Annotated in this window: 86 protein-coding genes, 2 tRNA genes and 5 pseudogenes (1 of these 93 only partly in view); 60 read left to right on the top strand and 33 right to left on the bottom strand. The window is 67.6% G+C overall.

Annotation, left to right across the window (positions count from 1 at the left end; all coding sequences use genetic code 11):
* The first annotated feature begins 1 nt into the window (after position 1).
* From rpoE to recO, 9 genes are all read left to right on the top strand, one after another.
* Complete coding sequence (rpoE, locus tag ABIE51_RS13890; RefSeq protein ID WP_115842971.1) at positions 2-622, top strand: RNA polymerase sigma factor RpoE; 621 nt, start codon at positions 2-4, stop codon at positions 620-622.
* Positions 619-1,545 carry a sigma-E factor negative regulatory protein gene (locus ABIE51_RS13885; RefSeq protein WP_192631171.1) on the top strand — a complete coding sequence of 309 codons (927 nt, stop codon included), beginning with the start codon at positions 619-621 and terminating at the stop codon, positions 1,543-1,545. Before rpoE ends, ABIE51_RS13885 begins: the two co-directional genes overlap by 4 nt.
* 107 nt (positions 1,546-1,652) lie before the next feature.
* Complete coding sequence (locus tag ABIE51_RS13880) at positions 1,653-3,176, top strand: DegQ family serine endoprotease (protein WP_192631170.1); 1,524 nt, start codon at positions 1,653-1,655, stop codon at positions 3,174-3,176.
* Positions 3,177-3,673: 497 nt separating this feature from the next.
* A complete protein-coding gene (gene lepA, locus ABIE51_RS13875; RefSeq protein ID WP_157030663.1) occupies positions 3,674-5,464 on the top strand; it encodes a translation elongation factor 4 in 1,791 nt (596 codons plus the stop codon).
* A 216-nt stretch (positions 5,465-5,680) separates the two neighbouring features.
* Positions 5,681-6,466: a signal peptidase I gene (gene lepB, locus ABIE51_RS13870; protein WP_192631169.1), complete on the top strand. Its 786-nt coding sequence runs from the start codon at positions 5,681-5,683 to the stop codon at positions 6,464-6,466.
* Between the two features lie 67 nt (positions 6,467-6,533).
* Positions 6,534-6,914, top strand: coding sequence for a DUF4845 domain-containing protein (locus ABIE51_RS13865; RefSeq protein ID WP_192631168.1), 381 nt, complete (start codon positions 6,534-6,536; stop codon positions 6,912-6,914).
* On the top strand, positions 6,907-7,566 hold the full coding sequence (gene rnc, locus ABIE51_RS13860; protein ID WP_192631167.1) for a ribonuclease III: 660 nt from the start codon (positions 6,907-6,909) through the stop codon (positions 7,564-7,566). Before ABIE51_RS13865 ends, rnc begins: the two co-directional genes overlap by 8 nt.
* 48 nt (positions 7,567-7,614) lie before the next feature.
* Positions 7,615-8,511, top strand: coding sequence for a GTPase Era (gene era / locus ABIE51_RS13855; RefSeq protein WP_115842977.1), 897 nt, complete (start codon positions 7,615-7,617; stop codon positions 8,509-8,511).
* An 87-nt stretch (positions 8,512-8,598) separates the two neighbouring features.
* Positions 8,599-9,348: a DNA repair protein RecO gene (recO, locus tag ABIE51_RS13850; protein WP_192631166.1), complete on the top strand. Its 750-nt coding sequence runs from the start codon at positions 8,599-8,601 to the stop codon at positions 9,346-9,348.
* Here the strand turns inward: recO and ABIE51_RS13845 are convergent.
* Complete coding sequence (locus tag ABIE51_RS13845; RefSeq protein ID WP_192631165.1) at positions 9,330-10,106, bottom strand: response regulator; 777 nt, start codon at positions 10,104-10,106, stop codon at positions 9,330-9,332. The genes recO and ABIE51_RS13845 overlap by 19 nt on opposite strands.
* A gap of 27 nt (positions 10,107-10,133) precedes the next feature.
* Between ABIE51_RS13845 and ABIE51_RS13840 the strand changes: the two genes are divergently transcribed.
* From ABIE51_RS13840 to ABIE51_RS13790, 11 genes and pseudogenes are all read left to right on the top strand, one after another.
* Positions 10,134-12,170 carry a translocation/assembly module TamB domain-containing protein gene (locus ABIE51_RS13840; RefSeq protein WP_192631164.1) on the top strand — a complete coding sequence of 679 codons (2,037 nt, stop codon included), beginning with the start codon at positions 10,134-10,136 and terminating at the stop codon, positions 12,168-12,170.
* 94 nt (positions 12,171-12,264) lie between these two features.
* Positions 12,265-12,885, top strand: coding sequence for a DUF1318 domain-containing protein (locus tag ABIE51_RS13835; RefSeq protein ID WP_157030656.1), 621 nt, complete (start codon positions 12,265-12,267; stop codon positions 12,883-12,885).
* Between the two features lie 99 nt (positions 12,886-12,984).
* On the top strand, positions 12,985-14,328 hold the full coding sequence (rlmD, locus tag ABIE51_RS13830; RefSeq protein ID WP_192631163.1) for a 23S rRNA (uracil(1939)-C(5))-methyltransferase RlmD: 1,344 nt from the start codon (positions 12,985-12,987) through the stop codon (positions 14,326-14,328).
* Positions 14,329-14,356: 28 nt separating this feature from the next.
* On the top strand, positions 14,357-14,872 hold the full coding sequence (locus tag ABIE51_RS13825) for a CYTH domain-containing protein (protein ID WP_192631162.1): 516 nt from the start codon (positions 14,357-14,359) through the stop codon (positions 14,870-14,872).
* A gap of 41 nt (positions 14,873-14,913) precedes the next feature.
* Entirely contained in the window at positions 14,914-15,618 is a 705-nt protein-coding gene (locus ABIE51_RS13820; protein ID WP_192631713.1) for a DsbA family oxidoreductase, read from the top strand.
* A gap of 109 nt (positions 15,619-15,727) precedes the next feature.
* Positions 15,728-16,723, top strand: a complete 996-nt coding sequence (gene nagZ, locus ABIE51_RS13815) for a beta-N-acetylhexosaminidase (RefSeq protein WP_192631161.1) — start codon at positions 15,728-15,730, stop codon at positions 16,721-16,723.
* Positions 16,723-17,293: pseudogene (locus tag ABIE51_RS13810) on the top strand (hypoxanthine-guanine phosphoribosyltransferase). Before nagZ ends, ABIE51_RS13810 begins: the two are co-directional and overlap by 1 nt.
* A gap of 4 nt (positions 17,294-17,297) precedes the next feature.
* A pseudogene (locus ABIE51_RS13805) lies at positions 17,298-18,063 on the top strand (S-methyl-5'-thioinosine phosphorylase).
* 96 nt (positions 18,064-18,159) lie between these two features.
* Complete coding sequence (locus tag ABIE51_RS13800; protein WP_115842987.1) at positions 18,160-18,366, top strand: cold-shock protein; 207 nt, start codon at positions 18,160-18,162, stop codon at positions 18,364-18,366.
* A 111-nt stretch (positions 18,367-18,477) separates the two neighbouring features.
* Positions 18,478-19,749, top strand: a complete 1,272-nt coding sequence (locus ABIE51_RS13795; RefSeq protein ID WP_192631159.1) for an FAD-dependent oxidoreductase — start codon at positions 18,478-18,480, stop codon at positions 19,747-19,749.
* Positions 19,750-19,821: 72 nt separating this feature from the next.
* On the top strand, positions 19,822-21,462 hold the full coding sequence (locus tag ABIE51_RS13790; RefSeq protein ID WP_192631158.1) for an acyl-CoA dehydrogenase family protein: 1,641 nt from the start codon (positions 19,822-19,824) through the stop codon (positions 21,460-21,462).
* 41 nt (positions 21,463-21,503) lie between these two features.
* Here the strand turns inward: ABIE51_RS13790 and ABIE51_RS13785 are convergent, their stop codons facing one another.
* The 4 genes from ABIE51_RS13785 to ABIE51_RS13770 form a co-directional block, all read right to left on the bottom strand.
* Entirely contained in the window at positions 21,504-23,267 is a 1,764-nt protein-coding gene (locus ABIE51_RS13785) for an ABC transporter transmembrane domain-containing protein (protein WP_192631157.1), read from the bottom strand.
* A gap of 99 nt (positions 23,268-23,366) precedes the next feature.
* Positions 23,367-23,951 carry an IMPACT family protein gene (locus ABIE51_RS13780; RefSeq protein ID WP_192631156.1) on the bottom strand — a complete coding sequence of 195 codons (585 nt, stop codon included), beginning with the start codon at positions 23,949-23,951 and terminating at the stop codon, positions 23,367-23,369.
* Positions 23,948-24,994 carry a hypothetical protein gene (locus ABIE51_RS13775; protein WP_192631155.1) on the bottom strand — a complete coding sequence of 349 codons (1,047 nt, stop codon included), beginning with the start codon at positions 24,992-24,994 and terminating at the stop codon, positions 23,948-23,950. Before ABIE51_RS13775 ends, ABIE51_RS13780 begins: the two co-directional genes overlap by 4 nt.
* Positions 24,991-25,545, bottom strand: coding sequence for an RNA polymerase sigma factor (locus tag ABIE51_RS13770; protein ID WP_192631712.1), 555 nt, complete (start codon positions 25,543-25,545; stop codon positions 24,991-24,993). The genes ABIE51_RS13775 and ABIE51_RS13770 overlap by 4 nt, the downstream gene beginning before the upstream one ends.
* Before the next feature lie 207 nt (positions 25,546-25,752).
* Between ABIE51_RS13770 and ABIE51_RS13765 the strand changes: the two genes are divergently transcribed.
* The gene (locus ABIE51_RS13765; protein WP_354504303.1) at positions 25,753-28,635 is read left to right on the top strand and encodes a sensor domain-containing phosphodiesterase; all 2,883 of its coding nucleotides are present in this window, start codon (positions 25,753-25,755) and stop codon (positions 28,633-28,635) included.
* Between the two features lie 27 nt (positions 28,636-28,662).
* Here ABIE51_RS13765 and ABIE51_RS13760 read toward each other — a convergent pair whose 3' ends face one another.
* The 3 genes from ABIE51_RS13760 to xseA all read right to left on the bottom strand — a co-directional run bounded on the left by ABIE51_RS13760 (position 28,663) and on the right by xseA (position 33,370).
* On the bottom strand, positions 28,663-30,396 hold the full coding sequence (locus ABIE51_RS13760; RefSeq protein ID WP_192631154.1) for a vWA domain-containing protein: 1,734 nt from the start codon (positions 30,394-30,396) through the stop codon (positions 28,663-28,665).
* Positions 30,397-30,461: 65 nt separating this feature from the next.
* Positions 30,462-31,931 (bottom strand): aldehyde dehydrogenase family protein, encoded by a 1,470-nt coding sequence (locus ABIE51_RS13755; protein WP_192631153.1) that lies wholly within the window; start codon positions 31,929-31,931, stop codon positions 30,462-30,464.
* A 77-nt stretch (positions 31,932-32,008) separates the two neighbouring features.
* Positions 32,009-33,370 (bottom strand): exodeoxyribonuclease VII large subunit, encoded by a 1,362-nt coding sequence (gene xseA, locus ABIE51_RS13750; protein ID WP_192631711.1) that lies wholly within the window; start codon positions 33,368-33,370, stop codon positions 32,009-32,011.
* Between the two features lie 110 nt (positions 33,371-33,480).
* Here xseA and ispG point away from each other — a divergent pair, with 110 nt between their 5' ends.
* On the top strand, positions 33,481-34,755 hold the full coding sequence (gene ispG / locus ABIE51_RS13745; protein WP_192631152.1) for a flavodoxin-dependent (E)-4-hydroxy-3-methylbut-2-enyl-diphosphate synthase: 1,275 nt from the start codon (positions 33,481-33,483) through the stop codon (positions 34,753-34,755).
* Positions 34,745-35,464 carry a phosphatase PAP2 family protein gene (locus ABIE51_RS13740; RefSeq protein ID WP_192631151.1) on the top strand — a complete coding sequence of 240 codons (720 nt, stop codon included), beginning with the start codon at positions 34,745-34,747 and terminating at the stop codon, positions 35,462-35,464. Before ispG ends, ABIE51_RS13740 begins: the two co-directional genes overlap by 11 nt.
* A gap of 6 nt (positions 35,465-35,470) precedes the next feature.
* Here the strand turns inward: ABIE51_RS13740 and ABIE51_RS13735 are convergent, their stop codons facing one another.
* The 10 genes and pseudogenes from ABIE51_RS13735 to ABIE51_RS13690 all read right to left on the bottom strand — a co-directional run bounded on the left by ABIE51_RS13735 (position 35,471) and on the right by ABIE51_RS13690 (position 45,910).
* On the bottom strand, positions 35,471-36,340 hold the full coding sequence (locus tag ABIE51_RS13735; RefSeq protein ID WP_157031718.1) for a DMT family transporter: 870 nt from the start codon (positions 36,338-36,340) through the stop codon (positions 35,471-35,473).
* Positions 36,341-36,394: 54 nt separating this feature from the next.
* Positions 36,395-37,435, bottom strand: a complete 1,041-nt coding sequence (murB, locus tag ABIE51_RS13730; protein WP_192631150.1) for a UDP-N-acetylmuramate dehydrogenase — start codon at positions 37,433-37,435, stop codon at positions 36,395-36,397.
* A gap of 19 nt (positions 37,436-37,454) precedes the next feature.
* On the bottom strand, positions 37,455-38,513 hold the full coding sequence (locus ABIE51_RS13725) for a quinone-dependent dihydroorotate dehydrogenase (protein ID WP_192631149.1): 1,059 nt from the start codon (positions 38,511-38,513) through the stop codon (positions 37,455-37,457).
* Between the two features lie 69 nt (positions 38,514-38,582).
* The gene (amaB, locus tag ABIE51_RS13720; RefSeq protein WP_115844470.1) at positions 38,583-40,115 is read right to left on the bottom strand and encodes an L-piperidine-6-carboxylate dehydrogenase; all 1,533 of its coding nucleotides are present in this window, start codon (positions 40,113-40,115) and stop codon (positions 38,583-38,585) included.
* Between the two features lie 23 nt (positions 40,116-40,138).
* Positions 40,139-40,215: transfer RNA gene (locus ABIE51_RS13715), tRNA-Arg, on the bottom strand.
* Positions 40,216-40,352: 137 nt separating this feature from the next.
* A complete protein-coding gene (locus ABIE51_RS13710; protein ID WP_192631148.1) occupies positions 40,353-41,612 on the bottom strand; it encodes a dicarboxylate/amino acid:cation symporter in 1,260 nt (419 codons plus the stop codon).
* Between the two features lie 80 nt (positions 41,613-41,692).
* Positions 41,693-42,475, bottom strand: a complete 783-nt coding sequence (locus ABIE51_RS13705) for a L,D-transpeptidase family protein (RefSeq protein WP_192631147.1) — start codon at positions 42,473-42,475, stop codon at positions 41,693-41,695.
* Between the two features lie 13 nt (positions 42,476-42,488).
* The gene (locus ABIE51_RS13700; protein ID WP_157030633.1) at positions 42,489-43,340 is read right to left on the bottom strand and encodes a MurR/RpiR family transcriptional regulator; all 852 of its coding nucleotides are present in this window, start codon (positions 43,338-43,340) and stop codon (positions 42,489-42,491) included.
* A 24-nt stretch (positions 43,341-43,364) separates the two neighbouring features.
* A pseudogene (locus tag ABIE51_RS13695) lies at positions 43,365-44,463 on the bottom strand (dipeptide epimerase).
* 46 nt (positions 44,464-44,509) lie between these two features.
* The gene (locus ABIE51_RS13690) at positions 44,510-45,910 is read right to left on the bottom strand and encodes a C40 family peptidase (RefSeq protein ID WP_192631146.1); all 1,401 of its coding nucleotides are present in this window, start codon (positions 45,908-45,910) and stop codon (positions 44,510-44,512) included.
* A gap of 318 nt (positions 45,911-46,228) precedes the next feature.
* Here ABIE51_RS13690 and ABIE51_RS13685 point away from each other — a divergent pair, with 318 nt between their 5' ends.
* The 5 genes from ABIE51_RS13685 (at position 46,229) to ABIE51_RS13665 (ending at position 54,212) form a co-directional block, all read left to right on the top strand.
* Positions 46,229-47,701, top strand: coding sequence for a transglutaminase-like domain-containing protein (locus ABIE51_RS13685; protein ID WP_192631145.1), 1,473 nt, complete (start codon positions 46,229-46,231; stop codon positions 47,699-47,701).
* Between the two features lie 71 nt (positions 47,702-47,772).
* Positions 47,773-50,643, top strand: coding sequence for a TonB-dependent receptor (locus tag ABIE51_RS13680; protein WP_502913307.1), 2,871 nt, complete (start codon positions 47,773-47,775; stop codon positions 50,641-50,643).
* A 68-nt stretch (positions 50,644-50,711) separates the two neighbouring features.
* Entirely contained in the window at positions 50,712-51,953 is a 1,242-nt protein-coding gene (gene lysA, locus ABIE51_RS13675) for a diaminopimelate decarboxylase (protein ID WP_354504294.1), read from the top strand.
* Positions 51,943-53,502 carry a serine hydrolase domain-containing protein gene (locus ABIE51_RS13670; protein WP_192631142.1) on the top strand — a complete coding sequence of 520 codons (1,560 nt, stop codon included), beginning with the start codon at positions 51,943-51,945 and terminating at the stop codon, positions 53,500-53,502. The genes lysA and ABIE51_RS13670 overlap by 11 nt, the downstream gene beginning before the upstream one ends.
* Positions 53,502-54,212 carry a M15 family metallopeptidase gene (locus ABIE51_RS13665; protein WP_192631710.1) on the top strand — a complete coding sequence of 237 codons (711 nt, stop codon included), beginning with the start codon at positions 53,502-53,504 and terminating at the stop codon, positions 54,210-54,212. The genes ABIE51_RS13670 and ABIE51_RS13665 overlap by 1 nt, the downstream gene beginning before the upstream one ends.
* A 4-nt stretch (positions 54,213-54,216) precedes the next feature.
* Here ABIE51_RS13665 and ABIE51_RS13660 read toward each other — a convergent pair whose 3' ends face one another.
* Positions 54,217-55,209 carry a serine hydrolase domain-containing protein gene (locus tag ABIE51_RS13660; protein ID WP_354504290.1) on the bottom strand — a complete coding sequence of 331 codons (993 nt, stop codon included), beginning with the start codon at positions 55,207-55,209 and terminating at the stop codon, positions 54,217-54,219.
* A gap of 181 nt (positions 55,210-55,390) precedes the next feature.
* Between ABIE51_RS13660 and ABIE51_RS13655 the strand changes: the two genes are divergently transcribed.
* From ABIE51_RS13655 to ABIE51_RS13560, 20 genes are all read left to right on the top strand, one after another.
* A complete protein-coding gene (locus ABIE51_RS13655) occupies positions 55,391-55,852 on the top strand; it encodes a hypothetical protein (RefSeq protein WP_192631141.1) in 462 nt (153 codons plus the stop codon).
* Between the two features lie 772 nt (positions 55,853-56,624).
* Positions 56,625-60,272: a choice-of-anchor Z repeating domain-containing protein gene (locus ABIE51_RS13650; RefSeq protein ID WP_192631140.1), complete on the top strand. Its 3,648-nt coding sequence runs from the start codon at positions 56,625-56,627 to the stop codon at positions 60,270-60,272.
* A gap of 139 nt (positions 60,273-60,411) precedes the next feature.
* Positions 60,412-61,353 (top strand): hypothetical protein, encoded by a 942-nt coding sequence (locus tag ABIE51_RS13645; RefSeq protein ID WP_354504288.1) that lies wholly within the window; start codon positions 60,412-60,414, stop codon positions 61,351-61,353.
* 278 nt (positions 61,354-61,631) lie between these two features.
* The gene (locus ABIE51_RS13640; RefSeq protein ID WP_354504286.1) at positions 61,632-61,958 is read left to right on the top strand and encodes a hypothetical protein; all 327 of its coding nucleotides are present in this window, start codon (positions 61,632-61,634) and stop codon (positions 61,956-61,958) included.
* 64 nt (positions 61,959-62,022) lie between these two features.
* On the top strand, positions 62,023-63,570 hold the full coding sequence (locus ABIE51_RS13635; RefSeq protein ID WP_192631138.1) for a hypothetical protein: 1,548 nt from the start codon (positions 62,023-62,025) through the stop codon (positions 63,568-63,570).
* A 52-nt stretch (positions 63,571-63,622) separates the two neighbouring features.
* Positions 63,623-68,059, top strand: coding sequence for a fibronectin type III domain-containing protein (locus ABIE51_RS13630; protein WP_354504283.1), 4,437 nt, complete (start codon positions 63,623-63,625; stop codon positions 68,057-68,059).
* 2,052 nt (positions 68,060-70,111) lie between these two features.
* The gene (locus ABIE51_RS13625) at positions 70,112-74,716 is read left to right on the top strand and encodes an RHS repeat-associated core domain-containing protein (protein WP_192631136.1); all 4,605 of its coding nucleotides are present in this window, start codon (positions 70,112-70,114) and stop codon (positions 74,714-74,716) included.
* A gap of 17 nt (positions 74,717-74,733) precedes the next feature.
* Positions 74,734-75,066 carry a ribonuclease E inhibitor RraB gene (locus ABIE51_RS13620; RefSeq protein ID WP_354504281.1) on the top strand — a complete coding sequence of 111 codons (333 nt, stop codon included), beginning with the start codon at positions 74,734-74,736 and terminating at the stop codon, positions 75,064-75,066.
* Between the two features lie 236 nt (positions 75,067-75,302).
* Entirely contained in the window at positions 75,303-79,073 is a 3,771-nt protein-coding gene (locus ABIE51_RS13615) for a fibronectin type III domain-containing protein (RefSeq protein WP_192631134.1), read from the top strand.
* Positions 79,052-79,504: a type II secretion system major pseudopilin GspG gene (gene gspG, locus ABIE51_RS13610; protein WP_253335468.1), complete on the top strand. Its 453-nt coding sequence runs from the start codon at positions 79,052-79,054 to the stop codon at positions 79,502-79,504. The genes ABIE51_RS13615 and gspG overlap by 22 nt, the downstream gene beginning before the upstream one ends.
* Positions 79,505-79,629: 125 nt before the next feature.
* A complete protein-coding gene (locus ABIE51_RS13605; RefSeq protein ID WP_192631133.1) occupies positions 79,630-80,799 on the top strand; it encodes a type II secretion system F family protein in 1,170 nt (389 codons plus the stop codon).
* Positions 80,796-82,484, top strand: a complete 1,689-nt coding sequence (locus ABIE51_RS13600; RefSeq protein ID WP_354504278.1) for a GspE/PulE family protein — start codon at positions 80,796-80,798, stop codon at positions 82,482-82,484. The genes ABIE51_RS13605 and ABIE51_RS13600 overlap by 4 nt, the downstream gene beginning before the upstream one ends.
* Before the next feature lie 4 nt (positions 82,485-82,488).
* On the top strand, positions 82,489-83,247 hold the full coding sequence (locus ABIE51_RS13595; RefSeq protein WP_192631132.1) for a hypothetical protein: 759 nt from the start codon (positions 82,489-82,491) through the stop codon (positions 83,245-83,247).
* Positions 83,248-83,273: 26 nt separating this feature from the next.
* On the top strand, positions 83,274-83,759 hold the full coding sequence (locus ABIE51_RS13590) for a hypothetical protein (protein WP_192631131.1): 486 nt from the start codon (positions 83,274-83,276) through the stop codon (positions 83,757-83,759).
* A gap of 53 nt (positions 83,760-83,812) precedes the next feature.
* Positions 83,813-84,310: a hypothetical protein gene (locus ABIE51_RS13585; RefSeq protein WP_192631130.1), complete on the top strand. Its 498-nt coding sequence runs from the start codon at positions 83,813-83,815 to the stop codon at positions 84,308-84,310.
* Positions 84,307-84,807: a hypothetical protein gene (locus tag ABIE51_RS13580; protein WP_192631129.1), complete on the top strand. Its 501-nt coding sequence runs from the start codon at positions 84,307-84,309 to the stop codon at positions 84,805-84,807. The genes ABIE51_RS13585 and ABIE51_RS13580 overlap by 4 nt, the downstream gene beginning before the upstream one ends.
* 11 nt (positions 84,808-84,818) lie before the next feature.
* Positions 84,819-87,161, top strand: a complete 2,343-nt coding sequence (locus ABIE51_RS13575; RefSeq protein WP_192631128.1) for a secretin GspD/PilQ domain-containing protein — start codon at positions 84,819-84,821, stop codon at positions 87,159-87,161.
* Complete coding sequence (locus ABIE51_RS13570) at positions 87,158-87,637, top strand: type II secretion system protein (protein WP_192631127.1); 480 nt, start codon at positions 87,158-87,160, stop codon at positions 87,635-87,637. Before ABIE51_RS13575 ends, ABIE51_RS13570 begins: the two co-directional genes overlap by 4 nt.
* A gap of 2 nt (positions 87,638-87,639) precedes the next feature.
* Positions 87,640-88,014: a type II secretion system protein gene (locus ABIE51_RS13565; RefSeq protein WP_192631126.1), complete on the top strand. Its 375-nt coding sequence runs from the start codon at positions 87,640-87,642 to the stop codon at positions 88,012-88,014.
* 2 nt (positions 88,015-88,016) lie between these two features.
* The gene (locus ABIE51_RS13560) at positions 88,017-88,517 is read left to right on the top strand and encodes a type II secretion system protein (RefSeq protein ID WP_192631125.1); all 501 of its coding nucleotides are present in this window, start codon (positions 88,017-88,019) and stop codon (positions 88,515-88,517) included.
* Here ABIE51_RS13560 and ABIE51_RS13555 read toward each other — a convergent pair.
* The 3 genes and pseudogenes from ABIE51_RS13555 to rnd form a co-directional block, all read right to left on the bottom strand.
* On the bottom strand, positions 88,494-89,285 hold the full coding sequence (locus tag ABIE51_RS13555; protein WP_192631124.1) for a rhodanese-like domain-containing protein: 792 nt from the start codon (positions 89,283-89,285) through the stop codon (positions 88,494-88,496). The two genes, ABIE51_RS13560 and ABIE51_RS13555, sit on opposite strands and share 24 nt — an antisense overlap.
* 559 nt (positions 89,286-89,844) lie before the next feature.
* A tRNA-Ala gene (locus tag ABIE51_RS13550) sits at positions 89,845-89,920 on the bottom strand.
* 124 nt (positions 89,921-90,044) lie between these two features.
* Positions 90,045-91,146: pseudogene (gene rnd, locus ABIE51_RS13545) on the bottom strand (ribonuclease D).
* A 176-nt stretch (positions 91,147-91,322) separates the two neighbouring features.
* Here rnd and ABIE51_RS13540 point away from each other — a divergent pair.
* Both ABIE51_RS13540 and ABIE51_RS13535 read left to right on the top strand, forming a co-directional pair.
* Positions 91,323-93,119, top strand: a complete 1,797-nt coding sequence (locus ABIE51_RS13540) for a formylglycine-generating enzyme family protein (RefSeq protein ID WP_192631706.1) — start codon at positions 91,323-91,325, stop codon at positions 93,117-93,119.
* A 59-nt stretch (positions 93,120-93,178) separates the two neighbouring features.
* Complete coding sequence (locus ABIE51_RS13535; RefSeq protein WP_115844512.1) at positions 93,179-94,120, top strand: M48 family metallopeptidase; 942 nt, start codon at positions 93,179-93,181, stop codon at positions 94,118-94,120.
* 316 nt (positions 94,121-94,436) lie between these two features.
* Here the strand turns inward: ABIE51_RS13535 and phaR are convergent, their stop codons facing one another.
* From phaR to gluQRS, 3 genes are all read right to left on the bottom strand, one after another.
* The gene (gene phaR / locus ABIE51_RS13530; RefSeq protein WP_115844515.1) at positions 94,437-94,931 is read right to left on the bottom strand and encodes a polyhydroxyalkanoate synthesis repressor PhaR; all 495 of its coding nucleotides are present in this window, start codon (positions 94,929-94,931) and stop codon (positions 94,437-94,439) included.
* 186 nt (positions 94,932-95,117) lie between these two features.
* Positions 95,118-95,858 (bottom strand): acetoacetyl-CoA reductase, encoded by a 741-nt coding sequence (gene phbB, locus ABIE51_RS13525; protein ID WP_115844518.1) that lies wholly within the window; start codon positions 95,856-95,858, stop codon positions 95,118-95,120.
* An 84-nt stretch (positions 95,859-95,942) separates the two neighbouring features.
* A complete protein-coding gene (gene gluQRS, locus ABIE51_RS13520; protein ID WP_192631705.1) occupies positions 95,943-96,821 on the bottom strand; it encodes a tRNA glutamyl-Q(34) synthetase GluQRS in 879 nt (292 codons plus the stop codon).
* Positions 96,822-96,940: 119 nt separating this feature from the next.
* On the opposite strand from gluQRS, the gene htpX reads away from it, so the two are divergent.
* Positions 96,941-97,837 carry a protease HtpX gene (gene htpX / locus ABIE51_RS13515; RefSeq protein WP_192631122.1) on the top strand — a complete coding sequence of 299 codons (897 nt, stop codon included), beginning with the start codon at positions 96,941-96,943 and terminating at the stop codon, positions 97,835-97,837.
* Positions 97,838-97,914: 77 nt separating this feature from the next.
* Here htpX and ABIE51_RS13510 read toward each other — a convergent pair whose 3' ends face one another.
* Together ABIE51_RS13510 and epmB are read right to left on the bottom strand one after the other, a co-directional pair.
* The gene (locus ABIE51_RS13510) at positions 97,915-99,987 is read right to left on the bottom strand and encodes an EAL domain-containing response regulator (RefSeq protein ID WP_157030624.1); all 2,073 of its coding nucleotides are present in this window, start codon (positions 99,985-99,987) and stop codon (positions 97,915-97,917) included.
* 169 nt (positions 99,988-100,156) lie between these two features.
* Positions 100,157-101,182, bottom strand: a complete 1,026-nt coding sequence (gene epmB / locus ABIE51_RS13505) for an EF-P beta-lysylation protein EpmB (protein ID WP_192631121.1) — start codon at positions 101,180-101,182, stop codon at positions 100,157-100,159.
* 118 nt (positions 101,183-101,300) lie between these two features.
* Here epmB and efp point away from each other — a divergent pair, with 118 nt between their 5' ends.
* The 7 genes from efp to ABIE51_RS13470 all read left to right on the top strand — a co-directional run bounded on the left by efp (position 101,301) and on the right by ABIE51_RS13470 (position 108,522).
* Positions 101,301-101,867 (top strand): elongation factor P, encoded by a 567-nt coding sequence (gene efp / locus ABIE51_RS13500; protein WP_115844530.1) that lies wholly within the window; start codon positions 101,301-101,303, stop codon positions 101,865-101,867.
* Between the two features lie 225 nt (positions 101,868-102,092).
* Positions 102,093-103,436 carry a TRZ/ATZ family hydrolase gene (locus ABIE51_RS13495; protein ID WP_192631120.1) on the top strand — a complete coding sequence of 448 codons (1,344 nt, stop codon included), beginning with the start codon at positions 102,093-102,095 and terminating at the stop codon, positions 103,434-103,436.
* A gap of 63 nt (positions 103,437-103,499) precedes the next feature.
* A complete protein-coding gene (gene ubiG, locus ABIE51_RS13490; RefSeq protein WP_502913304.1) occupies positions 103,500-104,225 on the top strand; it encodes a bifunctional 2-polyprenyl-6-hydroxyphenol methylase/3-demethylubiquinol 3-O-methyltransferase UbiG in 726 nt (241 codons plus the stop codon).
* A complete protein-coding gene (locus ABIE51_RS13485) occupies positions 104,225-104,908 on the top strand; it encodes a phosphoglycolate phosphatase (RefSeq protein ID WP_192631119.1) in 684 nt (227 codons plus the stop codon). The genes ubiG and ABIE51_RS13485 overlap by 1 nt, the downstream gene beginning before the upstream one ends.
* Positions 104,905-105,615 (top strand): phytoene/squalene synthase family protein, encoded by a 711-nt coding sequence (locus tag ABIE51_RS13480; RefSeq protein WP_192631118.1) that lies wholly within the window; start codon positions 104,905-104,907, stop codon positions 105,613-105,615. The genes ABIE51_RS13485 and ABIE51_RS13480 overlap by 4 nt, the downstream gene beginning before the upstream one ends.
* A 139-nt stretch (positions 105,616-105,754) precedes the next feature.
* Positions 105,755-106,687: a GTP cyclohydrolase FolE2 gene (gene folE2, locus ABIE51_RS13475; protein WP_354504269.1), complete on the top strand. Its 933-nt coding sequence runs from the start codon at positions 105,755-105,757 to the stop codon at positions 106,685-106,687.
* Positions 106,688-106,830: 143 nt separating this feature from the next.
* Positions 106,831-108,522: a diguanylate cyclase gene (locus tag ABIE51_RS13470; RefSeq protein ID WP_192631116.1), complete on the top strand. Its 1,692-nt coding sequence runs from the start codon at positions 106,831-106,833 to the stop codon at positions 108,520-108,522.
* A 421-nt stretch (positions 108,523-108,943) separates the two neighbouring features.
* On the opposite strand, the pseudogene ABIE51_RS13465 reads toward ABIE51_RS13470, so the two are convergent.
* From ABIE51_RS13465 to yidD, 3 genes and pseudogenes are all read right to left on the bottom strand, one after another.
* Positions 108,944-109,781 (bottom strand): annotated as a pseudogene (locus tag ABIE51_RS13465) (M23 family metallopeptidase).
* A gap of 35 nt (positions 109,782-109,816) precedes the next feature.
* Entirely contained in the window at positions 109,817-111,163 is a 1,347-nt protein-coding gene (locus tag ABIE51_RS13460; RefSeq protein ID WP_192631115.1) for a dihydroorotase, read from the bottom strand.
* The gene (yidD, locus tag ABIE51_RS13455; protein ID WP_157030615.1) at positions 111,148-111,396 is read right to left on the bottom strand and encodes a membrane protein insertion efficiency factor YidD; all 249 of its coding nucleotides are present in this window, start codon (positions 111,394-111,396) and stop codon (positions 111,148-111,150) included. The genes ABIE51_RS13460 and yidD overlap by 16 nt, the downstream gene beginning before the upstream one ends.
* Positions 111,397-111,672: 276 nt before the next feature.
* On the opposite strand from yidD, the gene dksA reads away from it, so the two are divergent.
* Together dksA and ABIE51_RS13445 are read left to right on the top strand one after the other, a co-directional pair.
* Positions 111,673-112,776: an RNA polymerase-binding protein DksA gene (gene dksA / locus ABIE51_RS13450; protein WP_192631114.1), complete on the top strand. Its 1,104-nt coding sequence runs from the start codon at positions 111,673-111,675 to the stop codon at positions 112,774-112,776.
* A 178-nt stretch (positions 112,777-112,954) separates the two neighbouring features.
* Positions 112,955-113,413, top strand: coding sequence for a nucleoside deaminase (locus ABIE51_RS13445; protein WP_192631113.1), 459 nt, complete (start codon positions 112,955-112,957; stop codon positions 113,411-113,413).
* Here ABIE51_RS13445 and ABIE51_RS13440 read toward each other — a convergent pair.
* The 3 genes in view from ABIE51_RS13440 to ABIE51_RS13430 are tightly spaced (at most 10 nt apart) and all read right to left on the bottom strand, a layout consistent with a single transcriptional unit that may run on beyond the window.
* Complete coding sequence (locus ABIE51_RS13440) at positions 113,410-113,826, bottom strand: GNAT family N-acetyltransferase (RefSeq protein WP_192631112.1); 417 nt, start codon at positions 113,824-113,826, stop codon at positions 113,410-113,412. The two genes, ABIE51_RS13445 and ABIE51_RS13440, sit on opposite strands and share 4 nt — an antisense overlap.
* A 7-nt stretch (positions 113,827-113,833) precedes the next feature.
* Complete coding sequence (locus tag ABIE51_RS13435; RefSeq protein WP_502913301.1) at positions 113,834-115,102, bottom strand: MFS transporter; 1,269 nt, start codon at positions 115,100-115,102, stop codon at positions 113,834-113,836.
* Positions 115,103-115,112: 10 nt separating this feature from the next.
* Positions 115,113-115,343 carry the 3' portion of a SufE family protein gene (locus ABIE51_RS13430; RefSeq protein WP_115844569.1) on the bottom strand. The gene runs 222 nt beyond the window's last position, so only the last 231 of its 453 coding nucleotides appear in the window; the start codon falls outside the window, past its right edge; its stop codon occupies positions 115,113-115,115.

Genomic DNA, 115,343 nt, shown 5'->3' with positions numbered 1-115,343 from the left:
CATGGCCGAAATGACGTTGCCAAAAGATGTCGAGTTGGACCAGGAGCTGGTCGCGCGCGTGCAGCGAGGCGACAGTGCGGCTTTCGATGCGCTGGTGCGCAAGTACCAGCATCGGATCACCGCGCTGATCGGCCGTTACATCGCCGACTGGAGCGAATGCCAGGACGTGGCCCAGGAAACCTTCATCCGCGCCTACCGGGCGCTGCCGAACTTCCGGGGCGACGCGCAGTTCTATACATGGTTGCACCGTATCGCCGTGAATACCGCCAAGAACCATCTGGTCGCACAGAACCGCCGCCCGCCGACGGACGACGTCGATGCCGGCGAGGCGGAGCTGTTCGACACCGGCACGCGACTGCGCGACACCGACACGCCGGAACATGAACTGCTGCGGCAGGAAATCGAACGCACGGTAATGCGTGTGGTCGAAGGATTACCGGAAGAATTGCGGGCCGCGATCACCCTGCGCGAGGTGGACGGCCTGAGTTACGAGGACATCGCGCAGAAGATGGGGTGCCCCATCGGTACGGTCCGCTCGCGCATCTTCCGCGCGCGCGAGGCGATCGATACCGAACTGCGGCCCCTGCTGGACCACGACACTGCCAAAGCTGCCAAGCGATGACTTCCAACCACCGACCCATCGACGATAGACCGGCCCACTCGAGCGATGAGCGCGAAACACTCTGCGCATTGTTCGACGGCGAGCTTGCTGCCGACGAAGCGCGCTTCGCGCTGAAGCGGCTGGGCCACGATGCGGAATGGCGCGACACCGTCGGCCGCTGGCAACTCTATGGCGACGCGTTGCGCGGGCAGGCGCAGGGCGTGGCCCCTAACGGGTTCGCCGATCGCGTGGCGCTCGCATTGCGCGAAGAGCAGTCGCAGCCCGTCGCGCTGCCGGCCAGGTCCTTCGGTGGACGTCGCGGCTGGATGGGCGGCGCGCTGGCGGCGTCGGTCGCGGTGGCCGCCCTGTTCGTGACGCGTCCGTTCTCCGACGATCCGACGTCCTCGGGCAGCAGCGTGTCGCCGAATGTCGCCAGCGTCCCTGCGGCGTCGTTGCCGCGCGTGGCTGCCGCGGCGGCATCGCGCGCACCGACTGTTGCGGCGCCGCGCGCGCCTGCAGCGCCGGCAGATCCCCAAGCTCCCGACAGCACGCTGGGCGCGACCGCCGCGGCAGTGGCCGTCGCCGAAGTACCGCGTCGCGCGAGCGAACGTCGTGCCTCGCGCAACCAGAGCCAGCGTTCTTCGGCTCGCATCGGGCGGCAGGTCGAACAGCCCGCCGTCGCGGGCGCAGCCGTTCCGCAGACCGCCATCGCCGATACCGCGCTTCCCGCGCCGCAGCACGTCAAGCCGTTCCAGCCGGAACACGTCGAAGCGGCGTCGCGGCCGTGGCCGCGCGCGGTGTTGCCGCAGTACTCGGGCAATGGCGCGCTGACGGCTAGTTTCGGCACCAGCAGCGCGGCCTCGCCCTCGTTCTATCCGTTCGAACCGCAGACCGCGACGCCCGCCGTCGAAGACGCGCCAGCCCAGCGCGGGCCGCAGGACTGACCCCCTCGGGCCGTTCCCACGATCGGCCTCATCGATTCCCCTTCCTCGCGCCGCGAAAACGGCGCACCGCCCACACTCATCCCAACGATTCCCGAGGCCCGATGCCGATGAACCGCACGCCCCGCACCCCGCTGCGCAGCATCTTCCTGGTCGCTGCCATCGCCGCAGCGCTTCCGGTCGCTTGCGCGCAGCAGCCCGCCAATCCGATCGCACAGCCGCCGGCCGCCACGCCCGCGCCGCCGCTCGTGTCGGGCCTGCCGGACTTCACCAACCTCGTGCAGCGCGTCGGTCCGGCCGTGGTCAACATCCGCGCCGAAGTCACGCCGCGCCGCACCGCCCGCGGCCAGCAGCAGATGCCGGACGAAGAGCAGATCCCGGAAATTTTCCGCCGCTTCTTCGGCGACGAGATGCCGTTCCCCGGTGGTCCGGGCGGCCCCGGCCCGCGCGGTCCGCGTGGCGGCGGCACGTCGCTGGGCAGCGGTTTCCTGATGTCGGCCGACGGTTACGTGATGACCAATCACCACGTCGTCGAAGGCGCCGACACCGTTACCGTCACGCTGTCGGATCGCCGCGAATTCACGGCGAAGGTCATCGGCAGCGACGAGCAGTCCGACGTAGCGCTGCTGAAGATCGACGCGAAGGGCCTGCCGTTCCTGCGCATGGCGCCGGCCAACGGCACCAAGGCCGGGCAGTGGGTGATCGCGATCGGCTCGCCGTTCGGCCTGGACCACTCGGTCACCGCGGGCATCGTCAGCGCGGTCGGCCGCGCCAACCCGTACGCGAACCAGCGCTACGTGCCCTTCATCCAGACCGACGTGGCCATCAACCAGGGCAATTCGGGCGGCCCGCTGCTCAACACCAGCGGCGAAGTGGTCGGCATCAATTCGCAGATCTTCAGCAACTCCGGCGGCTACATGGGCGTGAGCTTCGCGATCCCGATCGATGTCGCGATGAGCGCCGCCGAACAGCTGCGCGCGACCGGCAAGGTCAGCCGCGGCCAGCTGGGCGTGCAGGTGCAGGCGATCAGCAGCGCCGATGCGAAGGGCTGGGGGCTCCCAGATACCAGTGGCGCCCAAGTGGTCGAAGTGCTGCCGGGCAGCCCCGCGGAGAAGGCCGGCATTGAGCGGGGCGACGTCATTCGCGCAGTCGATGGTCGTTCGATCAATGATTCTGCAGACTTGCCGCCCATCATCGGAAACATGGCCCCGGGCACCAAAGCAAAAGTCACGGTGATCCGCGGCGGTCGCACGCTCGACAAGACCGTCACCGTTAACGAGCTGGACGAACTGGCGGGCACGCCGGGTGCGAGGCCGCGTCCGGCGGCCGACGCCGGCTCCTCGAAGCCGTCCGCCGGGAACGCGCTCGGACTGGTTGGACAGGATCTGTCGGCCGGCGAACGCCAGCGCCTGGGCCTGCGCTCAGGCGAAGGTGTGTTGATACGCGACCCCGGCGATTCGGCCGCCGAAGCGGGCCTGCGTCCGGGCGACGTCGTGCTGCAGGTCGGCCGCAACGCGGTCGGCACTTCCGCGGCGCTCGACCGGGAACTGGGTTCGGTGAAATCCGGCGACACCGTGATGCTGCTCGTCCGCCGTCAAGGGTCGACTCAGTTCATAGCCGTATCAGCAGGCTGAGGGCCAACATCGGCTCAAAAACGAAACGACCGGCTCGCTGAGCCGGTCGTTTCGTTCATTCTGGGACGGTCAAGCGCAGGTGCAACTCGAGGAGCAGTACATTTTGTCCTTGATTACAACGCAGCAGGTCGTTTCGCAACCGCTCCCTGCATAGGTAGCCGAGGCGGCTATAATCTTCCTGTTTACCGGTGCTTGATCGGTCACTGAGTCCTTCCGGACCGGTGAGCAGTGCTCTTGGGCAGCTTCTTGCGTCTGTACGGGTAAGGCAGTCATGCCGGCGACCTCCAAGGGCGTGGGCACGCTTGCCGACGCAATGGTTGTGGCGAGCATGAATAGAGCGAATGTCAGAAATCGCATTAACTTGCTCCTTGTTGATGTGGTTAGGTAGCCGGCAGTGCCGGCAGGCCCATCTTTAGCGCCGGCCAGCGTCTTTGTGCATGCATATGCATGCGAAGATTTCTTAACTCATAGGAACGGCCAGCCTCGCGCGCCCCCGCATGCAGCAGATCAGAAACTTCTCCATCATCGCCCACGTCGACCACGGCAAGTCGACGCTGGCCGACCGCATCATCCAGCTCTGCGGCGGTCTCGAAGCCCGCGAGATGGAAGCGCAGGTCCTCGACTCCAACCCGATCGAGCGCGAACGCGGCATCACCATCAAGGCCCAGTCCGTATCGCTGCCGTACAAGGCGCGCGACGGGCAGACCTACTTCCTCAACTTCATCGACACGCCCGGCCACGTCGACTTCAGCTACGAAGTCAGCCGCTCGCTGGCCGCGTGCGAAGGTGCGCTGCTGGTGGTCGACGCCGCGCAGGGCGTTGAAGCGCAGTCGGTCGCCAACTGCTACACCGCGGTGGAGCAGGGACTGGAAGTGGTGCCGGTCCTCAACAAGATCGACCTGCCCACCGCCGACATCGAGCGCGCCAAGGCGGAGATCGAGGCCGTCATCGGCATCGATGCCGAGGACGCGGTCGCCATCAGTGCGAAGACCGGCCTGAATGTCGTGGACGTGCTGGAGGCGATCGTGCATCGCATCCCGCCGCCGAAGCCACGCGACACCGACAAGCTGCAGGCGCTGATCATCGACTCGTGGTTCGACAACTACCTGGGCGTGGTGTCGCTGGTGCGCGTGATGCAGGGCGAGATCAAGCCCGGCGACAAGCTGCTGGTGATGTCGACCGGCCGCACGCACCAGGTCGACAAGGTCGGCGTGTTCACGCCCAAGCGCAAGGACCTGCCCAAGCTCGGTGCGGGTGAGGTGGGCTGGATCCACGCCTCGATCAAGGACGTGCATGGCGCGCCGGTGGGCGACACGCTCACGCTGGCGGGCGATCCTGCTGCCAAGCCGCTGCCGGGCTTCCAGGAAATGCAGCCGCGCGTGTTCGCCGGTCTGTTCCCGGTGGACGCCGAGGATTACCCGGACCTGCGCGAAGCGCTGGACAAGCTGCGCCTGAACGACGCGGCGCTCCGTTTCGAACCGGAAAGCTCCGAGGCCATGGGCTTCGGTTTCCGCTGTGGCTTCCTCGGCATGCTGCACATGGAAATCGTGCAGGAGCGCCTGGAACGCGAGTACAACCTCAACCTGATCACCACCGCGCCGACGGTGATCTACGAGGTGCTGCGCACCGACGGCGAGATCATGCCCATGGACAACCCGGCCAAGCTGCCGCAGTTGAACCTGGTCCAGGAGATCCGCGAGCCGATCATCCGCGCCAACATCCTCACGCCCGAGGCGTACATCGGCAACATCATCAAGCTGTGCGAGGAAAAGCGCGGCGTGCAGATTAGCATCCAGTACCTGGCCAGCCAGGTGCAGATCAGCTATGAGCTGCCGATGGCTGAGGTGGTGCTGGACTTCTTCGACAAGCTCAAGTCGGTCAGCCGCGGCTACGCCTCGCTGGACTACCACTTCCTCCGCTTCGACGCGGGCCCGTTCGTGCGCGTGGACACGCTCATCAACGGCGACAAGGTCGACGCGCTCTCGATCATCTGCCATCGCAGCCATGCCGACCGTCGAGGTCGCGAGCTGTGCGAGAAGATGAAGGAGCTGATTCCGCGCCAGATGTTCGACGTGGCGATCCAGGCGGCGATCGGCTCGCAGGTCATCGCGCGCACCACGGTCAAGGCGCTTCGCAAGAACGTGCTGGCCAAGTGCTATGGCGGCGACATCAGCCGCAAGAAGAAGCTCCTCGAGAAGCAGAAGGAGGGCAAGAAGCGCATGAAGCAGGTCGGCCGCGTCGAGATTCCGCAGGAGGCGTTCCTCGCCGTCCTGCAGGTCGACAAGTAAGCAGGCCGGCGGCGCGCGGTTTTCCTACGCCCGAAGGCGGAGTTCCCGCCGGCTGTGGCAAGGATTCGCCCATGACGGACGGCACGCACGCCGCTATCCTCGCCGTAGCAGGTTGCCGGGGAGCGACCTGCGCAGCCGGCCGGTCGTTCCGCCCCGTTGCGATGTCCCCGATGGTTTTCCCGCTCGTCCCGTTTCCCGCTCTGCAAAGGAGCATGCATGCGCTGGTTTGAAATCGCCCTGGTCGTCCTGACGCTGTTCACCGGCCTGGTCTGGCTGCTCGACAAGCTGGTGCTGGCCAAGCGTCGCGAAGCGCGGCAGGGCCTGCTGGACGACGGCAAGGAACCCATCGTCGTCGACTATTCCAAGGCGTTCTTCCCGGTGCTCGCGGTGGTGCTCATCCTGCGCAGCTTCGTGGCCGAGCCCTTCCGCATCCCGTCCAACTCGATGATGCCGACGCTGCTGACGGGCGACTTCATCCTCGTCAACAAGTTCACCTACGGCCTGCGCCTGCCGATCAACAACCACAAGGTGATCGGCATCGGCGAGCCGCAGCGCGGCGATGTGGTGGTCTTCCGGCCGCCGCACCATCCGGACCAAGACTGGATCAAGCGCGTGGTGGGCCTGCCGGGCGATCGCGTCGGCTACCACGACAACCAGGTCAGCGTGAACGGGAAGGCCCTGGCGTACGCGCCGATCGGCGTCTACCAGGGCAAGGGCAACGGCACCGAGATGACCGGCGCCGAGGAACTGCAGGAAGACCTCCTGGGCCGCCAGCACCACGTGCTCGAGCGCACCAACCTGCCGTTCATCGACCAGGGTGAAGGCGACTGGATCGTCCCGCCGGGACACTATTTCGTGATGGGCGACAACCGCGACAACAGCGAAGACAGCCGATACTGGGGCTTCCTGCCGGAAGAAAACCTGCGCGGTAAGGCGTTCCTGATCTGGATGAACTTTGACGGCGGCGTGGACACTTCGCGCATCGGCAGCAGGATCCGGTAACAATCACCCGTCGGCGAGGGGAAAGCGCCGGCGGGGCGCACGCAATGCAAACATGGGGGATCGATAAATGAAGCGTACTCAGAGCGGCATGACCCTGATCGGGTTCATCCTCGTGCTGGCGGTGGTCGGCGTGTTCATCTACATGGGCATGAAGGTCATTCCGATGTATTCGGAATACTTCGCCGTGAAGCAGGCGCTGAAGCAGATGTCGCAGGAAGCAGGCCTCAGCCAGAAGGATCCGGCACGTATCAAGGATGCATTCTTCCGGCGGCTCTATATCAGCTATGCCGACAACGTGAAGCCCGCCAACGTCAAGCTCGAGCGCAGGGGCGCCGGCTACATGATGACGGTGGACTACGAGGTGCGTCGCCCGCTGATCGCCAACTTCGACATCGTCGGCCACTTCAACGCCGACCAGCTACTCTCGCGCTCTGGCGGAGATGACTGATCTCATCGGCCATCGTTTCTCGCGTCCGGATCTGCTGCAGCAGGCCCTGACGCACCGCAGTGCGGGCGCACCGCACAACGAGCGGCTGGAGTTCCTGGGCGACGCGCTGGTCAACCTGATCGTCGCCGAGGCGCTGTACGAGCACTGGCCACGCGCGGACGAAGGCGCGCTCACCCGGGCGCGCGCCGAGCTGGTGCGTGAATCGGCGCTTGCGCCGATTGCCCGTACCCTGGATCTCGGTCCCCGGCTCACCCTGGGGCCCGGCGAGATGAAATCCGGCGGCCATCGCCGCGACTCCATCCTGGCGGATGCCCTCGAGGCACTGATCGCGGCGATCTATCTCGACTCCGACTTTCCGACCTGCCGCGCCGCGGTGATGCCGTGGTTCGAATCGGCCATTGCCGCGCTGCCTCCGCCGAACAAGGTCGGCAAGGACGCCAAGACACGGCTGCAGGAGTGGCTCCAGGCCCGCCAGAAGCCGCTGCCGGTTTACACGCTGCTCGGCGAGACGGGCGAAGAACATGCCAAGAGCTTCCAGGTCAGCTGTGCGCTGAGTCACCCACCGGTGACGGCCGAGGGCGTCGGAACCTCTCGACGGGCGGCCGAACAGGCGGCGGCCGAGGCCGTCCTGGAGCTGCTGCAGGAACGCTGACAGCGTCATCCTCCGTACGGGCCCGGTAAGGCGCCTTACAATTCCCGGATGAATACCCCCGCCCATCGAGCCGGCCACGTGGCCGTCATCGGCCGTCCGAACGTCGGCAAATCCACGCTGGTCAACGCCCTGGTCGGCGCGAAGGTCAGCATCACCTCCGATCGCCCGCAGACCACGCGGCACCAGTTGCTAGGGATCGCGACTTTCCCCGAAGGCCAGCTGCTGCTGGTCGACACGCCTGGTATCCATCGCGAGCAGAAGCGTGCGATGAACCGATGGATGAATCGCGCCGCCCGTGGTGCGCTCGAGGGCGTCGACGCCGCAATCCTCGTAGTGCGCGCCGGCCAGTGGGACGACGAGGACTCGCTGGCCTACGACGCGCTGAAGAAGGGCGGCGTGCCGGTGGTGCTGGTCGCCAACCAGGTCGACCGCATCAAGGACAAGACCACACTGCTGCCGTTCCTCGCGAAGGTGAGCGACGGGCGCGACTTCGCCGCCGTGCACCCGATTTCCGCGCTCCGCCGCAAGGGGCTGGAACCACTTGTGAAGGACGTGCTGGCGCTGATGCCCGAGCAGCCCGCGCTGTACGGGGAAGACGAGATCACCGACAAGAGCCAGCGCTTCCTCGCCGGCGAAATGGTGCGCGAACAGCTGATGCGCCAGCTTGGCGAAGAGCTTCCGTACGCGACGACGGTGGAGATCGAGAAGTTCGAGGTCGACGGCAACCTGCTGCGCATCGGCGCGGTGATCTGGGTCGAGCGCGATGGTCAGAAGGCGATCGTCATCGGCAAGGGCGGCGAGCGCCTGCGCGAGATCGGCGCGAAGGCCCGCCAGCAGATGGAACGCCTGTTCGGCAGCAAGGTGTTCCTGGAAACCTGGGTGCGCGTACGCGAAGGCTGGTCGGACGACGAAGCGGCACTGCGGGCGTTCGGCTACCACGACTGATCCGCGACGGACGCCGTGGCCCTGGTGCGAACCCGAAACCGAACCAGCCGATGTGGTCTTCTACCTTGATCCGCCGCCCCGGCCCTCATGCGACTTAGCGCCGAATCCGCCTTCGTCCTGCATGCGCGCCCGTGGCGCGAGACCAGCCTGCTGGTGGAAGTGCTGAGCGAACATCACGGCCGGCTCGGCCTGGTCGCGCGCGGCGTGCAGGGGCCGAAGAAGCAGCTCCTGCGCGCGGCCTTGCAGCCGCTGCAGTGGATCCGCCTCGACGCCGTGCAGGTCGGCGAACTCGCCCGCCTCAACACCGCCGAGGCGCTCGACGTCGCGCCGCGCCTGTCGGGCGAGGCGATGCTATCGGGCTTCTACCTCAACGAACTCACCCTCCGCCTGGCGCCTCGACAGGATCCGTCGTCCGAGCTCTACGACGCCTACGGCCGTGCCCGCGCGCGGCTGGGCGCCGGTGAGCCGCTGGCGTGGACGTTGCGCCGCTATGAGCGCGACCTGATCGATGCGCTCGGTTTCGGCTTCGACCTGTCGCACGACGGCGAAGGCGCGCCGATCGATCCCGCCGCGCGATACCGGCTGGAGCCCGAATACGGGCCGCGCCGCGTGTTGAGCGATCGCGGCCATGGCGATCGAAGCCGCGCCGCGACCGGCCGCGGACTGCTGGCGCTGGCGGCCGACCTCGTGCCTGAAACCGACGATCTGCCCGGCCTTCGCCGTGCGATGCGCGACGTGCTCGCGCACCATCTGGGGCCACGCGGCCTGAAATCGTGGGACATGCTCGCCGAGTTGAACCGCGTGTCGCGACCGCGGGATCAGAACGCAGCCGACTGAGCTTCCACGATCGGCGCCGGATGCGGCACCACGCCGGCGTGCGCCAGGGTCTCGTGCGCGATGTGCTCCAGCGCATCGAGTCGTGCCGGCGATGCAGGATCCTGCTGCAACGCCTGCACGGCCGCCGCCAGTCGCTGCGCACCGACGAAGCCGCAGCTCGCACGCAGTCGATGCAGGTCGCCGCGCACCGAATCCAGGTCGCCGCGCTCGGCCGCGGTGGAAATCGCATACACCGACTTCGTCAGTTCCTGCACGAACAGTTCGCGCAGCGTTTCCACGTGCGTGCGGTTACCGTTGAGCGCGAGTGAGGCCGCGTCGTCGTCCCACAGCGGAACGTCCTCGACGATGGCCAGTTCGGCCGTGGGCGCCTCGTCGGCGGCTGACCCCAGCACGCGGCGCAATGCCGACTGCAGCGTGGCGGCGGGCATCGGCTTCACCAGCGCTTCCGCGAAGCCTGCCGCGACCAGCGCATCGAGCACGTCGGATTCGTGCGCGGCCGTGTGGGCGATGGCCGGTGTGCGCGTGTCGCGTTCGCGCAGTCTCGCCAGCAGTTCCGCGCCGCTGCCGTCGGGCAACCGGGCGTCGATCATCCAGGCCGCGTAGGTCTGCGATGCCGCCAGCACCAGCGCCGCGCCCATCGTGTCGACCGCGTCGACCTCGGCCGGCGTGGCGCGCAACGCGGCAGTTAGGAAGGCCTGGCTGGTCGGATCGTCCTCGACGAGCAGGATGCGGGGAAGTGTGTCGCGCATCATCGGCATTTCGCGTCCTGTCGGTATGCTGATCGGATGTCGTGTTCGATCTTACGCCTGCTGCTGGTTGCATCGGCCATCGCGTTCGCCGCGTGGACCGATGCCGCTTCCGCGGCGACTGCCCAGGCGAAGATCGCCAGAATACGCACCGCGGTCGCGACGCTGGAAGGCGTTCGCGTCCAGCTCGACTGGCCCGACTCGGCGACCCAGGGCGTGTTGCGCCTGCAGGCCGCGCGCATCGACGCGCCGGGGCTGGGTTACCGCTTCCGTGACGTCACCTGGCAGTGTCCACTGTCGCATGCAGGAAACCGGTGGCAGTGTGAAGGCGCCGTGCGTGAGGGGCGAAGCGCCGCGCTGACGCTGGCCATCGATATCGATGACGCACGCACCGACGCGAGCCTGTCCCGGGGTCGCAGCCGCATCGCCCTGAATCGCGAAAGCCGGACGCCCGACCTCACGCGCATCGACCTGGCGCACGTCCCGGTTACGTGGGCGCAGGCGCTGGTGTCGCAGGCCTGGGCGGCCGGACGGTTCGGCAAGGGCACGCTCGATGGGCGGATCGACGTGCGTGCGCCCGCCAACGCGCCACTGCGCGTCACCGGCCCGCTGCGCCTGACGGGCGTCGGCTTCGATACGGCCGACGGTCTCACCGCTGGCGAAAACCTTTCCGCGCAGGCGACGCTCGATGCGACCTTCGGCACCAACATGAGCTTCGCCATCGACGGCGCGCTGCTCGGCGGCGACCTGCTGTTCGGCAACGCGTACATCGCGTTGCAGAAGCGACGCGTCGCGGTCGACCTGCTGGCGACCCAAAACGGCGCCGAGGGCTGGCGGATTCCGCAATTCCGCTGGGACGACCCCGGCGTGCTCACGGCGCAGGGGAGCGCGGACCTCAGCGCGGACGCGTCGCTACGCTCGCTCGACGTGCGCGCACGCAGCACCGATCTGGCGCCGATGCGCGATGGCTATCTCACCGGCTTCCTCGGCCTGGCGGGACTGGCGGACCTCCAACTGCGCGGCGCGGCCGACGTCCAGCTGCGCATGGACGAAGGCACCGTGCACGAAGCGGCCTTCGTGCCGCACGGCGTGGCGATCGACGACCCGCGTGGGCGGTTCGATTTCGCCGGGCTCGAAGGCGACGTGCGTTTTTCCCGCGCCGAACAGCTCGAAAGCGAACTGCGCTGGACCGGCGGTCGCCTGCACGGCCTCGCGTTTGGTCCGGCGCGGCTGCCTTTCGTGAGCGATGCCGGCGAGTTGCGCCTGCGCGAGGCGTCGACCATGGCGATGCTCGGCGGCAATGTGTCGGTCGACCACCTCAGCCTGCGGCCGCCGGCGGACGGGCAGGGGCTGCAGATCCGCTTCGGCCTGGACCTGGACCGGCTGGACATCGCGCAGCTCGCACAGGCGCTGGGCTGGCCGGCGTTCACCGGCGAGCTCACCGGCCACATTCCGGAAGCGCGCTACGCCGACGACCGCCTCGATTTCGAAGGCGGCCTGTCGGTGCAGCTGTTCGGCGGCACGGTCCAGGTGTCGTCGCTGGCGATGGAGCGACCGTTCGGCGTCGCGCCAACGCTGTCGTCGGACATCGCCTTCGAGGACATCGACCTGCAGTCGCTGACCGGCGTGCTCGGTTTCGGCGAAATCACCGGAAAGCTCGACGGCCGCTTCGACCGGCTTCGGCTGGTCGACTGGCAGCCGGTCGCGTTCGAGGCCGCCATCGCCACCGACGCCGATGCCGCGCGCCGCGCCGGCGTGCGCCAGCGCATCAGCCAGCGCGCGGTGCAGGACCTGTCGAGCGTGTCCGACGCCTCCTTCGTCAGTTCGCTGCAGTCGCAGCTGATCGGGCTGTTCGACGATTTCGGCTATCGCCGCATCGGCCTGTCGTGCTATCTCGGCGACCAGGTCTGCCGGATGAGCGGTCTGGGTTCAGCCGGCAACGGATTCACTATCGTCGAAGGGGCCGGCCTGCCGCGGCTGGCGGTGGTGGGGTTCAACCGCGACGTGGACTGGCCGACTCTGCTGGAACGGTTGAAGGCCGCCAGCACGGGCGACGTGAAGCCGGTCTTCGACTGATTGGCTGCCGGTCGCTCGCTTCGGGTAAGTTTCGCTGCATCGCGCCGGCCGCACGCACGTGCTGACCGGCATCGGATCAACAGGAGAAATCGTCATGCGTCGTTGGATGGGCATCCCGGTGGCAGCGGTCGCGCTGACCGCCTGCGTCACGATCAACGTGTACTTCCCCGCCGCCGAGGCGAAGGAAGCGGCGCGCGAGTTCGTCGAGAAGGTGATCGGCGACGACGCGCAGCCCGCGCCGAAACCGCAGGAAAAGCCGGGCGGCCAGAGCGCCTACGTGCCGTCGGCGGAGCGTTCGCTCGCCTCGCGCATCGATTGGTTGTCGCTGATGGGCATCGGCACCGCGCAGGCGCAGGGCCAGCCGGACATCACGATCAAGACGCCGGCGATCCAGTCGATCCAGGCGCGCATGGCGCAGCGTTTCGACGGCCAGCTCAAGGCGCATTTCGAATCCGGTGCGCTGGGCATCGCCAACGACGGCACCATCGACGTGCGCGACGCGGCCAAGATCCCGCTGCCGCAGCGCGTCGGCGTGAACCAGGCCGTCGCCGAACAGAATCGCGACGCCCGCGCCGTCTATCGCGAAATCGCCGTGGCCAACGATCATCCCGAATGGGAGCAGCAGATCCGCGCCGTGTTCGCGCGCCAGTGGGTCGACAGCGCGCGGCCGGGCTGGTGGGTGCAGGACGCCGGTGGCGGCTGGCGCCAGAAGTGACCTGAACGCCCCTCTCCCGCAATGGGAGGGGGGCAGGTCGGGCGGGCTCGCTCGATCTGCGACAATACGCGGCCTTGTTGAGCAGTACCGCCAGCCGCTGTGGCCCGCATCGATCAAACCCCCTTCGAAGTCCTCATCACCGACCTGACCCACGACGGCCGCGGCGTGGCCCGCCGTCCCGACGGCAAGGCCGTGTTCGTTGCCGGCGCGCTGCCCGGCGAGCGCGTCATGGCCTCGCAGACCGGTCGCCATCGCAGTTTCGACGAGGCGAAGACCGTCGAAGTCCTGGAAGCCGCCCCCGAACGCGTCGCGCCGCGCTGCGCGCACTTCGGCGTGTGCAGTGGCTGCGCCATGCAGCATTACGACGAGGGCAGGCAGATCCTCGCCAAGCAGCGCGTGCTCATGGAGAACTTCGAGCGCATCGGCCACGTCGCGCCCGAACGCATCCTGCCGCCGCTGGTCGACACATCGTGGGGCTATCGCCGCAAGGGCCGTTTCTCGGTGCGTCGCGTCGAGAAGAAGGACAAGACGCTGGTCGGCTTCCGCGAAACCGATCCGCGCTTCGTCGCCGACATCCGCGAATGCCACACGGTCATGCCGCAGATCGCGTCGAAGCTGCCCGAACTCGCCGCGCTGGTGGACGGCATGCAGGCACGGCGCGAGATCCCGCAGATCGAGTTCATCGCCGGTGACGCGCAGGATGGTTCGCATGGCGAGGCCTTCAGCGGCGTCGCGCTGACGATCCGCCACCTGGTGCCGCTCACCGACGGTGATCGCGAGGCGCTCGTCGCGTTCGGCAAGGCGCACGGGTTCGCGATCTTCCTCCAGCCCGGCGGCCTGGACACCGTGCACGCGCTGTGGCCCGAAACGCCGAAGCTGGCGTTTTCGCTGCCGCAGTGGAACCTGGAATTCCTGTTCCGCCCGCTGGACTTCATCCAGGTCAACGCCGGCCTCAACGGCAAGATGATCCAGCTGGCGCTCGATCTGCTCGATCCCAGGCCCGAAGATCGCGTGCTCGACCTGTTCGCGGGCCTGGGCAATTTCACGCTGCCACTGGCGCGCCAGGTGCGCGAAGTGGTGGGCGTGGAAGGCGAGGCGGGGCTGGTGCGTCGCGCGCGCGAGAACGCCGCGCACAACGGCATCGCGAATGCGCAGTTCCATGCGGCGGACCTCGCGAAGGACCTGTCCGGCGAGAGCTGGATGAAGGCGCCCTTCGACAAGCTGCTGCTCGACCCGCCGCGCTCGGGCGCCGACGTCGTGCTGGCGCAGCTGCCGCTGAAACAGTTCGACCGTATCGTCTACGTCAGCTGCCATCCGGCCTCGCTCGCACGCGACGCCGGTTTCCTGGTGAAGGAGCGCGGCTGGAAGCTCAAGGCCGCCGGCGTGATGGACATGTTCCCGCACACCGCGCACGTGGAATCGATCGCGCTGTTCGAGCGCTGATCGCGATCGCCCGCACAGGACACACCGCATGGCACTCGAAATCGAACGCAAGTTCCTGGTCACCGGCGACGGCTGGCGCGCGGCCGCACGCGAGGTCGTGCCGATGGCGCAGGGGTACATCAACGACCAGAAGGCGATGGACGAGGGCGCGATGAAGGCGTCGGTGCGCGTGCGCATCGCCGGCGACGAGGCGTTCCTCAACCTCAAGTCGCGCGAACTCGGCCACACGCGGCAGGAGTTCGACTACGCCATCCCCGTCGCCGATGCGCGCGCGCTGCTCGCGCTGTGCGTAGGCGGGCTGGTCGACAAGCACCGCCACTACGTGCAGCACGAAGGCCACCTGTGGGAAGTCGACGAGTTCCTTGGCGACAACGCGGGGTTGGTGGTGGCGGAGATCGAGTTGTCCAGCGCGGATGAAGCCTTCGCGCGGCCGGAGTGGATCGGCGCGGAAGTCACCGAATCGTCGCGCTACTACAACCTCGCGCTCGCCACGCGTCCGTACGCGCAATGGAGCGCGGACGAGCGCGCGGGCCTGGTTGCGTAAGGGCACCGCGGCCCCATTTCGAGTCCATGGACAACACCCCTTTGCGTATCGACATCTGGTCCGACGTGGTCTGCCCCTGGTGCTGGATCGGCATGCACCGCCTGCGTGAAGCGCTGGCGCAGCTGGGCGAGAAGGGCCGCACGGCCGAGATCCACTGGCACGCGTTCCAGCTCGATCCGGATTTGAACGACGCGGCCGGCGACACCCCCGTGCCACTGCGCGAGGCCTACGAAAAGAAGTTCGGCGGCGCCGAGCGCACCGAGCAGATCCTGTCGCAGACGCAGGCCACCGGTCGCGCCGAAGGCCTGCCGTTCGATTTCGATCGCGGCCAGGTGCGCGTGAGCACGCTCAAGGCGCATCGCCTGGTGTGGCTCGCCGGCCGCGAAGGCGATGCGGACAAGGTGGGCGAAGCGCTGTTTCGTGCGCACTTCGCCGAAGGCCGCAATCTCGCCGACGTGCAGACGCTGATCGACGCTGGCGCCGAAGGCGGGCTGCCGGAAGCACGCGTGCGGCAGATGCTGGACTCGGACGAAGGCATCGCCGAAGTCCGCGCGCAGCTCGCGCAGGCCCACTCGCTGGGCATCCAGGCGGTGCCGACATTCGTCTTCGACGGACGCCTGGCGGTGCAGGGCGCGCAGACGCCGGCGGTGTTCGCGCAGGTGTTCGAGCGCCTCGGCGTGGAAGCGCGCCCGTCGGACGAACACGCGTCGGGCGACGCCTGCGGCCCGGACGGCTGCGCGGTCTGACGCCGGCGCCTTCACGCAAGCCAGACATGTGCGGATGCCCCGTTCGGGCATCTGCGCGACAATGCGGGCCCGCGCAACGGGCGCGGCCCAGACAACCGGAGTCTTCCGCATGCTCGTGATCGGCGTGGCCGGCACCGAACTCACCGCGCAGGAGCGCGACTGGCTGCAGCACGACGCCTGCGCCGGCGTGATCCTGTTCAGCCGCAACTTCGCGTCGAAGGCGCAGGTCGCCGAACTGTCGGCGTCCATCCGCGAAGCGGCACCGCGCCCGCAGCTGGTCTGTGTCGACCAGGAAGGCGGACGCGTGCAGCGCTTCCGTGACGGCTACAGCGCGCTGCCGCCGCTGGACGGTTTCGGCAGGCGTTACGCCGCCGATCCCGCGGCCGCCCTCAAGCTGGCCGAGGAACACGCCTGGCTGATGGCGAAAGAAGTGCTCGCCAGCGGCGTGGACCTGAGCTTCGCGCCGGTCGCGGACCTCGGCCGCGGCAACCTCGCCATCGGCAATCGCGCGTTCTCCGAGGATCCCGCGGTCGTCGCCGAATTCACCCGCGCCTACATCCGCGGCATGCACGGCGCCGGCATGCCGGCGACGCTGAAGCATTTCCCGGGCCACGGCTCGGTGCTGGCCGACACGCATTTCAACGAGGCGATCGATCCGCGTTCGCTCGACGAACTGCGCGCGAACGACCTGGTGCCCTTCGTCGCCGGCATCGACGCCAAGGCCGACGCGGTGATGATGGCGCACGTGAAGTACCCGGCCGTGGCGCCGGAACCTGCCGGTTTTTCGAAGCGCTGGATCGAGGAGATCCTGCGCGGCGAGATGCATTTCCGCGGCGTCGTCTTCACCGACGACATCGGCATGAAGGCCGGCGAACATCCGGGCGGCGTCAAGGGACGGATCGACGCGCATTACGACGCCGGCTGCGACGCGATCCTCGTCTGCCACCCGCAACTGGTCGAAGACGCGCTCGCGGCGGTCGAAGGCCGAAAGCTCAACACGATGGCGCTCGCCGGCCTGATCGGCCGCGGCGCGCTGGGATGGGACGGCCTGCTCGCCGACGCCCGCTACGACGCCGCCCGCAACCGGCAGGAAGGACTGGCTTGATGGACACCATTGCGAACACGCACGACCTGGCCGCCGCGCTGGCCAATTCCGATCTGCTCCTGGATCGCGCCACGCTGGAACAGGCGATCGCACGCATGGCGCGCCAGATCGACGCCGACTACACCGCTGCCGACGTGCCGGTGTATCTGACCGTCATGCACGGCGGCATGCCGTTCGCCGCACAACTGGCGATGGAGCTGGGCGCGCTGGGACAGGACCTCGAATTCGACTACCTGCACGCCACGCGCTACCGCGGCGAGACCTCCGGCGGCGAACTGGTGTGGAAGCACCGCCCGGCGACGCCGCTGAAGAACCGTCGCGTGCTGCTCGCCGACGACATCCTCGACGAAGGCCACACGCTAGCCGCGATCCGCGACTGGTGCCTGGAGGCAGGGCGCGCGCGACGTGCGCATCGCCGCACTGGCGGTGAAAAAGCACGACCGCTGCGTCGAAGGCATCTGCGCCGATTACGTCGGCGTCGACGTGCCGGATCGCTACGTCTTCGGCTACGGCATGGATTACCACGAGCAGGGCCGCAACCTGCCGGCGATCTATGCGCTGAAGGACTGAACCGATGACCGATATCGCATTGGCCGTCATCGGCGGCACGGGCCTGTACAAGCTGGCCGACCTGCAGGACGTCGAGACGCACCAGCCGGTCACGCACTACGGCGCACTGTCCGGGCCGGTGCGCGTGGGCACGCTGGGCGGGCGCCGTGTGGCGTTCCTCGCGCGCCATGGCGAAGGCCATTCGCTCCCGCCCCACAAAATCAACTACCGCGCCAACCTGGCCGCGCTGCAGGCGCTGGGTGCCACGCGCGTGCTCGCGCTGAATACGGTCGGCGGCATTACCGAGCGCTTCGGCCCGCGCGTGCTGGCGTGCCCGGACCCAGCTGATCGACTACACCTGGGGCCGCATCTCGACGATCTGCGAGGAGCCCGGCACCGAGGTGCTGCACGTGGACTTCGGCGAGCCGTACACGCGCTCGCTCCGGCAGGCGGTGATCGACGCCGCGGCCTCGGCCGGCGTCGCGCTGGTGGCCGACGGCTGTTACGGCGCCACGCAGGGCCCCCGTCTGGAGACCCGTGCGGAGATCGTCCGCATGCGCCGCGACGGCTGCGACCTGGTCGGCATGACCGGGATGCCCGAAGCCGGTCTCGCGCGCGAAATGGGCCTGGACTACGCCTGCCTGGCCATCGTCGCCAACTGGGCGGCCGGCGCCGGCCCGGACCCGGACGAGGTCATCACCCTGCAGGACGTGCTGGACAACGTGGCCGCCGCCTCGTCGGGCCTGCCGCGCCTCCTGTCGGCGCTGCTCGGCGCCCGTGCCACAAGATGATTGTCAAGCCGGCATTCAGTTTGCATACTCGCCGAGCGCTCCGGATCGCATCCGCGTCGGTGCGCGACTCGCATCCAGCATGAGGTTGACAAGGACATGCAGTACGGCACCGTGAAGTGGTTCAACGACGCCAAGGGCTTCGGGTTCATTTCTCCCGAAGATGGCAGCGCAGATGTGTTCGCGCACTTCTCCGCGATCAACGCCAAGGGCTTCCGCAGCCTGCAGGAAGGCCAGCGTGTGAGCTACGAGCTGACGCAGGGCCCGAAGGGCGCCCAGGCGTCCAACATCAACGTGGTCGCGTGATCCTCCGGGGATAACCCTCCGAGCACCACGCACATCGCGTTCGAAGGCCCCGCATCTGCGGGGCCTTTTTTTGTCCGGGATCGACGGATCCGGGCCTCTGAAGGGAATCACATGACGCGCCAGGGATCGACATTGCGCATCGGGATCGTCGGCTACGGGACCGCCGGCCAGGCCGCGGCGCTGCTGCTCACGCGCGACGGCCACGACGTGGAGGTCTTCGAACGCGCGCCGGTGCTCGGACCGGTCGGCGCGGGCTTCCTGCTCCAGCCGACCGGGCTGGCGGTGTTGTGGGAGCTCGGCCTGCTCGACGAGGCGCTCGCGCACGGCGCCCGCATCGGCCGACTCTTCGGCGAGACCACGGACGGTCGGCCCGTGATGGACATGCGCTACCGCGAGCTGGCGCCGCATTTCTTCGGCCTGGGCATGCAGCGCGGCGCGCTGTTCGGCCTGCTCGACGACGTCTGGCGCGACGGCCGGCGCGTGCACTGCGGCCGGCGCATTGTCGAGGTGGACACCGCTCGCGGCGTGCTTCGGGACGAAGCGGGCGAGGAGCACGGCGCCTTCGACGTCGTCATCGTCGCCGATGGCGCCGCATCGATGCTGCGCGGCGCGGTCGCCGCGCCGGCGCTCGATCGTCCGTACCCGTGGGGCGCGCAGTGGTGCCTGGTCGCGCAGGACGCATGGGAGTTTCCCGACGAACTACGCCAGCGCTACGTCGGCGCGCGGCGCATGGCGGGCATGCTGCCGGTCGGCACGCGTCCCGGCGATCCCGTGCCGCGACTGAGTTTCTTCTGGAGCCTGCCTGCGGCCGAGTTGCCGCACGCCGGCACCGATGAGTCCGCCTGGCGTCGCGACGTGGCTACGGTCTGGCCCGAAGCGGCCGAACGCCTGCACGCCACGGCGGTGCCGTCGGGACTGGCGCAGGCGCGCTACCGCGACACCGTGCAGCATCGCTGGCATTGCGGGCGCGCCGTATTGATGGGTGACGCCGCCCACGCGATGAGCCCGCAGCTGGGGCAGGGCGTGAACATGGCGCTGGCCGACGCGCTCGCGCTGCGCGACGCGCTGCGAACGCACGCGCGGCCCGTCGATGCGTTCGCCGATTACGAGCGCAGCCGCCGGGATCATCTGGGCATCTACCACTTCTGGAGCCGCTGGCTCACACCGTTGTTCCAGTCCGAACGCGACCGCCTGGCGGCGCTGCGGGACCGTCTTTTCCATCCGATGTCGCGCCTGCCGGGCGGGCGCGGGCAGATGCTCCGCGTGCTCACCGGCACCCGTCGCGGCTGGATGGGGACATACCCGCTCGACGCCGGCTTCGTCAGCGCCCTGGCGGAACGCACGCCAAACGCGACCGGCCGGCTCGCCGTCGAAAACGCGTAGCCGACGGTACGCGGCCTAGAATCGATCCATTCCGCGCGTCCCCACGCCACCAGACCCATGCCGGAGCTGCAGATGGACCCGCTGCCGCCGTTCGCCACGCATCGCGTCGAGAACCAGCCGCCCGAGTTCGCCCCGCGCGACCTGTGGCAGGACGATGCCGCGCTGCGCGAAGCGGTGGTGCGCGAAGGCGGCGGCGATTTCGCCGAAACGCTGGCGACCTACGGCGCGCTCGCGGGCGACGAACTCTACCGGCTGAGCTTCGATGCGCATCGCGACCGTCCGCGCCTGCGCACGCACGATCGCTTCGGGAACCGCATCGACCTGGTCGAGTTCCATCCGAATTACCACCGCATCATGCAGGCGGCGATCGAGCATGGCGTCGCCGGCCTTTCCTGGACACAGCCGCGACCGGGCGCGCACGTCGCCCGCGCGGCGCTGAGTTACCTGCACCACCAGGTGGAGCCCGGCACCAGTTGCCCACTGACGATGACGCACGCGGCGGTGCCCGTGCTGCGGCACGCGCCCGATCTGGTCGGCTGGGAAGGCAAGGCGACCTCGCCGTTCTACGACCCGCGCGACATCGTGGGCGACCAGAAGCTCGGCATCACGATCGGCATGGGCATGACCGAGAAGCAGGGCGGCAGCGACGTGCGCGCGAACCGCACGGTCGCCACTGCGTTGTCGGGCGAAAATGAATATCGCCTCGTCGGTCACAAGTGGTTTTTTTCCGCGCCGATGTCCGACGCCTTCCTTGTGCTGGCGCAGGCCACCGGAGGCCTCACCTGTTTCCTGCTGCCGCGCTGGACGCCGGACGGTCAGAAGAACGCGTTCGCCCTGATGCGTTTGAAGGACAAGCTCGGCGACTGGTCGAACGCATCGTCCGAAGTGGAGTTCATGGACGCCTGGGCGTACCGCATCGGCGACGAAGGCCGCGGCGTGGCGACGATCATCGAGATGGTGATGCTCACCCGGCTCGACTGCATGCTCGGTGCCGCCGCCGAGATGCGCATGGCGCTGGCGCAGGCTATGCATCACACGCACCATCGGACCACCTTCGGCAAGCGGCTGGCCGACCACGCGCTGATGCGCAACGTGCTGGCGGACCTGGCCATCGAAGCCGAAGCGGCCGTCGTGCTGGCGATGCGCGTGGCGCGCGCGGTCGATCGCGCACCGTATGACCCGCAGGAGGCCGCGTTCGCGCGCATCGCCACCGCCGTGGGGAAGTACTGGGTGTGCCGACGTGCGCCGGGTTTCGTCAACGAAGCGCAGGAATGCCTGGGCGGAGCGGGTTACGTCGAGGAATCGCTGCTGCCGCGTCTCTATCGGCAAGCGCCGTTGAACTCGATCTGGGAAGGCAGCGGCAACATCCAGTGCCTCGACGTGTTGCGTGCGTTGCAGCGCGAGCCCCACACCGGGCGCGCGCTGCTCGCCGAACTGGAAGCGGCGCAGAACGTGGACCCCGACCTAGACACCGAGATCGCCGAGTTGCGTCCGGTGCTGGAAGGCCGAACGGTGCCGGGCGAAGTCGAAGCACGGCGATGGGTCGAAGCGCTGGCGCTGGCGTTGCAGGCCAGCCTGCTGCTGCGAAACGACAGCCCGATGGCGGCGGCGTTCTGCAGCACGCGCATCGGCGGCGATCACGGCAATGCGTACGGGACGCTGCCGCGGGATTTCGAGCTGGGGTCGTTGATCGCGCGGGCGTGGAACGGGTGAACGCCCACCTTGCAGTTATGGCGTGAGCAGTCGAGTTTCGCTCAATCCAGGAACTGCAGCTTTGCAAGCTCCGCGTACAGTCCGCCTTGCGCCAGCAGTTGCTCGTGCGTGCCTTCGGCGATGATGCGGCCGCGATCCATCACGACGATGCGGTCGGCCTTGAGCACGGTGGCGAGGCGGTGGGCGATCACCAGCGTCGTGCGGCCTTCCATCAAGGTTTCCAGCGCCTGCTGCACGGCGCGCTCGCTCTGTGCGTCCAGCGCGCTGGTGGCTTCGTCGAGCAGCAGGATTGGCGCGTCCTTGAGCAAGGCGCGCGCGATGGCGATGCGCTGCTGCTGGCCGCCGGACAGGCGCGCACCGCGCTCGCCGAGTTCGGTGTCCAGGCGCTGCGGCAGTGCGGCGATGAAGTCCGATGCGTGCGCGGCTTTCACGGCGTGCTCGATGTCGGCGTCGGTGGCTTCGAGGCGGCCGTAGCGGATGTTGTCGCGCGCGCTGGCGGCGAAGATCGTCGGCTGCTGCGGCACGAGCGCGATGGCCTCGCGCAATTCGGCCAGGTCGAGCTGGCGAACGTCGGTGCCGTCCACGCGCACCGAACCGGACTGCGGATCGTGGAAACGCAGCAGCATCGAGAACACCGTGCTCTTGCCGGCGCCGGATGGGCCAACGAGCGCGACCGTCTCGCCCGGGCGCACGCGCAGGTCGAACTCCTCCAGCGCGGGGGCGTCGGGGCGCAACGGGTAATGGAAGCTCACGCGGTCGAATGTCAGCTCGCCCCGCACCGGCTTCGGAAGCGTCACCGGGTTCGCAGGCGACTGCACCGCCGCGCTTTCGACCAGCAACTCGCTGATGCGCCCCATGCCGCCGGCGGCGCGCTGGAGTTCGTTCCAGACTTCCGCGAGCGCGCCGACCGAACCACCGCCGATCATCGCGTACAGCATGAATTGCCCGAGTGTGCCGGCGCTCATCCGATTGGCGACGACGTCGTGCGCGCCGGACCACAACACCAGCGTGATCGCGCCGAAGATCAGCACGATGGCGATCGCCGTGACCCACGACTGCGCCTGGATGCGCCGCCGCGCCGTGGCGACGGCCTCCTTCAGCGCGGCACCGAAACGGTCGCGCTCGTACGGCTCGCGTGCATGGGCCTGCACGGTGCGGATGGCGCCGAGAGTTTCGTTCGCGAGCGTGTTGGCGTCCGCGACGCGGTCCTGGCTGACGCGCGACATCTTCTTCAGGCGACGTCCGCCGATGACGATCGGCAAGACGGCGAGCGGGATGCCGACCAGCGCGAATGCCGCCAGTCGCGGCGCGGTGACGAACAGCATCGCCAGGCTGCCGACCACCGTGACGGTGCTTCGCAGCGCCACCGACATGCTCGAACCCACGACGCTGCGCAGCAGTTCGGCGTCGGCGGTCAGGCGCGAGACCAGCTCGCCGCTGCGGTTGCGGTCGTGAAAGCCGGCATCGAGCGCGATCAGGTGCGCGTAGAGGCGTTCGCGCAGATCGGCAACCACGCGCTCGCCCAGCAGCGAGACGAAGAAGAAGCGCGCCGCGGTCGCCAGCGCAAGGGCGACCGCCACGGCGAACAGCAGCAGGAACGCGCGGTCGATCGCGGCGCCGCCGCCTTGCGCGAAGCCCTGGTCGATCATCGTGCGCACCGCGACCGGGAGGCTGAGCGTCGCGGCGCTCGAAGCGGCCAGCGCGACGAGCCACGCGATGAACAACGTGCGATGTCGCTGCACGAACGGCCACAGCGTGCGCAGGCTGCCGATCGGGGCTTTGGCGGTGGAGACGTCGGTGGTCATCGATTGGCCAGTATGGGGCAGCAGCAGGAATGCAGGACGCGGAAGGGACCGCGCGCGAGGGTCGGAAGTTTCCGCGTTGTGACTTCGGCGTGCGCCGCCTCAGGCGTCGGAGAAACGCACCCGGTCACGGGTGGCGTCGCGCAGGCGGGCTTTCAAGGCGTCCACACGATCGGCCGGCAGGCGCACGTGCAGGCGCGCGCCGTCGGCGTCGAAGCGCTCGTCGAGTTTTTCGGCCTCGAATTGCGCGACCGCCGCGTGCACTGCCCCGGTTTCCGCGAACGGGTAGGCGAGGGCAAATTCGGCGAACACGACCAGTTCGCGGCGAGCCGCGACGCGGAGGCACTCGGCCGCGCTGCCGCCGTAGGCGCGCACCAGTCCGCCCGCGCCAAGCTTGATGCCGCCGAACCAGCGCGTCACCACCGCGACCACGCGGTCCAGTCCCTGGCCATCGATCGCGGCGAGGATCGGCCGGCCGGCGGTGCCCGCAGGCTCGCCGTCATCGTTGAAGCGGTATTCGCTGCCGATGCGGTAGGCCCAGCAGTTGTGCGTCGCGACGGGGTCGCCGACGCGCGCGACGAACGCGAGCGCCTCGTCCGGGCTGTCGACCGGCGCGGCGTTCACGAGGAAACGGCTGTGCTTGACCTCGAGCAGGTGCGAGGTCGGGCCGGCCAGCGTGCTGCTCATCGCGTGGCGGCGGGTTGCGCGAGCGCGCGCAGGTCACGCGGCAGGCGCACGCGCGGATGCGCCTTGCGGAACAGCGCCATGCTCTCGCGCGCGCCGTCCGCATCGCCGGCATCGCGACGTTCGCGGATGCGTTCTAGCCATTGGGCGGCCTCGAGCTGCGCGTCTTCGGCGACCGGCGTCGCGGCGAGCAGGTCCGCCGGCGTGATGCGGCTGCCGGTGACTTCGATGCGGTCGAGCGTCGTGCCCGATGCGGCATCGGATCCGGCGTCGACTGGAGCGGGCGCCGCCGCGGCGACGGGCGCGGCCGACCCGGTGTCGATCAGGGAGCGCTTCGCGGAAACCGCCTGCTCCTCGCTGCGCTGCTGACGGGCGCGGGCGAGCTCGAAGGCCTCGGTCTTTTCCGCTTCCGAATACGCCTGCATGGCGACCGGGGCGGCCGGTGCGGCAGCCGGCGCAGTGAACGGATCGGCCGCGCGCGCGTCGGCCGGGGCGTTGCGGTAGGCGATGGGCTCGTCCGGTCCGACGGTCGCGATGCGGGCAGCGGCGGCGACCGGAACGTCCTCCTGCACGGACGCCGGAGCGGCAGCCTGCGCCATCGGCGCTGCCTTGCGCTGCGCCGTCGTGGGTGCGTTGGCCATGGCGGGCGCGCTCGGGGCTTTCCGCGGCGCGGGCGCGTCGGCAGCGGGCGGCGGCGGTGCCACGACCTTCTGCTCGCGCCTGATGATTTCCGCGCTGACGTAGGCGCCGTCGCCTTCTTCGCGCACCGGGCGGGGCGCGGGATCGTTCGGTCGCAACTGCCACACGGTGCCGATCACCAGCACCAGCGCGGCGGCCATGCCGGTGCCGGTGATCAGGCTTCCGGGAATCGCGGTGAGGCCGAGCCAGCGACGACGACTCGGCTTCGGCACGGCAGCGGCATGCGCGGCGGCCAGGATCTTCGCGTCCAGCGCCGGCGACGGCCCGTCGTGCGGGCCCAGCCGCGCCAGGCGGTCGGCCAGCGCGCGTTCTTCCGGGCTCAGCGGTTCGTCGTCGAAGCGGCTCATTCGTTCAATCTCGCGCGCAGCTTGTCCATCGCATAGCGAAGCCGCGACTTGACGGTTTCCCGGCCGGCGCCGGTGATGGCGCCGATCTCCTCCAGGCTCAGTTCCTGCTCCAGCCGGAGCAGCACGACTTCGCGCTGCTCGTCGGGCAGTTCCTCGATCGCCAGCTGCAGTCGGCGGCGCTGTTCGAACTCCGACAGCTCGCGTTCGGGGCTGCTCGGATCCGGGACGCGCGCGGCGCGTTCGTCGGCATCTTCGGGCGCGGCGGGTCGGTGCTTCAGGCCGCGCCAGTAATCGTTGAGGCGATTGTGGGCGATGCGGAACAGCCAGGTCCTGAACGCGGCCTCGGGTTTCCAGCCTTGACGGGCGGCGATCACGCGCTGCCAGACGTCCTGGAAGAACTCGTCCGCGAGCGCCGGATCCCGCAGCTGCCGCAGCAGTAACCGGTACAGCGAACCCCGGTGGCGGGCGTAGAGCAGTTCGAACGACGCGGCGTCGCCGGCCGCCCAGGCCAGCATCAGCACGTCGTCGTCGGTATCCGCGCCCGCATTCATGCGCGGCAGGGTACGGGCTGCGCGCGCCGGCGGGAAGTCGCACGGCACTGGGGCAGGGCCGGCAGCGGCCCGGATCGCGAGGTTCATATTCAGACGAACGGGTCGCAGTTCCGGAAGGGGTTGAGCACGCGGGCGAATTGCCGCGTTATCCTGCCCCGTCTGCCCAGGGGTTCTTCCGCTGTGTCCACTCGTCCCAGGCCCAAGGCCGTGAGAATCGTCGATGCCCGTCATGGGCGGGACGCGCTCGCGGACACCCTGCAGGAAGCCCTGCCGGCCGGGTCGGAAGTGGCCGTGCTGTGGCGCGACACCTATGGCGGCGTGGCCGGTTCGGCGTCGCTGGGCGCCAGCTCCTCGCTGGCCCACCGGGCCGAATCGCTGCTGACGCGAGACCCGCTGACGATCCACTCCCAGCGCATCGAGGGAAGCTGGACGACGTCCGAAGGCGTACGCGTCGGCCTGGCCGCGCAGCTGCCGGCGGCAATCTCGTCCGAAACCCGCGAGATGTGGCTGGCGCTGGCGCGCGTGGTGATCGGCGCGCACCTGGTCGCGCTGCGCACCCTGGCGCGCGCCGAATCGCTGGAGAAATCCGAACGCCTGCAGCAGGCGCTGTTCGAGATCGCCGACCTCGCCGGTTCCGACCTGGAACTGGCCGACATGCTCCGGCGGATCCACACCGTCGTCGCCGGCCTGATGTACGCGGCGAACCTGTACATCGTGCTGTACGACGACGTGCGCGATTCGATGCGTTTCCTGTATTTCGCCGACCAGCGCGACACCTACGTCGCCGAGCCGGACCGCGACATCCCGGTCGACGAGATGCCCAACAGCGTGACCGTCGCGTTGCTGCGCCATGGCGAACCGTTGCAGGGCCCGTCGGCGGCGATCCGCGAACGCCTCGGCGTGCCGCGCGATATCCAGCACGGTCCCGACAGCGAGGACTGGCTCGGCGTGCCGATGCGCCGCGACGACCGCATCTGCGGCGCCATCGTCGTGCAGAGCTACGACCGCCCCGATGTCTACGGCGAAGAGGAGCGCGCGCTGCTCGCGTTCGTCGCGCAGCACATCCTCACCGCGCTGGACCGCTTCCATGCGCGCGAGGAACTGGAACGTCGCGTCGAGGAACGCACGCAGGCGCTGCAGCTGAGCAACCGCGACCTGCAGGCCGAGATCATCGAGCGCCAGCGCGCCGAACGCCTTCAGCGCGCGCTGTTCCGCATCGCGGAACTGTCGATCACCTCCGAGACGCTGGAGCGCTTCTACACGCAGGTGCACGACGTCGTCAGCGACCTGCTGTACGCACGCAACTTCTACATCGCGCTGCTCACCGACGACGGCGAGCGGCTGGAATTCCCGTACTCCATCGACGAACGCGACGCCGTCCGCGAGATGCGAAAGCTGACCTCGGGCCTGACCGAGTACGTGATCGCGCGCGGCCGCCCGCTGCTGGCCGACCGCAAGCGCATCCAGGCGCTGGAATCGCAGGGGCTGGTGCGCAGCCGCGGCTCGCTCGCGCACTGCTGGCTGGGCGTGCCGCTGTTCCGCAACGAATCGGTGGTCGGCGTGATCACCGTGCAGAGCTATTCGCCGGCGATCAACTTCAGCGTGCGCGACCAGGAACTGCTGACGTTCGTCGCGCACCACATCTCGATCGGTCTGGCGCGCAAGCAGTCGCAGGACCGCCTGGTCGCCGCGCATGCCGAACTCGAACAACGCGTCGAGTCGCGCACGCGCGAACTCGCGCAGGCCAACGCGGAGCTGCTGTCGCAGATCGGCGAGCGCCTTCGCGTCGAACAGCAGCTCACGCACCAGGCCACGCACGATGCGCTGACCGGGCTGCCCAATCGCAGCCAGCTGCTTGATCGCCTCTCGCACGCCATCGCGCGTGCGCAGAGTGAGCCGCAGCGAACGTTTGCGGTGCTGTTCCTCGACCTGGACCGTTTCAAGCTGGTCAACGATTCCGTGGGCCATTCGGCCGGCGACGAACTGCTGATCGAAACCGGTCGCCGGATCGTCGATGCGGTGCGCACCGGCGACACCGTCGCGCGCCTGGGCGGCGACGAATACGCGATCCTGATCGAGGACATCGACGGCCCGCAGGTCGCCGAGGAACTCGCACAGCGCGTGCTGCGCGCGCTCGGCGAACCGTGCTGGATCGCCGGCCGCGAGGTCTTTCCGTCGGCGAGCCTGGGCATCGCGCTGTGGCATCCGCGCTACCGCACCGGCGCCGAGCTCCTTCGCGACGCGGACGCGGCGATGTACCGCGCCAAGTCCTCCGGTCGCGATCGCTGCGCCGTGTTCGACGAGGCGATGCGCGAGGAGGCCGTACGCATACTCGACCTCGAAGCCGACCTGCGTCGCGCGATAAACGGCGACGGGTTCGTCGCGTTCTATCAACCGATCGTGCGCCTGGACGACCAGCGCGTGATCGGCCACGAAGCGCTGCTGCGCTGGCGCCACGAACGCCGCGGCCTGCTCACGCCCAGCGAGTTCATCGGCGTGGGCGAGGACAGCGGGCTGATCGAGGAAGTCGACTGGATCCTGTATCGCCAGGTGATGGACGAACTGGCGCGCGGCGGCGAAGGCTATATCTCGGTCAACGTGTCGCCGCGGCATTTCCGTTCGTCGGATTTCGCCGACCGCCTGCTGCGCATGATCGACCAGGCTGGCGCCGATCCGCACCGCCTGCGCATCGAGATCACCGAAGTCGCGCTGCTGGACGACGTGCCGCGCGCGCTGCGCATGCTGCGCACGCTGCGCAGCCACGGCGTGCTCGCGCAGCTGGACGACTTCGGCACCGGCTTCTCGGCGCTGTCGTACCTGCACCGTTTCCCGATCGAGTGCCTGAAGATCGACCAGAGCTTCGTCTCCGGCCTGGTCGGCGATACGCAGCCGGAAAGCGTGGCGGTCGTCCGCGCGATCCAGGCACTGGCCGGCACCCTGGGCATCCACACCATCGGCGAAGGCGTGGAGAACGAAGCCCAGCGCGCGACCTTGCGCGAACTGGGCTGCACCTACGGCCAGGGCTATCTGTTCGGCTATCCGGCCGAACGCATGCGCGTGACGCCGCTGAAGCTCGTCGTTTCCGGCTGATCTCCAGCGGCGCCTGCGCGCCGTCTCCTATCGACGAATGCCGACGCGCTCGTCCGCACCGGCCTGCTGCCGCGCGGCGTCCATCAGCTGGATCAGCTCCGCGCGCTCGCCGCGAGGATCGTCGCCGCGCGCGTTGCGTGCGGCGGAGATCATCGCGTCCCAGCCCCAGCCATCCATGCGTTCGCCGCCGCGCAGCGCATCGGCGAATCCAGCCACCGCACTCGCGAAACGCAGCGACTCGCCCGGCGTGCGCGTGAGCTGCGAGGCGAGGATCGGCGTTTCGATCAGCTTGCTCGTGTCCTGTCCGGGCAGCTTGTAGCGCAGGCGCAGGTGCGCGAGCTCGCTGCCGACCGCGAGGTCGGGCTTCGCGGCCTTCGCATCGCCGTAGCGCAGCGGCGCCACGCGCTGCGCGGAGGAACCGGCCGGCGTGATCTCGTACAGCGCCGTCACCTGGTGGCCCGCGCCGATGTCGCCGGCGTCGACCTTGTCGTTGGCGAAGTCCTCGCGCTGCAGGATGCGGTTCTCGTACCCGATCAGGCGGTACTCGGCGACCTCCGCCGGATTGAACTCGACCTGGATCTTCACGTCGCGCGCGATGGTCAGCAGCGTGCCGCCCATCTGCTGCACCAGCACCTTGCGCGCCTCGCGCACGCTGTCGATGTAGGCGTGGTTGCCGTCGCCGACGTCGGCCAGCCGTTCGGACAGCTCGTCGTTGTAATTGCCCGTGCCGAAGCCGAGCGTGGTCAGCGCGATACCGCTCTTGCGTTGATCGGCGACGAGCGTTTCCAGCGCGTTCTGGTCGACCGTGCCGACGTTGAAATCGCCGTCGGTGGCGAGGATCACGCGGTTCGCCCCGCCTTCGATGAAGGCCTGCTTCGCCATCGCATACGCCAGCGCGATGCCTTCGCCGCCGTTGGTGCTTCCACCGGCGTCGAGGCGGTCGAGCGCGGCGAGGATCTCGCCGTGCCGATCGCCCGGCGTCGGCGGCAGCACGAGGCCGGCACTGCCGGCGTAGACGACCATCGACACGCGATCCTGCGCACGAAGCTGCGGTACGAGTTGCCGCAGTGCCTGTTTCACCAGCGGCAGCTTGTCGGGCTCGCCCATCGACCCGGACGTGTCGATGAGGAAGACGAGGTTGGCCGGTGCCAGGTTCGCCTTCGGCACGTCATAGCCCTTGATGCCGATCATCAGCACCTGGCGCTGCGGATTCCACGGCGCGGTCGCAAGTTCGGTGGTCACGCGGAAGGGCGTCTCGCGAGAGGTTGGCGCGGGATGGCCGTAATCGAAGTAGTTGATGAACTCCTCGGCGCGCACTGCATCGCTGGGCGGGCGAACGCCGTCGTTCAACATGCGCCGCACGTTGGCGTAGCTGCCCGTGTCGACGTCGATGGAGAAGGTCGACACCGGCTGCTCGGCCGCGCGCTGAACGGGGTTGTCGGTGCGCTGCGCGTACTTCTCGGTGTTGGCCGGCTGCATCGGGGCCACGCGCATCAGCATCATCGGCGCCGGCGGCGGAGCGGGCGCGACCGCCGGCGCGTACGCCTCCTGCATCCGGCTGCCGGTGACTTCGATGTGATCGAGCGTGGTCGACGCCGCCGCCGCATCGGCGGAAGCGGCCTTCGCCTGCGCGGCGTTCTCCTGCTCGGCGCGCTGGCGTGCAGCCGCCCGTTCGGCGGGTTGGGACGTGCTGCGGCAGCCGCCGAGCGCGGCGACCACCGCGGCGCACAGCAGCGTGGAAACGAGGGCGGTGCGGTTCATCGGCGAACTCCATGGTTGGGTCGCCGTGGCAAACGCGCGTCCGCGCGAAACGGGGTTGAGGCGCGTCAGCCGACCGGGTCGCGGATCACCAGCAGCCGCTGCTCGGTCATGTCGTCCATCGCGTAGCGGACGCCTTCGCGGCCCAGCCCGGATTGCTTCACGCCGCCGTAGGGCATGTTGTCGACGCGGAAACTCGGCACGTCGCCGACGATCACCCCACCGACCTCAAGCCGGTCCCACGCGCGCATCGCATGGTCCAGGCGCCCGGTGAACACGCCCGCCTGCAGGCCGAAGTCGCTGTCGTTCACCTTGTCGAGCGCCTGCTCGAAGTCGTCGAACGGTTCCATGATCGCGACCGGCGCGAAGGCTTCCTTGCGGTACAGGTCGGAATCGCGCGGCACGTTTTCCAGCAGCGTGGCCGGCACCATGTTGCCCGCGCGATCGCCACCGGCCAGCCACTTCGCGCCGCCCTTGCGCGCGGCGGCGATCCACGACTCGATGCGCTGGGCCGCCTTCTCGTCGATCATCGGCCCGATGAAGGTGGATTCCTCGCGCGGATCGCCCATTTGCAACTTCGCCACCGCGGCCTTGAGCTTCTTGCGCAGCCGGTCGTACACCGCCGCGTGCGCGTAGATGCGCTGCACGCTGATGCAGCTCTGGCCCGACTGGTAGTACGCGCCGAAGACCAGTCGTTCGACGACGTGGTCCAGCGATGCACCGGGTTCGTCGTCGATGATGCACGCCGCGTTGCCGCCGAGTTCCAGCGTCACCTTCTTGCGGCCGGCGCGCGCCTTCAGGTCCCAGCCGACGAGGCCGCCGGTGAAGCTCAGCAGCGCGACGCGTTCGTCCTCGACCAGCTGCGCGGCGTCGCCGTTGCTGCACGCCATGATCGAGAACGCGCCCTTCGGCAGATCGGTCTCGGCGAGGATCTCGCCGATGATCAGCGCACCGATCGGTGTCTTTTCCGAGGGTTTAAGCACGAACGGACAGCCGGCGGCGATCGCCGGCGCCACCTTGTGCGCGACCAGGTTCAGCGGGAAGTTGAACGGCGTGATGAAGCCGCACAACCCGACCGGTACGCGCTTGACCATGCCGCGATAGCCGCGCGTGCGCGGCGAGATCTGCAACTCGACCATTTCGCCGCCCGGGCGCGTCGCCTCGCCGGCCGCGATGCGGAAGGTGTCGATCAGTCGCGTGACTTCGCCGCGCGCGTCGCGAATGGGTTTGCCGGCTTCGATGCACAGCGCCAGCGCGAGTTCGTCGAAGCGTTCGGTGAAGCGCTGCACGCAATGTTCGAGCACGTCGCGGCGCGCATCCGGCGGAAATGCCGCCACCGCCTCGCGCGCCTGGTAGCCGGCGACGATCGCCTTGCGCACCGCCGCGCCGTCGGCCAGCGCCACGCGCGTAGCGCGCTTGCCGCTGTATTTGTCGAGGACGTCGAGATCGGTGTTGGCCGCGACCGGACGGTTGGCGAGGTAGTAGGGATAGCTGGACTTCAATCCCGTGCCGGCGCGCTTGTTCTTGTCCTTGGGCATGGTCTGCTCCCGGAAAACGGCAAGGGTAGGGCAGCCAGCGTTAGCGCGCGATCAGTTGTCGCGCAGGACCCGGATGATCAGGCGTCGCCGTCGTGCGCTTCCACGCGCACCGCCAGTTCGCCGTCGGACAGCCGCGCGGACAGGCGGTCGCCCGGTGCCGCATCGAGCACGCTGCGCACGATGCGGCCGTCTTCGTGGCGGAGGATCGAATACCCGCGCGCGACCGTGGCCAGCGGGCTTACCGCTTCCAGCGATCGCGCCAGCCCGCGCAGGTGCAGGGCTTCCTTCGACAGCCGGCGCACGATGGCCGATTGAGGGCGCTGTGCGATGGCGGCGAGGCGCTCGCGCAGGCGCGTGATTCGGCGTTGCGGATGCGCCGCGCGCAGCACGGCGTCGGCATGGCGAAGGTGCGCGCGTTCGCGTTCAAGGCGGCGCTTCCACGCAGCGTCGAGGCGGCGCAGCGCATCGGCCTGGCGACGGCAGAGCATGTCCAGCCGCGCGCGCGGACGCAGTGCGTTGAGGCGCAGCGCGGCGCGATCGGCGCGCTGCATCGCCTGCCGCAGTCGCTGCAGTTGCAGGTTGCGCAGGCGGGCATCGAGGACGCGCAGCCGATGCAGAAGGTCGTCGCGATTGGGCACCAGCAGCTCGGCGGCGACCGACGGCGTCGGCGCGCGCACGTCGGCGGCGAAATCGCTGAGGCTGAAGTCGGTTTCGTGGCCGACGGCCGACACCACGGGCACGGGCGAAGCGGCGATCGTGCGCGCCAGGCGCTCGTCGCTGAACGCCCACAGGTCTTCCAGCGAACCGCCGCCGCGCGCGAGCACGATCACGTCGTAGCGCTGCGCCGCGACGGCCTTCTGCAGCATCGCGACGATCTGCGCCGCCGCGCCTTCGCCCTGCACGGGCACGGGTAGCACATCGGCTTCGACGAGCGGAAAACGCCGCGACAGCACGCTCAGCACGTCGCGCACGGCTGCGCCGGTGGGCGACGTGATCACGGCGACGCGGCGCGCGAAACGCGGGAGCGGACGCTTGCGTTCGGCATCGAACAGACCTTCGGCCGCGAGCTTGGCCTTGAGTTCGTCGAACGCGCGGCGCAGCGCGCCTTCGCCGGCTTCTTCCAGATGGTCGAACACCATCTGGTACTCGCCGCGCGCTTCGTACAGCGTGAGCCGGCCGCGACCGAGCACGCGCAGGCCCTCGCGCGGCGTGAAGCGCAGCCAGCTGCTCTTGGGTCGGAACATCGCGCAACGCACCTGCGCGCGCGCGTCCTTGATCGTGAAGTACAGGTGCCCGGACGATGGGCGCGAGACGTTGCCCAGCTCGCCCTCGACCCAGATCGACGGGAAGGCGCCTTCCAGCAGGTCGCGCGCCAGCGTGTTCAGCTGGCTGGGCGTCAGCACCGTGTCGGGGCGGGTGTCGTCGGGGAAGTCGCGCATGGCGGGGGCGGTGCGATGGCCGGCCACGGTACCGCAGGTGGGGTCCCCGGTCACGTGATCGCACGCGTGAAGACGGAGGCCGCGGCGCCCGCGTGGCCTACAATATGCAGATGAATTCGCATGCCCAGGCGCCCTGTGCGCACCCCGGTTTCGGACCCCTGCCGCGCCGATTGACGACCGCGGTCCGCATCGGCGGCGTCGACGTCGGCGGCGGCCATCCGGTCGTCGTCCAGTCGATGACCAATACCGACACGGCCGATGTCGCCTCCACCACCAAGCAGGTCGCCGAGCTGTGGCGCGCCGGCTCGGAAATGGTCCGCGTCACCGTCAACACGCTGGAAGCCGCGGCCGCCGTGCCGCGCATCGTCGACAAGCTGGCGATGATGGGCGTGAACGTGCCGATCATCGGCGACTTCCACTACAACGGGCACCAGTTGCTCACGGCGGAACCGGCGTGCGCCGAGGCCCTGGCGAAGTACCGCATCAACCCGGGCAACGTCGGATTCGGCAAGAAGAAGGACAGCCAGTTCGCGACGCTGATCGAACTGGCGATCCGCTACGGCAAGCCCGTGCGCATCGGCGCGAACTGGGGCTCGCTCGACCAGGCGCTCGCCGCGCAGCTGATGGACGAGAACCACGCGCTGCCCGAACCGCGCGAAGCGGCCGAAGTGCTGCGCGAGGCGCTGATCCGTTCGGCGCTGGATTCGGCCGTGCGTGCCGAGGAACTGGGCCTGCCGGCCGACCGCATCGTGCTCAGCGCGAAGGTCAGCGGCGTGCAGGAACTGATCGCCGTCTATCGCGAGCTCGCGCGCCGCGGCAAGTACGCGCTGCACCTGGGCCTGACCGAGGCCGGCATCGGCAGCAAGGGCATCGTCGCGTCCAGTGCGGCGCTGGGCGTGCTGCTGCAGGAAGGCATCGGCGACACGATCCGCATCTCGCTCACGCCGGAGCCGGGCCAGTCGCGCACGAACGAAGTCATCGTCGCGCAGGAACTGCTGCAGACGATGGGCCTGCGCGCGTTCACGCCGATGGTCACCGCGTGCCCGGGCTGCGGCCGCACCACCAGCACCTTCTTCCAGGAACTGGCCAAGACCGTGCAGGAACACGTGCGCGCGAAGATGCCCGAGTGGAAGATCAGCCATCCTGGCGCGGAGAACCTCACGCTCGCGGTGATGGGCTGCGTCGTCAACGGCCCGGGCGAATCGCGCCACGCGAACATCGGCATTTCGCTGCCGGGCACGGGCGAAGCGCCGTCGGCGCCGGTGTTCGAGGATGGCGAGAAGACCGTGACCCTGCGCGGCGAGAACATCGCGCACGAGTTCGTGGCGCTCATCGACCAGTACGTCGAGCGCAAGTTCGGAGTCGACGCCGCGCATGGCGGCTGAATCCGGCGACAGCGCGGTCGCGGACGTCCTGCGCTACGGCGCGGGGCTCCTGCGCCGCCACGGCCTGCTGCTCGGGCTGGTGTTCGCCGGATTGCTGCTGCCGTTGTGGGTCTTCGGCGAGCTCGCCGACGAGATCCACGAGCAGGAAGCCATCGCGTTCGACGAGCCGATCCTCCGGTTCGCGCACGCCATGGCGCGCGAGGGATTCAACGAGTTCTTCGTGTTCGTTTCGAAGATCGGCTACGCGTGGGGCGTGGTGCCGTTCGACATCGCCTTCGTGCTGGTGCTGGCCGTGCTCCGGCGCTATCGCGAGGCGGTCTTCGCGGCGATCGCGCTAGGCGGTTCGGGCTTGCTCAACGTCGGCGCGAAGCTGTTCTTCGCACGCGACCGGCCGTCGCTGTGGGAGTCGATCGCGCCCGAAACCACGTACAGCTTCCCGAGCGGCCACGCGATGGGTTCGATGACGCTCGCCAGCGTGCTGGTACTGCTGGCGTGGTCGACGCGCTGGCGCTGGCCGGTGATCGCGCTGATGGTGCCGTTCGTGGTGCTCGTCGGCCTGTCGCGCGTTTACCTCGGCGTGCATTACCCCTCGGACATCGTGGCCGGCTGGGCGGTCGCGATGGCGTGGGTCGCCGTGGTCTTCCTGTCGGTGTATCGGATGCACGGGCGGCCCTGGCGTCGGCGGTCGATCGAGCCGGGTAACGCCTGACCGCATTCACTCGCCGGGCTTGGCGGCCTCGACTGGTGCCGTCGTCGCGTGTCTGCGCAGCAGCACGGCTTCGCGATGGGCGATGTAGGCGTTCGCGGCGAGGATGATGCCGGCGCCGATCCAGGTGTAGACGTCGACCGATTCGTTGAACCAGAGCCAGCCGACCAGCGCCACGAGCGGCAGCTGGATGAAGCTGATTGGCGTCAGCGCCGACACTTCGCCGAGTTTCAGCGCATGCGTCCATAGCACCTGGCCGCCCGTGCCGAACAAACCGGCGCCGATGACCCATAGCCACACGATGCCCTGCGGCCATTCCCACGCGAACAGCGCCGGGATCAGCGAGATCGGCACCCAGAACAGATAGGTGTAGAGCACGATCGTGTTGGCGGCGTCCACGCGTGCCAGCTGCTTGATCTGGATCGCCACCACCGCGCTGAGCACCGCGGCGAGCAGGGCGATGAGCGTGCCGCCGGTGAACTCATGCGAGAACGGCCGCACGATCACCAGTACGCCGATGAAACCCGCGGCCACGGCGGCCCAGCGTCGCCCGCGCACGGTCTCGCCCAGCATCACCGCGGCCAGGATGGTGACGAACACCGGCGAGGAGTACGACAGCGAGATCGCCTGCGCCAGCGGCAGGTGGCCGATGGCCCAGAAGCCGCACAGCATCGAGAAGATACCGATCACGCAGCGCACGAAATAGCGTGGCAGCTGCTTCGTTCGCAACGCCGCCGGATCCATGCGCATCACCAGCGGCAGCACGGTCATCAGGCCGAAGAAGTTGCGGAAGAACGCGATTTCCACCGTGCTGAGCGTGTGCGACGCGAGCCGGATCGCGATCGCCATCACGCCGAAGCATAAGGTGCTGGCCAGCATGAATCCCGCGGCGCGAAGCGGATGGGGCAGGGCTTCGCTCACCGTTGCAACTCCTTACCAGCTCGCGCCGACGATGCGCGGTTCGGGCTCGATGCATACCGCAAAGCGCGTGCGCACCGAGTCGGCGATGCGTCGTGCCAGCGTGAGCAATTCGTGGCCGCGGGCGTTGCCGTGGTTCACCAGCACCAGCGCGTGCGTGGGCGCGACACCGGCGTCGCCGTCGCGATGGCCCTTCCAGCCGCTGGCGTCGATGAACCAGGCGGCCGAGAGCTTGCGCGTCTCCGGTCCGTTGCCGCGGAACACCGGCATGCCGGGATGTTCGGCCTGCAAGGCTTCTGCCTGCGCGACGGGGACGATGGGATTCTTGAAGAAACTGCCCGCGTTGCCGAGCACGGCCGGATCGGGCAGCTTGCGTCGGCGTATCGCGATGACCGCCTGCGCCACATCGCGCGGCGTGGGCGAGGCGATGCCCATTGCGATGAGTTCGTCGCCGATGCCGGCGTAGTCCAGCTTCAACGCCGGCGTGCGCGGCAGCGCGAATTCGACAGCGGTGACGATGAAGCGGTCGGGTTCGTGCTTGAACACGCTGTCGCGATAGGCGAACGCGCACTGCCCGGCGTCGAAGCGATGCACGCGGCCGGTGGCGGGTTCGAAGCTTTCGACGGCATGGATGAACTCGCGCACCTCGACGCCGTATGCGCCGATGTTCTGGATCGGTGCGGCGCCGACGGTGCCGGGAATCAGCGACAGGTTTTCAAGTCCCGCGAAGCCTTCGTCCAGCATGCACAGGACGAAGCCGTGCCACGCGACGCCGGCGTCCGCGCGCACGATGGCCATGTCGCCTTCGTCGCGCACGATGCGCACGTCCTGTCCGGTGAGCGCCAGCAGCGGGACGTCGGGATCGCCCGCGAACAACAGGTTGCTGCCGCCGCCAAGCACGAGCGGCGCGCGGCCGGCGAACTCGCTGCGTGCGAACAGGCTAGGCAGGGCGGTCGCATCGGCGACTTCTGCGAGCAGCGGCGCAGTGGCGGCGACGCCGAAGGTGTTGCGCGAACGAAGCGGCGCGCCGTGCAGCACGCAGATGGGGTCGGTCATGGGGACGTGCGTTCGCGGCTCATACGATCGGCGGCATGTTGCCGCGACTCGGGGCTTCCTTGCGGCGACGCATCGCTTCGACGCATTCCTTGATCAGCGCTGGCCCGCGATAGACCAAGCCGGTGTAGCACTGCACCAACGTGGCGCCCGCGGCCATCTTCGCCGCGGCATCGGCGCCGGACAGGATGCCGCCCACGCCGATCATCGGAATCGACTCCGGCAGGCGCGTGCGCATCATGCGCAACACCGCGGTTGCCTGGCCGAGCAGCGGCTTTCCGGACAGCCCGCCCGCTTCGTTGGCCAGTGGCGAGCCTTCGATTCCCACGCGCGAGATCGTGGTGTTCGTGGCGATCACGCCATCCACATGCAGATCGCCCAGTACGCGTGCGGCGGCCTCGACGTCGTTGTCGGTCAGGTCCGGCGCGATCTTCACCAGCATCGGCACGCGGCGACCGTGGACGCCCGCAAGCCGTTCCTGCGCCTCGCGCAGCGTGCCGACCAGACGGCGCAGTGCCTGCTCTTCCTGCAATTCGCGCAGACCCGCGGTATTGGGCGAGGAGATGTTGACCGTCACGTAATCGGCGAGCGGATAGACGCGCTCCAGGCAGAACAGGTAGTCGTCCTCCGCCGAGTCGTTCGGCGTGTCCTTGTTCTTGCCGATGTTGATGCCGAGCAGGCCATGGCGCCGCTTCGCCCGCTCGACGTTACGCACCAGCACATCGACGCCACCGTTGTTGAAGCCCAGCCGGTTGATGACGGCCTCGTGCTCCGACAGCCGGAACATGCGCGGCTTCGGATTGCCTTCCTGCGCGCGCGGCGTGACGGTGCCGATCTCGACGAACCCGAACCCCAGCGCCATGAGCGCATCGATGTGGGCGCCGTTCTTGTCCAGGCCGGCGGCCAGGCCGACCGGATTGGGGAACGTCAGCCCGAACGCGCGCGTCGGCAGCGGCGTGGGACGCCGCGACAGCAGTGCGCCGGCGCCGGTGCGGTACGCCACTTCCAGCGCGTTGAGCGCTGCGCCGTGCGCGGCTTCGGCGTCCAGGCCGAACAGGAAGGGGCGGGCGAGTCCGTACATTCAGTCAGCCTGGAGGGGGGCTTGGGTCGAGAACCGTATGCGGGTGTGAACGCGGGTGGACGGAAGCTCCTACAGGTCGAACTTGATGCCCTGCGCCAGCGGAAGTGCGTCGGAGTAGTTGATCGTGTTGGTCTGGCGGCGCATGTAGGCGCGCCAGGCGTCCGAACCCGATTCGCGACCGCCGCCGGTTTCCTTCTCGCCGCCGAACGCGCCGCCGATCTCCGCACCGCTGGTGCCGATGTTGACGTTGGCGATGCCGCAATCCGAGCCGGCCGCCGACAAAAATGCCTCGGCCGCCTTCAGGTTCTGCGTGAAGATCGCCGACGACAGGCCCTGCGGCACGTCGTTCTGCATGTGGATGGCGTCGGCCAGGTCACGGTACTTCATGACGTACAGGATCGGCGCGAAGGTCTCGTGCTGCACGATGTCCGCGTCGTTCGACAGCCCCGTCACGATGGCGGGGAGCACGAAGTTGCCGGCGCGCTCGATGGCGGCGCCACCGGTTTCGACCTTGCCGCCGGCGGCCTTGGCCTGCTCGATCGCGTCGAGGTAGGCCTGCACGGCGTCGCGGCTGTTGAGCGGGCCCATGAGGTTGGCCGGGTCGGTCGGATCGCCGATCTTCTTCTCCACCTGCTTGTAGGCGGTGACGAGCTTGGCGAGGACGTCGTCGTAAATCGACTCGTGCACGAACAGGCGGCGCGTGGTGGTGCAGCGCTGGCCGGCGGTGCCCACAGCGCCGAAGACGATGGCCGGAATGGCGAGCTTCAGGTCGGCCGTGGGGTCGACGATGATCGCGTTGTTGCCGCCCAGCTCCAGCAGCGAGCGGCCCATGCGGCGCGCGACGCGCTCGCCGACGATGCGGCCGACCTTGGTCGAACCCGTGAAGCTGATCAGCGGGATGCGCTTGTCGTCGACGAAGCTGGAAGCGAGCTCGGTGCCGGCGTCGTTGAACAGGAAGAAGATGTCCGGGAAACCGCCGGCCTTCAGGGCCTCGTTGCAGATCTTCATCGACGCGACGGCCGACAGCGGCGTCTTCGGCGAGGGCTTCCAGATCGTGATATCGCCGCAGATCGCCGCGATGAACGAGTTCCAGGCCCACACCGCGACCGGGAAGTTGAACGCCGAGATCACGCCGACGAGACCGAGCGGATGCCACTGCTCGTACATGCGGTGGCCGGGGCGCTCGGAATGCATGGTCAGGCCGTACAGCTGGCGCGACAGACCGACGGCGAAGTCGCCGATGTCGATCATTTCCTGCACTTCGCCGTCGCCTTCCGGCTTGGACTTGCCCATCTCCAGTGCGACCAGCGAGCCGAGGGCGTCCTTGTGCCTGCGCAGTGCGTCGGCGCACAGGCGGATCGCCTCGCCGCGACGCGGGGCCGGGGTGGTGCGCCACACCTTGAAGGCGGCCTGGGCGCGCTCGACGATGGTGTCGTAATCGGACTGCGACGACGCGTGGACCTTCGCCAGCACCTCCCCGTTGGTCGGGTTCACCGACTCGAGCACGCCCGCGTCGCGGGTGCCGGACCACTCGCCGTTGCCGAGGTAGGTACCAGATTCGGCGGCGTTCAGGCCAAGGGCGGTGAGGACGGGGTGGGTCATGGCGGCTCCCTTTACTGCGACAGTGGCGGCCCCGACACGATTCGAACGTGCGACCTGTCCCTTAGGAGGGGACCGCTCTATCCAGCTGAGCTACGGGGCCATGAGGCGGGCATTTTCGCATGAACGCGTGCGGATCGGGCCGGGAAGGCGCCCGATCAAGCGTCGGAAAAGCCTGCGAATCGCCGTAAGCGCCGTGATCCCGGCCGTTCGTGGCGACTGCTCGATGACGCCGCGGCGTCAGCCGTCTTCGCCGAGGTCCGGATTCACCGGATCGTGCTGGCCCTTCGCCACCACCGTCGTCGCGGTGAGATCGCCGGTGACGTTGCCCAGCGTCGCGAAGACGTCCGGAATCGTGTCCAGCGCCAGCAGCAGGCCGAGGGGCTCGACCGGCAGGCCGAGTGCCTGCGTCACCGGCATGTTGGTCGCCATGAAGCTGACCTGGCCGGGCAGTCCCACGGAGCCCATGCTGATGACTACTGCCAGCGCCGCCGCGGCGGCCCATTGCGCGATGCTCAGGTCGACGCCGTAGGCCCACGCGATGAACGCCGCCACGCCCATGTACTGGATCGGGCTGGTGATCCGGAACAGCGACACCGCCATCGGCAGCACCAGCGAGGTCACGCTGAGCGGGTGGCCCAGGCGCTCGCGCGAGGATTCGATCATCGCCGGGAGCGAGGCCAGCGAGGACTGCGTGCTGGCGGCCACGACCTGCGCGGGCGCGATCGCCGCCGCGAAACGGCGCAGGCGCTCGCCGCCGGCGATGATCGCGATGGGGTACATCAGCGCCGTCGCGAGCAGGTACATCGTGCAGAGGATGGCGATGTACCAGCCGAACGCGCCGATCATGCCGTGGCCCACACGGGCGCACACGGCCAGCACCAGCGCAAACACGCCGATGGGCGCCACCCACAGCACCCAGTGCACGATGACGATCATCACGTCGGCGATGCCCTGGATCAGTTCGAGCACGCGGGCGCGGCGGCCGGCCTCGATCCTGGTCAGGCCGAAGCCGAAGAACAGCGCGAACACCACCAGCGGCAGCATCGCGCTCGACGCCGCGGCGGCCAGTGCGTTGGCGGGGATGATCCCGGCGAACCATTCGGCCAGCGAGCTTGGCAGCGACAGTTGCGCCGCGCCGGCAGTGGCGGCTCGCAGCGATTCGGCCAGGCCCTCCTGGCGCGGCACGAACGAGAACAGGATGGGCGCCACCGTCGCGGCGAAGGTGGCGCAGACGGCCAGGATCACCACGAAGGTGATGATCGCCTTGCGCGCGGTGCGGCCGGACGCCGCGGCGTCGGTCGCGTTGTTCACGCCGATCACCACCAGCGCCGCGACCAGCGGCACCACGGTCATCTGCAGGGCGTTGAGCCAGAGGCGGCCGACCGGTTGCACCAAATCGGCGACCTTGCCGGCCAGTACCGGGTCGATCCACGCGAGCGACAGGCCGATGGCGGCGCCGAGGAAGAGTCCGAGGAGTACGCGGGCGGTGTTCGACATCGGGGATCGGGTTTCCGGGTCTGTGCGTCGAGGCCCATCCTCGCGCAGCCGCGCAGAGGATGGCATGGGGCGCGACATTTTCAGCGCAGCGGCGTCGGCGCGAGGAGATCCCACGCCGCATGCAGACGTTCCAGTTCGTTATCGGGCAATAACGCGAACACGGGTTTACGGCGCGGGTCGAGCCATGCCAGCAGCTCGCGCATCGCCGCTTCCGGCATCGCGGTGCAACCCGCCGTGGGCTCGCCCGGGGCGCGCCACAGGTGGGCGAAGATGCAGCTGCCCGCGCCGCTGCGGTTGCCCGGGTTGTGCTCGATCACGAAGCCGAGCTTGTAGCGGACGTCGCCGCCGGCGTGGAGGTCGCGGCGCATCGGCTCGCTCGACCCTTCGACGGCAGCGTCGCCAACCTGCCTGGCGTCGACGATGCGGTTGTAGAGCGGCGAGGCGGGCACGTCGATGCACCAGTCCGATGCGCTCATCCCCTGGTAAGGCCAGGCGGTCGAGGCCGTGTCGGCATAGCCGAAGGCCGTGCCGATGCGGAACACGCCCGCCGGCGCGCGACCGTCGCCTTCCTGTTTCTGCGGCGCGTCGGGCTGCGCGGGATGAAGCCCGACGCCCCATGCCGAACCGCTGCGGCCTACGGTAATCGGCGTCGGCTCGCCTGCTTCACGCCACTGGCCGCCATGGCGCTCGTAGCGGCGCAGCGTGCCGGTCCTGGAGTTCCAGTCGGGGGTGGTGACCAGTACGAGTTGTTGCGCGTCCTTCCACGGCGTCGTCGCAACGGACTTGGAGCCCAGGTCTGCGCAAGCCGTGACTGCCGCGAGCGCGACGAGGGCGAAGCTGCGAACGAATGCCGCCATCTGCATGAAGAACCCCGGATCAGTGATCGAGCAGATCCTGCATGCGCTCGAAGTTGAAGTCGAGCTGGAGGCGGCGTTCCTCGCTCGCATCGCACAGCAGGACGAAGATGAGGTCGAGCAGGTGCTGCAGCGCGGATTGATATAGCAGCGGCTCGATGTGCCGGCGCTCGTCGTGCGCCGACACCAGCAGCGCGGCATCGCCATGCGCGCGCAGCGGATTGGGCGTGTGGCGCGTTACCGTGACGACGCGCCCGACGCGCTCGCGGAAGAGATGGCTGATCTGGCACAGCGTCGGCTGCCGGCCGTGCTCGGAGAACACCATCAGCACGTCGCCCGGCGCTGCACTGGAAACACCGGCCTGCATCAGGATTGCATCGACGTAGTGCACCGTGACGATGCCGAGCATCGACAGCCGCGTGGCGAACGCGCGCGCCGGGATGCCGTCCTCGCCCAGGCCGATGATGAACACCTTGCCGGCCTTCAGGATCGCGTGCGCGATCGCGTCGATGTTCTCCGGCGGATTGATCAGGCGCGTTTCGGCTTCGGCCAGCGCCTTCAGGTGCCAGAGGTCTTCGGCCAGCGCAGCGTGCGGATCGTCCGCGCGCGTTTCGCGACTGGTTCCGCCGTCGTCCGCGCCGTCGCCGCGCGCGACCGCCTGGCCGATCGAGTACTTGAGGTCCGGATACCCCTTGAAACCAAGCTTCTGGCTGAACTTCACCACGCTCGACTGGCTGATGCCCAGCGCGTTGGCGAGCTGCTGCGACGAGTAGTCGCGCAGCAGGTGCGAGTTCTCGAGCAGGAAATCCGCGATGCGGCGTTCGATCGCCGACATCTGGTCGCGTTCGGAGCGGATCTTCAGCAGCGGCGACATGCGGACTCCGGATCCGAAGGAACGTCAGTTTGGCAGCATTTCCAGCCCGCGGATCTCGCGGATGCCCAAGCCCGGCGCGTCGGTGACGGAGATCTCCGACTCGTTGAAGAGCACGCCGCCATCGACCGGGTTGAACGCCGAAAGCGAAGGGCCGTCGAGATCCACCTTGGTGATCGCATTGGACTTCGCCACCGCCAGGTGCACTGCCGCCGCCACACTGATGCTGCTTTCGAGCATGCAGCCGATCATGCATTCCACTTCGTACAGCGCCGCGATGTCGGCGATACGGATCGCGTTCGACAGACCGCCGGTCTTCATCAGCTTGATGTTGATGATGTCCGCCGCGCGCATGCGGATGAGGTCGATCACTTCCTTCGGGCCGAACACGCTTTCGTCGGCCATGATCGGCGTGTGCACGCGCTCGGTGACGTACTTCATGCCGTCCAGGTCCTGCGCCTTCACCGGTTGTTCCACCAGTTCCAGCCGCACGCCGGCGTCTTCGAGCATGTTGATCGCGTGCACGGCCTGCTTGGCGGTCCAGCCCTGGTTGGCGTCGAGGCGGAGCAGGGCGCGGCCTTCGACGGCGGCGTAAATCGCCTTCACGCGTTCGATGTCGACGCCGATGTCCTTGCCTACCTTGATCTTCAGCGATTCGAAACCGCGATCCACCGCGCTGAGCGAATCGGCGACCATCTTCTCGATGTAGTCGACGCTGATGGTGATGTCGGTGGTGATCACCGGATCGCCGCCGCCGAGCATCTTGTACAGCGGCGACGCCGTACAGCTGGCCGAACAGGTCGTACACCGCGATCTCCACCGCCGCCTTCGCGCTGGTGTTCTTCTCCAGCGCGGTCTGGATCAGCTGCGTGATGCGGTTGAGGTTCGCGATTTCCTGGCCGATCAGGCGCGGCGCGATGAACTTGTTGATGGCCTCGACGATGGAGCCGTGCGTGTCGCCGGTGATGACCGCCGTCGCCGGCGCTTCGCCATAGCCGACGTGACCGGTGTCGGTATGCACGCAGACGATGATGTCCTCGATCGCCTCGACCGTGCGCAGCGCGGTCTTGAAAGGCGTTTTCAGCGGGACGCGCAACATGCCGAACCGGATCTGCGTGATCTTCATTCTTGTCGTTCTGGAATGTGGGGGCGGGTGTGCGGCGGATCGCGGCTTACGGCCGGATGCGCTGGATGTTGGTGATGCGATCGACGAACGTCTGCTTGCCGTTGAACAGCAGCGGCGTGAGCGGCGAAACGGTGACGCCGTTGGTCTTCGCGCGAACGGTCTGGCCGTCGGATCTGGCGAAACTGAGGCCGGTGGTGTCGTGGATGACGTACGGCTCGCCGTCGAGGTTGCCGATCACCATCATCACGTGGCCCGGGATGTAGACCAGGTCGCCGACCTGCAGTTCGCGCACGATAGCCATGCGCTTGGCATGGCTGTCCTTTTCGTTGAACGCGATGCGGTTGAGCGCCGGGCTGACCGCCTGGTCGCTGGTGTTGCGCGGCAGCTGCACGCCCATGCTGCGGTAGATCTCGGAGACGAAGCCGCTGCAATCGCGCGCGTTGTAGCTGTGGCCCCAGCCGTAGCGCTCGCCGAGGAACTTGAAGCCCTGCTGGATGAGGTTGCGAGGCGTCAGCGCCAGCGGCGCGTCAGCCGTCGGTTCGCGACGCGGCAGCAGCGCGGGCGCGAATCGCAGCGTGCCGTCATCGTTGCGCACCGGCAGTTCGATGACGTGCGAGGTGTAGCCGTGCTGGCCGTTCACCGCCTTGCCGACAGGCCAGTCGGCGATGACCGGAACGCGCACGCCCATGTCGAACTGGAGTTCGGAAACACCGGGTTCCTCAGGCGTGTACACGGTGGTCGCGCGCGCGCCGGTGACGATGCGGAACGGCGTGCGCTTGCCGTACGCCAGTACCTCGTCGCGACGGCCTTCGGCGACGAGGCGCTTCTCGATCCACGCCGCGTACCGCGTGTTGACCACGAACAGCCATTGGCCGTCGCGGCTTTCGTGCACGATCGCCACCGGATCGCCCGGGAACAGGCCGCTTTCCTGGAAGCGGTCGATATCGTGGTCGTCGTTGGAACTGAACACCCGTGTGCGGGTCGGGAACGTCCGCAGGTCGGCGCGATGCACGACCAGTCCGAAGCGCGTCGGCTGGGAGGCGGGAATCGCCGTGAGGTTGACGTTGTCGACGATCGCGTCCAGGTCCGCGTTCGCGATCGTCCGGCCGCGCTCGTCGTAAAGCGTGCGCGTCGGGCGCTTCGACAAGCCTTCGATCCATGCCGCAACGCGGACGCGGTCGAGCGACGCTGGCAGCGCGTCGAGATCGAACATGCTGTCGTCCAGCTGCATCAGCTTCGCGTTCTGCGCGGCGATGGCCCGCGCGTCGAGGATTACGCGATCCGGCTCGCTTTGCCGCGCCACCCACCACGCGGGATCGAGCTGGGCCTGTTCGACACCGACGACGCCGGTATCGGCCGGAATGCTCCAGTTGCGCTCGTGCGCGTGGGCCGAGGAAAGCAGGCCGATCGAGAGCAGCGATGCGAAGAGGGCGGTGCGAAGGCGCATGGAGCGGAATCCGTGAACGGCCGGGCGAGGGCCGGCAGACAAGATTGGGGTGGTGCCGGCGAGTTCCGGCGTCGGGCTGGCGGAACGCGGCGCGACATGGGTCGTATCGCGGCCGGAGGCCAGAGCGTCCTCGATCATCGCGTCCCCCTCATGAGCCGCCGTACGGGCAGCGGGCCGGTTCAGGAGAATAGATACTTCTTTCGATCAGATAGTCAAGAATAAATTATTGACCGGGTACTCCACTCATGTTACACAGCGATGAAACGCCTCTCATGAGTGGCCCGCGTGGACGATCTTCGGTTACCGCTTCGATCGCCAATGCCCCGGACGCGCCGCCGGCACGTCCTGCTCGCCGCCGTCCTTGCGCTGGGCGCGATCGCCGCGACCGATGCCGCCACCTCCTCCACCGATCCCTTGCCCGCAGTTGTCGCTGACATCGACGCGGGCGACTTCCGCGGCGCTACCTCGCAGATCGATGCGGCACTCGCGAAGCCGGGCCTCGATGACAGGACCCGCGTCGACCTCGAATTCCAGCGCGAGCGGATGCGCCGCATCCGGCTCGATTTCACGCTGTCGGCCGATCAAGCGCGCGCGAAGCTTCGCGAATCGATTCCCGATCTGCGCGAGGACGAATTCCAGCGCTGGACGAAGGCCAACCTGCTTGAGCACATGGTGATCGACGGAACGCCCTGGTACTTCAACCGTTCCGTATCGAACCTGTTCCGCGTGAGCCCGGAGGCGATGGCGCGCCGCGCGACGCCGTTCCCGCGCAACGACGGGCCGATGGAGAACGCCAACGCCTACCACGACGAGGCCATCGCCGAGGCGAAGCGCACCGGGAAAAGCAGCGTCGCTCCACGACGCATCCACGTGACGCAATCGATCACGGTGAATGCCGATGCGGTGCCGGCAGGCGAGACCGTGCGCGCATGGATTCCGTATCCGCGGGCATTGCCGGGCCGGCAGGAAGACATCCGCTTCCTGTCGAGCGCGCCGGCGAAGCACGAGATCGCGCCCGAGTCGACGCTGCAGCGCACCGTGTACCTCGAAAAGCCGGCGGTGGCGGGACAGCCGACGACGTTCAAGATCGACTACGAACTGACGATCTTCGGCGAGCACCACGTCATCGACCCGGCCAAGGTGACGGCCCTTGGCGATCGTCCCGACCTCGCGCCGTACCTCGCACAGCAGGCGCCGCACATCGTGTTCACCGATGAAATGCGCGCGTTCTCGAAGAAGGTCGTCGGCGACGAAAGGAATCCGTATCGCATCGCGCAGAAGCTCTTCCAGGCGGTCGACGACATTCCCTGGGGCGGCGCGCGGGAGTATTCGACCATCACCAACATCAGCGATTACGCACTGCGCGGAAATCATGCCGACTGCGGCCAGCAGACGCTGCTGCTGATGACGCTGCTGCGCCTGAACGGCATTCCGTCGCGCTGGCAGTCGGGCATGGTCTATTCCGACGGCAACTACGACAACCTGCACGACTGGGGCGCGCTGTACCTGGCGCCGTACGGCTGGGTGCCGATGGACGTGACGACCGGCCAGTTCAAGGGCGCGCGCGATCCGGAAGTGGAGTGGTTCTATCTCGGCGGCCTGGATGCATACCGGATCGCCTTCAACGACGACATCAGCACGGACTTCGTGCCGGCCAAGCAGCACGTCCGGTCGGAGACCGTGGATTCGCAACGCGGCGAAGTGGAGTGGGCAGGGGGCAACCTCTACTTCGACCAGTGGGATTACAGCTTTGCAGCAAAGGTACTGCCCGCCGGCGGGACGTCGCGCTAGCGCGTCGCGCATCACCTTCACCGTGGAGAGGGGACATGAAGAGCATGGGGTTTCGTAGGACCGCGTTGTGCATGGCGTTGGGCGTCTGCCTGACGTCGGCGTTGTCGTTGAATCAGGCGCACGCCGCCAACACGGACGGTTCGCTGGTCGGTCGCACCGCGCCGAACGCCGAAGTCACGGTGCGCAATCCTGCTACCGGGTTCGTGCGCACGGTGCGCGCGGACGATTCGGGCAATTACCGCTTTCCGTTCCTCCCGGTTGGCGAATACCAGGTCGAAGTGGTTGCTGACGGACAGGCGCTGTCGCAACCGGCGCAGACGACCATCAGCCTGGGCAACGCGACGACGCTGAACATTGCCGCCGGCGGCTCGGCGACTGACCTCGCAGCGGTGCAGGTGATCGGCTCGCGCGTCGTGTCCGCGGTCGACGTGACCTCGACCGAGATCGCGACCAACATCAGCCGCGAGGAAGTGACGCGACTGCCGGTGCAGCGCGACATCATCGACGTGGCGACGCTCGCACCGGGCGTGAATCGCGGCGAGTTCGGCGGCATCTCGTTCGGCGGTTCGTCGGTGGCGGAGAACACCGTCTACATCAACGGCCTGAACGTCACCGACTTCTACAACCGCGTCGGCTTCTCTTCGTTGCCGTTCTCGTTCCTGGAGGAGTTCCAGATCAAGACCGGCGGTTATTCGGTGGAGTACGGCCGCAGCACGGGCGGCGTGATCAACGCCGTGACGCGCCGCGGCACGAACGAGTTCCATGCCGGTGCCGACATCGTGATAGACGGCCTGTGGCAGGGCAACGGCCGGAACTACGCGCCGACGCTCTACACGCGCTGGGACGATTCCGACGAGAACAACTATTCCGTCTGGGGTTCGGGCGCGCTGATCAAGGACCGCCTGTTCTTCTTCGGCATCTATGAAAAGCGCGACCTCGACTCGCAGAATACCGACGACGGCGGCGGAAACTTCTTCGAGAACCACGGCGACAACGACTTCTGGGGCGCGAAGGTCGACTGGCAGATCAACGACGCCAACCTGCTGGAAGTGTTCGGCTTCTCCGACAAGAACGACACCACGCAGGACGTGTTCGGTTTTGATGCGGACGCCGGCACGCGCGGCGACTTCCGCAACCGCATCATCAACAAGACCGGCGGCGACAACTGGGCCGCGACGTACACCGGCTACTTCACCGACACGTTCTCGATGAAGGCGATGTACGGCGAGAACGAGCGCTCGGCCTCGGCGATCGGCGTCAACGACGACCGCTGCAGCCTCGTGCAGGACCAGCGCGTGAACACGTCCTTCATCGGCTGCACCAGCAACACCTCGGTGATCGACCGCACCGACACGCGCGAGGCGATGCGCCTTGATTTCGAGTGGAACCTGGGCGACCACCTGCTGCGTTTCGGCGCCGATCACGAGAACAACACGTCCGACTACAGCAGTCGCTATCCGGGCGACGGACTGCGTTACGAAGTGAACAATGCAGGTGCACGCGTCAACGGCGTGACGGTACCCGCGGGCACCGTGTACGTCCGCACGCGCCAGGTCGCCAACCAGGGCACGTTCGAGACCGAGAACGAGGCCTACTACATCGAGGACAACTGGAACGTCACGCCGAACCTGCTGCTGAACCTCGGCGTGCGCATCGAGAGCTTCGACAACAAGGACGCGGCGGGCAACAGCTACATCAAGCTCAACGACATGATCGCGCCGCGCTTCGGGTTCTCGTGGGATCTGAACGGCGATGGCCGCTCGAAGGTGTTCGGCAACGCCGGCCGTTACTTCCTGCCGGTGGCGAACGTCATCAACATCAAGCAGGCCGGTCCGTTCCTCGACGCCCGCCGGTTCTACTTCTGGGACGGCACTTTCGCCTCTGGCGACAACCCGATCCCGGGCCTGGGCGCGGAGATCGGTACCGTCGACGATTCGCAGGGCGACGGCAGCGTGGCCGACTTCCGCGGCGAGGTCGACAAGGACATGGATCCGGTCTACCAGGACGAGTTCATCCTCGGCTTCCAGCAGATGCTGGGCGAGAAGTGGTCGTGGGGCGTGAGCGGCACCTACCGCAAGATGCACAACGCGATCGACGACATGGAAGTGGTCAACAGCTGCGGCGACAGCGGCTTCGTGATGGCCAATCCGGGCAAGGACCTGACCTACTACACGGACACCGACTGCGATGGCGAAAGCGATGGCTTCGTCACCATCGACACCTCGCAGACGGGTTGGGAACTGCGCGACGGCACGATGATCGGCTGGGAAAACCCGAAGCGCACCTATCGCGCCATCGAACTGCAGCTCGACCGCGCATGGGACGACAAGTGGGCGTTCAATGCGACCTATGTCTGGTCGATGAGCAAGGGCAACTATGAGGGTCCGGTGAATTCGGACACCGACTTCGCCGACTCCGGTCGCACCGAGGCCTTCGACAATCCGTTCGTCGAGATTGGCGGTTATGGCTACCTGCCCAACGATCATCGCCACCAGATCAAGCTGCGCGGCAACTACGCCATCACCGACAACTGGACCATCGGCGCCACGCTGGATGCGGCGTCGGGTCGCCCGATGAGCGAGTACGGCGCGGGTAACCCGTACGACGACAACGAGTTCCTGACGCACTACATCTGCGAAAGCGATCCGAGCCTGTGCTACACCGACCAGGGCCAGTGGCGCCTGTCGCGTCGCGGTGCGTACGACACGCTGCCGTGGACGTACAACCTCGGCCTCAGCGTGGCCTACAACACCACGCTCGGCCCCGTGAAGCTCAACGCCAAGTTCGCCGTCTACAACGTGCTCAACGAGCAGACGGTGATCGAGCGCAACGAAACGCTGCAGGAAGAGGAGGGCGTGGGCCTGACGAATCCGTTCTTCGGTAACCCGACCGCGTTCCAGGCACCGCGCAACGCGCAGTTCATCCTGTCGCTGAGCTATTGATGTCCCTCGAGCGGCGGGCGGCCTCGTGCCGTCCGCCGTCTTTTTTTGGCCTACGCAAGGGTCCTGCCTTGTCGAACTTCCTTCCGGGCGAGCTGGGCGCGATCGCGCGCCAGATCCAGACGCCGTTCTACGCCTATTCGGCGCAGATGATCCGCGATCGAATCGCCAGCCTGCACGGCGCCTTCCGCGGGGTCGACGTGCGCATCTGCTTCGCCGTCAAGGCCAACTCGAACATCGCGATACTCCAGCTGATGGCGCAGCACGGCGTCGGCGCGGACATCGTGTCGCTCGGCGAGATGCAGCGCAGTTTGAAATCCGGCATTCCTGCCGAACGCATCGTGTTTTCCGGCGTCGGCAAGACGGCCGACGAGATCGATGCGGCGCTCGCGGCCGGCGTGTGGCGGTTCAACGTCGAGTCGGCCGACGAACTGCATCTTCTGCAGCACAGGGCACAGTCGCGCGGCGTGTGCGCGCGGGCGGCGGTGCGCATAAATCCGGACGTCGATGCCCGCACGCACGCGAAGATCTCGACCGGCAAGGCCGAGAACAAGTTCGGCGTGTCCATCGACGAGGCCCGGCGGTGGTTCGCCGACTGCGCGTCGCTCGATCACGTACAGCTGGACGGGCTGCACGCGCATATCGGTTCGCAGATTCTCGATCTGGAACCATTCCGGCAGGCGCTGCAACGCGTGGAAGCGTTCCGCCGCGAACTGGTGCAGTCGGGCCATGCGATCGCGAGTGTCGACATCGGCGGCGGCCTGGGCGTCATGTATCGCCCCGGCGTCGACATGCCGGTGGACATCGCCGCTTACGCGTCGCTGGTGCGCGCAACGTTCGCCGACTTCAAGGGCACGCTGGCACTGGAGCCCGGACGCTGGCTCGTCGCCGAAGCGGGCGTGCTGGTGACGCGCGCGATCCGGGTGAAGCACGGCACCGATCGCCAATTTCTCGTCGTCGATGTCGCGATGAACGATCTGCTTCGTCCCTCGCTCTACGATGCGTGGCACGAGATCGTGCCGATGCACGGCCGCGACGAGCCGGAGGTCGCCTACGACGTGGTCGGCCCGGTGTGCGAGACCGGCGACACCTTCGCCCATGGACGGGTGCTGGCGCGCTGCGAGTCGGGCGACCTGTTGATGATCGGCGGTGCCGGCGCATACGGTGCATCGATGGGGTCCACCTACAATTCCCGGCCGCTTCCGCCGGAAGTGCTGCTCGACGACGGCCGCTACGCCATCATCAGGCGGCGCCAGACGATCACGGAGATGATGGCCGGTGAACAGTTCCCGCAGGCATGGCATGAGACCTGACCGCATCCTCGGCGTCGCATTCGCGCTGTGCCTGGCATGGCTGCCCGGGGCGAGCGCCGCAGCGGAAGCGCCGGCCGACCGCAAGGCCGTGGATGAGATCTTCGACGAGGTGTTCTCGCGCTACCACCTGTCGGGACTGGCGCTGGGCATCGTCGAGGATGGACGCGTCGTGTACTCGCGCACCGGGGGCGAACTCGTGGAAGGCGAGGGCGAAAGGATCGACTCGAAGACGCTCTTCAAGGTCGCGTCCAATACCAAGTCGATGACGACCGCCACGCTCGCGCGACTGGTCGATGCCGGCAAGTTGCACTGGGATGACCCGGTGACCCGATGGATCCCGGACTTCCGCATGCACGACGCGTGGGTCGGCCGCGAGATGCAGGTGCGCGACCTGCTGATCCACAACAGCGGCCTGCGCGCGGGCGCCGGCGATCTGATGCTGTGGCCGGAGCCGAACACGTTCACGCGCGCGGACATCATCCAGGGGCTCGGCTATCTGAAGCCGTACCGCAGCTTCCGCTCGGGCTACGACTACGACAACCTGATGTATATCGTCGCAGGCGAAGTGGCCGCAGCGGCAGGTGGCGCGCCGTACGAGACGCTCGTGCGTCGGGAGGTGTTCGAGCCCCTCGGCATGACGCGGTGTCAGGTGGGGCAGTGGAATCGCATCGAAGTCGGCAACGTCGCGCAGCCGCACCGGCGCGAAGGCGAACGCAATGTGCCCGTGCGCAGCGACGGCGACATCATCCCTGCGACCACGATGGACCCGGCCGGCGGCGTGCGGTGCAGTCTCGACGACATGTTGCGCTGGACCGCGAACTGGCTGAAGCCAGACCCGAAGAACGCAGCGTGGCTTTCGCAGGAGCAGCGCCAGGCGCTGTGGGCGCCGCAGATGCCGATGCCGGTATCGAAACGCATGCGCGGATGGGATCGCAGCCATTTTTCCGCGTACGGCTACGGCTGGCGGCTCGCCGATGTGGACGGCGTATTCAAGGTCGCGCACACCGGCACGCTGATGGGCATGTATTCGGCCGTGACGATGCTGCCCGACAAGGGCGCGGGCTTCGTCATCCTGATCAATGGCGAAGGCGAGGACGCGCGCACCGTGCTGACGCAGGTACTGGTGAAGCGCTATACGTCCGGCGACCCGACGCTGTCGGTCGCGCATTACGCGGGGCTCATCGACAAGGAGGACGGCGCACGCCCGGTCAGCGAACAGGCGCCGGATACCTCACGTCGTCGCCCAGCGACCGTGAAGGAGCTTTTGCCGAAACTGGGCATGTATCGCGACCCGTGGTTCGGCGAGGCGACGCTGTGCCGCGACGGCAATGCAGTGCGTTTCCGCGCGAGCAAGTCGCCGCTACTGGATGGCGTCGTGCAGCGCGTCGGCAAGCGCTGGCTTATCGACTGGGACGATCCGAGCGTCGACGCCGAAGCCTGGCTCGATCTCGACGGCAGTGGCATGCGGCTGGCAAAGGTCGATCCGCAAGCCGATTTCAGCTACGACTACGAAGACCTGGCGTTCGAACGCGTGGGAGCGTGCCCCTGATGCGGTCGCTGGCGCACGTCGTGTTGGCGCTTTGCCTGCTCGCGTTCGCAGGTTGCGCGATGCCCGCGCGGATGGATGTCTCGCCCGCAAAGACGCCGGATTCAGCAGGTCTTGTCGATATCCGCACGCTCGTTCCCGACATCGACCTCGATATCCGCTATGCCGGACGGAACAATTTCACCGGCGCGATCGTGGACGGCTACGGCGCGTCGCGTTGCTACCTGCTGGAACCGGCGGCGAAAGCGATCCAGCGCGCCGAAACCGCGCTGCGTTCGCAGGGTCATCGCCTTCGCATCTTCGATTGCTACCGGCCCGCACGCGCGGTGCGTGCGTTCGTCGCGTGGGCCAACAACGCCGACGAAAGCACGAAGGCGCGCTTCTATCCCGCGCTGGACAAGCGCACGTTGCTGGGCGACTACATCTCGCCGACGTCCGGCCACAGCCGTGGCGCGACGATCGACCTGACGCTGATGCGTTGCGACGCGCCAGGCTCATGCACGCCGCTGGACATGGGTACCGATTTCGACTTCTTCGATACGCTCGCCAACACCGATTCACCGCGCGTCACGCCGGAACAGCGCGCCAATCGCGACCGCCTGCGCGACGCGATGCGGCAGGCGGGGTTGCGCAACTATCCGATGGAATGGTGGCACTTCACGCTCGACCCCGAGCCCGCACCGAAGACCTTCTTCGACGTGCCGATCGAGTGAGCGCTCAGTTCGTCGCGACCTCGCGCATCGCCAGCGCGCCGATCTTCTTCGCCGTCTCGTAAGGCTCCGGATCGTCGCGATTGGTGAGCACCACCACCGTCAGGTGGCGCTTCGGCCAGCGCACGATCACGTTGCGGAAGCCGATGGTTTCGCCCGAATGCCACAGCATTTCGCCGGTGATGCGCCATCCGAAGCCGTATTCGACCTGCGGATCGTCCGTCGGCGTGGCCGGCGTGAACGCCTGGCGCAGCACGCTCGACGGCAGCAGTCGCTCGTCGTAGAGGGCGGCGTCCCACTTGCTCAGGTCATCGAGGGACGAATAGATGCCGCCATCGCCAAGCACGGCGCTGGTCGTGCTCTGGTCGGTGCGCGTCCACGCGCCGTTCTCCAGGCTGTAACCGTAGGCACGATTCGGCACTTCGGAGACGCCGGCCTCGTACGCGACCGTGTCGTTCATTCCCAGCGGCTGGAAGATGCGGTCGTGCAGGAACCGCGCGTAACGCTGCCCGGAGGCGCGTTCGACGATCAGCGCGAGCAGCGCATAACCGCTGTTGCTGTAGCGGTAACCGGTGCCGGGCGCGAAGTAGGTGCGGTTCTGTGACTGCAGCAGCGTGAGCACGTCGGCGTCGTGCACCTGCCGCGTGTCGGCGGGATCCATCACGTCCTCGTAATCGATCAGGCCGGAAGTGTGCGTGAGCAGGTGGCGGATCGTGATGCCGTCCGCCGCGGTGGGCAGGCCGGGCAGGTAGCGCTTGATCGGGTCGTCGAGTTTCAGCCGACCGTCCTCGACGAGCAGCAGCACCGAAGCGGCAGTGAACTGCTTGCTCACCGACGCCAGGCGGTAATTCGTCTGCGGCGAGGCTTCGACGTGTCGTTCCAGATCCGCCATGCCATACGAGTGGCGCACGATCGGCTGGCCGTCGCGTACGACGAGCACGCTGGCGCCGGGTACGTCGCCCCGGTAGTCGCGCATCAGCGCGTCGATCTCGTGCTGCATTCGCCTCTCTCCGCTCGCGCAACCGGCGAGGAGCAGGACGGCACCCGTGAGCCAGTGATGTATGCGCATCGACGGATGGTAGCGGCAGCGGGCCGCGGTGTGCGAGGCTGCGAACCGGGTCGCGGTCATGCCGCACAGGGATCGATGCGGCGCGATGGTGCCGCATATCGCGAGGGGAACGATGAACGCAATGAAGGCGTGCGCCGGCGCACTGGTGTTGCTGGCCGGTGTCGGCGTGTGGAAAACCTACATCGACAGTGGCCGCGTGGATCCCGGCGCCTGGGTCGCCGAGCACACCGGCTCGGCAGGTGACGCAGACGGCGTAAGCACGCAGGGGTTCAAGTCGATCCCGATGCCCGACGGCGTGCCGTCGCGCGGGGTGATGGTGTTTGCGCCGCAACACTGCACGTCGGACGCCGCACGTCGCACGGAGGAACTGGTGCGTCACCTGTCCAGGCAGGGCATCGCCTACGTGCGCACGGACCACGCGAGCTACAACAGCCTGGCCTCCCCAGAGGAAGCCACGCGCGTGACCTCGGTGATGAACGGTCCGGTGCCGATCGTCTACGTCAACGGGAAGGCGAAAGCGAACCCGACGCCGCAGGAAGTGGTGGCCGAATTCCGCGGGAAGAAACCCGGCTGAGGCACTGCGCCGCGTTTCGAACCCCGAAAAGCAGAACAGCGCGTGACGCCTGAGCGTTACGCGCTGTCCTGGCTGGATGAGTGGTGAGCGGAGGAGGATCGAACTCCCGACCTTCGCATTGCGAACGGAATGTGCAGCAGATTTCCGATTTGCGTAGTTTCATCCTGTGATTTGGCGTTGAAACTAGGGGGGGCACGGCGGTCTACCGCGCTCCTTCCCATCTAGGAGGGTGTCTTTCCGATCGCCTCTTTCTCCCCCCCCCCCATGACTGGCGATTGGATGTCGATGCGGCGCGTGAACTTGACTCCACGCGCGCAGGCATCACGACGCTTGTCCCACCCAATGCCCTTCGACGGTGCCATCGCCAATGCCTCGGTGAATCCGACCGGTTCGGCACATCCGCTACACCGTAGGTAATTGCAAAACCGACAAAGCCCTGTTTATGATCGGCACCGCATCGCCAAGGAAGGGGTTTCCAGGCGCGTGCCGGAGTAAACGGATTTAGGGGGAGTGAATGGATTTTCTGCAGGCAGGCGCATGTAGCGCCTGGATGAGTGCGGCCTTGCGCATGGAAGAGCGCGCTGACGAGGCCCATGGTTTCGATTCCGAACTACACCGTCTAACGCTCGGCAACGAGGCGTCGCGCTTGCGCGCGCCCCGTCGCTGATCGCGCACACGAGCTGATCCCACCATGCCGCTCTGTCCTGAGAGGCCAGGCTGCGCGCGTGCGCGTGCGTCCGGAACACACCACCCCGTCGAAATGACGCAGTGCGTGGAACCGGCGCGTGCCATAGCGTTCTGGCGACTGCTTGCCCTGCTCATGCTGGCGACGCTGTCGCTCGTGTTCGCCCGCGACGCGCACGCCGAAACGGCGGTGAGCGGCAGCATCGCCACCGATGCGCATTGGACGCTTTCCGGCAGTCCGTACGTCGTGTCTGGAAACGTGCTCGTGCAGAGCAACGCGACGCTGATTATCGACGCGGGCGTGTCGGTATACATGGAAGCCGGCGCGAGTTTCGACGTGCAGGCTGGCAGCGTACGCGCCATCGGCACGGCTGCGCAGCCGATCAAGGTGCTTTCGATCAAGTCGTTGCGTGGCGGGACGCCGGCGCCGGGCGACTACGGCACATGGCGGTTCGGTCCGGGCACGGCGCCCACCGCGCGCCTTGAATACCTACGTATCGAGCACGGACGAGGCCTCGTCGTGAACGGCTCCGCGCCGGTATTCAACTACCTGGACATCCGCAATAACCAGGGGCCGGCGATCAGCATCGATCTGTCCGCTTCGCCCTCCGGCGTCGGCAACCAGGCCAGCGGCAACGACATCAATGGCATCGACGTTCCTGCCGGCGACATCGTCGGAAGCGTGAAGTGGAATTTGTCGGGCATCGCGTACGTGGTGCGCGCCGGCACGCTGTCGGTCGGCCGCTCGCCGACGGTGACGCAAGTGACGCCGGCGACGATCGAACAGGGTCAGACGCTGTCAGTAGCCGTCGACGGCGTGCGTCTGGATGGCTTCGGCGCCGGTTCGGCGGATCGCAGCGGATTGACGCTCACGCCAATAGGCGGCGGCACGTCGTCGCGACTGAGCTTCCAGCTGAAAGCCAACGCCGATGCCGCACTCGGCCCGGCCGCGCTGTCCTTGCGCGTGGACGCGGGCGAACTCGTGCTGCCCAATGCACTGACAGTGACGCCGCCGATGCCGGCGGTTACGCAGATCGAGCCCGCGACCGTGATCGCGGGCAGCGGCGTTGCCGACATCCTCGTCACCGGTCGCAACTTCAGTGCGCGGTCGGAAGTGCTGGTGAATTCCGCTGCGCTTCCGACTCAGTTCGTGAGCGCGACGCAGCTGCGCGCATCGCTGCCGAATCAGACCATCGCCGGGGTCCTGCCATTGCAGGTGCGCAATCCGCATCCTGACGCGGGTGCGCCCGCGCTGCTTTCCAATTCGACGAACCTCGCCGTGCAGATGCCGGTACCGCCGACGGTGGCTTTCGAACCCACGCCGATCGCGATGCCACCGGACAACAAGGCGCACGACATCACGCTGCGACTGTCCAAGCCGGACATCCGCGACCACACGCTCAATTTCTCGGTGTCGGATGCGGCCAAGGCCACCGTGACTCCGACCTCGCTGACCATCGCCGCCGGGCAGGTCACCGCGCGTGTCACGATCACGCCGATCGCGCAGGGTTCGGTGACGCTGCTGGCGCAGTCGGCGACCCTGGGCAACAGCTCTACGCCGATCTTCATCACGCCCGATTTCCGCGGCGTCAACACGAGCTACGCATTGCCGGTCGGCGTGAAAGTCGGCGAGGGCGTGCAGGCCGATCCGATCGAGTTCAGGCCCAACAGCATTGTCGGTATCGGCGTGGGCGCGGTGCTGGCCGACGTGCTGCCCGCCGGCTGGGCCGCGGGCACGACGCAGACGTTCCAGGTCCGGGGCAACGCGATCCCGCCAGGCTCGCTGGTGTCGATCGTTCCCGCCGATGGCGTGACGCTCGGTGCCACGACCGTCTCGCCGGATGGTGCCGTACTCAGCGTTCCGGTGACGACAGCGGGCGACGCGGCGATCGGCCCCAGACGCGTGGTCGTGCGCGACAACAACGGTTCGCTGCTGACCTTCGCCGATCCGTCGCGTGCCGTCGTGATGCTGGCGGCAGGCCTGCCGCGCATCGATTCGATCACGCCGATCGACGTCGCGCGCAATTCGACCGTCACGATGGTCCTGCGCGGACGCAACCTGCAGAACGCCAAGCTGGCGGTAACGCCCGGCAGCGGCCTGGAAGTCGACGCGCAGCCAACAGTCAACGCGGACGGCACCGAGCTCACCGCCAACGTGTCCGTCGCGGCGGATGCCACACTGGGGCCGCGCATCGTGCAGGCATCCAACGCCACCGGCATCAGCGCGGGCGAGGCCAGCGCCGCGAACACACTGCACGTGGTCGGTGCCATCGCCTCCACCTACGGCTGGACCGCGCCGCTGGTCGGCGTGACGGTGGGACAGCCCGTCGTTGAACCGCAGCAGATCGTGCCGGTGCTGATGCAGCACGTCGGCGTGGTCGTGGGCGCCAGCGCGACAAACGTGACGCCGCGTATCGGCATCGTCGGTTCAACGGTAACCGTGAACGTGCGCGGACAAGGCTTGCAGGGCGTCACGACGGTCTCGCTCGTACCGTCGACAGGGCTCACCGTCGGCTCGCCGACCGCGAGCGCCGATGGCAGCGAGCTGAGCTTCACAATCCAGGTTGCGGCCGATGCGGCGCTTGGCCTGCGTCGCCTGGTGCTCGGTACGACGAGTGGTCCGCTGGCATTCGCCAACATCATGGACGGTACGTTCCTGGTGTCCACGCCGCTGCCGGTCGTCGAATCGGTCTCGCCGCAGGTGTTGGCGATCGGCGCCAGCGCGCAGGGCATGACGGTGCGTGGTCGTTACCTGGACAACGTCACCGACGTGCGCTTCGTGCCGACCGATGGCATCACGGTGATCCGCCCCTTCACCGTGAGCGAAGGCGGCAAAACGCTCGGTTTCGCCGTCCAGGTCGCGGCAGGAAGTGCCGCCGGCCCGCGCCGGATGATCGTGACCACCGCTGCGGGCGATTCCGCGACCGATGCGTCTCCTGCCAACACCGTGGCGCTGGCAAACCAGGTCGGCCCGAGCTATCCGGCCATCCTGTCGGCGGCGATCGGCGTGCGCGTGGGTGACAACCTGGGCCAGAGTTACGACGGCGCGCTCGTCGCACCGACCGTGGGCGTGCTGGTGATCGAGGAAACGGTCCCGCCGCAGCCGATCGATCTGACGCCGATCGCACGCACCGTGGGCCTGGTGGTTGGTGGTGCGGCGCGCGGCAAGTCAGTCGATGGCTGGCTGCAGGGCGCGTCCGACACCCTGCGGATCCACGGCGTCGGCCTCGCGCAGGTGACTGCGGTGGAAGCCGTGCCGTCCGCGGGCATCCTCTTCGGTCCAGTGTCGGTCGATGCGGCAGGCACCGGCCTGGAGGCGTCGATCAGCATCGCGCAGGACGCAGCGCTGGGCACGCGCCGCTTGCGACTGCGCACGAGCGATGGCGAGCTGGCCTGGGTGTCGGGCGACGCCTCGCTGTTCGGCATCGGGCGCGTGCCGACGATGGATTCGGTGTCGCCGATCGTGCTCACCGCCGGTGAAACCACGACGCTGACCGTGCGCGGCCGCGATCTCGCCGGCGTGACCGGCGCGACGTTCGCACCGGATTCGGGACTCGCGCAGATCGGCGCGCCGGTGTGGTCGCAGGACGCCACCGGCGAACAACTGAAGATCACCGTTCACATCGATGCCGACGCGACGCCCGGCACGCGCGTGCTTCAGCTGAGGGTGCCGGGCGGGATCACGTCCTCGACGCCGGGCGTCGCCAACACGATCACGGTGGTGGCCGGCCCATGACCACGCACCGTCCAATCGGCATTCGATTCGCCCTGACTTCCGGCCGTGCTGCGCGCGTTGGCGCGCAGGAATGCGATCGCCGGTTTCCACCCAACGACCTTTGCACGATGCAACGCACTTGCGCTCAAGGAGCTACGCCATGAACCAGCATTCCCGCCTGCCGAACCGTGCATCGCTGACGGCGGCGCTCGTCGCGACCCTGTTCGCACCGACGGCCTGGGCTGCCTTCGACAGCGGTAGCACCGGTGCCGATGGCGTCTTCAATCCCACCGTCAACACGGAAGTCGAGCTGCCGCCGTCGGGCATCCTCAATTACACGACAGTCAACATTCCGACCGGCGTGACCGTCAAGTTCAAGCGCAACGCCGCCAATACGCCGGTGTACATCCTGGCCAGCGGCGACGTGACGATCGCCGGCACCATCGATCTGCGCGGCGACGACGCCAAGGATGCCGGTACGTATGGCGACGGCGCGCAGGGCGATGACGGCATTCCGGGCGCGGGCGGTGCGGGTGGCTTCGATGGCGGTCGCGGCGGTCGCGACGATGCGCAGCAACGCGCGGCGATCATTCGTGGTGGCGCGGGGCTCGGGCCAGGCGGCGGTGCTGGAGGCGTGGAGGGAACCGACGGATGCAATGCCACGACCGGCTATTACAAACATGCCGGCATCGGCGGCGCGTACGGCAGCAAGGTCATCAAGGTCTATTCGAGCAATTGCTCGATGACCACGCCGGCGACCGAACCATACGGATCGAGCCTGCTGCAACCGCTCGTCGGTGGCTCAGGTGGCGGCGGAGGTCGCGGCGGCACCAACTATCCGGGCTCCGGAGGCGGAGGTGGTGGGGGGCGCCATCGTCATCGCCTCGTCTGGAACGATGCGCCTCACCGGCAGCATCGATGTGACCGGTGGCGATGGCGGCGGCGTTGCCGGTACGGGCGTCGGTGGACAGGGTGCAGGCGGATCGGGCGGTGGCATCCGCCTAGTCGCGTCGACGGTGACCGGCACCGGCACGCTCAACGCGGCTGGCGGCTGCATCCACTACAACAACGCGCGCCGGCAGCGTTGCGGTTCGACCGGTAGCAGCAGCGACTACGGCGGCTCCGATGGTCGCATCCGCATCGAGGGCGAGGCGATCACATACAGTGGTACGACCACCCCGGCGTATGTGCGCGGCATCGTGAGCCCCGTGTTCCTGGCCAGCGTGCCCTCGCTGCGCATCGCCTCGGTGGCCGGACAGGCCGTTCCCGCCGTTCCGACGGGCACCAACGACGTCACGCTGCCTTCCACGACGACCGGTCCGGTAGTGGTGACGTTTGAAACTACCAACGTGCCCTTGGGCAAACACGATCCAGCTCCGCGTGATTCCCGCGTACGGCACGGCCAGCACCGTGGTCAGCGGCGCGCTCGCCGGTAGCGCGAGTGCCGCTACCGCGACCGCATCTGTGACGCTGCCGCAAGGCCCGAGCGCGCTGCAGGCGACGACCACCTACACGGTCACGGTCGCTTCGCTTCGCGATGAAGCGATGCGCGAAAAGCTTTCGCGCCTGGCGCAGAACGAACAAGTCGAAACGATCGAAGTGACCGTGGCCCTGCAGGGCGGCGCACGCGCGAAGTTGATCACCGGCAGCGGCAAGTCGTTCGAAGTGCCGTACGCGCAGCTGAGCGCGATCGGTTTCAGGAGCTGAGCCGGCCATGACCCGCCATCGACCTTCGCGCGATGCAACGCGTAACCGCCCAAGGACCCACGCCATGACCCAACACTCACGCCTCCCTGTGCGCGCCTCGTTGGCGCTTGCGTTCACGGCGACTGCATTCGCGCCGACGGCATGGGCTGCGTTCGACAGCGGCAGCACCGGCGCCGACGGCGCGTTGAACGCAACGGCCGGCATGGAGATCCAGCTTCCGCCGTCGGGCATCCTCAACTACACGACGATCAACATCCCGGCGGGCGTCACCGTCAAGTTCAAGCGCAACGCCGCAAACACGCCGGCCTACATCCTGGCCAGTGGCGACGTGACCATCGCCGGCACGCTGGACGTGCGCGGTACGGACGGAAAAGCCACCGGTACCTATGGCGACGGCGCGCAGGCCGACGACGGCCTGCCGGGCGAAGGTGGACCGGGTGGTTTCAGCGGTGGCCGCGGTGGACGTAGCGACGCCCAATTGCGCGGAACGATCGTGCGTGGCGGTGCTGGACTCGGACCGGGTGGTGGACCGGGTGGCATTGAAGGCGAGAACGGATGCACCCCGGAAGGCGGCTACTACAAATACCCCGGCACCGGCGGGGGCTATGCCAACAGCGCCTATCGGTACTACTCGACATATAACTGCGCGGCGAATTATGGCCCCGTCGGACTCTCCTACGGCTCGACGCTGCTGCAGCCGCTGGCAGGTGGCTCGGGCGGCGGTGGCGGACGTGGCGGCACCAACTTCCCGGGTTCGGGCGGCGGCGGTGGCGGCGGTGCAGTTCTCATCGCTTCGTCCGGCACCCTGCGCATCACCGGCAGCATTGACGCCACCGGCGGCGACGGCGCGGGTCATGCGGGCACGGGTACGGGCGGCCAGGGCGCCGGTGGTTCCGGCGGCGCGATCCGCCTGGTCGCGACGACCGTCGCCGGCAACGGGTCGGTCCTGGCCAACGGCGGCTGCATCAACTACAACAACAGCCGCCGCCAGTACTGCGGCTACGACGGCCGTAACAACTATGGCGGCTCCGAAGGCCGCATCCGCATCGAAGGCGAATCCATCACCTTCAGCGGCACGTCGCAGCCGACATTCGTGCGTGGTGACATCGGCCCGGTGTTCATTGCCAACGCGCCAGCACTGCGCATCTCCGCGGTAGCAGGCCAGGCGGTTGCGGCTGTACCCACCGGCAGCAACGACGTGAGCCTCCCGGCAAGCACCACCGGTCCGGTGGTGGTCACGTTCGAAACGACCAACGTCCCGGTTGGCAACACCGTGCAGCTGCGCGTGGTGCCGGTGAACGGCATGCCCAGCGAAGCCATCAGCCCCGCGATCACCGGCACGACGGCGTCCGGCACCGCGCAGGTGTCCGTGGTGCTGCCGCAGGGCTCCAGCACGCTGCAGGCAACGACGACCTACACCGTCGTCGTCGCGGCGCTGGGCGACGATGCGCTGAGCGAAAAGCTGTCGCGACTGGCGAGCAACGAACGCGTCGAGAAGGTGGAAGTCACCATCGCGCTGGACGGCGGCGCGCGTGCGCGACTGGTGACCGGCAGCGGCAGGACCTTCGACATGCCCTACGAAACATTGAGCGCGATCGGCTTCAAGGGTTGAAGCAACCGGCATCGGCAGCTGGATACAACGCAGGCAGGGACGTGCGGTCACCATGAGTCAATCCGAACACACCAGCAGGAAGTTGCGTCGTGCTCCGCGGCGCGCTATCGCCGCCGCGTGCGTGGCCTTGCTGGCATGCACGTCATGGACGACCGGCGCCGCGGACCTGACCGTTGGCGATGGCGTAGTGGTGAAGTTCGGCGACGACGCCCAACTGGTCGTGCGCGACAAACTGTCCGCTGGCAAGGGGGTCGCGTTCACCAGCCAGAAGGACGATGACATCGCCGGGGAGGCGGGCGCCGGGTTCGGTGCGCCCGCAGCGGGCGACTGGCGGGGCGTTCGCATCGAGAAGTCCGCGCAGGCGTTCGGCGCGATGACGTTCGAGGACGTGCGCATCCGCTACGCCGGCGGCGACCAGGACGGCGCCGCGCTCACGCTGCGCGGCGTCAGTCCCACGCTGAAGTACCTGCAGCTGACCGACAACACCAATGGCCTGCGACTGCGCGAAGGTGCTTCGCCTGCGATCACCGGATCGAGCTTCCTTCGCAACGGCATCGGCCTGGACGCCGAGCGTGACAGCGCGCCAACGATCGGTTCGACGCAGTTCTCGGGCAACCGCGAACAGGCCATCGTGAACCGCTGGCCTTCGGTCGTCCTCCAGGCCACCGGCAACTGGTGGGGCCACTCCACCGGACCGCGCGACGCGTCCGGTAATCCCGGCGGGCAGGGCGACGCTGTCTCGCCGGGCGTCAACTACGCCGGCTTCCTGACCGCCGTGCCGCTGATCAATCCGTCCGTGCGCCTGGTCGCACCGGCGCCGTACTACGAACATAACCGCGTCGCGCTCGAACTGTCCTGCATCAACGCCACCGAATTCCGCATTGCCGAGAACAACGCATTCGGCGGCGTCGCGTTCCGTCCGCTCTCCAATGGCCGCGCGAACGTGGACTTCGACGTGTCCGCGGGCGACGGACGCAAGACCGTCCAGGTACAGTTCCGCGATCCCACCGGCACCGTCGTGACGGCGGTCCTGGTTGGCGGCGTGCTGATCGACACGCAGCCGCCGCAGGTGTCCATCACCAGTCCGTCCGCGGGCAGCGTGATCCGCGAGTCGGTGAACATCGAAGTCCAGACAAGCGACGCCTCCGGCGTGCGCCAGGTACAGATCCTGCGTGACGACGCGGTGCTCGCCACCGACACGACGGCGCCGTATGCGTACGCCTGGAATACCGACAGCGTTTCCGACGGCAACTACGTCATCAAGGCCATCGCCACCGACGAGGCCGGACGCACGGCCGAACAGCGCCTCACGGTGACCGTCTCGCACAGCGCGCCGTTGCCGGACGCCGAAGGCCCGCAGCTGGGCGACATCAAGGCCAACGGCGTCGCTCTGGCCAACGGTGCGACCTTCACCGGCAGCACGACGCTGGCGTTCTCCGCGAGCGACCGCAGCGCGATCTCGCGCATCGAAGTGCTGCTGGACGGTGTCCTCGTCGCGACCGCGACGGGCACGAACCAGTACACCGCGCTGCTGAACCTGACGGACATCGCCAACGGTTCGCATGCACTGGCGCTGCGCGCGTTCGACTCGCTGGCCAACCAGAGCACGGTGGAATACACCATCACCGTCGCTCACGCACCGCCGGCCGCGCCGACACTGACGCAGCCCGCGAACGGTCTGGTGACGCGCAACGCCTCGCTGACCGTGTCGGGCAACGCGAAGGCCGGCAGCAGCGTGCAGATGCTGGTCAACGATGCCGCCGCAGGTGCTGCCGTCACGGCCGGTACCGACGGCCGGTTCTCCGCGCCGGTCACGCTGGCGGCAGGCGAAAACCGCCTGCAGGCGACGGCCAGCGATTCGCACGGCACCAGCACCAGGAGTGCCGTGACCATGGTGACATTGGACGTGACCGTGCCGTCCGCGCCGTCAGGTCTGGCCGCCGCGGTGGCGACGGGCGGGAAGATCCGGCTGACGTGGGCGGCGGCGAGCGATACGAACGTCGTCGCGCACGAGATCTATCGTTCGACCAGCGAATTCGCCGGCATTGGCGAAGCTCAGAAGCTGGTGCGACTGGCGGCGTCGGCGATCGCCTATGAAGACGCGCCTGCCGCCGACGGCCAGTACTTCTATCGCATCGTCGCGGTGAACGCGGCGGGCACGCCGAGCGCGCCGACCAATCTCGCCAGCGCTTCCATCGACCGCACCGCGCCGGTGGCGGAGCGCGTCGAGTACACCGCGAAGGGCGCGTTCGACGCCGACAGCCAGACCTACGGCCAGGGCCGCATCGATGTCCGCGTCACCGTGAGCGAGCCGCTGAACGGCACGCCGTACTTCAGCCTCGTGCCGGAAGGCGGCCTGCCGGTGCCGGTGGACCTGATCAAGCGCGACGACACGCATTACGAAGGCAGCCTGACACTCACGTCGGGCAGCGGCAGCGGCATGGCCAACGTGCTGTTCTCGGCGCGCGACATGGCCGGCAACCGTGGCGTGGAAGTGCGCGAAGGCGCCGCCGTGCGCGTCGATACGGTCGGGCCGGAACTGATCCGGATCGCGCTGGATCCGCAGTCCCCGATCAAGGTGGATGCGCAACGCGAGATCACCGCGACGCTCGGCTTCAGCGAAGCCATGCCTACGGGCAAGACCCCGGTCGTGCGTTACCAGCTCTCCGGCAATGGCCGCACGCCGATAGCGACGGCCGCGCCGGAGCGCATCGACGCGGAAACGTGGCGCGTCCGGTTCGAGCTCCCGGCCGATGCAGGCCAGGCATCACCGGAACTGCTGAGCCTCATCCACCAGTCCGAGGATGCGCTGGGCAATTCGTCCAGCCGCGTGACCGCATCCAACCAAGCGCAGGTCTACCAAGGCGAACTGCCCGCGCTGAACGTGCCGCTGGGCCTGACGGCCACCGCGGCGCCGGGCGGCAAGGTGAGCCTGCAGTGGCAGGCGGTCGAAGGTGCGACGGGCTACCAGGTTTACCGTCAGGCACCGGGAGAAACCGCGCTGGTCGAACTGTCGCGCACCGTGCAGGCCCAGGCCGACGACAGCACGCCGGTCGACGGTGTGTACCGTTACGCCGTCGCATCGGTGCGCAGTTCCAACGGCCAAGAAACGGTGAGCGGCCAGTCGCTGGTCGCCCAGGCCACGACCAGCCGCACCGCGCCGGGCGCGCCGCAGAACCTCGTGCTGAGCCTGATCCCGCAGGGCGTGCTCGCGACGTGGCAGCCGCCAGTGGGCACGGCGCCGGCGGGCTATCGCCTGTACCGCGCGGCGACGTCGACGATCACTTCCGTCGCCGGCCTCACGCCGCTCAAGCAGGGCATCAAGACCACGCAGATCGTGGATGCCGTGCCGTCGCAGGACCAGCACGCGTACGTGGTGACCGCCGTCGATTCCGCCGGCAATGAATCCGCCATCTCCAACTCGGTCTACCTCAACTTCAGCCTGCTGCCGGTCAAGACGCTGCATGTCGACCAGCTCGGCACCGCATTGCCGGTGCTGACGTGGACGGCCAACGGCAGCGGCGCGGTGGGTTACGACGTGTACGTGGGCGAAGGCGAAGGACGCTTCAAGCTGACGCCGGAGCCGATCTCCGCGACCACGCTCACCGACACCGGCTACACCGGCGGCGAGCGCCGCTACACGGTGGAAGCGGTCGATGCCAACGGCGTGCGCATGGCGCGCGGCATCGTCTTGCCGAACGCATCGTTGCAGGTGGTCGGCGGACTGCCGCTCAAGCGCAACGTCATGAACCGCCTCAACGTGCAGGTGACGAACCTGTCGTCGGATGCGCTCAGCACTGCCGCCATCGTGGCGAAGGTCGGTTCGCGCGAGTTCCGCTCCGAAGGTTTCCCGCTCGCCGGCAACGCCACCAAGGTGGTGCCACTGGTGGTGGGCGGTTATCCAGACCTGCCGAATCCCGCGGCGCTAACGCTGCTGCTGGAAAACCAGGAGAGCGAAGGCGAGCGCATGCGCATCGGACGCGACCAGCAGGTATCGGTCGTCGACAGCGCGCTGGTGGTCGGACTCGATGCACAGGGCTTCACCCCGCGGCGCGACGGGCAAGGTGCGCCTGACGGTGGAGAACACCTCCGACGTCGAGGTCGAACTACTGACGGCGCGCAACTTCGGTCGCGATGCGTCCAACGAACTGCGCCTGAAACTGATGGACAACGACGGCAATCTGCTCAGCACGGTGCCGTACCGCCAGGCCACGGGTGCGGGCGTGATCACGTTGTCGCAGGGCCTCACGGTGGCACGCATCGCACCGGGGCAGCGTTACGTGTCCGATGTCTTCGAGATGCCGGTGCCGGCCAGCGCGCCCGACCACGTGCGCCTGAAGCTGGAAGTCGACAAGCTGCGCTACAGCACGGGCCAGGCGGAGGAAGTGGCGATCCCCGGCATGGGCAGCGAACGCGCCGTCGAGCTGGTCGAAACGCCGTACGTGGGCGAAGTCATCTCGGTCGATCCCGTGGTGTCCTTCGGCGCTAGCCAGATCACCATCCTCGGCCGCGCCGTCGATCGCGCAACGCAGGCGCCTGTGCCGAACGCACCGCTGAAGATCGCGCTCAACCAGGAAGGCTTCGAGCGCCTGACCGACGTGATGACGGATGCGCAGGGCGGCTTCCGCTACGTGTTCGCGCCGACGCTGACCGATGCCGGCCGCTACCGCGTGGGTGCGATCCATCCGGACATGACCGACCGTCCGGAGCAGGCCAGCTTCACGATCAACCGCATCCAGATCACGCCGACGCCGTTCAAGCTGACGGTGCCGCGCAACTACGCGTACCGCATCGACTTCCGTGCGCGTTCGGGCACCGGTTCGCAGGCCAGCAACCTGCGCGTGATATACGCACCCGAGTACCAGCCAAGCGGCACACTGCCGGCCGGCATCAAGGTGTTGCTGCCGGAGCCGATCAATATCGCGCCCAAGCAGGATCTGGCGCTGCCGGTGAGCGTGTCGGGCGACAACAGCGCCGCGCTGAGCGGGCGCCTGGTGCTGGCGGTGGTGAGCGACGGTTCCGGCACCGCACCGCTGGCGCTGCTCAACGTCGACTACACGTTGACCGAGGCCAAGCCGGCCCTGTACGCCACGCCGAACTACGTCGAGGCGGGCCTGGCGCGCGGCCAGACAGCGATCGAACAGGTCGTGTTCGAGAACAAGGGTTTCGTGGCGATGAACGAGGTCGTCGTCGACCTGCTCGACAAGAGCGGCAACGCGGCGCCGTCCTGGATCACGCTGGCATCGAACCGCGCGCTCGGCAGCATAGGAGTGGGCGAGAAGCGCACGGTCGACATCAACGTCGCACCGGACGCCAACGTCGCCGAAGGCATCCACGAGTTCGTGCTTCGCGTCTCCGGTGCCAACCTGCCGGCCGAAACGGTGAATGTGTTCGTCTCGGTCACCCAGTCGGGCATCGGCAACCTGCTGTTCAAGGCGTCGGACATCTACACGGCCACGCGCGACAAGAACGGCAACCTGATCCCGGGCCTGGCCGGCGCGCGCATCTTCCTGCAGAACGAGGCGGTGGTCAGCCAGAGCTTCGAACTGACCACCGACGCGTACGGCGAGGCGTACTTCCAGAACCTGCCGGCCGGCAGCTATCGCTTCAAGGCGAGCGCGCAGAACCACCAGGAAGCCGGCGGTCGCGTGTCGGTCAAGCCGGGCCTGACGGTGAACCAGTCGGTGTTCCTGGAATACAGCCTGATCCAGGTGGAATGGTCGGTGCGCGAGATCACCATCGAGGACCGCTACGAGATCACCCTCAACGCGACCTTCGAAACCGACGTGCCCGCACCGGTGGTGGTGCTGCAACCCACGAGCATCAACCTGCCGAAGATGGCGCCGGGCGAGGTGTTCCAGGGCGAGCTGGTGCTGACGAACTACGGGTTGATCCGCGCGGATAACGTCGTCGCGCAGCCGCCGGGCGCGGACGAGTACTACAAGTTCGAGTTCCTGGCGCAGCCGCCGACCAGTCTGGAAGCCAAGCAGCGCGTGCGCCTGCCGTATCGCGTGATCGCGCTGCGTCCGTACGGCTACTACGACGGTGCTGCTGCGCAGTCGGGTGGGGAACTGCAGGTCAACGCGTTCGCAAGAACAGCGGCCGTGAGCAGTTCGTCCGATGGGGGTGATGGTGGCGCGAGTGGCGCAGCGGGCGCGGCCAGCACTGGCGGTTCCGGCGGCGCATCGTCGTCGGCAAGCAGCACCGCCGGCAGCGTCAGTGGTACCGCGGGTTGCTATACCTACACCGCGCGCATGCCTGTCGTCTGCGAATACACGTGCGCGAACGGACAGTTGAGCAAGAACTGCGGCTCGTCGGCGAACTGGTTCTACGTCGAGCGCACGTCGTGCCCGGTGGGCACGCCGGCACCGAGCCCGGGTGGCTCCGGTGGCCCGGGCGGCGGTGGTTGGGGCGGTTCCGGCGGTCCGGGTTATGGCGGCATGCCGGGCGTGCCGCTATGCGCGAAGGGGTCGGGCGACTGCGACAACCCGAGCGGATCGGATGGCAAGGAGGGCGGCCAGTGATGCGGCCGCATGGGGACGTGTTCGCGCAGCTGCGCGAATACACGATGCAAGGGACGGGGCGGATGTTGATGAATCGTGGTCGGCAGTGGCTGGCGGTGCTTGTGTTGTTCCTGGTCGGATCGACGGCCAGCGCGCAGACGCAGTTCCAACTGGGCGGTAACGGCTGGATGGGCCTGGGCAATCGCAACGGCGACTTCTTCATCGTGCAGGACGACCTGCAGGTGAAGGTGCCGGGCGGTTACGTGCGCATCAACCGCGACTTCGACGGCAAGCAGTGGGTGTTCAACCGCCAATGGTCGGGCCTGGGACGTCCTTCGTACAACAAGGCGATGTATCCCTCGATCGGCGCGTTCTACTCCTGCACGGTCGTGGATGGGGTAAGCAGTTGCGACACCACCGCCAGCTCCGGTAGCTCCATCCAGTTCGGCAACCCCGAGAACGAAGTCCAGCAGACCCGAATCCCGAACGACCCGTACTTCGGCCGCAACGCGGACGGCAGCCCGGCGAGCGATCCGCACGCCGACCAGTTCGTTGCGCGCATGGGCGTGGGGTTCACGCGCAGCTCGGATGGCACGTCGTGGGTGAGCAGCAAGCATCCGCGCTTCGTGCTGCGGCCCCAACAAGTGCCGGCACTCCCCGTCAGCGCGGGCCCTGACGCGCATCCTTCCACTGGCAGGCCGGGGAAGGGCGGCATGGCGACCGTACAGGTCAACGGCTTCCGCTGGACCGATCGCAGCGGCGCGTGGATCGAGTACGACAACTTCGGCCGCATCACCAGCTACGGCGACCGCAACGATGTACGCGTCTGGATGCAATACGGCTCGCACGGCCAGGTCGAACGCGTCCTCGATGACAACGGCCGCACCGTGTTCACGCTGCTGTACACGGGCGGCAACGCCGACTTCATCAGTGAAGTCCGCGACCACACGCCTTTCGACGGCAGCATCCGCCGGGTGAAGTATCAGTACGACGGGGATGGCCGCCTACGCACGGTGATCGATGCGCGCGGCAACCCGACCTCGTTCGACTACGGCTCGCTCGACTCGGTGGCCTACGACTACGACGGCGGGTACGGTGCGCCGAATACCGGTGGCTCGGGCGAGCCGACCAATGCCCGCGCAACGACCACCAGCGCCGCGACCGGCTTCGTCGTCGATACGCGTCGCAAGGTGACCAAGGTCACCGACGCGGAAGGTCGCGTGACCGAAATCAGCTACGGCGTGACGGCGCGCGTGGGACGCATCAAGGCGCCGGATGGCGGCGTCACCGATTTCGACTACGGCTACGACAAGCTGAAGAAGGAGTTCAGCATAACCGCAAGGTACCCGCAGACGGACAGCGGCCGTCGTGTCGAGACCACCTATTTCGATCAGGAAGGCCGACCTTCCCGTCGCGACGTCAACGGCAAGGTGCTGATGAGCACACAGGGCAGTTGGTCGTCGTTGAGCTACATCGATGAACGCAACAACGTCACCAGGATCGACCGGAACAACTTCGACGAGGTAACCCGGGAAACCAATCCCGATGGATCGTCGGTGAGCATCAGCTATGAGGCTGCGTCGCTGGATCCGAAGGAGATCGTCGACGCAGCCGGCGTGAAAACGCGAATGGAGTACGACGGCAAGGGAAACCTGACCCGCCTGATCGTTGCGGCTGACACACCGGACGAGCAGATCACCGAGTACGAAGTAAACGCCCGAGGCGAGCCCGAAGTGGTCCGCCGCAAGGGTGGAAGCCGTCCCGATGGCGGAACCGATCCTGATGTTGTGCTCGCTTTGCGATACGACGCGAATGGCAATGCACGGGAGCTTGTCGATGGCGAGGGCAAGCTATGGCAGTACGAGTACGACGCCCAAGGCAACCTCGCACGTGCCATCGATCCGTTGGGGCACAAGTGGACGTATGGCTACGACGCTGACGGAAACTGGCTTTCGTCCACGGATCCGAATCAGCGGGAGTCCCGTTTTGAGTACGACAAGACAGGACGCCTGAAAAGCGTGGCGGATGCGCGGAAGGCCACTACCGCGCTTGAGTACGACAGCGCTGGCAGGCCGCGTGAGGTGACCGACCCAACAGGCGCTTACGAGCGCCTGAGCTTCGACCTCGCGGGGCGTTTCAAGGGAAGCGAAAACGCCTCCGGCCAGAAAGTGGCCTTCGGCTTCGATGCCTTTGACCGCCTGACGATGGTCACGGACGGCACGGGCAACATTACGCGCCTGGATTATGCCGAGCCCGATGGCACGGACAGGGGCGGGTACCTGGTCACCAAGGTGAGCTACCCGACGTGGCAGCGCCTGCTTTATTACAACAGCCGCAATTGGGCGTCCCGTTCCGTCGCAGTAGTCGATGGCACGACTCGATCGACGACCAGTACGTACGACGAACGCGGTCTTGAGACATCCCAGACCGATCCTTATGAGAAGGTCAGTGGAGCCAGCTACGACGCGCTGGGCCGCCTGCTTGAGGCGACCAATGAGCTGGGCGACAAAGTCCGCTATGCGTATGACCGGCGAGACAATCTGGTTTCGGTCACCGATGAGCTGGGGCATACCAGGCGTCTCGAGTACGACCGTCGAAACAAGCTTGTCAAGGAGACCAGTGCAGCAGGCGAGGAGACCGAATACCGCTATGACGATGCGGGCCGCCTGGCGGAAGTGAGCCGTGCGAACGGAGTTCGCATCGCACTCATGTTCGATCCTGCCGGATACCTCAAGACGCGCAAGGCATTCCGCCCCGACGGCAGCCTGGAGCAGACGCACACATTTGACTGGGATGCGGGAAATCGTCTGTCCGCATGGGCCACGGACAACGCGAGCGCCACCCTCACATACGACGACGCGGGTCGACTTCTCAGCGAGACGGTGACCGTGCGCGGCGTTGCGATGGCGCGCCACTACACCTATCACGCGAATGGACAGCTCAAGACGACCTCCGGTCCTGACGGGGTCGTGCTTGCGTACTCGTACGATGGCAACGGCGATTTCGAGAGGCTCGAGATACCGGGCGAAGGCTCGATAACGGTTTCCGGGCGCCATTGGACGGCGCCGAAGAGCGTGGTGCTTCCAGGCGGCACCGTGCAGGAGTTCGAGCTCGACGGCCTGTTGAACCAGACGCGGTTGCGGGTTCGGGGCCCCAGCCAGGCAACGCTGTTCGACCAGTCCAGCGTGTACGGCTTGCGGGATGAGGTCATTCGCCGCACCACGCAGAGTCGCGAGATAACGTATGAGTACGACGCAAGCCTTCGCCTGGTCGAAGCCAATCCAGCCGGATTCGGCACGGCCGAGAAGTTCGTCCTCGATGCCGCGTCGAACCGGACGAGCGATCAGAATGTAGAGAACACCTGGCAATACGACGAAGCGAATCGGCTGCTTGAGCGCGGCCCGTTTTCCTATGAGTACGATGCTTCGGGAAACCTCGTGCGGCGCGTCGACGGCAGGGTCCAGGAGCCGCGACGCACCACGCACTACGCTTACGACGGGTACAACCGTCTGGTCGAAGTACGTAACGGCGCAGCAGAAGTCCTCGCGCGCTACGACTACGATCCGTTCGGCTACCGCATCCGGAAGGAAGTAACTGCCGCGGCAGCGGGCCAGGTTCCCGGCATCCAGGCGGGCGTCCGGGTATACCTTCAGGCCGAGGAAGGCCTGCTCGCGGAACTGGATGCTAACGGTCAGGTCGTGCGCAGCTTCGGCTGGCTTCCCGAGCGGCCCTACGGAACCTTGCCGACGTTCATGCGTAGTGGTGGCTCGTACTACTACTACCACCACGATCCCACCGGGATGCCCCGCCTCCTGACCGACAAGGACGGTCAGATCGTCTGGCAGGCGGACTCTGTCAGTGCCTTTGGCGAGGCCAGGCCTTTCGCCGGGGCGATGATCGAGCAGCCATGGCGCCTTCCCGGGCAGTATTACGACCCGGAAACGGGTCTGCATTACAACCTGCAGCGTTACTACGACCCGACTATCGGTCGTTACATCTCCGAGGATCCGTTGGGCCTCGAAGGTGGCCTGAACCACTACGTCTACGCTTCCGCTTCGCCAACGGTGTTCATGGATCCCACGGGTGAGTTGCCCGTGTTGATTATTCCCGTCGGCGCGATGGCACGAGCGGCGGCCGCGGCCTATGCAAGGTGCTGGGCCGCCTGCATGGTGCAGAGTTCAATCGTCGACTACGTCACAAGAGGCTGCGTCGACCTCGGTGAAAACGCAAAGAACTGCGCGCTTGAGTGCCTGAACCCACTCAACTGGGGTCGCCTTCGTGGGCCGAAAATCAAGCCTCCGCGCGTAAAGCCGCCGCACATTGCCCCGAAGGCCGCCGACGACGCAGCAAAGAAGGTTGTGCCCAGCTCGAAGAAGCCCACCGGGACGTACACCAATACGCATGCAAGCGGCACGAAGTACCACGGCAAGGGAACCGAAGACCGCATGAGACAATCTGCGGCCGAGAAGGCCAAGGAGCATAATGATCCGGTGGTGGACAGCAAGCACACTCCCGCAGCGAGCGAACGCGAGGCGCTCAAGGAAGAGGACCGCCGGATTCAGGCCGATGGCGGCCCAGGCAACAACAACTACAACAAGATCAATTCGCCCGGCAGGAAGTTGCGAGAGCAAGACGGTGATTAGCGAACAAGGTGCCCATGATGACAACTGATTTTCCCAGTGATGAGAACGGCCAGGTATTGCGTCAAATGGCTGAAGGCGGCGACGATCTTTCGAAGCCGCGGAACATTGATTTCACCGTTGTACTGCCCGGTGAAAGCGAAGCGCTCGCTTTCGCCAAGCACTTTAAGGAGCAAGGATACGAGGTGAAATACCGACGATCCGACGTGGTCGAGAAGCTGCCGTGGGATGTAACGGTGGTTAAGTACATGATTCCCGACCACGGGCAGATCGACGCCTTCGAGGATGAGTTGCAGCAGAAAGCGAATGCACTCGGCGGTCGAAATGATGGGTGGGGATGCTTCGCGCAGTGAAGACGGTGGCCGCCGGCTGCGGTCTCGGGTTGGCGCATCATCGCGTATGCCTGGAGCTAGTGCCGGTCGTACGGCATGGAAGTCATCGCGCGGGGAGCCGATGACGATCGTGAAGCAACAGCGGAAGCAAGTTCAGGGGAAAGGAACTCGTGCAAAAAACAAGGAAAAGCGCCTGGGGTGCGCTTGCGTTGTGGCTTGGCCTCTTTGCGTGCGCACCCGCGCACGCGCAGGAGACCGTGTGCGCTCGCGTCAAGATCGAGATCAAGCAGGAGCTGACGCTCGAGCGGCAGGCGTTCGATGCAGAGATGCGCATCACCAATGCGCTGCCGGTGACGCCGCTGACCGAGGTGTTGGTGGAGGTCAAGGTCACGGATGAAACGGGTCTGCCGATCCCGATCACCACCGACCCCAACGACCTGAGCGCAAAGTTCTTCCTGCGGCAGACGCAGAAGCAGAATATCGACAACACCGACGGCAGCGGGCAGGTCGCCGGCGGTTCGACAGCCACGGTCAACTGGATGCTGATCCCGGCGCCTGGCGCGGCGGGCACGACGCCATTCGGCAAGCGCTACCTGGTCGGCGCGACACTGCGCTACCGCTTCGGCACCGAAACGCACGTCCTTGAACTCAACCCCGACGCGATCACGGTCAAGCCGTTGCCGTCGCTCACGCTGGACTACTTCCTGACCCGCGACGTCATCGCGGACGATCCGATGACGCCGGCCATCGAGGCGCCGGAACCCTACACGCTCGGCGTGCGCGTGAAGAACTCGGGCATGGCGCCGGCCAAGGAGCTGAAGATCGCCTCCGCGCAGCCGCGCATCGTTGAGAACGAGCAGGGGCTTGCGATCAACTTCCAGATCATCGGCAGCTACGTGCAGGATCTGCCGACGACCAACTCCCTGCTCATCAACTTCGGCGATATCCCGTCCAGCAGCAGCAAGATGGGCCGCTGGCAGATGGAGAGCAACCTCGCCGGCAAGTTCGTCGACTTCACGGCGACGTTCACGCATTCGGACGAACTGGGTGGCGCGCTGACCTCGCTGCTGCAGGCGACCAACGCACACCTGTTGCTGCGCGACGTCCGCGTCGACCTGCCGGGCCGCGACTTCGTGCGCGACTTCCTGGCACAGGACGGCACCGCGCTGAAAGTCTATGAGTCGGCCGGTCCCGACAGCGACGTCGCCGACCGCTCGAACGAGGCAGCCCTCACCGCGGCCAGCGGCAATTACCGCCTGACGCTGCCGCCGACGCAGGGCTTCTTCTACGTGCGCAAGCCCGATCCGTATCGAGGGCAGAAAGCGCTGGGCCCGGTCATGCGCGCCGACGCCAAGGCGATGGCAGTGGAAAACGTCTGGCTGTCGAAGGCGAAGAACGCCGACACCAAACAGTGGGAATACTGGTTCAACGTGTTCGACGTGAATTCGCCGGGTGCGTACGACGTCGTGTTCAACGAGCTGTCCAGCGATCCCAAGCCACCAGTGCTGCAGTTCATCCCCGATCGCGTGGTGAAGGAGGGCGATCAGATCGGCTTCCTGGTCGAAGCGTCGAGCCCGATGGGGCGCGCCGTGACGTTGGCGGCCGAACCGCTGCCGACCGGTGCGACCTTCGTCGACCAGGGCGAAGGCCTCGGCATCTTCGACTGGGTGCCCGCGGTGGGGCAGGCGGGCGAATACCTGATCAATTACCTCGCCAGCGACGGCAGCCTGACGGGCACGCGCTCGGCGAAGATCCGCGTCGAATCGAAGGAACCGCCGCCGGGCCCGGCGATCCCGGTACTGTTCGCGCCGCTGGCGGGCGCCGAAGTGCCGGCGCTGCGTCCGCAATTGCAGGTCGTGACCGGAGAAGCCAGCAACGATCCCACGCGCAGCGTGCACTTCGAGCTCTACGCCGACGCCGCAATGACCGAAAGGCTGGGCGAGGGAACCGTGCCGGAGAACACCGCCGCCGGCCAGCCGACCGGTTGGCAGCCTTCGGACGATCTCGACGACAACCGCCATTACTACTGGCGGGCGCGTGCGCTCGCCGAGGGCGAGATCAACAGCGCCTGGGTGGACGGTTCGTTCTTCGTCAATCTGTTCAACGATCCGCCGGACACCTTCAACCTGACCGCACCCGCCGCCGGCGCGCAGGTGGACACGGTGACGCCGGTACTGTCGCTGACCAACGCGCAGGATCGCGATGGCGATGCCATCACGTACGCGTTCGAGGTGTTCACCGACGCCACGCTCGCGCAGCGCCATGACGCCGTGACGAACCTCGCGCCCGATGCGAGCGGCACCACGTCCTGGATCGTGCAGGTGCCGCTGACCAACCACGCCACGTATTACTGGCGCGCGATCGCCACCGACGAGCACGGCGCGCAGACGATGACGCCGCTGCGTCCGTTCACCGTGCACACCGGCAACGCGGCACCGTCCGAGCCGACCCCGGTGAGCCCGCTCAACGGCGTGGATGTCGCCACGGCCGGGACTGCGACGCTGGTGGCCGCCAACGCGACCGATGCCGACAACGACCCGCTGACGTACCGCTTTGAAGTCGATACGGTGAACACGTTCGATTCGTCGAACCGCCGTGCATCGGACGCGGTTCCCACCGGCAGCGATGGCACCACGCGCTGGACCGCGACCGAGCTGCTGGAGAACACGCGCTACTTCTGGCGCGTGAAGGCTAGTGACGGCAGCGCTGAAAGCGCCTGGGTCGGCGGCACGTTCCGCTTGAACGCGCAGAACGAAACGCCTGCCGTCCCGGTGCCGGCGAACCCGGGCGAGGGCTCGTGGGTCTCCACGCTGCATCCGACGTTCGAGGTGCATGCCGCCCTCGATCCGGACGAAGACCCGTTGCGCTATCGCTTCGAGGTCTATCGCGATAGCGCGTTGCAGTCGCTGGTGTCCAGCGGCGTGGCGACGGGACTGTACTGGCAGTCCACGGCGGCGCTGGCCGACAAGGCCACGCATTACTGGCGCGTGCGCGCCGAAGATCCGTCCGGCGCGGCCAGCGCGTGGTCGCCGACGATGACGCTGTTCATCAGCACGGGCACGTATGTGACACCCACGATCTCGCTGACGAAGCCGGCGACGCTCGTCGACGCGCGCGACGGCAACCCGGTCATCGCGTGGGAAGGCAACGGTCCGGCGATCGAGCCGACGATCGCGCTGTATTACGACGCGACCGGGTCCGGCTACGCGGGAACGCGCATCGTCGATGGGCTGCGTCAGGATGCGGGCACGCATTCGGGCTCGTACGCATGGAATACCGCGGGCGTGCCGCCGGGCGTGTACTCGATCTACGGCGTGATCTACGACGACAAGGGCATGGGTCGCGCCTACGCACCAGGCAGGGTAGTGGTGCCCTCGCCGCAGCAGCAGGGCACCATCGTCGCTACGCCGCGCACGTCGATGAGCCTGCGCGAAGGCAAGGACACGGGTGTCATCGCGGTCAGCCTCGGCCGCGCGCCGACGGCGGCAGTGACCGTGCCGGTGAGCGTGAACGATGCGAGCGAGGCGTACGTGATGCCGCGCGAACTGGTGTTCACGCCCGCGAACTGGTCGACACCGCAGTCGGTCACGGTCGTCGCCGTGCACGACAAGGTGCAGGACGGCGACCAGCCGATCACGATCACCGTCGGCAAGGCCGCCACGTCCGATCCGGACTTCATCGGTGTCTCGGCGGCGCCAATCAACGGCACCGTGGTGAACCAGGACTTCGACATCAACATGGGCCTGGCCATCACCAGCTACCAGCTGGTGAGCAAGAAGCGGGACTGGCTGACGGGCCTGTGGACGTACCGTTATCGTCCGGTATTGACTAATATCGGTCCTCGCGTCGGCGGCGTGTTCGCGGTCGTCGACAAGGCACCGGGCTTCACCGTGCTGTGGGGGGCGCTGACATTTGGCGCGGTGGACCAGAACGAATCGGTGGTCAGCAGCCAGGACATCATCCTGGTCGGCCGGACGGACGTGGGCAACCAGCAGCCGCCGTTGTCGTGGATATTGAGGGGATGGTGATGGGCAAGGACGTGCGTCGCAACGCGGCGGGTTTCACGCTGCTGGAACTGCTGGTGGTCGTGGTGATCATCGGGGTGCTGGTGGCGTATGTGGCGCCGCGTTACTTCCAGCAGATCGGCAAGTCCGAGCGCACCGCCGCGCTCGGCCAGATCGATGCATTGCGCAAGGCGATCGATGCGTACTGGCTCGACACCGGGAACTTCCCGTCGTCCGAACAGGGCCTGTCCGCGTTGACGACGCGCCCTGAGGGCATGCCCAAGTGGAACGGGCCCTACCTGCAGGGGCGCGTACCGCCCGATCCGTGGGGCCATCCATATATCTATCGCGTGCCGGGGGTGGCAAGCGATTACGACCTGTTTTCGTACGGCAAGGACGGTCGGCCGGGCGGCGAAGGCGATGATGCCGACGTCGGTGTCGATACCGGCGGCTGACAGCGTCAATGCGCACGCGCCGGACGAGGGGGCTTCGTCCGGACGCGGCATAAGGAACGGGTAGTCGCAGTCAGGGGACAGGCGTCCGACGGACGCATGGATGAAGGTCGGTTGTGAAGCATCGGGTGCTGGTTTCCATCGGTGGGCAGTCGCAGTGGCTGGAGGTCGAGGCCGATTCGGCCGGCGCTGCCAGTGCCAAGGCGCTGCGCCAGGGTGGGCGCGTGTTGCGCATCGAACCGATACAGGAGCAGCGCGCTTCCGCGCGCGTGTCGTACTCGCCGACGGTGTTCCTGCAGGAACTGCTGACGCTGCTGCGCGCCGGGCTCAACGTGGTGGAAGCCATGGAGGCGCTGGAGCGAAAGGAGTCCAATGCCGGGTTCCGCCTCGTGCTGGGCCGCCTGCTGGGCGGCCTGCGTGAAGGCGTGCGGCTTTCGCAGGCGATGGTGCGCGAGCACCTGCTATTCCCGCCGGTGCTGATCGCCGGCGTCGCCGCGAGTGAAACCAGTGGTGGCCTGGCCGATACGCTCGAGCGTTATCTCGCGTACGAGGCGCGCATCAACCAGATCAAGCGCAAGGTCGCGGCGAGCGCGATCTACCCGCTCTTGCTGATGGCCGTCGGCGGCGCGGTGATCCTGTTCCTGATCGCCTACGTGCTGCCGAAATTCAGCGTGATCCTGGAAGGCAGCGGACGCCCGACGGGCACTGCGACCGCCATGCTGCTGAGGCTCGGGGAATCGATCCAGCAACATCCCTGGGCGGCGGGCGCCTTGCTCGCCGCGATGGCCGCCGGCGTCGCGTGGCTGGCGGGGACGGAGGCCGGTCGTCGCGTTGCGCTGGCGCAGGTCTCGCGCGTGCCCGTGCTGTCCGACATCTTCGTGACGATGGGCCTGTCGCGGCTGTACCGCACGCTCGCGTTGCTGCTCGACAGCGGCATTCCACTGGTGCAGGCGATGGACATGGCGCGTGGCATCGTGACGCCCGCGCAGTCGGCGGAACTGCTGATCGCGATGGGCCGCCTGCGCTCGGGCCAGATGTTCACCGAATCGCTCTCCGGTACCAGCCTGATTCCGCCGATCGCCGACAGCCTGTTGCGCGTGGGCGAGCGCGGCGGCGCGCTGGCGGAGATGAGCGGCAAGCTCGCCAACTTCCTAGACATCGCTCTTGACCGCAAGGTCGACACCTTCTCGCGCCTGTTCGAGCCGCTTTTAATGTCGGCCATCGGCCTGATCATCGGCGCGATCGTGCTGATGATGTACTCGCCGATCTTTGACCTGGTGGGGAGCGTCGGCCAATGAACGTCGAAACCACCGCATCGATGGAACTGCGCGTCGAACAAGTGCGCGACGTGCGCGCGCGCGCGCTCGCGGCGGGACAATCCTGGCTGCAGTTGCTGCAGGACGAGGTCGGTGCTGATCCTGCCACGTTCCTCGCGCTGCTGGGCCGGTTGTCGGGCGTCGAACCGATGCCCTCGATCGAACTCTATGCTGCGACACCGGACTTCGATGTCGCCGCGTACGTGGAATGCGCCCGGCGCGATTGCGTCGTCCTGCGCGATGGGCAGCACGGCCTCTCGCTGGTGCTGGCCGATCCATTCGCGGAAGACACCGTTCAGTGGGCGCAGTCGTCGATTACCGGTGCCTGTGCACTGCGGCTTGCGCACCTGGACGAACTGCGCGCGTACCTCGCGCAGGCAGAACAGACCGTGCGCGCGACGCAGGGCAGCGTGGGCGGACTCGGCACGGTCGATGCGGTCGGCGAGGACGAACTGCTCTCGCTGGAGAACATCGAGGCCGACGCGAGCCCCGTCGTGCGCGTGGTCAGTTCGATCCTGTACGACGCGTTGAAGCAGGAAGCATCCGACATCCACCTCAAGTCCACGCCCGCGGGCATGAACGTGAAGTTCCGCGTTGACGGCGTCCTGGTACCGGTGTCGGAAGTCAGCGGTGCGGATACCGCGCAGCGGATCGTCTCGCGCATCAAGGTGATGTCCGAGCTCGACATCGCCGAGCGCCGCGTGCCGCAGGACGGCCGCTTCCGCGTGAAGGTGCGCGACGGTCAGGTCGACTTCCGCGTCTCGATCATGCCTAGCATCCATGGCGAGGACGCCGTGCTGCGACTGCTCGATCGCAGCACGCTGACGGGCAGCCGCGACCAGATGCTGCAGCTGGCGGACCTGGACCTCGCGCCGGACGCCTTGTCGACATTGCGCCGGCTGGTCGCGCAGCCTTACGGCATGGTGCTTGTGACCGGGCCGACCGGTTCAGGCAAGACGACGACGCTGTATGCGGCGATCGACGAGATCAACAGCGGCCACGAGAACATCATCACCATCGAGGATCCGGTGGAGTACCAGTTGCCGGGCGTGCTGCAGATCCCTGTCAACGAAAAGAAGGGGCTCACGTTTGCCCGCGGCCTGCGTTCGATCCTGCGCCATGACCCCGACAAGATCATGGTCGGTGAAATCCGCGACGAGGACACCGCGCAGATCGCGGTGCAGGCAGCGCTGACGGGCCATCTGGTGCTCACGACCGTCCACGCCAACAACGTCTTCGATGTGGTCGGCCGACTGCTGCACATGGGCGTGGACCCTTACAGCATGGCATCTGCGCTGGTAGGCGTGTGGGCGCAGCGACTGCTTCGCGTGAATTGCCCGGAATGCGTCCAACCGTACCAGCCCGATGCAGATGCGCTGGCGATGTCCGGTCTGGTTGCGGACGATCTGGTCGGCAAACCGCTGCGTTGCGGACGCGGTTGCGGTCATTGCCGCGGCACCGGCTACAAGGGACGCCGCGTCGTCGCCGAGTTCCTGGTGATGAACGACACGTTGCGCGAACTCGTGGCGACGCGTGCGCCGGTGACCTCACTGCGTGCGGCCGCCTCGCATCAGGGCGGTAACAGCCTGCGTGCGGCGGCGCTCGATCTGTTCTTCCGGGGCGAAACCACCCTGGTCGAAGTCAACCGCGTCACGTTCGCGGAATAGCACCGTGCGCAGGCCTCTTCTCAATCTCTACGTCGCGAGCGCGACCTGGGCCGCCGCAAGACCCGGCGACACGCACGACCCCATTGGCGGCGAATACGACCCCAACGCGTCCGGCGGGGCCGAATGGACACGGATCGCGCAAGCGTTGTCGGCGCATTCTGGCGCAATCGGCCCCGTGCGCATCGTGTTGTCGGCGCGCCTGTGCCGCTTCCTCGTCGCGCCGTGGGTGGCCGATTGCTTCACCGGACCTTCGATCCGCGCATCGGTGCTGGCGATGTTCGAAAGCCAAGGTGTGACCGACGCCAGTCATCGCGTTGAAATCGACTGGCCAGCGTACGGTCAACCCGTGCCTGCCGTCGCGTATCCGCGTTCGCTTGTGGATATGGTGCGTACGGCACTGGAAGCCTCCGGCGGAACGATCGTGTCCACGGTCGCCAGCGTCGTGCCCGTGCTGCGGCGCCACGGGCGTGCGCTCGAAGCACTACCCGGGGCGCTGCTGGCCTACGCCGAGGACGACGGCATCACCGGCATCACGCTCGAAAGCGGTAGCCTGGTGCAGGTGGAAGCGCTTGCTTCGTGCGGCGCGGGCCTCGGCGATGTCGGCCTGTGGCTGTCGCGCAAGCGCTTCGCGTTCGCCGACGACGGCGCGCTGCACTGGCTTGGCTCGAGCCCGGCGCCGGAGGCGTTCGCAGGACGCCTGCTCGCGCTCGAAGGCGATGCGCTGGCCACGCCGGGACGCGCACTGGTGGCGGCATGCGCATGAGCCGGCTTCCCCGTATCGAATGGCGGATGTCCCGCGCGTTGCCCGGGCTGCCCGGCGTCGTGGTGCTCGCGTGCATCGCCATTGCGATCGGCGTGCTGGCTTGGCGGAATGCCGACATTCAGCGACGCCTGGCGCAACACGAACGCCTGCTGGCGAGTGCGATGACGCGACAGCTGGCAAGACCGGTGCTTCGCGAAGCTGCTGGAAGCAAACGCAGCGCGAGCGAACTGCGCCAACTGCGCGCGCAGATCGCGCTGCTCAACCGAGACTGGCTGAACCTTCTGGAAAACATCGTACCCGCCGAAGGGCAGGTGCGCCTGCTGGGCGTCGACGTGGACGCGACAACGGCGGCGGTCCGCGTCACCGGACGCGCGAGCGATCCCGCCATGGCGAACGATTACGCCAAAGGACTGCAGGCACGCGGACGTGGCCTGCATGACGTCCGCCTGCTACTGCTGGAACGCAAGAGCGATGGCGTCCATTTCGAAGTGAGCGCGCAATGGGCCGAGTAGATCCGCGCCGTCTCGTGTGGACGCTCAACCGCGGCTACCTGCGCCATGGAGCAGTGTTCGTGCTGAGCGTTGCGGGCGTTCTGGTTGCCTTCGCGCTGGCCTTGTCGCTGGCGCTAGGCACTTGGCGGTCATACCAGGCCGGACGCGCGCTTGAAGCGCGATTGCAGGAACTGCGCGCGGCGCCGCGCCCGTCCGCCGCGCGGCAGACCAGCGATACCTTGCCGTTGCCCGAAATCTCGGAACGGTTCGACATCAATCGCCGCATCCTCGACGCGCTGTCCGCCGCGGGCCTTGCGCCGCAGCAGATCCGCTTCAAGTTCGAGAACGTGGACGACGCCGGCTTTGTCCGGCAGACCGCCGTATTCACGCTGAAAGCACCGTGGGGCGAGGTCGCGAAGGCCTTGGCTGCGTTGCAGGGGGCGGATCGCTCGCTCTATATCGCCAAGCTGCACCTGGAACGCGAGCAGCCCGGCGACCCGATGGTGACGGCCGAACTGCAGGTCGCCGCGGCGCTTGTCGCGCCGACGAGCGAAGGCGGGGCCGCGCCGTGAGGCGTCATTTCCGGGCCATCGCGTACTCGCTGATCGCCGTCCTGGCGGCGCTTGTGCTATTCGGCGGCGAATCGCCGGCCGACACGACGGTGGCCGCACCAGTGCGCGTGCACGCGAACAAGTCGAACGCGCGCGCCGAACGCGCACCTGAAGGCGAGCTTCCCTCGCTGCGCCAGCGCGGCAGCGAAGCGTTCCCCGTCGCGCTATTCGCCGCCGACGCGATGGTGCCAACCGCGCCAGCGATCGCGCCGCCCGCACCGGCGCCGCCGATAGAGGCCCCGTCGGCGGACCTGAAGGTGCTGGGCTGGATGCAATCCGGCGCGGTGCCGTTCGTGTTCGTGGAATGGAACGGCACCAGCTACACGCTGCGGCAGACGGAGATTGTCGAGGAGCAGTACCGCTTCGACGAGATCGGCGGCGGCTTCGCCAGCTTCACCTATCTGCCGACGGGAGAGTCGCGGCGCTATGCCGTGAGCGATCCGGCGCTAATGGAATGATCGAGGTAAGGATGCACACACGTCACGCGCTTCGTCCTAAGGTAGTGTCGCTGCTGGCGGCTGCCGTGCTGCTGGCCGGCTGCGGCGCGGCGGGGCAGTTCCGCAAGGCCGACCGCCTGTTCAAGGACGGCGATTACGTCGAAGCCGTCGCGCAGTATGAAGCGGCCGCCCTCGCGAGTCCCGACAACGTGCGGTACCGGCAGCAGTACATGTTCAAGAAGCGCCAAGCGCTGGAGACGTTGTTCCGTGACGCTGAACGCGCTCGGCAGCAGGGCGACCTCTCGCGAGCCGAAGGCGCGTACCAGACAGCCTTGCAGATCGAATCGGGCAACAACGCGGCGCAGGAATGGCTCCGCAGACTGGCCGCGATGCGTCGCCACAACGAGGAACTGATCCGCATCGACGAGATGATCGCCGCCGGCGAACTGGATGAGGCCGAGGAACGGGTGCGCGACGTGCTGGCCGAAGCGCCGGATAACCTGCGCGCGCAGAACAGCCTGGATCGCATCCGTGGCGCTGTAGCCAAGAAGAAAGCGAGCGAGGACACGCTGTCCGAACAGTTCCGCAAGCCGGTCACGCTCGAGTTCCGCGACGTGCCGGTCAAGACGGCGTTCGAGGTGCTCTCCAACGCCTCCGGCATCAACTTCGTCTACGACCAGGACATCCGCCCGGACCTGAAGGTGACGGTGTTTCTGCGCAAGACGCCGCTGGACGAGGCGATCCGCATGATCGGCCTTTCCACCAACCTGGAAACCCGGCCACTCAACAACAACTCGGTGATGGTCTTCCCGCGCACGCCGCAGAAGATCAGCGATTACCGCCAGCTCAACATCCGCACGTTCTACCTGGCCAATGCGCAGGCCAAGACGGTGGCCGACACGCTTAAGACGATCCTCAAGAGCGAGAACCTCGTCGTCGACGAAAAGCTCAACATGCTGGTGATGCGCGACAGCCCCGACGCCATCCGGCTGGCCGAACGGCTCGTCGCGCTGCAGGACATCGGTGAGCCGGAAGTCGTGCTCGACGTCGAAGTGCTGGAGATGAAGCGCTCCTCGCTGCTCGACATGGGTATCAGCCTGCCCGACGAGATTGGCTTTTCGGTCGTCGGCCCGGGCCAGACCAACACCGCGCTGCCGATCAGCCAGCTACGCAACCTCAATTCCGATTCGATCTTCGCCACCGTGCCCAATGCGACAGTGAAGCTGCACGACGAGCGCTCGGACGCGAAAATCCTGGCCAATCCGAAGATCCGCGTGAAAAGCCGTGAGAAGGCCAGCATCCTGATCGGCGACAAGGTGCCAGTGATCACCTCGACCTCTACGTCGACCGGCTTCGTGTCGGAAACGGTCAACTATGTCGACGTCGGCCTGAAGCTCGAAGTCGAGCCGGCGGTGTACGCTGGCGACGAGGTCTCGATCAAGGTCGGCCTGGAGGTCAGCAACCTCGTGCGTGAGATCGTCACCAAGTCCGGCACGCTGTCGTACCAGATCGGTACCCGCAACGCACAGACGGTGCTGCGTTTGAAGGACGGCGAAATGCAGATCCTCGCGGGCCTGATCAACCGGGAAGATCGCACGGTCGCCAACGGCTGGCCGGGAATTTCGCGATTCCCGATCCTCAACCGCATCTTCGGTACACAGAAGAACGACTCGCAAAACACGGAGATCGTGTTGTCGATCCGTCCGCGCCTGGTACGCGGCGTTCGCCATGCAGGCCTGGACGAGATGGAGTTCGAGAGCGGCACGGCGACGAACCTGCGCGGCCGCAACGTGGCGGCGCCGACGTCGGCCGGCGAGGGCCAACCCGCTGGCGCGCCCGGCGACACAGCGACAGGCGCCGCACCTGCCGGAATCGCACCCTCCGCCATCAAGCCGGTGCAGCCCGATGCCGCCGTGCCAACGGCGTTGCCCTCGGCGCCGCCGGCGCAGGCTGCACCGTTGCCACCGTCGTCCAACGTGCTTCTGGACTGGTCCGTGCCGGGTGAAGTGCGTGCGGGCGAACAGTTCTCGGCCGTCCTCAACATCAGCGCACTGAAGGCGATCGAGCAGATCCCGGTGCTGGTTGGTTTCGATCCGAAGGTGCTGCAAGTAGTGGGCATCGAGGAAGGCATGTTCATGTCACAGGGCGGTGGTCAGAGCACGCTGACCCAGCAGGTGAACCTGTCCGATGGGAAGATCATTGCCACCGCAACCCGTCAGGGAACGGCGGTCTCGGGGCAGGGCACTCTGCTGCAGATCAACTTCAAGGCGCTGGCGCCGACGGATCGCACCGACGTACGCGTGTTGTCGGCGACGCCGTCGCCAGAACAGGTCGGGCCGGCGCGCACGGCTGCCATCGCCATCAAGGTCCGATGAACCGTTCGCGCATCGCGGGTTTCAGCTTCGTCGAGCTGATGGCCTCGCTGGCCATCATGGCGGTGCTGCTGCTCATCGCGGTGCCGGCGACGCGCATGGCGACGCAGCGCCACAAGGAAGCCGAACTGCGTTCGGCACTCGCGCAGATCCGCGGCGCGATCGACCGCTACAAGAAGGCCGCTGAACAGGGCCGCATCGAGGTCGCCAGCGGCGCCAGCGGATATCCGCCCGATCTGAGGGCCTTGGTGGAAGGCGTCGACGACATCAGCTCGCCCGACCGTCACCGCTTGTACTTCATGCGCCGGCTGCCACGCGACCCCTTCGATACTCGAAGCGAAGTGCCTCCCGAGGAAACCTGGGGCTTGCGCAGCTATGAAAGCCCGCCGGACGATCCGGCCGAGGGCGACGACGTGTTCGACGTCTACAGCCGCTCCGAGGCAGTAGCGCTCAACGGCGTGGCCTACCGGGAGTGGTAGCGATGTCGCGTCCCCGTGGCTTCAGCCTGATCGAATTGCTTGTGGTGATGGCGATCATCGCCGCGCTAGTCACCATCGCTCTGCCGCGCTACCAGGCGACGGTGCAGACGGCCCGGCTGACCGCATTGAAGGAAAACCTGCGCGTGTTGCGAACCAGCCTGGATCGCCACTTCGAGGACAGGGGCACGTACCCGGAGTCGCTGCAGGCGCTGGTGGAAGCGAAATATCTGAAGTCGGTGCCCGTCGACCCGGTCAGCGAAACCGCGCAGTCCTGGATATTGATGAGCGATCCGGATGGCGAAGTGGAAGGCGTCGTCGATGTCCGCAGCGGCGCGCAGGGAATGACGCCCGGCGGCGTGCCCTACGCGGACCTGTGACGATGCGCCGCCACGCTGGTTTCGCGTACCTGTTCCTGCTGTTCCTGCTCGCCGTGTTGGCGATATCCGCGCTGGCGCTGGGCAGCCTGCAACACTACGAGCGCGTGCGTTCAAACGAAGCCGAACTGTTGCGCATCGGCAACGAATTCCGCCGCGCGATCGTCCACTATCGCGACGCAGCGATGCCGCGCACGTATCCGCGCACGCTGGAGGATCTGCTGCTCGACGGGCGCATGGGGCGCATGCAGCGGCACCTGCGCAAGGTTTATGTCGATCCGATGACGGGCAAGCCCGAGTGGGGCCTGGTCGTGGAGCAGGGTGTCATCGTCGGCGTGCATTCGCTTTCCGAACGTGCACCACTGAAGGTCGCCGGGTTCGATCCCGAGGATGCCGATTTCGACAACGCCAAGCGCTACGCCGACTGGGTGTTCAGGGCAAGCCCGGTTCCGCCCGAACGTCGCGCGCCCGGGCAGCCGCCCTCACAGGGCGCTACAGGCGGTTGACTGCACGGGACCGGCGACGCGCTTCTGGTCCTGCCGCAAATGCGCATGGATCAGCGCGACGAGCCGGTCTGGGTCGCCGGTCCAGACCAGCGTTGGGCTGCCTTTGCCGTCCATCGACGATTCTAGGCGCGCGGTCGGTGTTGAGGCAGTGGCGACGAGTATCCTGCGCCCCGTCGCTCCCTTCGCCGCCATGCGAATGCGATGTTCGGCGAGCACCGGCGCGAAGCCATTGTCCAGCGGCACCGCGAGGCTTGCCCGGTCCGACAGTGCCGCTGCGATGTCGGCATCGGACAGTCGGCTCAATGCCACGCGTTCGGGACGCGCCTGCGCCTGCGCCCAAGCGGCAATGCCGCCATCGATGATCTTGAAGTTCCGCAGCCCCTCGTCACGCAGGCGCTTGCAGAGCAGGAACGTGTCGGACCGGAACTTGCCGCCGTCGTAGAGCACGACGTTCTCCGGCCGATCGCGCAGCAGGCGCGAGAGCTCGGCTACCGTCGCATGCTGCGCGCCGGCGAGGTGAAAGGCCAAGTAATCGGCGCGAGATCGCACGTCATAGAGCGCACGACCGGTCCCGATCGCGCGTACATCGACCAGGCAGGTGCGATCCTCTGGTGCGGCAGGCGTGCTTGGCGGCACGACGTGCGCCTGTGTCGCGGCGAGCGGGCAGGTTGCCGTTGCCACTGAAGGCATCGCGAGCAAGATAAGACCGATGGTGCCCAGCGCGGCCAGCGTTGCCGTACACGCTCTGACAAGTCCCTTGATTCGCATGAGATCCCCGGATCCATCCATGCACGCATTCTAACCGTGCGGGCTGATGACCATGGCGAAGTGAGTGGCCAAGTGTGACCGCCGGTGCGTAGCTGCGCGTACAGCGTACCGCGCTGATTCCTTTGAGGTATTCCGTGGTGCCATTGCAATGCTTGTGACTGCCGCGAGGGCAGGAGCGTTGCGCCTTGGCTTGTCCATCCTCGGTCCCTTTTCCTCTCCGGCGGGCCTTATCGGAACCTCCTCTAGGCCCCGGTGACTCGCTCCCAGGGGGAGTCATCTTTCCCCTATTCGCGCCGCAATCGACTCGCCTGACCTGATCTTGCTCTGCCTCGGAACTATGCCGCCAAGGCCCTGAAGACTTGGGCCCAAATTTGCCCAATGCGCACAGAATTTTGTGGATCGGAGGAGATACCAGACCCTACCGCCCAGCTACCGAAACGGCCCAGCGGAATCCGATTCAAGGTGCAAGGAAGTCAGTTAAGGCTAGGGAATCAATGGCTTCAAACGCTAGAAAGCCCCGGAAAGGCAGGCTTTCCGAGGCTTTCAAGGCTGGTGTAAGTGGTGGAGCGGAGGAGGATCGAACTCCCGACCTTCGCATTGCGAACGCGACGCTCTCCCAGCTGAGCTACCGCCCCACGAAGGGCAAATTCTAGCGGGCGAGGCGGCGGCACGCTAGCCCCTGATCCGGCAACGGGCCTCGAAGTCGGCGATCGGCTGCATGGGCCGCCGATTGCTCAGCCCAAAGCAGCGCCGTAGCCGTCAGGACGCCTGCAGCAGCGGGGCCAGTCCCGGCTCGAGCGCGCGGCGTCGCCAGCCGGCGAGCGCTTCGGGGCCACTCGCCCTGGTCCATCAGCACTTCCAGCCAGCGACGCGAGGCGAGCACGCCGTCAGGCAGGCCCAGCTCGGCACTGCGCGCGGCGACGGCGTCCTGCAGCTTCCGAAGGCGCTGCTTGTCACGCTGCTCGGACTGCACGGCGTCGGGCGCGTCTTCCTCGTCGGGCAGCGGTGTGGTCAGCGCCGACCAGAGCGCGTCGGCGAGGCGGCGCGGCGATTTCGGAATCGCATCGAGCGTGCGCTGCAGCCCGGCGCGATCGATCGGCGGCGTACGCGCGAGCGTGACGGCCAGTTCGTTGTCGAGGATCCAGCTGCGCGGGCGATCGTTGTCGCGCGCGTAAACGTCGCGCCAGCGCAGCAGCCGCAACAGGCGCAGCTGCGCGGGCCGATCGAGGAACTGCGCGCTGCGCATCGTCGCGTGCGGCCAGCGCTCGGGCGCTTCGTTCTCGGCGTTCTGCACGGTGCGCGCGGCGTCTTCGGCCAGCCATTCGCGACGATCGAGCTCGCCGAGTTTGCGGTCGAGCTGGTCGTGCATTTCGAACAGGTGGCGCACGTCGTCGGCCGCATATTCCAGTTGCGACGGCGAGAGCGGACGACGCAGCCAGTCCGAACGCGTCTCGCCTTTTGCAAGCGCGATACCGGTGAGCTGTTCGACCAGCTTCTGGTAACCCAGGCCGCCGCCGATGCCCGCCAGCGCTGCCGCAAGCTGCGTGTCGAACAGCGGTTTGGGCACGACCTTGCAGGCGTGCTTGAAGGCGACGAGATCTTCGCTCGGGCTGTGCATGACTTTGACGATCGACTCGTCGGCGAGGATCGGCGTCAACGCCTCCAACATGCCGGGCACGAGCGGATCGATCAGCAGGATGTCCGGTTCGCCGTCCGCATCGCCGATCGCGATCTGCACCAGCGCCAGTTGCGGCCAGTAGGTGCGTTCGCGGATGAATTCGGTGTCCAGGCCGATGCGCGCGGGCTTCGATGCGAAGCGGGCCCGCAATGCGGCGGGGTCGGTGATCCAGGCGACGGGCATGTCAGCGATGCATGGCGAGTGGTCGGCGGTTGCCGGGGCGGGCGACAATAGCCTACTTTCGGGGCTCCCGGCATCGCGGGCCGTGAAGGCCGGGCCCCATTGCTCACCAGCACGATCTGCCCCGGAGGCGAGGAGGACGTTTGCGCGCAGTGCTTTTGGCCGCCTGCATCGCCGCGATGGCAGTGGCGGCAGCATGCTCACGCGATGCGTCCTCGCCGAAGGGCGATGCCGCCGCGGCGCACACGCCCATCGTCACCATCAGCGCCGACCAGGCGGTTTCGCCCGTGCCGCCGTGGCGCGTACCGGCTGTGCAGATCACCGACGAAAATGTCGCCGAACTCAAGGAAAAAGCCGCGCAGGCGCTGTCGCGCGGGCGCCTGTTCGGAACGGCGGAGGACGCCATTCCGCTCTATTACGCGCTGCGCCAGTTCGATCCCGAAGACGCGGCCGCCAACGCGGGTTTCGACCGCTCGCTCAAGCGCCTGGTCGCCAACGGCGACGACGCGCTGAAGCAGCTCGATCGCGATCCGCTATCGCTGCGGCGCGCCCACGAGATCGCCGCTGTCGCGCGCGCCGTCGCGCCGGGCAACGTCGATATCGTCGACTTCCTCGCCCGGCTCGATCGTGCCGACGAAGCACAGGAAGCCAACCGCCTGGGCGAGGACGCGCTAAATGCGGGCCGGCTCGGCGTCGCCGGCGAGCCCGACCAGGCGCTTACGCATTTCCGCGAAGCGCTGGAGTTGCGCCCTGGCGACATGCGCGCCAACCAGGGCATCGCCGCGGTGGAGAGCGCGTTGATCCGCCGCGCCGAGCAGGCGTCGGGTCGCGACGACTACGTCGGCGCCGCGCGTGAACTCGACATCGCCGCGAAAGTGCGCCCACCCGCAACGAGCGTGGAGGACGCGCGCGCGCGCCTGGCGATGCAGCGCATCGTCCGCATCAACGCGCTGCGCGATGCGGGACTTTCAGCGCTCACGCGACAGGGCGGCATCGACGAGGCGCGGCGCCACCTCGCCGTGATGCTGCGCATCGCGCCGGCAGGCGATCCGGCCACGCGCGAGCTTCGCGAGCGCATCGACCTGGCCACGCATTACGGCCTCTTCCGTCCAGGGCAGGTGTTCACCGACGCCATGCAGGGCGCCGTTCGCGGGCCGCAGATGGTGGTCGTTCCCCATGGCGCGTTCCGCATGGGCTCGGAGGAAAACGAGGGCCAGGAATCCGAACGCCCCGCGCGCAACATCCGCTTCGACCGCGGCTTCGCGATGTCGCGGACGGAGATCACGGTCGGCGAGTTCCGCCGCTTCATGCAGGCCACCAAACATCGCGCGCGCGCCAGCCGCCGGGGTTATTCGACCGCCTACGACGAGCGCAGCGGCAACCTCGTACGCCGGGGCAACGTCGACTGGCAGTCGGATTACACCGGCCGCCCCGCGAGCGACGACATGCCGGTGATCCACGTCAGCGCGAAGGACGCGATGGCGTATGCGGAGTGGCTCTCGGCGCAGACGGGCCAGCGCTACCGGCTCCCCAGCGAGGCCGAGTTCGAATACGCGCTGCGCGCCGGCAATCGTGGCCGCTTCCCCTGGGGCGACGGTGCGCCGCCGCCGCGGGCGGGCAACTTCACCGGCGCGCTGGACGTCTCGCCGAGTGGCCGCCGCTGGCGCAATGCGTTCCCCGGTTATGGCGACGGCAACTGGGGCCCGGCGTCCGTGGCAACCTACCGCGCGAACGCCTGGGGGCTGCACGACATGGCCGGCAACGTCAGCGAATGGGTCGCCGACTGCTGGCACGACACGTTCCGCCGCGCGCCGCGAGGCGGCGAGGCCTGGATCAATCCCGGTTGCCGTTCGAGGGTGGTACGGGGCGCCTCGTGGGCCAGCGCGCCGGAAGAACTGCGTTCGGCCTGGCGACAGGGCAGTGACGCCAACAACACGACCGCGCGGATAGGGTTCCGGGTGGTGCGCGACATCTGATCATCGATCCGGTTGCGCGGCGACGACACACTGGCCAGCGATTGAATCAGGAGATGCGGATGAGGACAGACCCCTTCGGCGGTGCGCGGCAGCAGGGCCGGCCCCGGCGCGGCTTCGGCGGGATCCGCTGGTGGATCCTGATCCTGTTCGCCGGATACGCGGCGTGGCAGTGGTTCGGCAATGCCCGCGTGGACCCGTACACGGGCGAGAAGGCCCACTACGGCACGACCGCCGACGAGGAAGTGCAACTGGGGGCGCAGGCGTTCCAGCAGGTGCTGGGCGATGCGAATGCCCAGGGCGCGCTGCTGCCGCCTGACTCGCAGGCGAGCGTGCAGATCCGGCAGATCGCCGAGCGGCTGATCCAACGCGTGCCCGAAGTGACCGCGACCCTCGCCGCGCAGAACCAGCAGCAGACGCCGACGGACCACCAGCAGTTCCAGTGGGACGTCGCAGTGATCCAGTCCGACCAGGCAAACGCGTTCTGCCTGCCCGGCGGAAAGATGGCGGTGTACACCGGGCTGATCCCGATCGCCCAGAATGCCGACGCGATGGCCGTCGTGATGGGGCACGAAATCGCGCACGCGCTGCTGCGACACGGCAGCCAGCGCATGGCGCAGCAGAAGCTGGTGCAGATGGGGCAGATGGCCGCCGGCATGGCCATCGGCGGCATGGACCCGCAACAGCAGCAGGCCGTGATGGCCGCGCTGGGTGCCGGGGCGCAGTACGGCTTCATCCTGCCGTACGGCCGCAACCACGAGACGCAGGCGGACAAGGTCGGACTGATGCTCGCCGCGGCCGCGTGCTACGACCCGCATGCGGCGATCCCGCTATGGGAGCGCATGTCGGAGCTGGGCGGCGGCGAGCGCCCGCCGGAGTTCGCGTCGACGCATCCGGATCCGGCCAATCGCATCCAGGTGCTGCAGTCGTTGATGCCGCAGGCGGAGCAGTTCCGCGCGCAGTTCTGCGGGGCCGGGGCGAAGGCGGCTACGGCGGCGCGGTGAGGGCAGGCGGTTCGAACCGGTTCGCCTTCCGGTTTGCCCGCCATCCGTGCGAGAGCCGGGATTCGGCTGGGGGAGCTGGAAGGAAGATGCCTTGAGCGCCCGCGCATTCAAGGTGGCGGGCGTCAAATGAAGCCGGAGTGGCTGCGGCGGTCAGGCTGAGGGCCTGGGTCCTGGCTTTCGCCGGGATGACGGCTTCGGGCAGGCTTCCCCGAATCCTGAACCCCGAATCCTGAACCCCGAATCCTGAACCCCGAACCCCGAACCCCGAACCCCGAACCCCGAACCCCGAATCGCGAACCCCGAATCGCGAAGGGAGCTAGCGCTTCTGCTCTCCACCCTTCGCCTTGTTCGGCGGCGGGGTGGTGCTCTGGCCGACGTTGCCGGACAGGTTGCGCTGGAACTCGTTCCACATCTGCAGGTTGCGCTCGGTGAGCTGGTTCATCAGCGCCCACGGCGTCTGGCCGAGGATGCCGCCCATCTGGTTGCGGAACTGCTGCTGCTGGTCGAGGAAGACCTGCATCGACCGCTCCAGGTAGCTGCCCATGAAGCCCTGTAGCGAGTCGCCATAGAAGCGGATGATCTGGCTCAGCAGCTGGGTCGACAGGACCGGTTCGCCGTCCTGTTCGTGCTCGGCGATGATCTGCAGCAGCACCTGGCGGGTGAGGTCTTCGCCGCTGCGGGCGTCGCGCACCTCGAATTCCTCGCCGTCGACGATGAGCTGTCGCACGTCCTCGATGGTGATGTAACTCGAAATCTCGGTGTCGTAGAGCCGTCGGTTCGGATACTTCTTGATGACGCGCATCGAGGCCATGGAGCTTCGGCTCTAAATCGTGATGCTTCGCAGCATGGCGCAGCGCGGCGGGGCTTGCAACTGCCGCCGGGCACGGTTGCCGGGCGTCGGTGCGGTGAATGGGGACGGCGCCGTCACGACCGGTAACGCCGGCTGAAACGGGTATCCGTCGGCGCGGACTAGAGCGTCGTCGCCGCGCTCGCGCCGTCACCAGCCCATGTGGTGGCCGCCGTTGATGTCGAGGTTCGAGCCGGTGATCCACGCCGCTTCCTCGGCGACCAGAAATGACACCGCGTACGCGATTTCGTCCGGCGAGCCCAGGCGGCCGGTCGGGATTTCCGCCACGATCTTGGCCCGGACGTCCTCCGGTACCGCCATCACCATGTCCGTGGCGACGTAGCCCGGCGAGACGGTGTTGACCGTGATGCCGAAGCGGGCGTTCTCGCGTGCCAGCGAAATCGTGAAACCGTGCATGCCGGCCTTTGCCGCTGCGTAATTCGCCTGTCCGTACTGGCCCTTCAGGCCGTTGATCGAGCTGATCTGCACGATGCGGCCCCACTTGCGCTCGCGCATGCCCTCGATGACGGGGCGGGTCACGTTGAAGCAGGAATTGAGGTTGGTGCCGATCACCTCGTTCCACTGCATGGGCGTCATGCGGTGGAAGGTGGAGTCGCGCGTGATGCCGGCGTTGTTGACCAGCACCTCGATCGGACCGAGGTCGCGCTCGATGTCGGCCACCAGCGACTGTGCTTCCTCAGGCGATGAAACATCGCCCCGCGCCAGCACCACGTCGACGCCGCGCTCGCGCATCTTCGACTGCCAGGCCAGCGCCCGTCCTTCGTCGCGGTAGTTGGTCGCGACGCGATGGCCCATGGCCGCGAGGCGCTGGACGATCGAACTGCCGATACCGCCGGTACCGCCGGTGACGAGGGCGACGCGAGACTGCATGTGGGATCTCCTGGGCAGGCCCGCACGGCGCGCGGCCTGGATCGATTCTAGAGGCAAGGCTGCGGCCATCGTGCGGGCCGCTCATTACATTTCGTGCGGTCCGGCGTCGTGCCGCGGAATGCGCGTGGGGTTGAACGACGCCACGGCGCGCGCGAGCAGGTCGGCCACGTCGCGCGCGTCGGCCAGCGCATCCGGCGCCTGCCCGAGGCGCGCCCATGCCGCGCGCAGCGTGGCCACCGGCTCGGCCGCATCCACCGGCTGCGCTGCATCGGATTTGGACAGCTTGCGCCCGTCCGGCCCCAGCACCAGCGGCAGGTGCGTGTAACGCGGCGTCGGCAGGCCGAGCGCGCGCTGGAGCAGGATCTGGCGCGGCGTGGAATCCAGCAGGTCGGCACCGCGGACGACGTCGGTGATGCCCTGGTCGGCGTCGTCGACCACGACCGCGAGCTGGTACGCCCAGAAGCCGTCGGCGCGACGGAGCACGAAATCCCCGACCTCGCGCGCCACGTCCTGTTCGATGCGGCCGGCGATCGCGTCGTCGAACGCCACCACGCTGCCATCGTCCACGCGCAGGCGAACCGCGGGATCCGGACGGAGCCGACTCGCGACGCACGCGCGATGCACCCCTGCCACGGTGGCAAGGTCGGTGCGGCTGCAATGGCAGTAAAAGGCGCGACCGTCCTGAAGCAGCCTCTCGAGCGCGGCCTCGTACCGCGTTGAACGCCGGCTCTGCCAGACGATTTCCTCGTCGGATTCGAGCCCGAATGCACGCAGCGTATCGAGCTGCCGACGAGCGGCGCCGGCGACTTCGCGCGGCGGATCAAGATCCTCCACGCGCACCAGCCAGCGGCCGCCGGCGTGGCGCGCCAGCAGCCAGCTGCCGAAGGCGGCGAGCAGGGAGCCGAAATGGAGATCGCCGGTTGGAGAGGGCGCGAAACGGCCGCGGTAGCCCGATGGTGCGATAGGCGCGATCACAAGAGCTCGTCAGGCAAAGGGCTGGTTGCGGATTTCACTTGAATTCAACGGCAGCGTGCCACATTTTTCCTGCATGTCGCGCCCGTGGGGCGCAAAAGGTTCCCATCATGTTCAAGCGTGTATTCCTCTTCCTGGCGACCAACTTCGCGGTCCTGATCCTGCTCAGCATCGTCATGTCGGTGCTCGGCGTGAATCCGCAGCAGTTCTCCGGCCTGCTGGTGATGGCGACGGTGTTCGGCTTCGGCGGTTCGCTGTTCTCGCTGATGATCTCCAAGTGGATGGCCAAGCGCTCCACCGGCGCGCACGTGATCGAACAGCCGCGCAACGAATCCGAGCAGTGGCTGGTCAACACCGTGCGTCGCCAGGCCGAAGCGGCGGGCATCAAGATGCCGGAAGTCGCCATCTACGACGCGCCGGAGATCAACGCCTTCGCCACCGGCCCGAGCCGCAACAACTCGCTGGTCGCCGTCTCCACCGGCCTGCTGCGCGCGATGAACCGCGACGAAGCCGAGGCCGTGCTCGGGCATGAGGTCAGCCACGTCGCCAACGGCGACATGGTGACGATGGCGCTGATCCAGGGCGTGCTGAACACGTTCGTGATCGTGCTGGCGCGCGTCGTCGGCCGCGTCATCGACAGCTATCTCAGCGGCAATCGCGAAGGCGGCCCGGGCCTGGGCTACTTCGCCATCGTATTCGTGCTGGACATGATCTTCGGCCTGTTCGCCAGCATCATCGCGATGTGGTTCTCGCGTCATCGCGAGTTCCGTGCCGATGCCGGCGGTGCGCGCCTGGCCGGACGCGACAAGATGATCGCCGCGCTGCAGCGCCTGTCGATGACCTATGGCGAAAGCACGCTGCCCAAGACGGTGCAGGCGTTCGGCATCAGCGGCGCGGTGGGCCACGGCCTGCGCCGCCTGTTCCTGACCCATCCGCCGCTGGAAGAACGCATCCTCGCGCTGCAGAACGCGCCGATGGAGCAGGTGCGCGGAACGGTCGTGAGCTGATCGCGAAACTGCCGGGTCGATGAAACGAAAAAGCCCGCCGGACGGCGGGCTTTTTACTGCGAGACGTTGCAGATGGATCAGAACTCGTAATCCATCGCCGGCCCCGGCGGCGCGAGGAAGTTGCCCTGCGCGTAGTCGATGCCGGCGCCGAACAGCGCGCTCATGCTGGCCGCGTCCTGCACGAACTCGGCGATGGTGGTCTTGCCCTGTTCGCGCGCCTTTTCGGCGATTTCCTTGAGCCGCGCCTGGTGGGCCGGGTTGCTGCCCAGGTCTTCCATGAAGCTGCGGTCGATCTTGAGCAGGGCGGCGTTGAAGTGCGTCAGCAGCTGGAACGAGTTCAGACCCACGCCGAACTGCTCCAGGCCCACGCGCACGCCGTACTGCGCCACCTGCGCCTGGAATTCCTGCGCCGCGCGCAGGTGCGTGAACACCTTCGATTCGGGCAACTGGAGGACCAGCAGGTTGCCGTCGGCACCGTGCTTGGCGAGCTTCTCCTGGATGAACTGCGCCAGCGTGTTGTCCTGCAGGGAGGCCTGCGTGATCTTCACCAGCACCGTCGTCGGGCGGCCGGCGCGCGAACGCTCGCCGATCACAGAGATCGCCTTGCCGACCACCCATCGGTCGATTTCCCAAAGCAGGCCGTGTTCCTCGGCGATCTGCAGGAAGGCCAGCGGCGGCACGAGTTCGCCGTGTTCGCCCTGCAGGCGCAGGTAGGCCTCGTACATCTCCAGCGGCTCGCCGTGCATGGCGATGAGCGGCTGGTACTCCATGACGAAACGGTCGGCGTCGAGCGCTTCGCGGATGCGTTGCACCCACGCTTCCACGCGCTCTTCCTCGGCGCGATCGGCCGCGCCGGGGTCGAACAGCTCGGTACGGTTTCCGCCCACCCCGCTGGCCGACTGCAGGCATTGGCTCGCCTTGCCGAGGACCGCGGTGATGCTGGCGATCTTCTCGCCGATGAGCACGCCGCCGATGCTGACGGTAGTGCTGACCGAGCGATCCGCAGTTTCCAGCACGTGGTCGGCGAAGGCGACACGCAGCGTCTCGGCGAGGCCGGTGACCCTGCGGTGGTCGGCATTGGGCACGAGTACGGCGAACTGGTGCTCGCCGAATCGCGCCGCGATATGGTCGGCCCCGAGCGCCGTGCGCAGGCGATCTGCCATCGCGGAGACGAGCGCGTCGGCTGCGTCCAGGCCGATGTCCTGCAGCAGGCGGTTGAAGTGGTCCGGTTCGATCAGCAGCAGGCCGTGGTGCGATGCGTTCTGCGCTGCGTCGGCGACGGTGTCTTCCAGCGAGCGCAGGAACGTCGCGCGGTTGAACAGGCCGGTGACCTGGTCGCGCTGGCGCAGCTCCTCGACTTCGCGTGCGAGTTCGGGGTCGACCTCCTGCCGGCGCAGGATCACCTGCAGGCAGTGTTCGCCTTCGTACGTCGCGGGCGTGAATTCCATCACCGCCGGGAAGCCGCTGCCGTCGAGCGCGCGCGCTTCGGTTTCGTGGCGGGGCGGCGCTTCGCCCTTGCTGATCTGCTTGAGCAGCTGCTTGAAACCTTCGACCTTGGACGGGGCGATCAGGTCCAGCAGCGACATGCCTTCGATGTCTTCGAACGACTCGAAGCCGAAGATCTCCAGGTACGCGGGATTGGCGCGGATGTGCATGCCTTCGTGGATGTAGGCGATGGGCTCGCGCGAGGAGTCGATGAGCGCGTCGCAGCGGCGTTCGGTCTCGCGGATCTGCGCTTCCAGGCGGCGCTGCGAACGGCGTGCCTCGAGGTCGGCCCACTCCTGGCGGACCCGCACGTTGACGTGCTCGCCACTGCGGCGAAGCAGGATGCCGCGCGCACCGAGCGTGATCATCTCCATCAGGCGGGAGTCGTCCACGGTGTCCAGCAGCATCAGCACCGGCAGGTCCTTGCCGCTGGCGTCGACCGCCTGCATGACCTTGGTGATCGGGACGAGCGTGGCCTCGCGCGCGGCGAGCACCAGGTCCGGCGTCTGGCTCGCGATGAGCGAGGCCAGTTCGTTCTCGTTTTCCGGTCGCGACGGGCGCACGGCGATACCGCTGTTGCGCAGGCCGCTGACGATGGCCTCGGCTGCCTCGACGCTGTCGTCGACGATCAGCAGGCGCAGCGCCGTGTCTTTACCGAATTGCATTGCGTCACCTCCCCGAACGCAAGTTATGACATGAACGGGAGCGTTCAGTCCATTCACGCAAGTTGGAACTGGGGGATATGACGATTTAGCGACCCGGACGCCTCGAACTTGAGACCGGCGTCGCGCAGGCGCTGTTAACTCGGGCGACGCGGCGCCCCGGGACGCGTCGTCAGAGCGGACGCTTGCCGGTATCGCCGGCGATTTCGCGCACGAGCCTGGGCACCAGGTAGCCGGACACGCGGGCGGCCAGATCGCGGTGCAGGCGTAGCGCGGTGTCGTCGGGAACTTCGAAATGCGCCGCGCCCTGCACGCGGTCGAGCTGGTGCAGGTAGTAGGGCAGCACGCCCGCGGCATGCCCGCGCTCGCTCAACGCAGCCAGGGCATCGACCGAATCGTTGACCCCGCGCAGCAGCACGGCCTGGTTGAGCAGCATCGCGCCGGCGCCGCGAAGGCGGGCGAGCGCCGCGTCGACGTGGGCGTCGAATTCGTTGGCGTGGTTGGCGTGCAGCACGATGGTGACCGGCCAGGGCAGGGAGGCGAGCCAGGCAACGAGTGCATCGTCGACGCGTTCGGGCAGCACGACCGGCAGGCGCGTGTGCACGCGCAGGCGCTTCAGATGCGGGATCGCCGCCAGCGCGTCGGTCAGTTCGGTCAGCTTGGGCGTGGCGAGCGACCACGGGTCGCCACCGGAGAGGATGACTTCGTCGATCGAGGCATCGGCGCCGATCGCGGCCACCGCCTCGCGCCAGCCCGCGGCGGCGGCGGTTTCTTCCGCATAGGGGAAGTGGCGGCGGAAGCAGTAGCGGCAGTGGATGGCGCACGAGCCGGTGGCGATGAGCAGCGCGCGGCCGCGGTATTTCCGGATCACGCCGTGGCCGGCCTTGGCCGCGCCATCGCCGACGGCGTCCAGCGTGAAGCCGGGCATCGGGCGCATCTCGGCATCGAGCGGCAGCACCTGGCGCAGCAGGGGGTCGTGCGGATCGCCGTGGCGCATGCGCGCGACGAACCCGTGCGGCACGCGCAGCGGGAACTGCGCCGCCGCCTCGTCCGACATGCCCAGCCCATCGGCGTCCAGTCCCAGCATCGCCAGCAGTTCGCGCGGGTCGCGCACGGCGTCGCGCCACAGCTGCTGCCAGCGCGGCGAGGCGGCGTGGGAGGGGGCGGGGTGAAGAGGGGCGGGGGCAGCAGGTATCATGGCGGACCGGTTTTCCTTGCGCCGCGGCCATCGGCCGGGCACAACAGCCCGACATTCTAGCCTCCCGCCCACGTCCGGGCGGGGGCGACACCTATTCACCTACGCAGGAGTTCCACTCATGGCCAGCCTGGGCATGAACGACGTCAAGACCGGACAGAAGATCCTGGTCAACAACGACCCGTGCATCATCACCGAAACCGAGTACGTCAAGCCGGGCAAGGGCCAGGCCTTCACGCGCGTGAAGTACCGCAGCATCAAGTCCGGCCGCGTGGTCGAAATGACCATGAAGGCCACCGACAACGTCGAACAGGCCGACGTCGTCGACACCGACATGCAGTACCTCTATTCGGACGGCGAGTACTGGCACTTCATGAACCAGGAGTCGTTCGAGCAGGTGCAGGCCGACAAGGCCGGCATGGGCGGCGCCGAGAAGTGGCTGAAGGGCGAGGAAGAGTGCGTCGTGACGCTGTGGAACGGCACGCCGATCGCCGTGCAGCCGCCGAACTTCGTCGAGCTGAAGATCACCGAGACCGATCCGGGCGTCCGTGGCGACACCTCGGGCGGCGGCGGCAAGCCGGCGACGCTGGAAACCGGCGCCGTGGTCCGCGTGCCGCTGTTCGTCGGCCAGGAAGAAATCATCAAGGTCGACACGCGCTCGGGCGAGTACGTCAGCCGCGTTAAGTGACGATCCGACCCGTGGCCCCTCGCGGCCACGGGTCTGCCAGATCGTCATCCCGGCGAAGGCCGGGATCCAGGCTGTCGCGCGGCCCGAAGGTCCTCTTCCCGCCCGCCGACGCGCTTGCCGCAACATAGGCAAGCGATCCTGGAACGTGCGAGCCGCAACCCGGCTCGCAACACCTCTCCAACCCTTCCCTGCAGGCAGGGGAGGGAGCAGACAAAGCGAGGCCGCATGACCCACGACCGCACCCCCGAAGCCTGCGACCTGTTGATCGAAGCCGGCTGGGTGGTCCCGGTCGTACCGCACGGCGTGGTGCTCGAGGATCACGCCGTGGCCGTGCGCGATGGCGAGATCGTCGCCGTGCTGCCGACCCGCGAGGCACGCGCGCGCTTCGATGCTGCCGAGACCGTGTCGCGTCCCGATGCCGCGCTGATCCCCGGCCTGGTCAACGCGCACACGCACAACCCGATGACGCTGCTGCGCGGCATCGCCGACGACCTGCCGCTGATGGAGTGGCTGCAGGGCCACATCTGGCCGGTGGAAGGCGCGGTGATGGGGCCGGAGTTCATCGAGGACGGCATCGCGCTGGCGATCGCCGAGATGCTCCGCGGCGGCACCACCTGCGCCAACGAGAACTACTTCTTCCCCGACGTGCAGGCCGCCGTCTACAAGCAGCACGGCTTCCGTGCGCGCGTGGGCCTGCCGGTGATCGACTTCCCCACCGCGTGGGCGAAGACGAGCGAGGAATACTTCGAGCGCGCCGGCGAAGTGCACGACCAGTGGCGCGACGATCCGCTGGTCGCCACCACCTTCGCGCCGCATGCGCCGTACACGGTGTCGGACGAGAACTTCGAGCGCATCCGCATGCTGTCGGACCAGCTCGACATCCCCGTGCACCTGCACACGCACGAGACGGCGCATGAAGTGTCCGAATCGCACGCCAAGCTCGGCCAGCGGCCGATTGCGCGGCTGGATCGCCTCGGCCTGATCAACGACCGCCTCATCGCCGTGCACATGACGCAGCTCACCGACGCGGAAATCGCGTTGTGCGCGCAGCGCGGCGTGAGCGTCGTGCATTGCCCCGAATCCAACCTCAAGCTGGCGTCGGGTTTCTGCCCGGTCGGCAAGCTGGTGAAGGCCGGCGTGAACGTCGCCATCGGCACCGACGGCTGCGCGAGCAACAACGACCTGGACATGTTTGGCGAAACGCGCACTGCGGCGCTGCTGGCCAAGGCCGTGGCCGAAGACGCGTCCGCGTTCGATGCCGCGACCGCGCTGCATGCCGCCACGCTTGGCGGCGCGCGCTCGCTCGGTTTCGAGGCGAAGATCGGCTCGATCGAACCGGGCAAGCAGGCCGACCTGGTCTGCGTCGACCTCGGCCAGATCGAAACGCAGCCGTTGCACCACGTCGTCTCGCAGCTGATCTACGCGACCGGCCGCCACCACGTGAGCGATGTGTGGATCGCCGGACGCGCGAAACTGCGCGAACGCATGCTCGTCGACATGGACGCCGCAGCGCTCGTCGCCAACGCACGGCAGTGGCGCGAGCGGATCGCGGCGATCCGGCTGACGTGACGCCAACGACCGCACTGTCCGTCGTTCCCGTGTCCGCGTGAACGACGCACCTGGAGAATTAGTGTGACGACCCAGACTTCCACCGACAGCAACTACACCCAGTCCGAACTCGACAAGTTCGGCGCGCTCGCGCAGCGCTGGTGGGACCCCGAAGGCCCGCAGAAGGCGCTGCACGCGCTCAATCCGGCGCGGCTGGGCTACGTCGCCGCGCGCTCGCCGCTGCGTAGCGCGCGCGTGCTCGACGTCGGCTGCGGCGCGGGCCTGCTCAGCGAAGCGATGGCGCGCGAAGGCGCGCAGGTCACCGCGCTCGATCTCGCGCCGGAACTGGTGAAGGTCGCGCGCCTGCACGGTCTGGAATCGGGCGTGAAGGTCGATTACCGCCTGCAATCGGTCGAGTCGCTCGCCGACGAAATGGCCGGCCAGTTCGATGCGATCACCTGCATGGAGATGCTCGAGCACGTGCCCGATCCGGGTTCGATCATCCGTGCGTGCGCGACGCTTCTGCGCCCGGGCGGAAAGCTGTTCCTGTCGACGTTGAACCGCACGCCGGCGGCGTTTGCGCTGGCCATCGTGGGCGCCGAATACATCGCCCGCCTGCTGCCGCGCGGCACGCATCAGTACCGCGACTTCATCAAGCCGCACGAGCTGGGCGCGTGGCTGCGTGCCTCTGGCCTGGCGCTGGAAGACGTCAGCGGCCTGATGTACGAACCGTGGCGCAACGCGGCGCGCGTCATCTCGCGTACCGACGTGAACTACCTCGCCTGCGCGTCGAAGCCGGACGCCGCCTGATGGCAGCCGACGCGGTGGCATATCCGAAGGCCGTGCTGTTCGACCTCGACGGGACGCTGCTCGACAGCGCGCCCGACATGGTCGCGGCGATCGACGCGATGCGCGCCGCCCGTGGCCAGCCGCCGATGCCGCTGGAACAACTGCGCCCACACGTGTCCAAGGGCGCGCGCGCGATGGTCGCGGCGGCCTTCCCCGACGTTCCCGACGACGAACGCGAGCGCTGGATTCCCGAATTCCTCGACTGTTACCAGCGTGCGCTGGGCCATCACGGCATGCTGTTCGAGGGTGTCGACGCAATGCTCGAAGCGCTGGAAAACGCCGGCTGCACATGGGGCATCGTCACCAACAAGCCGGAGTACCTCGCGCGCCAGCTGATGCCCGTGCTGGGCTGGGAGCAGCGTTGCGCGGTGCTGATCGGCGGCGACTCGCTGAGCGCGCGCAAACCCGATCCGCTGCCGCTGATCGTCGCGGCCGAGCGCATCGGCGTGGCGCCGGAGCAGTGCGTTTACGTCGGCGACGACGAGCGCGACATCATCGCCGCGCGCGCCGCGGGCATGCCGTCGGTGGTCGCGCTGTGGGGGTATCGCCTCGACGAGGACAACCCGATCGCCTGGCAGGGCGACGTCATGATCGACGTGCCGTCGCAGCTCATCGCCGCCGACGCGTGGCCGGGCACGCGATGAGCGACGCCGCACCCTCGCGCGACGAAGCGCTCGACAGCTTCCTCGACAAGTGGCGCGCGCGGTGGCCGGAATGGGCCGTTGCGCAGGCGTTCGTGCCGCCTGAGCAGCGCGAGGTCGCGCTCGCATGGGCCGCCCTGCAGCAGGAACTGACCGAAGCCGCCTGGGGCGGCAGCGATGCGCGACCGGGCGAAGCGAAGCTCGCGTGGTGGATGGAAGAACTGCAGGGCTGGTCACGCGGCATTCGTCGTCACCCGATTGGCCTGGCCTTGCAGAAGCTTCCGGCGCCATGGACCACGCTGGGCGCGGCCATTCCGTCGCTGCGCGAGAGCCGCGAACGTCCGCGCGATCGCGACGAGGCCTTCGCCGCGATCGCGCCGTTCGCCCAGGCGGTGGCGGACATCGAAACGGCGTTGTTCGATGCGACGCCAACAAGCGTCTCGGTCGTGCAGGCCGGGCTGCTGCAGGCGCGGCTCGCACATACGAATGAGGCGGCGGTGCCGATGAGCGTGATCGCCCGGGCAGGCGAGGGCGCTACGACGCACGCCTGGGCCGCCGAGTTGCTCGCGCACTGGCCGCGTGGCGATGCCGGCCGTCCGCGCCGCGTATGGAATGCGCTCGCCCGGCAGCGCCTGCTACGCGGCGATGCCTCCCGGCCGCTGCCGCCCTGGTCGGCGCTGTGGACCGCCTGGCGCGGGGCGCGTGCGTGAACGCCATGTCGGGGCTATCGCCGCGATAGGCGCGGCGACGCCTCGAAACTGACTGTTGCAACGTGTCCGGCCGACCGTCCGGATGCGGCCGCTACAATGGCCCGGCTTGCGCTCCCCTGCGCCAACCATCTCGTCCGCCGTGACCACGACTTCCACCACTCCGCGCCGTCTTCCCGATGTCGCCTTCGACGCCGCCGCCGCGGCGCGACCGCTCGACTGGGTCGGCATGTCCAACATCGCCCTGCCGCTCCGCGTGGCCGGGCCCGATGGCGAGGCGATCACCGTCGCCGCCTCGGTCGACGTCAGTGTCGACCTGAAGGACGCCAACGCCCGCGGCATCCACATGTCGCGCATGTACCTGCAACTGCAGAACGCCTTCGCCAGCGAGACCGTGACGCCCGCCGGCCTGCGCCGCGTGCTGCAGACGCTGGTGGAGACGCAGGGCGGGATTTCCACCTCTGCCCGCCTCGTGCTGCGCTACGAACAACTGCTGCTGCGCCGCGCGCTCGCCAGCGACAACGCCGGGTGGAAGCGCTATCCGGTCGAGATCGACGCCACCCTGCGCGACGGCCACCTGCACCTGGCATTGGCGTTTTCGGTCGAGTACTCCAGCACCTGTCCGGCCTCGGCGGCGCTCTCGCGCCAACTCAACGCCGAACGCTTCGCCGAGGATTTCGCCGCCGCGCGCCCGCTGTCGGCGGCGGTGGTGAGCGAATGGCTCGCGTCCGAGCGCGGCCTTGCCGCGACGCCCCACGCCCAGCGCAGCCGCGCCGACGTGCGCGTCGAACTGCGCCCGGCCTTCGACGAAGTGCCGCTGGCGGCTTTGATCGACGCCCTCGAAACCGCACTCGCCACGCCGGTACAGACGGCCGTCAAGCGCGAGGACGAGCAGGCCTTCGCGCGTCTCAACGCCGAGAACCTGATGTTCTGCGAGGACGCCGCCCGTCGCGTCGCTGCCGTCCTGTCGGCCGATGCGCGCATCGAGCGCTTCGACGCCCAGGTCTCGCATTTCGAAAGCCTCCACGCCCACGACGCCGTGGCACGGGTGACCGGGCAGGGCGCCAGCGCCTGACCTTTCGGGGCACCGCCGGCCCCGGCGGCGCTGCCCTTCGTCGGACGATTCCGCGACCGTCGTCTCATTACGCTATGCTCCCCGACCTTGCTCGGGGACCTAGACGGGTTATGGGGAAACCCTTTCGTCGGTGGTGGCTGGCCATGATGGCCGCGTTCGGCATGCTGGTGGCGACGTCCGCGTCGGCGCAGATCTTCGACGTGTCCCGTCTCGATGACGACCCCGTCCCGCTGGAAGTGCTCTCGGGTCGGCACCAGACCGACTTCGCGAGCGTCGAAGGGCAGGCCATCCACGAGACCTCCCGACGCCCGCGCTGGTGGCGGCTGACCGCCCGGCAAGCCGTCCAGCCCGCCGATTCGCCGAACCTGGTGCTGCGTTTTCCGTATCTCAACCGGGTGGAAGTCTGGCGTCCCGGCGACGCCATTCCCCTGCGGCGGGCACTGGTCGGCGCTGATTCCGACCCCGAGTTCTCCACGCGCGCCCTCGTCATCCCGCTCCCGCAGGGGCTGGCGACCGGCGAATCGATCTACCTCCGTGTGAGCGCGTTGTCGCCGACGGCGATGTCGGTCGATGTCGAACCGCTCGCCGCCGTGCATCGACAGGACCTGCGGCACGTCGCGCTGCGCACCTTCGTGCTGGGCACGCTCGTCGTGCTCGCGCTGCTGGCGGTGGGCTTCTGGGTGGGTATCGGCGAGCGGACGTACGCCTACCTGTCGCTGACGCTCGCCGCACAGGCGTTCTACCTCGCCTCGGTCGGTGGCGAAGTGCGCGCCGTGCCCTGGCTCGCGGAGCTGATCGGCGCCGATCCGCGCGTCGGTCGCATGTTCGGCCTGCTGGGCGTGGTGGCGAGCAACAGCTTCGTCGCGCTCTATCTCAACCTGCCCGAGCGCCACCCACGCTTCATGCGCGTGCTGCACGGCTGCAACGCCGCGCTGCTGGTGTTGCTGCTGGCCAACCTCGGTACCGTCGCGAACTGGCTGCCGTGGGTGGCGAACTCGGTGTTCCTGGTGTCGGCCGTGACCACCTTCGCCGCCAGCGTAGTCGCTGCCTGGGAACGTCAGCGCGAGGCGTACTTCATGGCGCTCTCGTGGGCGCCGATGATCGTGCTCGTGCTGCTTCGACTCGGCGAACTGCTCGGCGGCTGGCGCAATCCCGAGTGGATGGAATACGCGTTCCCGATCGGCCTTGCGATGGGCGGCCTCGTGCTCACCATCGGCCTGACCGACCACATGCACCAGATGCGTCGCGACCGCGATCACGCGAGTCGCCTGGCGACCTACGACGCGCTGACGGGAGCGCTGACGCGTTCGGCGATCAACGAACGACTGGAAGCGCTCGCCGAGGCGGCGCATCGCGGACGCCGGCCGCTGTCGGTGGTGTTCTTCGACATCGATTTCTTCAAGCGCATCAACGACGCGCACGGCCATCGCGTGGGCGATCAGACGCTGCGGATCGTCGCGCTGCGAACGCGCAACCGACTGCGCACGTACGACCTGTTCGGACGTTACGGTGGCGACGAGGTTCTGGTCGTCCTGCCCGACACGCAGCTTCGCGAAGCGCTGTGCGTGGCGGAGAACCTGCGCGCCGCGGTGAACTGCCGGCCGCTGTCCATCGAGAACCGCCTGTTCAACACGACGCTGAGCCTGGGCGTGGCCGAACTGCATTACGGCGAGACGGTCGAGAAACTGCTGGAACGCGCCGACGCGGCGTTGTACGCGAGCAAGGCTGCCGGCCGCGACCGCGTGACCGGCTACACAGCGTCGCGACTGCGCACGACCGCCGCCACGCCGGTGTCGAATACCGCGAACTCGCATGGGACGAGCACGGTGACGTAAGACGCGTCGCCTTGGCGTCGCTGAAGGCGACGTTTTTGCCCGTCATTCCCGCGAAGGCGGGAATCCAAGGACGTCGACTGGCGTGACATCTGGTGCAGAAGCACGAGCGCCCGACCACCGACAGCGTTGTGACGTCGGCACTTTCTGCGTCGCCGATGGGGGAGGGCTAACGAGCGTTTACTGCTTGCGCTCCAGAACCAGCAACGGATCGACACGCACATCGAACCGCGCCGCGATGCACTGCAGTTGCCGCTGAAAAGAACGCGCCGCAGCGCGCCACAGAGGGGAACAACGGGCTTTTACTGCGTGCGCTCCAGAACCAGCAACGGATCGACACGCACATCGAACCGCGCCGCGATGCACTGCAGTTGCCGCTGAAAAGAACGCGCCGCAGCGCGCCATAGAGGTGAACAACGGGCTTTTACTGCGTGCGCTCCAGAACCAGCAACGGATCGACACGCACATCGAACCAGTTCATCCCCCAGTGCAGATGCGGCCCCGTCGCGCGCCCGGTCGCGCCGACTGCGCCGATCACCTGTCCCTGCTGCACGCGATCGCCCACCTTCACGTCGATGCGCGACAGGTGCAGGAAATTTCGAACTCACGCCATGGCCGTGGTCGAGCAGCAGCGTGCCGCCGGTGAGGTACAGATCCGGCGCGGCGAAGGTGACCACGCCCGATGCCGGAGCGAGCACGGGCGTGCCCGTCGGCGCGGCGATGTCCATGCCGGAATGCGGCGATTTCGGCGTGCCGTTGTAGACGCGCTGGTTGCCGAAGCGTCCGCTGATGCGGCCCTTCACCGGCCAGACGAAGGCCTGCGCGAAGTCCGCGCGATCGTCGTCGCGTGCACGCGCGGCGGTGACCTGCGCCTGCTCGCGCTCGATGCGTGCGGCGATTTCCGGCGGCGGCTCGACCGTCTTCGGCGGCACGCCGCGGACGTTCTCGACCGGCCAGTCGCGCGGCGTGACGGCGATGCGCGCGGTCTGCGTGCGGCCGTCGGCAGTGGTGACATCGACGCTGACCGGTCCTGTCTCATCGCGGCCGATGCCGAACACGACCGTGCCGTAGTTCGTCGGACGCAACACGCGCGCGTCGTAACGCACGGTCGCATTGGCCGGCACCTTGCCGAGTACCAGCGAGCCTTGCTGGACGGACGTCGGGAACACCACGCGCGTGTCGACGCTCGCCGCCGCGGTCGCCTGTGCGACGCTCGGTGCGACAGGTGCCACGGGTGCAGCGGAACAACCCGTCGACGCCATCGCCAGCAGCGACAGCGCGACGCCTCGCGCAAACCTCATCGATCGAACGCCAGCCGCTCGCCGCGCGGCTGGCCGACCAGCTGCCGGCCGTCCCATGCGAGTTCGCCGTTGACCCACGTCGAGGCGATGCGCGAACGGAAGGTCGTGCCTTCGAACGGCGACCAGCCGCACTTGGACAGCACGTCCTCGCGCTGCACGGTGAACGACGTGTCGTCGATCAGCACGAGATCGGCCGCATAACCCTCGCGAAGGAAGCCGCGGCCCTTCACGTCGAACAGCTGCGCCGGCGCGTGCGCGAATTTCTGCACGACCTGCGACGTGGTGAGGCGGCCTTCGTGCACCAGTTCGAGCGCGGCGACCAGCGCGTACTGCACCAGCGGCAGGCCGCTGGGCGCACCGGTGTACGGACGCGCCTTTTCTTCCAGCGTGTGCGGCGCGTGGTCGGTCGCGAGCACGTCGATCACGTCCTCGGTCAGTGCCTGGATCAGCGCTTCGCGATCGCTCGCATCCTTGATCGCCGGATTGCACTTGATCAGGTGGCCCAGACGCGCGTAATCAGCGCGGTCGAAGCGCAGGAAATGGATGCAGGTTTCGGCCGTGATGCGCTTGCGGCTGCCGTCGGCGCGGATCATCGGGCCCTTTTCGAACAGCGCCAGTTCGTCGGCCGTGCTGATGTGCAGCACGTGCAGGCGCGTGTCGTGCTTGCGCGCCAGCGAAAGCGCGAGCTGCGTCGACTTCATGCACGCTTCGCGCGAGCGGATGTCGGGATGGCACGCGGGTGGGATGTCGTCGCCGTACTTCGCCTTGTAGCGGGCGAGTTCGGCGTCGATCATCGGCGTGTCTTCGCAATGCGTGATGATCGGCGTGGGCGCGTCGCGGAAGATGCTGTCGAGGATTTCCGGATTGTCGACCAGCATGTTGCCGGTGGAGGCGCCCATGAACACCTTGATGCCCGGCGCGGCGAGCGGATCCAGCGCCTGGATCGCGGCGAGGTTGTCGTTGCTCGCACCCATGTAGAAGCCGTAGTTGCCCCACGCGCGGCCCGCGGCGCGACGGTACTTGTTCTCCAGCGCTTCGGCGTCGAGCGTCGGCGGATTGGTGTTGGGCATGTCCATGAAGGACGTCAGCCCGCCGGCGACCGCGGCGGCCGATTCGGTCGCGATGTCGGCCTTGTATTCCATGCCCGGCTCACGGAAATGAACCTGGTCGTCGATCATCCCCGGCAGCAGGCGACGGCCACCGGCGTCGATCACCGATTCGTTCGCGCGCGCCGACAGGCCTGTGCCGATCTGGGCGATACGTCCGTCCTCGAAGCGCAGGTCGCCGTCGAATTCGCGGCCTTCGTTGACCAGGCGGGCGTTGACGATCAGTGTCGATGGCATGTGGTTTTCCCGGAGGGTGGTTCCGGCACGGGATCGATCCCGCCCGGGTGAAGGGGATGGCAACGCAGGATGCGCCGCAGCGCCAGCCAGCTGCCCTTGAACGCGCCGAAACGGGCGATGGCCTGCATGGCGTATTCCGAGCACGTCGGATGGAAACGGCAGCGCGGGCCAAGCAGCGGACTGATCCAGCGCTTGTAGCCTCGCAGCAGCACGATGAGCAGACGGTCGATCACGGTTCCTTAATGCGGACAGGCATCTGAATATGCGGTTGCCGCAGGTGCCGGGGCAGGGTATAACAGCGCGCTTTCCCGTCACAAGGCTCCAGTTTTCGGTCGATCTCCGGGTCGTCCGACCTTCGCGGAACCAGCACGATCGAGGCTCCGCGGACGGTGTCCGGCACATGCATGCGATGTCATGCTGCGCGGACACGAAGTGGGGCATGCTGTGCTCCACACCGCCTTCGGACCCGTCGTCCGGAGGTCCTCAGGGATCAGAAGGACACGTCGCTCGTGGCAGTGAAAAAAACCGCGAAGAAGGCCGCCAAGGCCGTCAAGAAGACCGTCAAGCCGGCCGCCAAGAAGGCCGCGTCCAGCAAACCCGCAGCGAAGAAGACCGCGGTGAAGAAGCCGGCCGCGAAGAAGGCTGCGCCCGCCAAGAAGCCGGTGGCCAAGAAGGCCGCTCCGGTAAAGAAGACTCCCGCCACCAAGCCTGTCGCCAAGAAGGCTGCGGCGGCGAAGAAGGCACCGGCCAAGCCGGCCGCCAGCACGAAGAAGCCCGTCGTCGCCAAGAAGGCGGCACCGGCGCCCAAGCCGGTCGCCAAGCAGGCTCCGGCGCCCGCCAAGAAGGCCGCTCCCCCGGTGAAGTCCACGCCGGCGAAGGCCGCCCCCCAGGAAGGCAAGCCCACGGCTGCGAAGCCGGAGAGCAAGCCCGTCGTCAAGAAACCCGCAGCAGCGCGCCCGGCCGTCGAATCCCCGACGGCGAAACCGGTCGCCAGCAAGCCAGAAGTCGCAAAGAATCCAGTGACGCAACCCGTATCCAACAAGGCGCCTGCAACCAAAGCGGCGGCCGCAAGCAATCCCGCGACCAAGACCGCTCCGCGCCCGGCCGGCAAGGTGGCCGTGGCCGTCGTCGCAAAGCCGCAGGCTCCCGCGCCGAAAGGCAAGGTCAAAGTCGTGCCGTACCAGACAGATGAGGCCACTGGCCGCCCGATCGTCCCGCAGGGCTACAAGCCCACGGTCGACGAGGAATACATGAACCCGCTCCAGCTCGAGTACTTCCGCCAGCGCCTGCTGGGCTGGCGTACCGACCTGGTCGAGGAATCCAAGCAGACCATCGAGAACCTCAAGGACGAAGTCCGCGACGTCGGTGATGAAGCCGAGCGCGCCACCCGCGAGACCGAAAACTCGCTGGAACTGCGCACCCGCGATCGCTACCGCAAGCTGATCAGCAAGATCGACAGCACGCTCAAGCGCGTGGACTCGGGTGACTACGGTTACTGCGTCGACACGGGCGAGGAAATCGGCCTGGAGCGCCTGGAAGCGCGCCTCACCGCCGAACGCACCATCGACGCGCAGGAGCGCTGGGAGCACCTGCAGAAGCAGATGGGCGACTGATCCACCGCTCCCCGCTTCGATGCGACACGAAAGACCCGGCCTCGCGCCGGGTTTTTCTTTTCCACCTCCGGTTCGAACTGCCGGATCGAAGCGGCGATGCGGCCCGATCCGGTCCATGCGCGAGCATCGCGCGCGATGCATGCTGGCCCCGCCACCACGCAGCCTTCCGGAGCCTGCCATGCCCGAACCCATCGACTTCATGCGTGAGGCCCTCGCGCTGGCGCGTGCGAACGTCGCCGAAGGCGGTCGCCCGTTCGGCGCGGTGCTGGTGCGCGATGGAAAGGTGCTCGCGCGCGCGGCCAATCGGATCCATGCGACGAACGATCCCACCGCGCATGCGGAACTGCTGGCGATTCGAGAAGCCGCACAGCGTTCGGGCTCGCCGCGGCTGGACGACGCCGTCGTCTACGCCAGCGGCCACCCGTGCCCGATGTGCCTGGCCGCGATGCACCTGTGCGGCGTGACGCGCGCGTGCTACGCGTATTCGAACGAGGACGGCGAGCCGTTCGGCCTGTCCACGGCGGCTGTGTATGCGCAGATGGCGTTGCCGCCGGCGCGGCAGACGCTCGCGGTCGAGCCGCTGCGACCGCACGGCGAGGGCGGGCTGTACGAGGCGTGGAGCGCCGCGCGCGGTTAGCGCGCCGACAGCCGCTTGCGCATGAAGATGCGCTCGTGCGTGTCCGGGTATCCGTCGAGCACCGCGAAGCGCTCGTAGCCATGGCGTCGATAGAACGCCTCGGCCTGCCAGTCGAACGTGTCCAGCCGCGCCGAATGCGCGCCGATTTCGATCGCGCGCCGCTCGCAGGCGTGCAGCAGCGCCGCGCCGTGGCCTTGCGATCGGACATCCTCGCGCAGCCACAGCACGTGGATTTCGAGCCAGCCGAGCAGCACTTCGCCGACGATGCCGCCGATCAGCTCGCCGTCGTCGTCCTTCGCCGCCAGATGGATCGGCGTGCTTTCGATCTCGCCGACCGCGGCGCGGTTGAACGCCTGCAGGCCGACGCAGATGCGCTGCGTTTGCACCACGGTGGCATCGGCGATCGTGGACACGCGGATGTCAGTGCAGGTCGCGCAGGTCGAGCCGGCGCAGCTTCGGCGCGAGTTTCGCCGTGGCGCCGACCACCGCCAGCGTCATGCAGCCGCCGAAGATCAGCGACGGCACCAGGCCCATCAGCCGCGCGGCGACGCCCGACTCGAACGCGCCAAGCTCGTTCGACGAACCGATGAAGATGCCGTTGATCGACGACACGCGACCGCGCAGGTGGTCGGGCGTGGCGAGCTGGAGGATCGTCGAGCGCAGCACCACCGACACGCCGTCGCACATGCCCGACAGCATCAGCATCAGCGCCGAGACCCACAGCTCGCGAGACAACGCGAAGCCGATGATGCTCAGCCCGAAACCCGCCACCGCGATGAGCAGGATGCGTCCGGCGTGGCGCTGCAACGGGCGGCGCGCGAGGTACACGCCCATCAGCACCGCGCCGACGGCCGGCGCGGCGCGCAGCAGGCCCAGCGCTTCGGGTCCGTAATGCAGGATTTCGCTGATGAACGCCGGCAGCAGCGCGACCGCGCCGCCGAACAGCACCGAGAACATGTCCAGCGCCTGCGCGCCCAGCACGACCTGCGTCCTGAAGACGAAGTTCAGGCCCTCACCGATGCTCTTGAAGATCGGCGCGCGTTCGGCCGGAAGCGGCGGTTCGGTCACGCGGATCGTGACCACCGCGATCGATGCCGCCGCCGCGAACGCCGCCGCGACCAGGTACGCCGCGCTCTTTCCGCCCCATGCGACCAGCAGGCCGCCAGCCGCGGGTCCGAGCACCAGGCCCGACTGCATCACCACACTGCTCACTCCCGCGCCGCGCACGAACTGCTCGCGTTTGAGCACGCGCGCGAACAGCGACATGTACACCGGCGCCAGGAACGCGCGCACCACGCCGTTCACCGCGATAGCCGCATAGATGGTCAGCGTGCCGAACGACGACGTGCCCGCCGGCAGCACGCCGGACGCGACGCCGGCGAGCGTCAGCGTCGTCAGCAGCAAGCCGAGGCACGCCGCCATGCCGAGCTTGCGGCGGGGCAGGTGATCCACCGCGTAGCCGGCGAACAACGCGAAGCAGAAGTAGGGAATGACTTCGGCCAGGCCGATCAGGCCGAGCGCGAACGCGTCGCGCGTGAGTTCGTAGACGTGCCAGCCGACGGTCACCGCGACGATCTGGTACGACAGCATCGCCAGCAGGCGATATGTCATCAGGCCGGTGAAGCCGCGGTTCCTCAGCAGGTCGCCGATTCCCGGAATGGGGGCGTCGGCGGGTGCGGCTTCGCTCACCGGCGCGGGCTCACAGCGCCTGGCGCGCGCGTTCGCGGATGAAGCCGAGCAGCGCGGCCAGTCCGTTGCTGCGCGTCGGCGACAGGTGCTTCGCCAGGCCGATCTCCGCGATGTAGTCGGCGTTGGTGTCGACGATCTCCTTCGCGCTACGCCCCGAATAGACGCGCAGCGCGAGGTAGATCAGGCCCGATACGATGGCCGAGTCGCTGATCGCGTGGAAGTCGAGGCGGTCCGCATCGCC

The sequence above is a fragment of the Lysobacter sp. OAE881 genome, from assembly GCF_040546665.1.
In the GTDB taxonomy this organism is placed as follows: domain Bacteria; phylum Pseudomonadota; class Gammaproteobacteria; order Xanthomonadales; family Xanthomonadaceae; genus Lysobacter_J; species Lysobacter_J soli.
Note: the sequence above shows the minus strand (reverse complement) of the source record. Positions and strands in the feature narration are given on the sequence as shown.

Coding starts and splice junctions, on each gene's coding strand:
- rpoE (WP_115842971.1), top strand. CDS start 2: ATGGCCGAAATGACGTTGCCAAAAGATGTCGAGTTGGACCAGGAGCTG.
- ABIE51_RS13885 (WP_192631171.1), top strand. CDS start 619: ATGACTTCCAACCACCGACCCATCGACGATAGACCGGCCCACTCGAGC.
- ABIE51_RS13880 (WP_192631170.1), top strand. CDS start 1,653: ATGAACCGCACGCCCCGCACCCCGCTGCGCAGCATCTTCCTGGTCGCT.
- lepA (WP_157030663.1), top strand. CDS start 3,674: ATGCAGCAGATCAGAAACTTCTCCATCATCGCCCACGTCGACCACGGC.
- lepB (WP_192631169.1), top strand. CDS start 5,681: ATGCGCTGGTTTGAAATCGCCCTGGTCGTCCTGACGCTGTTCACCGGC.
- ABIE51_RS13865 (WP_192631168.1), top strand. CDS start 6,534: ATGAAGCGTACTCAGAGCGGCATGACCCTGATCGGGTTCATCCTCGTG.
- rnc (WP_192631167.1), top strand. CDS start 6,907: ATGACTGATCTCATCGGCCATCGTTTCTCGCGTCCGGATCTGCTGCAG.
- era (WP_115842977.1), top strand. CDS start 7,615: ATGAATACCCCCGCCCATCGAGCCGGCCACGTGGCCGTCATCGGCCGT.
- recO (WP_192631166.1), top strand. CDS start 8,599: ATGCGACTTAGCGCCGAATCCGCCTTCGTCCTGCATGCGCGCCCGTGG.
- ABIE51_RS13845 (WP_192631165.1), bottom strand. CDS start 10,106: ATGCCGATGATGCGCGACACACTTCCCCGCATCCTGCTCGTCGAGGAC.
- ABIE51_RS13840 (WP_192631164.1), top strand. CDS start 10,134: ATGTCGTGTTCGATCTTACGCCTGCTGCTGGTTGCATCGGCCATCGCG.
- ABIE51_RS13835 (WP_157030656.1), top strand. CDS start 12,265: ATGCGTCGTTGGATGGGCATCCCGGTGGCAGCGGTCGCGCTGACCGCC.
- ABIE51_RS13825 (WP_192631162.1), top strand. CDS start 14,357: ATGGCACTCGAAATCGAACGCAAGTTCCTGGTCACCGGCGACGGCTGG.
- nagZ (WP_192631161.1), top strand. CDS start 15,728: ATGCTCGTGATCGGCGTGGCCGGCACCGAACTCACCGCGCAGGAGCGC.
- ABIE51_RS13800 (WP_115842987.1), top strand. CDS start 18,160: ATGCAGTACGGCACCGTGAAGTGGTTCAACGACGCCAAGGGCTTCGGG.
- ABIE51_RS13795 (WP_192631159.1), top strand. CDS start 18,478: ATGACGCGCCAGGGATCGACATTGCGCATCGGGATCGTCGGCTACGGG.
- ABIE51_RS13790 (WP_192631158.1), top strand. CDS start 19,822: ATGGACCCGCTGCCGCCGTTCGCCACGCATCGCGTCGAGAACCAGCCG.
- ABIE51_RS13785 (WP_192631157.1), bottom strand. CDS start 23,267: ATGACCACCGACGTCTCCACCGCCAAAGCCCCGATCGGCAGCCTGCGC.
- ABIE51_RS13780 (WP_192631156.1), bottom strand. CDS start 23,951: ATGAGCAGCACGCTGGCCGGCCCGACCTCGCACCTGCTCGAGGTCAAG.
- ABIE51_RS13775 (WP_192631155.1), bottom strand. CDS start 24,994: ATGAGCCGCTTCGACGACGAACCGCTGAGCCCGGAAGAACGCGCGCTG.
- ABIE51_RS13770 (WP_192631712.1), bottom strand. CDS start 25,545: ATGAATGCGGGCGCGGATACCGACGACGACGTGCTGATGCTGGCCTGG.
- ABIE51_RS13760 (WP_192631154.1), bottom strand. CDS start 30,396: ATGAACCGCACCGCCCTCGTTTCCACGCTGCTGTGCGCCGCGGTGGTC.
- ABIE51_RS13755 (WP_192631153.1), bottom strand. CDS start 31,931: ATGCCCAAGGACAAGAACAAGCGCGCCGGCACGGGATTGAAGTCCAGC.
- xseA (WP_192631711.1), bottom strand. CDS start 33,370: ATGCGCGACTTCCCCGACGACACCCGCCCCGACACGGTGCTGACGCCC.
- ispG (WP_192631152.1), top strand. CDS start 33,481: ATGAATTCGCATGCCCAGGCGCCCTGTGCGCACCCCGGTTTCGGACCC.
- ABIE51_RS13740 (WP_192631151.1), top strand. CDS start 34,745: ATGGCGGCTGAATCCGGCGACAGCGCGGTCGCGGACGTCCTGCGCTAC.
- ABIE51_RS13735 (WP_157031718.1), bottom strand. CDS start 36,340: ATGCTGGCCAGCACCTTATGCTTCGGCGTGATGGCGATCGCGATCCGG.
- murB (WP_192631150.1), bottom strand. CDS start 37,435: ATGACCGACCCCATCTGCGTGCTGCACGGCGCGCCGCTTCGTTCGCGC.
- ABIE51_RS13725 (WP_192631149.1), bottom strand. CDS start 38,513: ATGTACGGACTCGCCCGCCCCTTCCTGTTCGGCCTGGACGCCGAAGCC.
- amaB (WP_115844470.1), bottom strand. CDS start 40,115: ATGACCCACCCCGTCCTCACCGCCCTTGGCCTGAACGCCGCCGAATCT.
- ABIE51_RS13710 (WP_192631148.1), bottom strand. CDS start 41,612: ATGTCGAACACCGCCCGCGTACTCCTCGGACTCTTCCTCGGCGCCGCC.
- ABIE51_RS13705 (WP_192631147.1), bottom strand. CDS start 42,475: ATGCAGATGGCGGCATTCGTTCGCAGCTTCGCCCTCGTCGCGCTCGCG.
- ABIE51_RS13700 (WP_157030633.1), bottom strand. CDS start 43,340: ATGTCGCCGCTGCTGAAGATCCGCTCCGAACGCGACCAGATGTCGGCG.
- ABIE51_RS13690 (WP_192631146.1), bottom strand. CDS start 45,910: ATGCGCCTTCGCACCGCCCTCTTCGCATCGCTGCTCTCGATCGGCCTG.
- ABIE51_RS13685 (WP_192631145.1), top strand. CDS start 46,229: ATGCCCCGGACGCGCCGCCGGCACGTCCTGCTCGCCGCCGTCCTTGCG.
- ABIE51_RS13680 (WP_502913307.1), top strand. CDS start 47,773: ATGGCGTTGGGCGTCTGCCTGACGTCGGCGTTGTCGTTGAATCAGGCG.
- ABIE51_RS13670 (WP_192631142.1), top strand. CDS start 51,943: ATGAGACCTGACCGCATCCTCGGCGTCGCATTCGCGCTGTGCCTGGCA.
- ABIE51_RS13665 (WP_192631710.1), top strand. CDS start 53,502: ATGCGGTCGCTGGCGCACGTCGTGTTGGCGCTTTGCCTGCTCGCGTTC.
- ABIE51_RS13660 (WP_354504290.1), bottom strand. CDS start 55,209: ATGCAGCACGAGATCGACGCGCTGATGCGCGACTACCGGGGCGACGTA.
- ABIE51_RS13655 (WP_192631141.1), top strand. CDS start 55,391: ATGAACGCAATGAAGGCGTGCGCCGGCGCACTGGTGTTGCTGGCCGGT.
- ABIE51_RS13645 (WP_354504288.1), top strand. CDS start 60,412: ATGAACCAGCATTCCCGCCTGCCGAACCGTGCATCGCTGACGGCGGCG.
- ABIE51_RS13635 (WP_192631138.1), top strand. CDS start 62,023: ATGACCCAACACTCACGCCTCCCTGTGCGCGCCTCGTTGGCGCTTGCG.
- ABIE51_RS13630 (WP_354504283.1), top strand. CDS start 63,623: ATGAGTCAATCCGAACACACCAGCAGGAAGTTGCGTCGTGCTCCGCGG.
- ABIE51_RS13620 (WP_354504281.1), top strand. CDS start 74,734: ATGACAACTGATTTTCCCAGTGATGAGAACGGCCAGGTATTGCGTCAA.
- ABIE51_RS13600 (WP_354504278.1), top strand. CDS start 80,796: ATGAACGTCGAAACCACCGCATCGATGGAACTGCGCGTCGAACAAGTG.
- ABIE51_RS13590 (WP_192631131.1), top strand. CDS start 83,274: ATGTCCCGCGCGTTGCCCGGGCTGCCCGGCGTCGTGGTGCTCGCGTGC.
- ABIE51_RS13575 (WP_192631128.1), top strand. CDS start 84,819: ATGCACACACGTCACGCGCTTCGTCCTAAGGTAGTGTCGCTGCTGGCG.
- ABIE51_RS13570 (WP_192631127.1), top strand. CDS start 87,158: ATGAACCGTTCGCGCATCGCGGGTTTCAGCTTCGTCGAGCTGATGGCC.
- ABIE51_RS13565 (WP_192631126.1), top strand. CDS start 87,640: ATGTCGCGTCCCCGTGGCTTCAGCCTGATCGAATTGCTTGTGGTGATG.
- ABIE51_RS13560 (WP_192631125.1), top strand. CDS start 88,017: ATGCGCCGCCACGCTGGTTTCGCGTACCTGTTCCTGCTGTTCCTGCTC.
- ABIE51_RS13555 (WP_192631124.1), bottom strand. CDS start 89,285: ATGCGAATCAAGGGACTTGTCAGAGCGTGTACGGCAACGCTGGCCGCG.
- ABIE51_RS13540 (WP_192631706.1), top strand. CDS start 91,323: ATGGCAGTGGCGGCAGCATGCTCACGCGATGCGTCCTCGCCGAAGGGC.
- ABIE51_RS13535 (WP_115844512.1), top strand. CDS start 93,179: ATGAGGACAGACCCCTTCGGCGGTGCGCGGCAGCAGGGCCGGCCCCGG.
- phaR (WP_115844515.1), bottom strand. CDS start 94,931: ATGGCCTCGATGCGCGTCATCAAGAAGTATCCGAACCGACGGCTCTAC.
- phbB (WP_115844518.1), bottom strand. CDS start 95,858: ATGCAGTCTCGCGTCGCCCTCGTCACCGGCGGTACCGGCGGTATCGGC.
- htpX (WP_192631122.1), top strand. CDS start 96,941: ATGTTCAAGCGTGTATTCCTCTTCCTGGCGACCAACTTCGCGGTCCTG.
- ABIE51_RS13510 (WP_157030624.1), bottom strand. CDS start 99,987: ATGCAATTCGGTAAAGACACGGCGCTGCGCCTGCTGATCGTCGACGAC.
- epmB (WP_192631121.1), bottom strand. CDS start 101,182: ATGATACCTGCTGCCCCCGCCCCTCTTCACCCCGCCCCCTCCCACGCC.
- efp (WP_115844530.1), top strand. CDS start 101,301: ATGGCCAGCCTGGGCATGAACGACGTCAAGACCGGACAGAAGATCCTG.
- ABIE51_RS13495 (WP_192631120.1), top strand. CDS start 102,093: ATGACCCACGACCGCACCCCCGAAGCCTGCGACCTGTTGATCGAAGCC.
- ABIE51_RS13485 (WP_192631119.1), top strand. CDS start 104,225: ATGGCAGCCGACGCGGTGGCATATCCGAAGGCCGTGCTGTTCGACCTC.
- ABIE51_RS13480 (WP_192631118.1), top strand. CDS start 104,905: ATGAGCGACGCCGCACCCTCGCGCGACGAAGCGCTCGACAGCTTCCTC.
- ABIE51_RS13470 (WP_192631116.1), top strand. CDS start 106,831: ATGATGGCCGCGTTCGGCATGCTGGTGGCGACGTCCGCGTCGGCGCAG.
- ABIE51_RS13460 (WP_192631115.1), bottom strand. CDS start 111,163: ATGCCATCGACACTGATCGTCAACGCCCGCCTGGTCAACGAAGGCCGC.
- ABIE51_RS13445 (WP_192631113.1), top strand. CDS start 112,955: ATGCCCGAACCCATCGACTTCATGCGTGAGGCCCTCGCGCTGGCGCGT.